This window comes from Marinomonas phycocola (assembly GCF_047525455.1).
Taxonomy (GTDB): Bacteria; Pseudomonadota; Gammaproteobacteria; order Pseudomonadales; family Marinomonadaceae; genus Marinomonas.
On the sequence record NZ_JBLIXL010000011.1, the window covers coordinates 1 to 97,092 of the forward strand.

The following is a 97,092-nucleotide window of genomic DNA, read 5'->3' on the forward strand; positions in this document are numbered from 1 at the left end:
GATGAGACGAATAAACAATCGTCCAAGGAAGTGTTTAGGGTTCAAGCAACCAGCCGTAATTTTTAAAAATATGTGCTTAGTTGCTTGAAGTGAAAAGTGTCGCACTTCGGACTTGAATTCAGGATTTTCTAATAGTGTGGAAAGCATCTCGAACGTTATCGTCTAAACGTAAGTTGTAATCAATATCTCTAAGTAAATCTATTTGTTTTATATTATTGCCAGATACAACACCAATTCGAGCGGCGATGGACTGAGCAATAGCCTCTCCTAATTGACGTACTTTTATAAGTGACGTATTAGGATCTGAGGAAAAATTAAGTTCAGCACTTTCGGCTAATTTATATAACCATTCTTGATGTTTTTTTAAAAAGTCGAAATTACTGATGCGTTCCATAAACTTTCCTTAGTCGTCTTTAGAAAATTGACTATTTATTCAAGTACAATCCCTATTCACCTTTGCCATCAACACCATAGCTCAAGATGAATATTACTCATTGGCTTCGATTGTAAACATTTTATTTTGGACAAGCCGATAAAGTTACCAGTTTTGGCCCTAAATCGCCATTAAACACAAAATTAAAACAAGAAGACTCAGCACTGAAAACAGTACCTCTGTTGCCGTTAGCGACTCAGACACTCCTATTAAATAGGTTGATTCAATGAACCTACAAGCCTCCAAATAACAATGGCGTATAAGACCTCTAACCGAACGCTGGAAAGAGGTCTTATTAGGTCGGGGCTATAGGGCTATAGGGCTATAGGGCTATAGGGCTATAGGGCTATAGGGCTATAGGGCTATAAAACGATCAAACAAACTGCCCTGCGGCAAATCCAGAGGCCCATGCCCATTGGAAGTTGTAGCCGCCGAGCCAGCCTGTTACATCCAGCACTTCCCCAATAAAATACAATCCGGGTACGGTTTTCACTTCAAAGGTTTTGGAGGAGACGCATTCCGTATCAACGCCACCTAGGGTGACTTCGGCGGTGCGGTAGCCTTCTGTGCCGTTGGGTTTGATGATCCAGTTGTTCAACTGCTTGGCAATGCTGTCTATTTTGGCGTTGCTTAAATCACTGAACGGCCCTTGCCATGCATTCTCTTCTACTAGTACCTGTACTAGGCGTTTCGGGAGTTGTTTGGTAAGCCATTTCTCCAATGTTGCTTTGGGCGTATCTTGGCGCAGTTGGATCAATTGGGCTTTGATGTCTTGTTGCGGCATCAGATCTATTAATAAAGGGTGACCGGGCGTCCAAAAATTGGAGATTTGTAAGATGGCGGGGCCACTCAAGCCCCTGTGAGTAAAGAGCATAGGTTCTGTGAAGGCGTTATCCTCAAAAGACGCGGTAATGTCGCTGCTGACGCCTGACAATTCAGAGAAACGCGCTTTGTCGCTCGGTTGTAACGTTAATGGAACCAACCCTGCGCGAGTGGGTAAAACAGGCAGCCCAAACTGTTCTGCGATTTTATAACCAAAGCCAGATGCGCCCATGGTGGGAATCGATAAACCGCCTGTGGCGATCACCAGAGAGTCGCATTCGACCAAACCTGCGGAGGTGCGCACTTGTTTTTTGCTGACTGTGCCTTTTTCTTCAGCGTCTTCTTTAGTCCCTTCTCCTGCCATGTCTTCTATAGAAAGCACCTCGGTACTGAGCTGAATGGTGACACCAGCCCATTCGCATTCTGTCATAAGTATGGCTAATAGGTCTTTGGCGGAATGTTCACAAAAAAGTTGCCCTGGCGCCTTCTCTGTGTAATCCAGCCCATGGCGATCCACTAAATCGACAAAGTCTTGTGGCGTGTAACGGCGCAGTGCGGAGATACAAAAATGAGGGTTGGACGACAAGAAGTGCTTGGGAGCAGCATCCATATTGGTAAAATTACAGCGCCCTCCACCTGACATGAGAATTTTTTTCCCCGCTTTATTCGCATGGTCAATCACCAGAACCGATTTGCCACGGTAACCTGCCGTTGCCGCACACATCAAACCTGATGCGCCTGCACCAATAATTACTACATCAACTTTATTCACAATCATTCACATCTAAGGATAATGTTGCATTATAAACGCTTCAATCACGGATAAAAAATTTCTTTTAACCCCATTTTTAACGTAAATAAATTTCGTCTAAATCGATATATTTTAACTCTTCGCTTTGTCAATCTAGTAACAGATCACTTTCATTAAAAGTTTAATAGAAGGAAGACTAAAGTAAATAAGAAAAGGCGTTGACATTCATTCTGTCCACAAAAACCGTGAAAAAGACTGTGGGAATAACGTTTTTTCCTTTTTAAAACAATAAAATACAACGAACTACGCATTTAAATTTTCTTCAAAGAGCTGCCATGTCAATAGGACTCCCAAAAAAGTTACTTTTTTTAGATTCGGTTTTTACAAGCTAATTTTTAATACAAGCCTCTTTCTACTTTTCGCATCACTTTATTTTTCTTTGTTTTCCCATTATCTATTCGACAACAAGTCATTTTGTACACAGAAAAAATCCAACTGTGGATATCTTTTTTGTTGACTACTGTTTTTATATACAGTACTGTTTATCCATACAACTGTGAGCATTAGCAAAGGATACCCCATGACTTCTTTGATTCGACGCGCTGTACCCTCTTCAACAAAGCACCTTGTATTATTGCTTTTGTGTGTGGCACTTTACGCCCCCGTGAAAGACGCAATTAATCTAGCAATTGCTTCCTTTAACAAACACACGATTGAGCTAACCAATATTTCATTTGGAGGGTCTTTTCCTTGGCAGGAGACGTCTTCAGTGAATACGTTGCAAAAAGTATCGTCTCAAGCATTAAGAACGCCTCAGCTTATCTACACCAAATTAAAGCTTTCCAATCCAACCAACAAAACTGTCGTTTACCGAGACATCTGGCTCAACTTTGAACACGACAATGGCAGCCTAGAATACACTACGGATTATCACCTCTATGATGTCAGCACCCGCTCTCGTCTTGTGGGGCGGTCTATTGAATTAGGCCCTAAAAGTTCGATCAATGTTTTGGCGTCTTATCGCTTTATTCCAAGCTACCCAAGCAGTGTGCCTAAAAGTGTGACTGTGTCATGGGAAGCAGAGAACCTGCTACGCTACTCTGCTTGTGATTACAGCGTTAGTAATACCAGCTTAAACTCTTTCTCTAAAGCTTGTTTATAATACAAATACACACTGTTAGGCGCTTTACGTAAATAGCAGGAGTATCGCGTATAAAAATTAGATCGAATTTTTTGTCGCGCCGCCACAGAGAAAGACAGTCTATTGACGCTTATCAAATAATTTGGATATTAATACTAAATTAGTATTGATAAGCGTTATCATTTACATTAGTGTAGCTCTTAATTTATAAAGGAGCTCAATAATGAAACTTTCTTCAACACCTCTTTTCGCTGGATCAATCCTAGCTACCGCTGTCTTGTCGGCCTGCAGTACAACATCAAGCCATGATTCAATGGCTGTAACCTCACACGATTTAAAGAGTGCGGTTGTTGTTCAGTATGCAGACATTGCCGATGCCATATTTGAAGATTCCTTAATTACTGCGGTTGAATTGCGCAGCCAGATCGTTGCCTTTTTAGACAACCCAACCGAGGCCAATCTGCAAAAAGCCAAAACAGCGTGGATTGCTGCTCGTGTTCCTTATCAGCAAAGTGAGGTGTACCGTTTTGGTAATGCCATCGTTGATGATTGGGAAGGCAAGGTAAACGCTTGGCCACTGGATGAAGGTTTAATTGACTACGTTGATACGGGTTCTTACGGTGAAGAATCCGATGTAAACGATCTTTACAACGCCAATGTTATTGCAAGCCCTACCTTGGTAGTTGGCAATAATACGATTGATACGAGCAAAATCACCCCTGAATTAATTGCTGAACACTTGCACGAAGCCGATGGCGTAGAAGCCAACGTAGCAAGTGGTTATCACGCTATTGAGTTTTTACTTTGGGGCCAAGATCTAAATGGTACAGACAAAGGTGCGGGTGAACGCCCTGCTTCCGATTACGATTTAGAAAACTGCTCTAATAGCCATTGCGACCGTCGTAGAGATTATTTACTAGCCGCTACAGATCTATTGATCACTGATCTTGAAGAAATGTCTCAAAGCTGGAAGCAAGCGGGTGCGGCGCGTACTGCATTGTTAGAGCAATCTGCTGACGAAGGTTTATCAACCATTCTTACCGGCATGGGAAGCTTGGCATACGGTGAACTTGGCGGTGAAAGAACGAAATTAGGTTTGTTGTTGCATGATCCAGAAGAAGAGCATGATTGCTTCTCTGATAATACGCATTACTCTCATTACTATGATGCAAAAGGTATCAAAAACGTCTATCTAGGCGAATACACTCGTGTTGATGGTACTCTGGTACAAGGCCCGTCTTTATCTACTTTGATTAAAAGCACTAAACCAAGTTTAGACATCACCATGAAAGCCAACTTAATGGCAACGGAGTCTGCGGCTCAAGTCATGGTTGACGAAGCCATGCAAGGTAATACATTTGATGTGTTGATCGGTATGAATAATACTCAAGGCAATCAAATCGTGAATAACTTTATTGATTCTTTAGTCGCAGAAACGCGTACTACCGAAGAAATCATTCGTTTGCTTGATCTACAAGGCATTACATTAGAAGGGTCAGACAGTCTTGATAACCCAAGCAGTGTTTTCTAATTTGATTCACGCCTATTTCGAGAAGTCGATTTAACAATGTTATTTATTTCCTGTGGTTACTCGTGCTTAACACTCACGAGCATAATGGCTGCACCCTTGAAGGCTGGCTTTTTTGCCAGCCTTATTTTTTTGTCTCTGTCTTTTTGCTCTCATCCCATCCATGCCAGCACGCTGACCAAAAACAATGCCAAAGACACAGAATTTTCGCCTGTTTTAGGCCAAGCCATCTTTGAAAAACTGTGGGTAAGCTCGCCCTCTTCAACATTGGCAAGCGATGGGTTAGGGCCTTTATTTAATGCTCGCTCTTGTTTGTCTTGTCATTTACAGCAAAGTGGTGGTCGCCGACCCGAACACGGTGAATCCACAGCGGACACAACGGCTTTTTTATTACGTTTAGGATTAACTCACCCTACGGATACACCCGAACAATTCAAACCTAATAGTATGTCTGTTTTGCCAGATTCTACTTACGGACACCAGCTACAAACAAAAAGCGTGCATGCAATTACTGTAGAACCCAGTTTTATTATTCAGTATTCTAATAAGGCCCTCGCCTTAGACGACGGTACAGTAGTAACCCTGCAAGCACCTCATTTTTATGTAGAATCGACTCACGATACTGCTACCCACTCGCAAAAAACAAAGGATACGGAGCAAGAGCCATTACCTCAAGGTAGGTCGATCCGTAATAAAACCATTGAAAACAGCCAATACTTTGATTCGAACACCCGCTTTTCGGCCCGTTTAGCACCGCATCTCACGGGCATGGGCTTGATTGACGCACTTCCAGAGTCAGCTATTTTGGCAAACGCCGACCCTGATGATGCAAATAATGACGGCATCAGTGGTAAAGCCAACATCGTCTGGGATCGTTCCAGCGACACATGGCAAGTCGGTCGTTTCGGCTATAAAGCGACTCAACCGACCTTAGACCAGCAAAACCAAAGTGCATTTAATGGTGATATTGGTTTGTCTACGCCTTTATTTTCTGCTTCATCGGGTGATTGTACGACACGGCAAGAGCGCTGCTTACACGCACCCAATGGAAACTCTGCACACCTTGATAACCTTGAGATTAATCAACAACAGTTGAATTGGGTCAATATTTATCTTGGAACGCTTCCCGTAGCTCGAATAAACAATATAAAATCGCCCCAGTTTAAAAGAGGAAGGCAGCAGTTTATTGATCTTAATTGCCTTTCCTGTCATGTTCCCAAGTTTACAACGACTCAAAGCAGACTTTCAGCGACATTAGAAAACCGTGTTATCTTCCCGTTCAGTGATTTCCTTTTGCACGACATGGGCGATGCACTTGCCAGTGAGTTCAATGAATACAACGCCACACCGAATGAATGGCGTACTGCACCCTTATGGGGAATCAGTGAGCGCCTAAAACAGAATCCCAACGGTGGCTTTTTGCATGACGGACGAGCTAGAAACGTAAACGAAGCCATTTTATGGCACGGTGGTGAAGCAGCCGCTTCACAGGCTGCGTACCGTATGTTAAACACCAACAGTCGACGTGATTTACTCTATTTTTTGGAATCTTTATAAATGAAACATACAGCTCAATTATTTTGTGCATCGAATCTAATTGCTTTTTCTTTATTATTTTCATCGGTTACGCACTCCGCTCAGTGGCAGGGCCCATTGGATGGTATCCAAAACACATTTTTAAAGCCTAAATATCAAGAGTACCACCTGTCTTCAGAAGCACTTTCGAAGCAAGCAGAAGTATTGTGCGCCACCCCTAATGCGAATAACTTAGATAAAACACGTGCGGCGTTTACCCAAAACATGCTGGATTGGCAAGAAGTCCAGTGGCTGAATTTTGGCCCTGTTAGTTACTTTATGCGATTTTACGGTTTTGAGTTTTGGCCGGATAAAAAAGGCCTGACTGCCAGACAGTTGAGGAACCTAAAACAAGACATAGATCAAACGTATCAGGATAATTTTTGGAAGAAAGCCAGTATTGCCGTGAAAGGCTTAACGGCTATCGAGACCCTTCTTTACCGTGATAGCTTTAACCCCATATCGGACGCAATAAACTGCACATTGCTGACTCAAATCACTCAGTACCACGCAGAAACCACAGGCGATATTGCTTTCGAGTGGCGTGTTAATAGTGTCACTGACTGGGTCTTTGTGGAAGAAGACAGAGATGATCATCTCAATACGCTGGCACTGGAGCAACTACTACAACAATGGCTAGAGCACATATCAGTTGTCAAAGAGAGTAAAATTGAAGTGCCTCTTGGTTATCACAGCAAGACGAAACCAAAAATGGCGGAGTTTTATCTAAGTAATCAATCCCTTAATGCCATTAAGCAAAATCTACAAACCTACCTTGACCTTTATCACGCAGGTTCACCGTCGTTATTTGATCTGGCCAATCAAACGTACCCAGAAGAAGCGCTTGCTTTGGATAAACAGTTCATGACGAGTTTAGAGCTGGTAAATACTCTACCCGTCGATTTTTTCCAGCAAGCCGCACTCACAAAAACCAGTGCAACGAAAGAGATTCAAGCGCTGGTATCCTCTGTTTCCAAAAGCCAATCACAATTGCAAAGTTTAATTGTACAGCTTGGTTTTAATATCGGTTTTAATAGCCGTGATGGAGATTAGTAAACATGAATCGCCGGGGTTTTTTGACACGAGGTTTAGTGCTTCCTCTTCTTGGCTCTGTCAGTGCTCCATTACAGTCCAAGGAGCTTGTTTCCGCGTCAGAAGACACGTTTCATCAAGGTTTATTTGCGTCTGCTTTTACGGACGCAAATAAACAACACCATATAGGCTTACTCAATCATCAGGGTCAATTGCTCTGGCAGAAACCTCTTAATGAACGCGCCCACGCCCCTGTTTTTCATCCAACGCAGCCGATTGTTGCCATTGTAAGCCGTCGTCCCGGTTTTTTTATAACGGTTTATAATACCATCACAGGTAAACACGTTAATCAAATTACACCATCAAACGGTCATCACTTTTATGGACATGCAGTGTTTTCAGCGGACGGCAACCGACTTATCACTCAAGAAAATCACTACGACTCTGGTGAAGGCAAGGTGTTTGTAAGGGATTGGCTGAATGGTCGCATTCTAAATGAATGGCCCAGCTACGGTATTGGCCCACATCAATCCTGTTTATTAAACGGCACCACGTTGGTCGTCGCCAATGGTGGGTTAAGAACTCACCCAGACAATGACCGCACGATATTAAACATGGATTCTATGCAACCCAATGTCGCTTTTATCTCTCTGGAAGACGGTCGCCTTTTGCATAAAGTCACCCATTCAAGCGATTTGCATCAACTAAGTATTCGACATTTAGACATCAATTCAGATGGAAAAGTGGCGCTTGCTTTTCAGTATCAAGGCCAAAAATGGGAAGCTGTGCCCCTTGTTGGTATTGCATCTCTCGGTTCGGAAAAAATAGACTATCTCCCCATGCCCGAACCCATTCGTCAGCAATTCAAACAGTATTGCGGCAGCGTGCGCTTTGATGCCTCTGGAAACGTTTTAGCGGTTACGACACCAAGAGGTGGGTTGGTTGCATTTTGGTCAATTAAAGAACATGTATTCTTATCAACGAACGTATTAAGAGACGTTTGTGGTGTCAAAGCATCCAATAAGCCTCATGAATTTATTCTCTCAACGGGCCGCGGAAAACTCTTTCACATCAATATAATGGAAGAAACGGCGAGATTAGTACAAAAATTCGACAAGGTTCATTGGGATAATCATCTAACTTAAGAAAAAAGTCATTTTCACTGTAAATCATATTGGCTAACGACTCTTTTTTAGTTACTGTGGAGTAACGCTTAGTCGTGAGTTGTTATTAAATTCGGTGAGTATGTCTCTTAATTTTAAGTCGGTGTATGTTAAAAAATTACATTAAAGATTTTTTCTTAATTAGCTCAACACAACTTTCTAAGCACGATACCAAGACATCGCAACTTAGTGCATTGAAGCTTATTTTGGCATGTGGATTTTTGTCTATTACAGGCATTGTACTGCATAACATTTGGTTCGCTATTCAAGAGTCCAACACCGCGGCTATTATTATTGATGTGTCGTATTTGATTGCCTCCATTGTTCCGTTTCTATTCATTAGGCAATCACCTAGAAAAACCGCTCAATACTGCTTATTTGTCATTGCATCGTCGTGCATTGTGTTTGCCGCCACGGTAAAAGACCAACAAATCCTGCAAATCAGTTTGATTTTAATGTACATAATGCCAACTCTCGGCGGTCTTTTCTTCAGTGCGCGATGCGCCATTGGACTGAGTTGCATAAATCTAGCAACATTAGGCTTTATTCTTGCAGGGACCGAAGTCAGTATCTTTCCCGCCATTGATATTACGTTGCCTTTTTCATTTGAATACCTGCACATTCTCATTTTTATGGCATTTAATGTCGCATTGCCTTTTGCGGCGACTCGTATTTTGTTCACCTTGGATGCAAACTCTAAACACATGCAATCCTTGTATCGTCGCTTGAATCGAAATTACGCCTTGTACGAAGAAATTTTCGAGCATACAGGCACACCTACTCTATTGTGTAATCGACACGGCAAGGTATTAAAGGCAAATCATCAAGCTAAAGAGCTATTAGGAAAAGGCAACATAAACTCCGTTGAAAACTCAATGATTAACAGCTGGATGTCTCCTATCGGAAAAACATCCTCTGATCATTATTTTTGGGAATCCAATTCGACTGAATGCACATTAAAGATGTCCCCTGATACGCATTTAGAACTTCATCGATCAAGCCTAACAACGCACGATCATTACGTACTTCATTTGCAGAACATAACCCATCTAAAAGCATTAAAACTTGAACTTGTTCATACCCAAGAAACCAATGCTCGTATTGTTCAATTTGACACATTAACCTCACTGGCTAATCACAACCATTTTTGCAGTGAAGTAAATAAACGCCTACGAAAACACAGTAAAATGGGCACAGGCGCGATGTTTATTGTGCGCATCAATCAATTCAAGCTCCTAAACAAACGTTACGGTAAAGAGCAGGCAAACAAAATCATTCTTGCTTTTTCAGGCGCATTACAAAATAAGATCTCTGATCAAGCTATTATTGGCCGTTTACGCGGCGTCAAATTTGCGTGTTTTGTGCCTCTTAGCCATACGTATTTCATTCAACGAAACTTATCGTCACTTATTAATTCCATTTTGCCTGAGCAATTAAAAATCAAAAACGATCTGTTAACTATTCAATATCAAGTAGGTGTCACCTATTTCCCTGCAGATGGGAAAAGTGCTGAAGACTTATTAGAACATTGTGAAATGGCATTGGAGTATACCTCTGAAGCGAAAAAAATTTCTTACTTTGACCATGAACTGGAAGAACAGCTTTTTGAAGAGCATCAACTAGGCATGGAGTTAAATGCCGCAATTAAACGCAACGATATTCGAATCTGGCTTCAGCCGCAGGTTTCTCCATCCGGGCAAGTTCAGTCATTCGAAGCATTGGCTAGATGGCAGAAAAAAGATGGCTCTTTTGTGTCTCCAATTGTCTTTATCCGTGTAGCAGAAACCTTAGGTCTGTTACCTAGACTGTCGGAGAATCTTTTACGTGAGTTAATTTCTATCTTACAGGCATGGCATCGCGAGCAAATCCATACACCGGTTGCTTTTAACTTAGCAGGTCAGGAATTGATGAATGATTCATTTTTTGCTTTACTCATGTCAATGAGCGCTGATTACCCATGGTTATCCGACATGTTAGAGCTTGAGATTACGGAAACCAGTCAAGTGATGACCCATCCATTGATTCATAAGCGCCTCAAAGCGCTTTCTCAATATGGGTTCTCTATTGCGATTGATGATTTTGGAACGGGTCAAGCCTCTCTAGGGCAGCTTATAGACATCCCAGCGAACATACTCAAGATCGATAGACGCTTTATTGCACCACTCCCTAATGAATTGAGACATCTTGATATTGTAAAATCCACTATTCAATTAGCCAACTCCCTTAATATGAGAGTCATTGCTGAAGGGATAGAAACAAAAGAGCAAGCAAACTTGCTCATTTCACTAGGCTGTCATACTCTTCAAGGGTATTACTATGGAAAACCAACACCAAGTCAGGAATGGACAGAAAACAATCACGCAAAGGCGAAAGAACTTCGAATGGTTTATTAATTCAACGTGGAGTAGAAGAACTGTGGAAAGTCACCCAAAAACACCTAATTTTATCTATTCGATTTATACCATATATACTCTCCTTGAATACAACCGACTCCTTTTCAAAAAACTCATATCTATTGACTAAAAAAACATATTTTTATGTCAATTTATTGTTTATTTTTATATCAACAAGGCATAAGGTAAGGAGACAAAATGCACATGAGTAATATCAATAACCGATTTTTATACAACTACTTTAAACTCGAAAACAAAAAGAAGAGTGAGATTAAAATGAATAAAACCGTACTCGCTACCCTAATCGCAGCCACTGTTACATTAGCAGGGTGTAACGAAGTTGAGAAAGTGATCGACAGTAACGATGATATATCATCTACCGCTCAACCTAGTGCTGCGACTGTCGATGATCCGATTGTCAGCTTTGATCCTGCTAATGGCGTCCTTTCAACTCCTAATGATATTCTATTAGAAGATGGTTCTCTGAATGCATCCACAGCAGGACGGTTATCTCGAATCCCTAATCCATCTTCAGCGGACGTATTTACTTCAACCGCTCAACTTGATGGTTGGGGTGTCAGTTCTTCATTTACGATCGCAATCGAGTTACCTGATCAACAAAAATCATTGACGACAATAGATAGCACTTCTGCCTCTCAAGACAATGCCGTATTGTTATTTGAATGCGCACAAGGCACCAGTTTTGCCCTTGGCACTTGTACCGCCGACCCATCGTCTATTCGTCAATTGGTACATGGTACGGACTACACCACATCTGCCAGCACCGCAGGCATTACCGTAACCCCGTTAAAAGCATTCAAAAGTAATACTAATTATTTCTATTTAGTGACTAACACAGTTACGGATAACTTTAATCAAGCCGTTACGCGTTCTGCTACCTTTAATACTTTAAGTGAAACACCAGTAGCAAACCTTGGTCGCAATGCGGCACTAGGAACCTTGATTCAAGGGATAAACAGTACTGGTGCTTTTCTTGCGCAAATCGAGCCAACCAACATTACTTACTCCGCCACGTTTACTACTCAATCTATTGAACCGGTTGCTCAAGCAGTGATGGATAAAATTGTTGCGGACAATGGTTTACTCAGCAATATCGTCAATACAGGTTTAACCGCTCGCCAAGTATTATCATCAAGCTTTGGAGTTTCGTTAACTGATGGTACAACCGAAGCCTTTGTTGCGGATAACACATTGGTGTATCAAGCTGAATTAGACTTACCTTATTACCTACCGTATCCGGGTATCACTATTCCTGGTGTCAACACCTGCCCTACAGGCATCACCTTATGTGGCAACTGGGTTAACAGTTCAGGACAAGCCGTTTGGAAAGGTGACGCAGCACCGGTTGAACCAACTCAAGTTGTTGGCCAACCAAACAAAGTGACCGTTCAAATAACCGTCCCAAGTGCCACATTAATTGCTGCGATGAATGCACAGAACCCAGATTCTCCAATCACGGAGATCCCAGTGGTTCAGTTTGTCCATGGTATTACTGCTATTAAAGAAACCATCTTCCCAATCGCACCTTCCTTCGCAAGCCAAGGTATGATGACCATTGCAATCGATCAACCTTTGCATGGATCTCGTTCTGCTAACCTTGATACTGATGCAGAATACGAAGTCACAGCGACAAATCCCAGCTATGGCAGCCAATATCAAAGTGGCAGCGCCGCTGTATTTGGTAACTTGTCTAGCCTACTTACAGCCCGTGATAATTTAAGACAAGCAGCCAGTGATCAGCTTGCGTTGAAGTATTCCATTGAGAATTCTGATTTTTCTTCTATTAACACAGCAACAGGTTTGACCGTAAATCAAGACAAAACCAGTTTATTTGGCGTGTCTCTAGGTTCTATTATTGGCACCATGATTCAGGGCATGTCTGAAATTTATGATGGGGCAGGCTCCACACCACTAACAGACGCTAGCAATCCATTTCTCTATAACGCTTCGGCACTGACAGTAAATGGTGCGCAAACAGCAGCGATTATGGGCTACTCTCCTAGTTTTGGGCCAATTGTGAAGACAGCACTTACTCAAACCGACGCCTTTGCAGGCTCCATCGCTGGTAGCTTAGGTTACACCGCAGCAGAGGTTATTGCCTTTAGAGACAGCTCTGACCCTGTTGCCAATGACACATTCCAGCAGATCGTTACTTTGTCTTACAACCGATTCCTCACCGCATTTATTACAGGCGCACAGGCCGTTGTTGATGGTGGTGACGCCATTGCATGGGCGAGTAAAACTACATCAACACCCACTTTGGTTACCCAAATTGTCGGTAATGGGGTTAACTTAAGTGATCAAACGATTCCTAATAACTTAGTTGACGATGGTTTTCCTTTAGCCGGTACAACAGGCGTAATTGAAGCCCTTAATTTAGCGCAGGTGTCCGGCACCACCGCGTCGGCAACGGGTCAGCGTATTTACACCAACTTCCTAGTAGGAAAGCACACCAGTATATTAAGCAACACCGCAACCGATTCAGAACAAGCAGAGTTCGGCTTATCTGTGGAAGCGGCAGCACGGGCCACCAGCGAAATGCAGTCTGAAGTCATTAGTTTCTTAAGATCGGAAGGCAAGTTACTTCAATCGGCAACATCCGATCCTTCAAGCACCATTCAATAACGGTACGGCCAATCATACATTTAGGAGAGCATTATGTTTAAATATACAAAATTAGGTGCCAGCATTGCGTTAGTCACTTTAACGATGGTTTCTCAAACAATACATGCGGCTGGTTTTGCCTTAAACGATCACAGTGCTACAGCGTCAGGTAATGCATTAGCAGGCAGTGCGGCAAGCAATGATGACATTTCTACCAGCTTCTGGAACCCTGCTAGCTTAACGAATACAGACAAACCTACTCTTTACATTTCTGGCGCGTTAATCCTTCCTGAAATGAACGTGACAGTGAACAGTGCTTCGGATGCAACAGGCAACGACTTAAGCGGCTCCGCTTCGCCTGGAGACATCGTTGACAACGGTCTAGTGCCATCGATCATCTATGCTCACCCTATTTCTGAAAAGACGGTATTAGGCGCATCCTTGAACGTTCCTTTTGCCCTATCAGGTGAGTATGGAACCGACTGGGCGGGTCGTTATCATTCATCTAAGTCAGAAGTATCCGACATTGCCGTCGCTTTCTCTATCGCCCATCGCTATTCTGACATCTTGTCTGTCGGTGCTAGTGCTCAAGTTCACAGCACTACGGTAATACTAGAGTCTGCTATAACGGATTTTCAAGGTGGCAACAGCGCCAATGGGGATGGCTTTGGTAGCATCAAAGCAGACGATATCGGGGTTGGTTATGCGCTAGGTATTAAAATCGAGCCACAAACAGGCACCCGAATCGGTATTGGCTATCGTTCAAAAATCGATTTGACTGAAAAAGGTGATGTAGAGTACAAAAACATCGGCCCTACACTAATAAATGCTGGTCTTGACAATGCAAACTTATTCGATAAAATTACCCTTCCTGATGTTTTATCGTTTGGTTTTGAGCAGGATATTAATGACAAGCTGACCCTGGGTGCAAGTGCTATTAGAACAGGATGGTCGTCAATGGATGGGCTCAACATTGCCTTTGATATTGGCGACGATAATGTTAAGCAAGCTAACTCAGTGTTATCCTTTGGCTTTGAAGACAAATGGTTTTACTCCATTGGTGCGACTTACAAAGCAAACGATAAGCTAACACTACGAACTGGTTATGCTATAGACAACTCCCCTGCTACAGATGAATTTCGCTCGGCAAGAGCACCAGATGGCGACCGTCAGTGGATCTCATTAGGCGGAACGTACGCATTTAGCGAAGCAACCACCCTATCCTTCGCCTACACAAATGTAGACATTGAAGATGTGAAAGTTAATCGTAATGGAGCCTCAGAAGATGCTGTAAGAGGTCGGTTAGATGCCGATTATGAAACATCAGCGGATGTCTTCTCTTTTGGTATGAATATGACGTTTTAATAAGCCCTTGACAGGATTATTCATTAGGCCGCGGTATTAAATAAACAAGATTACTAAAGCAATAATACGCTCACGCAGCCCAAAAAAACCAAAAAGCCCTCAATAGTTGAACGCCAATTATTGAGGGCTTTTTTATTTATATTCAAGCACACAAGCCAAAAGCTAAAGTACGTTATAACCCGCTAAATTTTATAGCATGAGACCTTAATTCCGAGCTCGAGAGTTTACGTACACGGGATAAGTTAGGCTACTTTTGTCTGCTTACTCCATAGCGCCTTTCCCCGCGTTACTTGCTCACTTAAGACGTTCTTGTTGCAATGAAAAATGCTAACCAAGAATTACTGGAAGAGAAAGCCGCAGTCGATCCATTAGCAAAAGAAATTTTAGACTCTCAAGCTGAATACTTAAAAACAGCACGAGTTTGGACAAATATTTCTGACCAAGCTTACCTAGACAGCTTAGATCATTCCGCCAATTGGGGATAGAATTTTTACTTTTGTACTCATTTACGACCCCTTAAAATTCATAACTACTAACTTTGTAACAATATTGTTATAAAGTTAGTAATTAGTTAAGTAATTGTAGATCTTAGATGTGTAAACTTATGAAGCCGTAAATCCTTCGCTTTGAATTAAGATTGCACGAAAGTCATTTACATTTGTTCTAGTGGGTGACGTGAATATCAATAAATCTAATGCTTCGAAAAAATTATATCCATCATTATTTTCTAAGTAATCACGAGGATTTAGCTGCTTTTTAAGTGCACTGTCATAAGTGCCTTCTAACATGATCGCACCTGCATTATCTTCCGTTCCATCAATCCCATCGGTATCACATGCTATAGCTGATACGCCTTTCTCACCTTTCAAGTCCAAAGTGAGAGACAGTAAAAATTCAACATTTCTCCCTCCTCGACCCTTTCCTTTAACCGTCACGGTCGTTTCCCCGCCAGAAATAACAACACAAGGGGCAGTACATGGTTGGTTATAATTCACGATTTGCCTTGCAATACCTGCATGAACTTTCGCCACCTCACGAGATTCCCCTTCTAAGTCACCTAAGATAATCGGAGTAATTCCTTGAGATAATGCGTATTTTGCTGCGGCATCCAAAGACATTTGTGGTGTACTCACAATAGTAAAGGTATTTTTTTCTGGCAATACATTCCACTCTGATTGATGGTTTTTTTGCTCTTCCAAGTAAGATAAAACAGAATGTGATACTTGAATATTATAACGAGATAAAACCTCAATAGCTTCCTCAACCGTTGTATCATCTTGAACCGTTGGTCCAGATGCAATAACACTTGGAGAATCACCAGGCACGTCTGAAATTGCAAAAGTATGAACCTCTGCAGGCATGCAATGTAACGCCAAACGACCGCCTTTTATTTGAGACAGTTTTTTACGCACACAATTAATTTCATCAATACTCGCTCCAGATCGCAGCAACTGCTTGTTGATAGATTGCTTCTCACTCAATTCAATACTTTCAACAGGTAACACCAGCAAAGAAGAACCACCACCTGAAACCAAAAAGATGACCCTATCATTAGCAGATAGATCTTCTACTATTGAAAGCATTTTTTTTGCTACCACTTGGCCTGCGCCATCGGGCACTGGATGAGCCGCCTCCACAACTTCAACAATACTGGTATCGCATCCATGATTATAAGGAGTTACCACAATGCCACTCACATCACCTTCAAAATAGCCTTCTGCAATTGATGCCATTGCCGCAGCACCCTTGCCCGCACCAAGAATAACGGTTTTTCCATTAATGCATTTAGGCAAAGTAGATAGTGCAGAAATCAGCCCATCATTTGGATGCGCTTTTTTTACCGCAACATTAAATAACTCTTTTAGAAAAATTTCTGGATTCACCGCTTTTACCCTTGTCAAAGATCACTGAGCATAAATAAAAAAAACGCTGCTTAGTAGAGCCAGACAGCGCTTTCACATTGTTACAGCAACCAATGTAATGCAATTGCTGCCGTCCAAGAAAAATCAGAACCACCACAACCTTCACCCGTAATTGGGTCAAAGTACTCCCAATAGCCGGATTGATCAATAATAGAACGAGAGGCTAGTCTTAGCTCCTCCGCCACATCATCATGACCATAATGCTTCAAACCATCTGCAATCATCCAATTTATATGCAACCATGAAGGCCCTCTCCAATATCTCTTAGAATCAAATGACTCCTCAAGAGGATGCGTCGATGCCAATCCCTTAGGGCCAAGTACCAACCATTTTTTCACTTCATCAGCCATCATTTTAGCCTGCTCTACTGTAGCAGAATGGCTATAAAGTGGCATAAAACCGCCAGATGTTCGTATTCCAATACTTTTATTTAGCGCATTATCTTTATTTAAAAATACTCGCTTGTCTTGATCCCACAACGCATTGAGTGCAGCGTCTGCTTTACTCGATGCTTTTTCTAACCCCTCCAAGTCATATGACTCAGATACAAGTGTATTTAAATAAATGATATCTTTTGTACCACGTTGTAATACTGCATTTAAGCTAATATCTTTTATATGAAACGGGCAGTTATCATATATTTTTTGATAATCAAATTCGTTATCACGAAAGAAATCCACCAAATAAATATAGCGATCATACTGCTCCTTTAATGGGCGTTGATCACTGTCAACATGATTCAAATCACGTCTCTGATAACTTCTTTGTACCTGTGGAACCCTCGCTAAGACATCATCCCAAGCTGGGCTATTATCCATTCCAGATTCCCAAGGATGATAACTTGATACTAAACCCGTTGATTCTGGATCACGTTCACGATACCACCATTCATGATACTGAATTAATTTAGGCAATAATTCATTCAGCTTCGTTTTCGCAAGCTCTTTATCCATACTTTGTTCGTAGATAATCCTTATCATTGTTGACAGCAATGGTGGCTGTGAAATAGATGTAGTAGAAGGCGTACCTTTTACCCCCCATTGATCTGGTCCAGGAAAGTAATCATCAGAATCTTGATGAAAAACAACATGAGGAACCATGCCATTTTTCCATTGTCCTTCAAATAACATCTCAAACTCAGTCCATGCCCTACGTTCATCAATGTATAGCCAACCAAGAGCAGTAATTCCCGCATCCCAATTCCATTGAAATGGGTACAACCCTTTTGTTGGAACCGTATAACCACCGAGGTCGTTGTCACGTAGAACTTTCTTTGCCTCTGTAATTAAATGCTCAGTTTGACTCATAGAATAAGTTTCCCGCTTTCAGTGTACCAACGCTTTTTATCGTGTTTAGGTTCTAAATATAAAACACTACCGTTGTCCACATTGATTTCATTTGCAATGTTTACTCGGAACAATTGCCCATTTAACTCAGCAGAAATCTGCTGATGGGAGCCTAATCGCTCTCTTGTTAAGACGGTAATCGGCCAGTAATTATCTCTAGGCTCAGTCGAAATATTAAAATCTTCTGGGCGAATCCCCAACTGAGAAGCCCCAGTTGGTATCTCCCCTATTTGGAAGTCAGGAGAAATAAAGTTCATTGGAGGATTACCTATGAAACTTCCAACGTATTCAGTAGATGGGTAATTGTAGATATCGTCAGGTAAACCATATTGATCAATTCGACCCGCATTCATAACCGCAATTCTATCTGCCAAACTCATCGCTTCCACTTGGTCATGAGTGACATAAACCGTTGTCGTTTTAGAGGCTTCCAAGACGGCTTTCAACTCCGCACGCATCTGTAAACGCAAAAGAGCGTCTAGATTGGATAACGGTTCATCCATTAATAAGACATCTGGCTCTACTGCTAACGCACGAGCTACGGCAACACGCTGTCTTTGACCACCAGATAGCTGCCCAGAATAGCGCTGTAACAGGTGATCAATATGCATCAACCCAGCGGTACGCTCAACGTTCTCTTTTATTTTACTCTCGGACGCTTTTTTCATTCTCAGGCCAAAAGCAATATTTTCAAACACAGTCATGTGAGGGAAAACAGCGTAGTTTTGGAACACCATCGCCACATTACGCTCTTTTGGTGGAAGATGAGAAACGGTTCGATCACCAATTTTTATCACACCTGAGTCTTGCGTTTCTAAACCTGCAATAATTCTTAATAACGTGGATTTACCGCAACCAGATGGCCCCAAAAGAACCGTGAATTCCTGATGTTTAATATCTAAAGAGACTGATTTCAGTATGTGTGCATCACCAAAAGACTTTTTAACATTTTCAATTGAAATAGTTGTCATAAATAATTCCTAAAAATAAATATCAATGTATGGTCATAAAATTGCTCAATTAACGATTTGCAATCCCCCACATACTGAATAGATATTTTCTAACCACAAATAAGAATAAGATTGCTGGCATGATCAAAATCAGCCCACCTGCAAACTTCACTTCAGCAGGAGACGATGACAAGCTTTGTACTAAAAATGCGGTTAAAGTTTGGTTATTAATCGTTAATACGGCTGCAGCAAATACTTCATTCCATGAGATAACGAAAGCAAAAACAGCGGAAGCCGTTAAACCAGGTAAAGCTAAAGGCATTACCACTTTAATAAATGCTTGCCAACGATTACAGCCAAGAACCCACGCAGCCTCTTCAAGTTCAACAGGGATACCAAGGAACAAACTAGAAGTGATTAACACCGCAAAAGGAAGCGCCAAGGCGGCATGCACTAAAGACAAACCAAAGAGCGTATCATCCAATCCAATATTGATAAAAATGACAGCAAGAGGCAAAGCGAGCAACGGCATTGGAAATGCTCTTGTTAACAGAATCATCATTCTAAACGTTTCTTTACCACGGAATTCAAAACGCGCCAAAGCATAACCTGCTGGCGTCCCTAATCCGATCGAAATCACCATAGTGAAAACAGCTGCAATCAAGGAATTTTTTAACGCATCAAGAACACCATAGTAATTCATAAAGAACTGAATGGTTTCCATATCAAATTCAGGTACAAATGCCTTAGGCCAACCGTTCACAACTTCTGCCGAGCTAAATGCACTCACAATTAATAAATAGATAGGAAATAATATCCACGACACCAAAAACGCAGTTCCACTTATAAAGAGCCAGCGCCACACCTTATTTTTTTGATTTGCCGATTTTATCTCTTGCTCTAAAGAAGCATCATTATTTAAGTTACTCATATTTGAGCCCCCTTAGGAACACGTAGCACCCTCAAGTAGAAAAGAGTAAATACAATAGATAGAACTAAAATCACTACAGCATAAGCAGCAGCAGCACCGGCATCACGATAAGTAAACGCCCAATTAAATGCTTCGCCCATAAGAACAGGCATGTTTGTTCCACCTAGAAGCATGACCACCGCAAACACTTCAAACGCCAATAGGGTGCGCAGGATAAGCGCTGTTTGAAGACTAGGTCGAAGTAAAGGTAAAGTAACTTTCCAAAGACGAACCCAAGCATTAGCTCCAAATATTTCAGCTGCTTCGTAGTACTCTTTTGGTATTAAGCCAATACCAGACACTAGAATCACAAGCAGAATTGCCGTAGCTCGCCAAATTTCCGCGAAGACAATTGCAGCAAAAATTGCTACAGGGTTATTATAATTTAACCAACTCTCTGGTCCGTCGATAATACCAATTGAAAACAAAAAGCTGTTCAAGAAACCGTTCTGATCTAGCAATGCCAGCCAAACAATACCTGCTGCTAAATCAGAAATACCAAGGGGAATCGTCCAAATGTAAAGGACGATATCACGACCTTTTTTCATTTTGGAGATCATTAAAGACATACCAACAGCCATACATAGCTGCACAGGCACGACCACAAAAGCAAGAAGTAACGTATTGTTTAAAGAAGGTAAAAAGTTAAAGTCATTAAAAATTGTATCGAAATTTTTAAGCGTAACTTCACCATTCGTCGTGGTAAACGCTTGGACAAACACTTCAATAAATGGATAAATAAAGAATGCCAGTAAAAATAAAATACTGGGAGCAATCAAAATATACGGATAAGATTTAATATTCATAAGACATCCTGAAATCTGTTTAACTAAGTTAGACAATAACCCAAGAGGATCGACCTCTCAGGCTACTAAAACGAGATATCAGTTAACTGGACAAACACCTTCACTTGGCTTGTCAGGAGCCCAACAAGGTGCATTAGCCGTGCTCATTATGTTTTTTAAAACAACTGCTTGACGATTCAAAATACTATCGATGTCTGCATTACGTAAAACGATCTGTTGAAATGTATCTTTGTACGCTTTACTAAACTGACCACTTAAATCACCTAGACCTACTGGAAGCATTGATGGCAATGCATCGGCAGAACCCGCTTGCTGAGAAATGGCTTTACCTGCAATTCTCACGTTAGCAGGTAGGTCAGCAGGAAGTTCTACATTAGCAATCGGGTAAAAACCTGTTGCTTTAAGTGTTTTAACTTGAACTTCTGGCTGAGACAGGTATTTAATTAAGCTTGCAGCCCCTTCACGATCTGGTGTTCCTTTAGGAATGGCTAAACCAGCAATAACTGGCATGAATCCACGTCCTTCTTTTGCAGATGGAGCAGGGAAAGCAATAAAGTCATCAGGTCTTTGATCAAACGCATCTTTTAGACGTGCTGTATGATCAAAGGCCACCCAAACCTCTTCCGTCAATAACGGTTCTTGCATCAAACTGTATGCAGTTGACCTTGGGTTCACATCTTGCCAAAGGTCTCTAAACCATTTCCACATGTCTTTTGCATCATCACTACGGAATTCAGTAACAACAGAATGAGTGAATGATGGGTATAAATATCCTTGTAAGAAGCGGTGCATTAGACCTTTTTCTCCAGCGGGGAAACCCAACTTAGCATCACCAGTTGCTTCTTTAATATTTGAAGCCCAAACAGCAAGTTCATCATAAGTTAGCGCATAAACATCAGCCCCTTCAGGTAAGTAAGGCAATGCTTTTTTATTTGCAGCCATGATGTAGGTTGCTTGCATCCAAGGAATGTATTTCTGGTTCTCTGTTCCTAATTTACCCAGATCACTCATTGTCTTGTTTGCTTTGATATCAGGAACAGCACCTAGAATATCGTCAATAGAGTCTAATGAATCTTGAATTTGAGGAAACTGACCATGTAAAGCACCTAAAACACCAAGTGTTACTGAGTTAGCTCGGGATTCAGCCTCAATACGAGAAAAGAAAGGACCTGCTTCTTGAGGAAGAAACTTCACTTCTCCGTCGTAGTTTATTAACACATCATTTCTCATCGCATCTGCTTCTTTCAAAGGGTTTGCTTGAGTAGAATAAAAAACAACCTCGCTCGCCGAAGCAATTGAAGATCCTAATAAGATTGGTAGTATTATTTTTTTTATCATCTTTAAAGTCCTATTATTACTTTTAAATCGCCAAGAGCGATTAGGTTTTATAGACATTCGTGCCATGCCTACGGTTTACAAACTAATCAGGAAGTAAAAAAGCTTGATTGCTTGTTTGTCTTTCAATTAATTCATAATCAATTAATTTATTTCTGGGAACGAAGACCTGACCGTTCAGTTGGGACTGCAATATATTAATGATTGCCTGACTATGAGCTTCAAAAGAAGATCGTAGTGTCGATATGGTGGGGTCCCCAAGATACGAAACAGGTAAGTCATCACACCCTATAATGTTAATATCTAAACAAGGGTCGATACCCAAATGCTTTGCCGCCCTCACAACTTGATGAGCAATGACATCTGAGGCACAAATAAACCCTGTTGGTGCATTTTTTTGCTGTAACAGATCTAACGAAATTTTGTATGGAATATCATCAACCACTTCAGTGATATGCGTATGAGGTGTTAATCCAGCACGCTCCATTGCATTAATATAGCCTTCCGTTCTCATTTGAGAAGTAAATATTCTTTCTGGTAAATTAAGCAACACAACATTTTTGTGCCCTTTATCAATTAGGCTTTGTGTAGCAAAATCGAAACCTGAAATCGCATCGCTATCTATCCAATTATGACTTTCTGGTGATTCTGTACGACCGTGCGTTACAAACGGAATATTTTGTTCTTGTAAAAGATCCACTCGTACATCATTCCTTCTTGTTCTCATAACCACAAAAGCATCTACTCGTTGGCCATCGATGAAGCGTTGATATGTTGAAAGCTCTTCATCGCCCTCCGGAGCATAAGAAACAATCAAATCTAGGTTTGGATTATGTGTATGCAAAGAACGACCAAAATGAAGTAAAAAGTGACTTAAGAAGTGATCTCTCATATCGCCATAAGGAACGGGTAATAAAATGCCTATCGCATTACTTTTTCCTGTAACCAATCTACGCGCAGCTAAATTTGGCACATAACCAAGCGCTCTTGCTGCTTCTTGAATATGAAGCTTCGTTTTAGCATTCACATCATCGTATCCTGACAACGCCCTAGAAACAGTTGTTACAGATATGTTTAAGTGTTGTGCAATTGACTTTAATGTTGTTTTTTTCTTCTTATTCATTTTTTCCTCATTCGTCTCGATAACAAATCCGAAACGATTTGGATAAATATAATCCAAAACGTTTCGGATATACAATATTTTTAGTTATTTTTTATTGTACGATTTTATTGACCGATAAAATTCAAATCTGTATTGAAAAAGCCACACCCACTTTAATTCACTTTAGACTAAACTCTTCAAAAAAGTCGGTAAAAGCCCTGCTTTTTGGGATAAAAAACCTAAAAAATCACACTCCAAGCATAAACCTCTTCACCTATCCTCAGACATAAAAGCATAGAGATCTGTATTTAAAAGTCCTAACGACACAGTAAGAAGTACAGCAGATTTTTTAGAAATGAGGTTTAGATTATTCAGAAATAAGAATAGAGGTAATGCAATCAGAAAATGAGCAAAATAACATACTAAAACCTGAAACCAATTAACATTTCAGCAATGATTCCATTAGGTTTAATAAGCTGTAGATTGATATGCAGATCATCACAATAACTTATAATAAACAACATCCAACTCTAGACGGCAAGGCACACCAATTTAAGAAGACATTCTGGGTAACAGATAAGACGCAATAAGTGATACCAGACCAAAGAGGTCACCACAAAAACATAGAAATGGATAAAAACATCAACAGTAAAATCAAATATTTTCAATTAGATAAAACGAAATTAACGTATTTTTATCGATATAGAATAAAGAAAGAAATCGCATATAAAACAAAATGCGGAATCAAATAGCAGAAAATGATGAATGGTGGGTGTGGAGAGGTTCGAACTCCCGACATTCGCCTTGTAAGGGCGACGCTCTCCCAACTGAGCTACACACCCATTTAGATGCTTTCGCATTTAAATAACTTGCCAAATACTCTATAAGGATAAATGGCGGAACGGACGGGACTCGAACCCGCGACCCCCTGCGTGACAGGCAGGTATTCTAACCAACTGAACTACCGCTCCATTTATCAATTTTGCGTCTGACGACGAAAAGTTTACATCGTTTTAGATGGTGGGTGTGGAGAGGTTCGAACTCCCGACATTCGCCTTGTAAGGGCGACGCTCTCCCAACTGAGCTACACACCCATTTAGATGCTTTCGCATTTAAATAACTTGCCAAATACCCTATAAAGATAAATGGCGGAACGGACGGGACTCGAACCCGCGACCCCCTGCGTGACAGGCAGGTATTCTAACCAACTGAACTACCGCTCCATTTATCAATTTTGCGTCTGACGACGAAGCTTTCACATCGCTTTAGATGGTGCCGCCACCAAGAGTCGAACTCGGGACCCTCTGATTACAAGTCAGATGCTCTACCAACTGAGCTATAGCGGCATTTTCTAGCAACCCTTACGTATTATTGGTGCCGACACCAAGAGTCGAACTCGGGACCCTCTGATTACAAGTCAGATGCTCTACCAACTGAGCTATATCGGCAATACATAATATTTACTTTATATGATTGGTGCCGCCACCAAGAGTCGAACTCGGGACCCTCTGATTACAAGTCAGATGCTCTACCAACTGAGCTATAGCGGCAACACATAATGTTCAAACTGTTTTTAATTGGTGCCGACACCAAGAGTCGAACTCGGGACCCTCTGATTACAAGTCAGATGCTCTACCAACTGAGCTATATCGGCCTTTATAGAATAACTTTTAAAAACAACTTCAGTGATCTTAACCAAAAATGGTGCCGACACCAAGAGTCGAACTCGGGACCCTCTGATTACAAGTCAGATGCTCTACCAACTGAGCTATATCGGCTAAAACATTTTCTGGTCGGGACGGCAGGATTTGAACCTGCGACCACTAACACCCCATGCTAGTGCGCTACCAGACTGCGCTACGCCCCGCCTGATAACTTTTACTGTTACGACTGTTGTCGTTGCCAGCGGGTGCGTATATTACTATAACAATTTAAAAAGGGAAGACTTTTTTAACATTTTTTAAATTAATTTTATTAGCTGCGTTCTCGAGACTTTCTATAGTCATCAATAAGTTACTAAGGCTATACATAAGCCCAAGACATCAAATATAAACATCTCCTCCCCATATACATAACAAACCTAACACACTCCCCTAGAAACCAGTACGCCTCCATATGGAGGCGTACAGAAAACACAAAGAACAACACTAAGTAACAAGACAGCTAATGCTATAAATCACCTTACTATTACTTATCTCCCATATAAGCATCCACTTTACCTTTAAGTTTCTGCCCTGGCCTAAAAGTAACAACAGTTCGAGCTGTAATTGGTATTTCTTCACCTGTTTTAGGGTTCCTACCAGGGCGTTGACTCTTTTCGCGCACTTCAAAATTACCAAAACCTGATAACTTTACTTGCTCCCGAGCAACCAACGTCTCTCGAACCACATCAAAAAAACCCTCTACAAGATCTTTTGCATCTTTTTTACTCACACCCAGTTGGTCAACTAAGTTTTCAGCAATATCCGCCTTTGTCAACGCACCCATGATTTACCCCCTAACTACCGCTCCAAGCTTGGAATACAACTCATTTACGATAACTTCCAACGAGTTGTTTATTTCTTCATCACTAAGAGTGTGCGAAGGATGTTGCCACGTCAAGCCTATCGCGATACTTTTTTTCGTATCATCAATACCTTGCCCTTGATAAACGTCAAATACCGTCACATCTTTAAACCCCTCACCAGCCACAGAAAGAATAACATCCTTCAACGAAGAGGCCGCAATATCCCTATCCATTAATAACGCCAAATCACGCCTTACTTCAGGAAACTTAGAAATCGCTTTATATCTAGGCAATCTGCCACTTAAAACAGCATCAAGAGAGACATCAAAAACATATACAGACTGACTACAACCCAGTGATTTAGATAACTGAGGATGCAGCTCACCAATAATCCCAACCACTTTACCGGAAATCAAAACTTCTGCAGAGCGCCCTGGATGCAAGAACACTTCATTCGCCTTACGATATTCAGGTGCTTCGCTCGAATTCAAAGCAAACAATCCATCTAAATGTGATTTAATATCGTAAAAATCCACTTTATCATTATTTTGACACCAAGATTCAGGAGCCTTAGACCCAGCAATTAAACCAGATAAACGCTCCTGCTGATCCATTTCGGCCAAAGCATCAACCGAACCAATAAAACGACGCCCCGTTTCAAATAAACGAACTCGAGACTGCTGCCTATTTTGGTTATGTAAATACGCTTTAACCAAACCAGGAATAATACTAGGACGCATAACCCCCATATCAACAGAAATGGGATTCTCTAGCTTTATAGCTTCAATCTCTGGATAGAATCGAGAAGAGATGGCAGGATCGATAAAACTGTATGTTACTGCTTCTTGATAGCCAAACGCTACCAAAGTGGATCTCATTGTTTGCAGTGACGTTTTTGCCTCAGAAACAGGACTAAAACCGATTGAAGCAGTAGGCATTGAAGACGGCAAATTATCATAGCCGTACACACGAGCCACCTCTTCAATCAAATCAGCCTCAATAGAAATATCAAAACGATGACTAGGCACACTAACCACCCACTCTTCAGCCGATTCTCTCACCACATTCAACCCTAAGCGCTGTAAAATACCAGTCACCAATACAGAATCAAGACTAATAGCCAAGTACTGGTCTAGTTTTTTCCTACGTAGCACAACATCAGAGCGAGAAGGCAGCTCAGACTCTGTCGTAACATCAACAACAGGACCCACTTTACCACCTGAAATTTCAATAATTAGAGCAGTAGCACGCTCTATAGCATCTAGCTGCAACTGAAAATCAACACCTCTTTCAAAACGATGAGAACTGTCTGTATGCAATCCATAAGATCGAGCCTTACCAGCCAAAACCAAAGGAGTAAAAAAAGCACTTTCTAAGAAAATATCTTTCGTTTCACTCGATACGCCTGAGTTCTCGCCCCCCATAACTCCAGCAATCGCCAAAGGGCGACTCTCGTCAGCAATAACCAGCGTATCACTTCGAAGGCTGATTTCTTGCCCATCTAATAAAGTAATCTTTTCACCTTCATCCGCCATACGAACGACAATAGCGCCCGACAACTTATCTAAATCAAACGCGTGCATTGGCTGACCAAGCTCAAGCATCACATAGTTTGTAATATCAACAATAGGGTCAACAGAGCGCACACCACAACGACGTAATTTCTCTACCATCCAGATAGGTGTCACAACAGACACATCAACATCTTTAATTACGCGACCTAAATAACGCGGGCAACCTTCAACACTGACCACAGTTACTGGAAAAGTATCTTGTACCTCAACAGCACTCACAGAAATTTCAACAGCCTTAACATCCTGCTTATTTAAAACACCTACCTCTCTCGCCAAGCCAGCAATACTCAAACAATCACTACGGTTAGGTGTCAAGTCAACATCTATGATCAAATCATTCAAGTCAAGATACTGACGAACATCACTGCCAAGAGGCGCATCCAATGACAGCTCAACTATGCCGTCATTTTCATCACTTAAGCCCAATTCGGAAGCAGAACAAAGCATCCCCATCGACTCAACCTGCCTAAGCTTAGCTTTTTTAATTTTAAAATCATCACCTAAAACAGCACCGATCTTAGCAAAAGCGACTTTAATTCCTGCTCGCGCATTTGGCGCACCACACACAACCTGAAAAACATCAACGCCATCACTTACTTGACAAACACGCAGTTTATCAGCGTTAGGATGCTTAACCGCTTCGGTGATTTCACCTACAACAACACCGGAGAACTCATTTGCAACACCAAAAAACTCATCTACCTCCAACCCCGCCATTGTAACTTGAGCCATCAGCTCTTCCCTGCTAATAGCAGGATTGACCCACTCTCTTAGCCAATTCTCACTAAATTTCATACAAGATACCCTGAGTCGTTAAATATTAATTAAATTGCTTAAGGAAACGTAAATCATTTTCGAAAAACATGCGTAAATCATCAACGCGATAACGCAACATAGCAAATCGCTCTACACCCATACCAAACGCAAAACCAGTGTATCTCTCAGAGTCAATACCAGACATTTCTAAGACTTTTGGGTGAACCATCCCACAACCAAGCACTTCCAACCAAGACCCTTCACCTTTACTGTTAATCCGCCAAATATCCACTTCTATTGAAGGCTCTGTGAACGGAAAATAACTAGGACGGAAGCGAGTTTTAACATCATCTTCAAAAAAAACATTTAGAAACTGCTGTAGCGTGCCCTTCAAGTCTGCGAAAGAAATATTCTCATCTATCAACAAACCTTCAACCTGATGAAACATTGGTGTATGCGTTTGATCAGAATCACAGCGATACACTCTACCAGGACATATAATTCTAATTGGAGGCTGAGAAACCTCCATCGTACGAACCTGTACAGGCGAAGTATGTGTACGCAAGACAGTATTAGCATTAAAATAAAAAGTATCTTGCATCGCTCGCGCTGGATGATGCGCAGGTATGTTTAGCGCTTCAAAATTGTGATAGTCATCTTCTATCTCAGGGCCACCAACTACGTCAAAGCCAATTCCTTTAAAGAACCCTTCAATTCTCTCTTGCGTTCTCGTAACTGGGTGCAAGCCACCCACTTCTTGACCACGACCAGATAAAGTAATATCAATAGCCTCACTTGCCAACTTTGCATTCAAAGCTGCCGCTGCCAATACATTTTTTTTGCGCGTTATTTCCAATTGAACTTTTTCTTTAGCTTCATTGACAAGCTGCCCAATTTTCGGACGATCTTCTGCTGCCACATTACCCAACTGCTTTAACACAGCCGTCAATTCACCTTTTTTACCAAGATACTTTACTCGAATCTCATCTAAAGAGGACTCACTCTCAGAGGAAGATACAGCATTTAATGCATCTGAAAGAATTTGCTTCAGGTTTTCCATTTTTCACTCCCCAAAATAAAATAGGGGAAGAGCATAGCTCTTCCCCTATTAAAGACGGCTTTAGATTTCTTTACTTTCAACATAAAAGCAAAAAAACCTTATTGCTACGTCAGAAATTAAGCCAAGCTTGCTTTCGCTTTTTCAACGATTGCAGCAAAAACTTCTTTCTCGTACACAGCTAGGTCAGCCAATACTTTACGGTCAACTTCGATTGCGGCAATTTTCAAACCAGCAATGAAACGACTGTAAGATAAACCATTGATGCGCGCTGCCGCATTAATACGAGCAATCCACAAAGCGCGGAATTGACGTTTACGTTGACGACGGTCACGATACGCATATTGACCCGCTTTGATAACCGCTTGTTTCGCTACACGAAACACTCGGCTACGAGCGCCATAATAACCTTTAGCTTGCTTTAAAATCTTTTTGTGACGGCGACGAGCCTGAACACCACGTTTTACGCGAGGCATAATATAAACCTTTTACTAATTAATTAACTAAAAAAATGACCTGGTATTTAAATGTAAGGCAACATACGCACAATTAGTGCTTTATCGCTTTGTGCAACTTGGTGCAGAGCACGAAGATGACGCTTACGCTTAGTCGATTTTTTAGTCAAAATATGACTAGTATGAGACTGTTTATGTTTAAAACCATTCGCAGTACGCTTAAAACGCTTAGCTGCGCCACTGTGTGACTTAATTTTGTTCATTATTAAAAACCACTTCGCATTCGTTAATGTTAGTGTAATTTCCTGCTATCTAAGAGATAACCAAAACTACTTCTTCTTTTTAGGGCCTAGCACCATAGTCAATTGACGACCTTCCATTTTCGCAGCTTGCTCTATTGCACCATACTCTTCTAAGTCTAAAGCGACTCGATTCATAAGTTGCATTCCAAGCTCCTGATGTGCCATTTCACGACCTCGGTATCGTAAAGATACTTTAGCCTTATCCCCACCTTCAAGGAAACGTATCAGGTTGCGGAGTTTTACCTGATAATCCCCTTCCTCCGTCCCTGGACGGAATTTCATTTCTTTTACCTGAATCTGTTTAGCGTTTTTCTTTTGAGCCGCCTTCGCTTTCTTTTGCTCAAAAACATGCTTACCGTAATCCATTATTTTACAAACAATAGGATCGGAGTCTGCAATTTGAACCAAATCTAATTTGGCTTCTTCTGCTGCCTTAATTGCTTCTTCTATTGAAACAACACCGACTTGATCACCATTTTCCGCAATTAAGCGTACTTCAGTGGCTTGAATATTCTCGTTGATTAGCGGGCGTTGCTTACTTGATTGACGGCCGCGATTGATATTACCTTTTATAGTGAAATCTCCAATTCTTGTTTACGACTACGGCGAGCGACTTCTTTTCGAAGCAATCCCTCAAAATCAGTAACACTCATGACACCGAGGTCTTCGCCGGTACGGGTTCTTACAGCAACTTGCTGCTGCTCTACTTCTTTATCCCCTACCACGATAAGGTAAGGCACACGCTGTATTGTATGCTCACGAATTTTAAACCCGATCTTTTCGTTTCTCAAGTCTAGTTTGGCTCTAAAGCCATTAGAATTGAATCTTTTTGCCAAATCATCGCAGAAATCTGCTTGGCGATCGGTTATATTCATCACAACAACTTGCTCAGGCGCTAACCAAGCAGGAAAACTGCCTTCTGTCTCTTCTATTAGAATGCCGATAAAACGCTCTAAGGAACCTACAATTGCACGATGCAACATAACAGGTGTTTGCCTAGAACCATCTTCTGAAACAAACTGCGCACTGAGTCGACCAGGCATAGAAAAATCGGCTTGGATTGTACCGCATTGCCATACACGGCCAATAGCATCTTTCAGAGAGAATTCAATTTTCGGGCCATAAAATGCCCCTTCACCAGGCAATTCTTCCCAGTCCAAATCCGCTGCATTCAAAGCCTCAGCAAGCGCCTTTTCTGACTTATCCCAAACCTCATCAGAACCAACTCTTTGCTCTGGTCGAGTAGATAAACGATAAATAATGTCGGTAAAACCAAAGTCAGCATACACTTCATGCAACAGACGAATAAACTCAGACACCTCTTCTTGCAACTGATCTTCCATTACAAAAATATGACCATCATCTTGCACAAAATTACGCACTCGCATAATCCCATGAAGAGAACCGGATGGCTCATTACGGTGACACGAACCAAATTCAGCCAATCGCAAAGGCAAATCACGGTAACTCTTAAGGCCCTGATTAAATACCTGAATATGGCAAGGGCAGTTCATCGGCTTAATAGCGTAATCACGATTTTCTGAATGCGTTGTAAACATTCCGCTATTAAACTTACCCCAATGACCAGATTTCTCCCACAAAACGCGATCGACAATCTGAGGTGTTTTTATTTCTTGGTAACCACTCTCTCGCTGCTTTACGCGAAGATACTGTTCGATTACCTGATAAAGAGTCCATCCCTTTTGATGCCAAAAAACCATCCCCGGAGCTTCTTCTTGAACATGAAATAAGTCCAGCTTCTTGCCCAACTTACGATGATCCCTTTTCTCTGCCTCTTCAAGACGAGTTAGGTACGCCTTCAATTCTTTTTTGTCGTTCCATGCCGTGCCATAGATGCGTTGAAGCATTTCATTATTAGAATCGCCCTTCCAATAAGCCCCTGCCAATTTCATTAGCTTGAAATGACGCAACACTTTCGTGTTTGGTACGTGAGGCCCTCGACACATATCCATGTATTCTTCATGATGATACAAGCCAACCTGCTTAACAGATTCATCCATACCATCAATTAATGCGACTTTATAATCTTCTCCGCGCTCAACAAACTGAGCACGCGCCGATTCGATTGGCGTTACAATTTTCACAACGTCATAATCTTTTTTAACGAGCTCAAGCATACGTTTTTCAATTGCCAACATATCTTCGTTGGTAAAAGGACGTTCATACGCAACATCGTAGTAAAAACCGTTATCAATGGTAGGACCGATAGCCATTTTCGCAGTAGGAAATAGCTGCTTAACAGCATGACCAATCAAATGAGCAAATGAATGACGAATAATCTCTAAACCTTCTTCATCACGGCCTGTGATAAGACTTAATTCGGCATCCTCTTCAATCAACTCACATGCATCAACTAAAACGCCATTAACACGCCCAGCAATTGTTGCTTTTGCTAAACCTGGGCCGATATCTTCTGCTACTTGCATTACAGTAACAGAGTTTGGAAATGAACGTTTGCTGCCGTCTGGCAAAGTAATCTCTGGCATTTCTCTCCCCTATCCGGAGTCAGTGGTGCTCCATACGAAAGAGCACATGTAAAAGTAAGGTAGGTAAATTAACATTTACTTTCTTATGATGCTAATTTATTTACCCTTTTTCCTTGCTAAACAAACATTTCTTTAATTTTTAAAGTTTTTTCCAATAGATGCCTTTTTTATCCAATTAGCCGTGGACTTTCCTACTGAGCAAGGTAAAATTGTCAGCCGTTTCACAGCAACCAAACTTTACAAGGTTTTATGACCAATAACGCGCTTGATAATTACTGCATTGATACTACTCAATCAGAGCCTGAACTATTATTAGAGTTAATTAATAGAACGTACTCTGAGATGGGATACCCCAATAAACTTTCAGGCAAAACAATTGGTCGCACCTTAAAGTTACTTGCTAAAATGTCAAACCCTAAACTTGCATTAGAAATAGGCATGTTTACTGGCTATTCCGCACTTTCGATTGCGGAAGGAATGCCTGAAGACGGCAAACTCATTTGCTGTGAAACCAATCCGAAAGCAATTGATTTTGCTCAATCTTTTTTTGATCGTAGTCCATATGGTCATAAAATCACTCCTATTTTTGGTCAAGCTTTAGAGACGCTTAAAACCGTACCAAACGGTTTGGATTTTGTTTTCATTGATGCAGATAAACGTAACTATTTGAATTATTATGAAGCCGTTGTCCCTCTAGTTCGACCTGGCGGCCTAATTATTGTAGATAACTCGCTATGGCAAGGACGAGTACTGAGCCCTAATGAGAACAGTGACAAAGCCGTCGATTCTTTAAATCAGCGCATTCTAGAAGATGATCGCGTTGAAAATGTTCATCTAAATATTCGAGATGGACTAAACTTAGTTATTAAGCACTGACAAATTTATCTAAGACCTTTATGAGGGCAAAAGAAATTTCTTCTTTTCTCTTATATTGTCTTATGCTATTCAAAAGAAAATTCAAAGAGGCAGCGGTTTTGGTCGTTTTTAAAATCACTAATAACAAAACAAATAAGCATTACATCGGCACATCCTTTAATAGCGGTTTCCAACGCTTTGAACAATACGTTGGAGCTTCAAATGAAGGCTTAGATTTTCCTCTGTACGACGAAATACGCGAGTTTGGTGCAGATTCGTTTTCCGTTGAAGAACTTTACGAGACGGAAGATAAAGAAGAACTTTACGAGTTGGAGCAAGATTACGTTTCTATTTATAACGGTGTAAGTTTACGCGGCTATAAAATCGGGCAATCTGCAGCGAAACCTACGCTAGCAAGTTTTGGCAAAAAAGCAATGTTTGACGCAAACGGTGTGTCAACAACAGCTCCAGCCAAAAAAGCAACGCGCAAGTCCGCGGTAAAAAAAACGATAGAATTACCAAAAGAGCAACCTAAACCAACATCTAAGTCATTTTTTGGTGAATTGATTGGTGAAGAACGCCTTGATGTACCTGCAAAAAAAGCTGTACGTAAAAAAGCTGATCCTTCTACTACTCGACCAAAAAGTAAAGCAGCCATTCAAAAACTTCTTAGAGAAGCTGAAAAAAAATCCAAGTTAGAACGTGAAGAGCAATTAAAATCCGCTCAACAAGAACAAGCAGATGAAATGGCGCAAATTATGGCCAAGATTGATGTGACAGCAAAAATGTCTACTTCTGCCGTTCGTCGTAGAAAAGATTAACATCATCACCTAGAGAACCTGCTCATCCTACGCAGCGATCTGCACCTTAAACTCTACACAGACAGTGCCATTGTTTTTATCGATAGGACTGTCTGTACCTCACTCCTTTTCGTACACTTCATTTACTTTCTTCTTCATTTAAAAATACTTCAGAGCATGTTTCGCAATGAAAAAGTACACAATGAAATAAACCTCAACAGCATTACTTTTCAGAGAAAAATACTTATAATCCCCTTTCATTTTTTTATAGATTAAGGTCATAATATTATGTTGTCGCAGTTGCAACAGTTATTTCAACGCATTGATAACAGTAAACTTTTTCAATCATTCGTGATTGCAATCATTGTCATTTCCGCTCTAACAGTAGGCGCCCATACCTACTCATTACATCCTACCGCAGAATTAGCACTTCACTGGCTAGACGTCGGTATTACCGCATTTTTTCTTGTTGAGCTTATCATTCGTTATTTTGCAAGCAAAGGCATCAAGCATTTTTTCTCTAAAGGATGGAATATTTTTGATACCATCATTGTATTAGGCAGCTTATATCCAGCGGCTGGCTCGACTGTATTTATAGCTCGCCTACTCAGAATATTCAGAGTACTGAGATTGGTGTCAATGATCCCCGAACTTAGACTGTTGGTAAACTCGCTTCTCAAAGCAATTCCTCAAATGGGGTATATTGCACTACTGATGTTCGTTATTTTTTATATCTACGCCGCCATTGGCAGTATGCTTTTTGCCAACATCAACTCAGTACTTTGGGGGGATGTGTCCATATCAATGCTAACACTGTTCAGGATAGCCACTTTTGAAGATTGGACAGATATAATGTATGAAACCATGGTTGTTTATAAAATCAGCTGGATTTATTACTTAACGTTTATCTTTTTAACTGCTTTTGTCTTCTTAAACATGATGGTAGGCACCATTTTAGAAATCATGTCTCAAGAACATCAACACGCCCGTGAGGAAGAGGCAGGAAGCGATTCACTACCAGCAACACAAGGACAAGTTCGCAATCTCGAAAAACAAATTGAGCAACTGACCAAGCTTTTAAACAAAGACAACCGATGACATCTTTGGCGCTTATTTAAATCTCTCATCTGAACTTAAATGACACATTTAAATTTCAGTTCAAATAAGCGCCACCCTCTTCTTTACCAAAAGATAGCCAAATCAAACATGAACATAGCTATAAGCAACCTCATGAAACAGTGCATACATAAAAGCATTCATGATCGCATCTTCTCTACCAACACCAGTATTGTCATAATCTACCACCACAAAACGTGCTTTTACTTTTTCAATAAATGAGTATGGAACATGAATTTCATTGATATTTGGGTCATAAAGCGAACCATCTTCCCAGCCAAAAATGATATGTAATTGATCCCACAGATGAAATTCAGTGTTAATCAATTCACCCACACCTTCGGCAACATCAGATTCTTTAATCATTGAGTGCCTTCATAGATCACCTCCACATCAGTAGAGGCAATAGAATAAGATATGGAGATCACGATAACTAACGCTGAAAATAATATTTGAATCGGATTCACTGCAATCCTCAATTTTAAAACGATAAAAACTAGGCGCTGTACCCAGAATCAATGCTTATGCTAATGTCACCTATCGAAAAGTGACTCGCTATCACTCATCGTACCGTCTCAGTATAAAATATCATGGGCTCTTGAAATTAATAACCTAACGTTAAATATACACCAGTAAACACATACAACCGACTTTTATAACGGAACATATAATGAAAAAACTATCTGCAATTATTGGCATTGCCGCCCTACTCACAGCATGCGATAAAAATGAAGTCGGTGACGTGAGCCTAGGCCTATTGACCACCAAAGACATCAAACTCAATACCTTGGATGACCCAATTGTTACAGGGGTGACATGCCACGTAGCCAGCATCGAAGCTGATTTAGATTTTTCTGACCCGAGCGATTCGTCCATTGCGTGTCGCCAAACCGGTGAAATCACGCCCGATATGATGGCTCAAATCGATCGCTCAAAGTCTGGAGAAGTGATTTTCAGCAAATCGAAAAGTGTCTTTTTTAAGAATATGAAGATACGCCGAATTTTTGATAAAGGCTCTCAAACACTGATGTACGTGTCTTACACAACCAAAGAAACAGAAGGGAGCTTTAAGCACAGCCTATCAACAGTGCCATTGTGGGGGACACAGGCTTACCAGCAACCAAACTGATTGCCAGCTAATGAACGTATAAAGAGAGTACAACGGCCTCTTTATACGTCACGTTTGAAGTGAATAGCATTTGAAAAAGTCATTCTCTGTAATTTCTAATTACTTACACTCTCTATCGCCGTAGTAATCATCACTGTAATTACAGCTCGTTTTTTGTTTCGATTGAACTTTCTCAGAAGAATGAAAAAGGCGTGCAATCATAACCGTGATTAAATTTTTCATACGTTTCTACTCTTTTTGTTTAAGATAACGTTAGACTAGCCATTCTTTATAAAAATAGAAAATTAATCGTTTTTATTATATCAATAATAAAATTCTATGACTTATTTATCAGCATCATCTTAGACCCAATCACTAGGGAAGGTGCGAATAAGTCCTCTTGTCTTAGCATGTGGATAAAAGCCGGCTATTCGAGGCGAGTATCGAATGTGAATAGCTGGCCTATTTTCGAGATACTCAACAAAGAATACTGGCTTTTAGACCATGCCCTGCGGGTCTTAGTAGACTTATTCGCACCTTCCCTAGACTTTTTTTCCCAAAACTCGGTATGTCAATATGATTTATATCGACGAGATCCCATCGCATGCCTTTTTGACGATATATACGCTTGTCCAAATTTGTATAATCCGCAACATCATGATCTAGCCTCTGTCCAACCATAATATACCTCAGAACATCAGTCCCACTGTTTCGTAAATTATGTGGCTCTCCACCCGCTCGATAGCCTATAAAATCGCCCGCCTGAACTTTATGGACTTCATTCCCAATAACTGCCTCGGCCTCCCCCTCTAGAATATAAACGCATTCGTCTTCATGGTAGTGCACATAGGTTTCTGTAGATTCATGATCCGGCAGTATTTCAATAATATGGAAACCAAACTCTGTCAGCCCCGTTAAATCTCCTAAGGATTTATTTACACGCTGTGCATTTTCATTCAAAAAATGTGTTTTTTACGCACTTTCATACGACTCAATGTCGTCTTTACTGACAATGCATTTATCCATCAATTCCACTCCAGAATACGATATTCCATAATGATCGAGTTATGACTCATTACTTATACCAAAATACACTGAACAGCGCCTCTCCTTCAACACGTACAAAAGCGAGCCTCCATTAGACTTTTTACAGAACAGCATTTCTTTATTGCGTTTTTCACACTTCAGCTCTTAATCTTTTTCCGTCTACAAAAGAAAGCACGACTACAATACAAGCTTGTAGTCGTGCAAAACAGGAAGCGCTAATTATTACAGTCTATTCTTTAATACCATTTATTAATAACCTAAAGGCCATGGTAGCTCGATAAGGTCTTGCAACACCCCTTGAGGTAAATCCAATACCATCACGTGAGATAGCATGATTAAAAATCCAATACCACAGCCAGTTAACAGCGCTGTTTTTTGCGGTGTGCATTTTGCCTTGACTGATAAAAAGACAATAAAGAAAACCGTAATTGCAATAATGTACCCAACCAACGCATAACCGATAACCAAAGCCGTTAGCCAATAAATATAATGCATCAATTTTTCTATTTTTGGGTCACCACGGTAACCTGAGAAGATCTCATTATCAAAGTTCACTGCATCGTCAACCTGATTCGTTATTAACTTATAAAAAACGATTAAAGAGAGAATCAACATTAGAGCACTCACACTGCCCGTAAAGATCCCCCCTAAGAACGACTGAGTCGTTGCATCGTAAATACCATAAGCAAATAAGGCGCAAATTAAACCAGCAAACAAAGTCTGAGGCCCTAGCTGAACGGCTCGGTTTTCCTTCATTGAATCCGGCTTTTCTTTCTCTGCCTTCGATGTTTTAGCAGCATGTCGAGCCGCATAGAAAATAGAGATCGCTGTCAACACGCTTATGATAATTACGCCCGGCTTAGCTAAAAAGCCTATTCCATCAAACTGTATCGCTTGATACAGATAAGTTTCCATTCCATTTGCCAAGACAAAACCAATCAAAAAGGCTGGACGAGGCCAGCCAAAACGTTTCATCAGTACACCTAAAACCCCAATGCCTAATAGAGTAATAAGGTCACCTAAATCACGGGTTGCTTGAAATGCCGCGAAACAGATCACCATGATCATAAAAGGAGCCATCAAGTTGTACGGAATCGTCGTTAAACGCGACACCGACTTAGATAGCATCAGACACAAGCCTGCACCGAGTACGTTGGCAACCGCCAAAGACCAGACAATTGTATAGGTGATATCAAGATCCGTACTAACCATAGCAGGGCCAGGTTCTAACCCAATAAGCACCATACCGCCCAAAAAGACGGCCATACTTCCAGACCCCGGAATACCAAATAATAACGTTGGGATTAAGCCACCCCCTTCTTTAGCATTGTTTGCCGACTCCGGCGCAATCACACCTCGCACGTCGCCTTTACCAAAGCTGGATTGATCTTTTGTTGTTTGAACAGCGTGCCCATAAGCAATCCAATCAACAACACTGCCACCAAGCCCTGGTAACGCACCAACAATACAGCCGATAATAGAACAACGAATTGCCAACCATTTATGCTCTATAAGATCTTTAACACCAGTGAACCAACCTGTTCCCAGCTTTGATGCATCTGAAATGGCTCTATTCTGTCTCAATAAATCAATAATTTCAGGTAATGCAAAAATGCCTAAGCCAACCACAACAAGCGGAATACCATCCATTAAGTAGAAGTTTTCAAAGGTCATGCGGTTTTCACCTGTCGCAGGGGCACCACCGATACTGCCAAACACAATACCAATACCACAACCAACCAAACCTTTAACCAAACTGCTGCCGGCCAACACACCCACCATACTTAAGCCAAGAACCGTCAACATAAATAACTCTGCTGAACCAAAAGCCAAAATAACGGGACGGGCAATCAGTACAAAGGCTGTTAATACCAACGCGCCGAATAGACCACCAAAAAGCGACGCCGAAAAAGCAGCAGACAAGGCTCTGGCTGCTTGCCCTTTTTTTGCCATTGGGAAGCCGTCTAACACCGTCGCTTGTGAACCGCTTGAGCCAGGAATCCCCATTAACACAGACGTAAAGGTATCAGAAGTAGGGATAACAGCAACCAAACCAATCAACATGGCCAAGGCAGAAATGGGTTCCATTCCGTATAAAAACGGCAAGAGCAAAGACAAACCGGCAATACCACCTAAACCGGGGAATATACCTATTGCAAGACCCAGTAATACGCCTCCCGTTAAGTATAATAAATGAGTGCCAGACATAATCGTCTGTAAGGAAATAAGAAGAGCTTCAATCATAAGGTTTACCTAGAGAAGTGCAGTCGCTTACGAAACAAGTAAGCGACTGAGTAGATCTAAAACGAGTTCTGGAAGGGCTTAAAGCTTAACTTTGTATTTTTCGAACAACCAGTTTACAACCCACGCTTTGTCTTCTTCAGAAATATCCAAAGCGGCTTTAAAAGCGGCTTGAGCGTCTCCGTGTACTAACTGAGGGTATTCACCCAACACCGTTGGTGCTTGCGCTTTAAACTCTGCAGATTGAGTCACTGTCTCAGCCGCATTTCTCCATGCTTCTATAATTTCAGGATCTGTGCCTTTCGGAAGGAAGATGCCTTTTTGTGCGGCAAAACCAGCAGCAAAGAAAGATTTCCATACTTTAAAGCCCGGCCCTTCTGGCTTTTTACCATAAAGCATTTCATATACTTCAATAAAGTGTGGCAAGTCTGGGAAGGTTGGATCACGTTGGATCACGCCATTTTTGTCTAACATGCCCCAAGACATAATAGGTATGGCTCTGCCTTCTTTCACAAGCGGCATGACTTTTTTTAGGTAAGCCGAACTGGTTTGATAATCAACATTCACCTCTCCTCGTTCAAACGCTAAACGCCCTGCGCCGCGCCCTTTCATACCAAAGATAGCCTGAACATCAATGTCTAAAAGGTCCATCGCAAGTAATGGCACCAAATCCAGTGACGTTGCGCCTTGGCTGCCATATTTTAATTTATGATCTTTTAGCTTCATTAAATCTTTAGCCGATTGAATGCCAAGATCGGAGCTGACGTAAAAAACACCGCCTGTTGGTGACGCAAGAACCACATTCCAATCTTTGTATTCGTATTTAACACGTTTGTCGCCCAATAAATAAGGGAACTGAGTGGAACCAGATGTCCCTAAGACATTCAAACCGTTCTTTTTGGCACGACGCTGAAATTGGTTTGCGCCTTTCGTCGAGCCACCACCTGGAATGTTTTTGATAACGACAGTTGGCGAACCTGGTAATGCATTGGATAAGTGAGGGCCGTAAAAGCGAGCCCAAGTATCAGAACCACCACCTTCTTTAAATGGGACAATCCATTCGACTCTTTTACCATCAAAGCTAACGTCTGCCGATGCTTGATTTGAAGTCAATAAGGCCCCTGAAAGTATTACACTTGAAGAAAGTAATGTAAGGAATTTTCGTGCCGAAAAAAATTTATTATTATTCATTTTTCGCTCTCTTTATTTTAGCTTTTTTATAATTTAGAGAATCAAGTAATCAGTTACTTAATAATAGTAAGATCATCACTCTAATCTGCAATCCTGTCAGGAAGCTGACATAAATATCAAAGAACCGCTTTTTTAGGAATGTTGACCACGCCTTCCATAATCTTTTTCGCGGTTCTAATGAGGCCAACGCTTAAAATATCAATGGTCGAGCCTTCCTTTTCCATTTTTAAAATAAGATCAATCTTGCCACTTGGGTGCTCTATACGAATGTCTGTCACACTGTCTGTAGGTGTACTAATCAGATCGCTAACAATGGTTTTCTGATGAACGGTTGCAACACTGATGCAGATGGCTCCCGTCACAGAATGGCTGGCATGACAATTTTGCGGTACAAAATAGCGGGATGTAATGGTGCCATCAAATTGCGGTTTCGATAACAGACCCACTTTGGGAATCACTTTGCCTGTAACATCACCAAACCCCATGTCTATTGCGGCAGCCAATCTGATTCGTTCAATCTGACGTAGCAAGGCTTCGTCTGCATCAAGTTCCGCTTTGCTTTCATGACCTGTTTTATTCAAAGACTCCGCTTTGATTAACACCATTGGCATCGATGCATCAACGCAACTTACTTCAATGCCTTCATAGACGTCTCGTTCATTGCCCGTCGGAAAAAGCTTGCCCGTTTTGGTACCACACACATCTAAAAAATTAAGGACAATTGGCGCACCCGTACCGGGAACACCATCAATGCTTGCATCGCCTTCGTATTCAAGCTCTCCATTAGGGGTTTTTACCGTCACTTCAATAAAAGAATCGGTATTAAGATTACGTACACGTACTAGAGTTTCATTTTCTTTAACCTCCACCAGCCCAGATTCAATCGCAAACGGCACCGCCCCAGAGAGAATGTTCCCACACGATGGCCCAATATCGATTTTTTGTTCTTCGATAGACACTTGCATAAAGAGATAATCAATATCCGCATCTGGATGATCGGATTTAGAAACAATCGCGGATTTACTGGTTAAACTGGTGCCACCACCTACACCATTGATTTGCTGTGAATCGCCTGACCCCATTACGGCTAATACAATTTTTTCTCTGGTTGGCCAATCGTCTGGTAAATCATCGGCTAAAAAATAAGGTCCTCGTGAAGAGCCACCTCGCATTATGGTGCAGGGAATCTGTATTTGATCTGTCATTGCAGCCTCTTTTTCTTTTCGGCTATAGCAAACGCTATAATTGAAACTAAAAAGGGAGTGTGCAATATCTAAAAGACTCAATTTAAATCATATACTTATTGCTATGTTTACGTTTTATTATTGTGCTAATAAATACATAACTCCCTCAGGAGACTCCAATGTAGATATGAAAGCTGTCAGGACGCTGACTTAGTAAGAGAGGAAACAAGACTATTTAATCATAATCCTTCATGAAGTATTCCCATTCATTCAGGATAACTTCACGTTTCATTTTATCTGTAAAAACCAATAAAGACAGATCCAAGGGGATGGGCCTGAGACTACTAGAATTACCAATAAATACTCGCTTTTCTTCTGCAACCACTTCCTGCCGTAATGGGTTGAAGCTGGTTTTATTAGACAACTCCGATTGCCCTTCATCAGACAATAAAAAATCCATGAACCGTCGAGCATCATCGGTATTTTTAGCTTGTTTTGGAATAAATGCACTTCTCATAAAAACAGTCGTGTAATCTTTTGGAATGACCACTTTAATATTGGGGTGAAGTCCTGACCATGTATTCGCGTAAGATCCATTAATATTGTAAGCCAGTAGTAATTCACCCGTAGAAAGCGCTTTCAACATAGCAGAACTACTGGTAAAACTCCGAGCGTTTGTTTTCCCTAGAACTTCCAACAACCTAAAATAACTGCTGGTTTGCAATCGGTCATGCCCCAAAACCAAATACCCTATTCCAGTTTTTTCAACATCAAAATTACCAATTTTATTATTGAGCTGCTGACTGTTTTGCTGAATGAACTGCACCAATTGCGTCCGCGTATGGGGCACAAATTGGTCTCCAAGCACATCAGCATTAAAGGCAAACACAGCAGGTTCAAACGTAAAACCAAATATCTGATCACGCCACTTAGCCCAATCAGGCAATCGTTCTGTTTCCGCAGAAGTGTGGCTGATGGCATTACCATCATTGACCAATTTAAATTGCAAATCCATGGCAGAGCTGAGCATGATATCAGGTCGAGATTGGGGCTCTTCAACAAACGCTTTATATAAAGAGTTGGTGCTCCATTCTGTATAGATTACTTTGATCGTTGGGTATTTTCTCTGGAAGGCATTAATTATAGGAGATATTTCAGGGTAATCCGCTGCTCCATACACATCGAGTACAGAGAGTTCTGTTAATTGTGGTTCAAATTTGAATATTACACTCGCGGCCTGTGTGACTGGCAAAAGTAAAAGTAGCAATACAGCGAGAAAATATTTCATAAAGATCTACCAATCAAATCTAAAAACGTCACTTCAACAAACAGCCCTTGAGGGTCATTATCTTTTAACATCAATATCGCGTTATGATGATCTGCAACTTCTTTTGCAATGGACAACCCCAATCCACTACCGGGTTGTAAATTATTACTGACCCGATAAAATCGATCAAAAACGTATTCTTTCTCTGATTCTGGAATACCCACACCTTGATCTGACACACCCATAAGAGCTGTTTTTTGAGTAATGGTTAATGATATTTCGACAATGCCCTTATGTGGACTGTATTTAATCGCATTTTCAATGATATTTTGCAGCATTTTTTTCAATGCCACCGAATCCCCATGGATTTGCACATCGTCTGTAGATCCCACATACGCCAACTCGATTCCTTGCTGGTGAGCAGTTAACACAAGCTCTCTTGATACTTCTTTGATCAAAGCGCCTAGCCAAACGATCTGCATGGGATGGCTTTTAAAACGATGCGCGATAAAAGCGTGATTTAGCAATTGATCTACTGTTCGACTCAATGCACCACAAGAGTCGATTACTTGATTCAATTGAACACAACGTTTTTTATGATCATTCTCTATTAACGCATTTTGTGATTGGGATAAAATACCTGCCAAGGGAGTCCGAACTTGATGGGCCGTTTCACTGGTAAAATGCTTCAAGCGATCCAACGTATTTTGCAACTGCAACATAAAATGATTAATAGTTCTTAGAAGCTCGCTGATTTCTTTTGGGGCATTGGTATCAATAGGTGTCAAATCAATGGATGAACGTTCGGAAAGAATGGTATTTAATCGTCGAATTGGACGAATAATAAACCAAATAAAAACAACACAAAGAGACAACGCAATAGTAAATATGACGCTAACAAGCTGCAGTGCTTTTAAACTGATATCATGCGCCATTTCATTTCTAGAATTCAGTGTTTGCGCTAAATACACAACAACCTCAACTTGCTCTTCTGCCTCTATGAGCTTTCTGGACAATTTTATAAAACGTACCGCTTCTTCACTGTACATCCCATCGTAATATTCAGCATCGTAACGGCGAGATATGTCATCGTTTTCTTTTCTTCGTGGCAAGCCGTGTGATAACCCCTCGTAACCCGTCAAATGAAAATCATCAGCAATCACTTGATAAAAGGCTCTGTCATTCGGCGATAAACTCAGCCCTTGAAAAGCCGAAATAGGCAAATCCACAATAATTTCTTTGTCGATTAAATTAATGTTCTCAACAATTTGTAATGCAGAACCAAATAATACTCGATCAAAAGACAGTCGCGCCGCGTTTTTGCCATAGACATTCGCAGTGAAAAACGTAACACCCGCTAATGTGATTAACAAACAGCTAGCACCGATAATAAGCTGCTTTCTAATGGACCAATTGCTGATTTTAATCATGGTTATATCGACTTATCCAAGCAGTGACATGACTCATTAAAAAGTAGACTCTATGGCGTTTAAAAAGCCGATAATTGGTCTTTACCATCACCGTCTTTTATACGCTCTTCTAACAAATACCCAAGCCCACGAATGGTTTTAATTTCCACACTCCCGCCTTCAATTTTTTTTCTTAAACGAGCAACGTACGTTTCTATCGCATTTTCACTCGGAAATTCATCAAAGCCATACAAATGATTAATAAGCTCTTCTTTACTTAATACACGGCCCAAATGTTTCGCAAATATTTCAAGCAGTCGATATTCACGACGCTTAAATTGAATTTCTTCACCATCTAATTTCACACAACACGCATTAAAATCAATCTCCAATCGATCAAAGGTCAATATGGTTTGAGCATTACCTTCATGGCGCCTTAATAATGCTCTGCAACGGGCGTCCAGCTCACCAAAATCAAACGGTTTGGTAAGATAATCATCGGCGCCTAAATCCAATAAATTAATGCAATCCTCTATCTGAGAACGTGCCGTCAAAATGAGTACGGGAGTATTGTCTTTTCGTATACGGAGGTTTTGCAAAATGCGCGAGCCACTCATTTCTGGCAGATTCAAATCCAGAATAATCAAATCATAGGTTTGATGACGTAAAATGCTGTTCGCTTCGTCTCCTTTTACAGCATGATCAACACCATGCCCCAACTTACGATAATGATCACAAAGCGCACTGCCCAGAACATAATCATCTTCAATGACCAATAGTCTCATTTATAACCTTTATTTTTATCGAAAAACCATGGATGAAACACACCCTCATTCAAGCAGGCTCATCTTTATCCACCTGCTTCACTATCATAGCGTGCATGCACCAGATTTGGACATACTTCCAGTCTCGTATTGCTATTTTTATTTGAATAAAACACTGTTTTTTAAACTTGTATGCAAATATATTCAACGTCACTGAAAAATCAAAAAAAACCTTACTGATCTCTCTAAAGAAAATAGAGTGGTATTTAAAGTCAGCAATAGAGTATTATTTAGGCCATTTTTCTATTGTGTTTATCACTTCATCAGAGATGCATCAAATTCGCCCTAAAGCACAGACACTAGACAAATCCCAAGGCACACTTAATATGAATGCAACTGAATCACTCAAACACTTATTTGGTTTCGATCAATTTCGTGAAGGCCAACTTGAAACGGTAGAGCGATTGCTAAGTGGTTATTCTTCTTTAGCTATATTCCCTACGGGGTCAGGCAAATCATTATGCTATCAATTCACGGCTCTGCATTTACCTCATATCACCTTAGTGGTATCGCCTCTGTTAGCACTCATGAAAGACCAATTGGCTTTCTTAGACAACCACGGTATTTCAGCAACCAGCCTAGATTCGAGTATTACTCAAGAGGAGTATCAGTCTCGTCTTTTCCGCATTAAACAAGGCGAGATTAAAATTGTAATGGTTTCTGTAGAACGATTTAAAAATGAACGTTTTCGCCATTTTATTAAGCAAGTTCCCATTTCAATGCTGGTGGTCGATGAAGCGCACTGTCTATCAGAGTGGGGTCACAACTTCCGTCCTGATTATTTAAAGCTGCCAACCTATCGAAATGAATTACAGATTCCACTGGTGCTGCTACTCACGGCCACTTCTACAGCCAAAGTAAAAAACGACATGGCTGAGAAATTCAATATCAATAAAAAAGACATTGTTCAGACAGGCTTTTATCGATCAAACCTCCATATTGATATCAGAAGCATTGCTGAAGAAGAAAAAACACGTACCTTAGTCGATACCCTTAAAGCTCAACAAGGGTGTGGCATTGTATATGTTACACAACAACACACAACCGAGTTACTCGCTAAAACGTTACAAAAAAATGGGTTCAACGCTCAAGCCTATCATGCAGGCATGGAAAGTGAATCACGACAGCAAATCCAGACTGACTTTATGGAAGGTAAAGTGGGAATCATTGTGGCGACGATTGCTTTTGGTATGGGAATAGACAAATCGGACATTCGGTTTGTCATACATTACGATTTACCAAAGTCCATTGAAAGTTACAGCCAAGAAATTGGCCGAGCGGGTCGAGACGGTAACGATTCAAATTGTATTTTATTGGCTAATCTGGATGGTTTACATACCATAGAGAATTTTATTTATTGCGATACACCGGAACAGCACAGCATTGAGGCGCTGATCAATCACATCAGACAAGAACAGCAGAATAACGAATGGTCAATACAACTACTCAAAGTGGCCAATCAGTGCAATATTCGCCAACTTCCTTTTAAAACAATTTTAGTACAATTGGAGCTTTTGCAAGTTATCCAACCAAAATACAGCTATTACTCAGACGTGAAATATCACTTCATACGTGATGCAAATTCGATTCTTGAACAGTATACAGGTGAACGTCGGGCGTTTTTATCCGCACTTTTTCAACATACTCACTTTAAACGTGTGTGGGGAGAGGTGGATTTTGAATCCCTTTATCACATATATGGGGCTGAGCGCTCAAGAGTCATGACCGCATTAGACTATTTATATGAAAAAGGCGACATTGAATTAACGACGAAAGGCATCACGGATGTCTACGAGGTGGATGTAGAGCGCCTACAAAGTGATGAATTGACCGAGTATCTTGAGCGTTACTTTTTTGAAAAAGAGCAAAGCGAAATCAAACGTATAGAAGCACTTACTCAATTCTTTGAGTTAGAAACCTGCCTCAATAACCGCTTGGCTCACTACTTTGATGATCAGAATGCACCTCAGAACTGCAACCATTGCTCAGCTTGTCTAGGTAAGTCTATTGGGCTTTCCTATTCAATCACACCTTATTTCCCGGAAAACAACATCATCCAAGAGGCATTAACATCCCTTTCGACCCTAATTGAGAAAAAGTCCCCAGATGCCGCTTCTTGGATCACACCCAAAATGCAATGTCGATTTTTACTTGGTTTGACACAACCCTTATTCACAAAAGTAAAAGCACGTGATTTAGAAGGATTTGGATTGTGCCATACATTAAGGTACGAAGAGGTAATGAAACTCGTAAAAAACACACATTGCGCAGGTTTAATATGATTGAATTTGATATTAGAACGCTATCTTACGTCACTATGTTGGTTTGTCTAATGATGGCTGGCGTAATGCTTTTACTCTCTCGGGTCTACCCTGATAGTAGCAGCACACGCTTTTGGGCTATCGGCAACAGCATCACCACCATTGGCTTTTTGTTTCTTGGCCTGCGAGACATCATACCTGACCTCCTTTCAATCCCAGTCAGTAACACGCTAATTATCTTAGGATATTTGTTCATTTTATTAGGTATTGGCGCCTTTGTTAATCACACCATTCGGTTATGGCCTTTAGCCGCGATTACCATCGCCATGTTTATTTCGTTTATGTACTTCACCTATCAATCCCCAAACATTACTGCACGAATCATTATTATTTCTTTGGTTGTTTCTGGCATAGGGTTTTATTCTGTTTGGATACTTTGGAAAGATACAAGAAAAGAATTTCGATTTTTAGAGTGTTTACTATCATGGTTATTTATCATTCATTCCATTTATTTATTAGTACGTGCATTTATCACTTACATCGAAACGCCTATTTTGGATTTTATGAATGCCAACATACTACACGCACTCTCTTTCTTTGATGTCTTTATATTTTCAATTTTACTCACATTTGGTTTTATCTTCCTCTTAAATAAAGAGTTACAGAGTCGGCTCAAGCATCTCAGTGATACAGACAGCCTCACTGGGATTCTGAATCGAGGGGCGTTCTTAAAATTGATAGAACAAAAGTCGGATCATCAAAAAAACCAAACTCCCTTTTCTTTAATTATGATTGATATTGATCACTTTAAACAGATCAATGATACCTATGGCCATAAAATAGGCGATATTGCCTTAGTTCATACAACAAACATCATTAACAATGCATTAAATAAAGAACAAATATTAGGTAGACTTGGAGGAGAGGAATTTTGCATTGCCCTGCCCGATACTAACTTAGTCAAAGCCATTGAGATTGCTCAAGAAGTATTAATTTCTCTATCAAGCTCTCCGCTTATTAAAGACTCCATCACGCTAAATCTCACCATCAGTATCGGCGTAGCAGAACATCAGTCAAGCTCTAATAAGATTGAAGACACTTTGCAATACGCCGACGAGGCAATGTATAAAGCAAAAGAAGCGGGGCGAGATTGCATTAAAGTTTATGGGACTTAATCAGTCCGCTTAACAAGCGTTGAATGTTCCTTTGTTGAAATAGCCCTTTGTTAAAATAGACAAGAGCTTAGCCTTTTTAATTATTCATCTTTTTTCGTTATTAAATCCTATATTAGATAGGGTCTAATAACGAATCGAGAGTAAGAAACTCAGACTAAACACTGAACAGTACGTCAGTCCGTATTATATATTTAACCCCTTCGGCTATTTTCTGAGAGCCATGTAGGCAATGCAATGGATGAGAGCCGTGAGGGAAAAATAACATGCCACCCGCAGGGGTGCGAACGTTTTTTAATGCTGCGGTATTCGGTGTGCGAGCAGGACGTGTTGCATCCAACGGATCTACTAAAAATTGTGTTGCACCATCCAGAAAATCGTCACTCAAAAAGATCAAGCAGGTGTATAAACTGTAACGATCACCAAAAGAATCCACCACAGGCTTACCATCAAGAATACGACTTCCCGGCCAAGCGCCGTCAGTATGAAAACTGAAAAAATCACCTTTTTCATATCGATAGAAACGAAAACGTTGATTCAGACCTAATGGATTCTTATTTAAAAAGTGCGGATTAGCCTTGTCAAAATGAGACGCAATCCTTGACCAAATTTGCCTTTCTGTCGCGTCATCGATAATCCAATTAAGATTCATATTGTGACGGATATGCCTACCAAGTGACACGGCGGCATCTTCGGTATAGCCCATTGTTTCAGCCGCATCAATAAACGATCGACATTCTTGTTCACTAAACACATTAAACAATTGAAATGCACCTGGAACGCCTTCAACGACTGAATAATCACGTGGCGTTAAAGGATCGATATCGAGTGCTAATGGATTGTCCTTATGGCTTCCCCATAAAGGCAATTCATGCGATGTGCTGCCAGATTCATAAGCCGCCACATAAAAGGGAAATGTTTGAGTTGTTGTCATTGATTAGGAACCGCTTGTATTTCAATAATAAAGTTTTCAGGCGCACGTACAAAAATTTGTACCACAGATGTGTTCGACACTTGGCTTATACCGTATTTTACATCTAGCATTCTAATCCTTCGCATTACCTCGTCGTAATCGTCGCTATAAAAACTAACATGATGGACGATATTTTGTTCATCCTGCCCAAAATGATTCGCGTCATTCCGCGGAGACTTGCCAAAAATATGAATGACATCTTTCTCTCCTGCAAACAGAAAGTATCCATCAAAGTTTAAATTAGGACGAGTACCCACTTTAAGATCTAAAAGATCAATAAGAAAATCCCTCATTTGTTCTGGATTTTCAGCGTTTAAAGAAAGATGATCGAATTTGATATTCATGTTTATCTCATACAAAGGCAGCAAGTAATGCAAAGAAGACAAAAAATAATGGGTTAATCACAAACATGATTAACCCATTATTACGGTAAAGAAGCGAGTGAACTTTCTAAGTTCGGTTAGCCAATTTTCGTCATTTCATTTAGTGTGAATGAAGCAACTGCACCATCCGTTGCCGCCATATATTCAGCTAAATGCGTGTTACTCATGTGAGTCTGCCAAAGTTCACGCGTTTCCCAGTTTTCATAAAACATAAAATGCGCAGGATTTGTATTATCTTGATGAAGGTCGTAGTTAATGCAACCGTCTTCTGCACGAGTAATATCGATTAGTTTAAGAAGTTCTGCTTTTACTAATTCAATTTTATCTTCATTAGCCACGATATTAGCAACAATAGTAAGTTGAGCCATTTTTATTTCCTCATTGAGTCTTAGTGGGTTTTGAGTTGATGATGAAATAATAGACGCATCTTAAAACGCTATAAACAGCCCAATAAGAGAAACATTATCAAATAAAAATAGACAATATCTCTTTAATACACCTCCCTACAGAATAAAACACCTACTCTTGTATCGTACAAAATGTGATCAATTTTTTTGACCGTGCAAAACTATATAGCAGCTCTCTAGATGCATCAACATCCAAAAATTCAGCTAATTTTAGTCAAAAAGATCTCGATATCGATGCAACATCAATACAATAAACCAACAGTGTAAGCGTCTGTTCTTTAGGACCAGGAGAGTCTTGGCTGCTTGGCTGTGACATACAATTTTAATACGTCTTTTCCTGAATATATTACAAAACTGATCTAGAAAGCCCTTACTTTGCAAAGAGTCCTACAACCGGATAACAAGCCGAAGCATTATTAGTGACATTGAAGATTTAACACTGCTAAAATTTCAAAAAGTATCTTCAACGCAAGGTGATATTAATTTCAATACTTTACATTTCTGCTTATTATCCAAACACACAACCAATCGCTGGTAAAATTTTCTTAAACAAAGACTATCAAATAGCTGATGATTATATGGAGGGTATTCTTTACATCGGTGATAGCTTCGCTACTGAAATGATTGTCATTGAAACCTTAGTATTCACAGATACCCGTGCCTCTCTCGCTTAATATATTCGTTATAAAAACAACCGAACATAAAAAAACGCCCTTAACCAACAAATTAAGGGCGTTTTTTACACTCAATATAATTTTAAGCGTTTACGCCCTCTTCTTTTCTAAGGCGTTTTTTCTGTACAAAGGCAACTAATAAAGCGAGTAAAAAGGCAGGAATAAAGAACCATTCTTTATGGGGCCTATCGGCTTCCACTTGAAATTGCGTTATTTCCCAATCAAAATCCAATCCCTGTTGTTCAGCAAATTCCCCAAACATCAAATTATCAATATACACTTTACTGTCTTCTTCACGAATCTCCAAGCCTGCGCCTGTTGCTAAGCGTGACTGCGCATCACCTTGCTTATCAATTGGCATAATGACTGTTTTTTCGATCCAACGACCATCTATGTTTTCCCCTTCAACAGAAATCCTTAATAACTCTAAATCACTGTTTTCATCGATATAAGAAAGCATTTGGTTTGCTTGATGTGTTTCGAATGGTTCGATTATTTGATCCAACCAATATCCTGGACGGAACAATGTAAAGGCGACCAAAATCAACAACGCACTTTCATACAAGCGACTACGTGCCATAAAGTAACCTTGTGTGGCCGCCGCAAATATTAACATTGCCGCGAGAGAGACAAAGAAAACAACAACACCTTGCAAGAAAGTCACATCAATTAACAATAAATCTGTGTTAAAGATAAATAAGAATGGCAGCAATGCCGTTCTCATTGAATAAAAGAATGCAGTAAAGCCTGTTTTAATAGGATCTCCACCAGAAACAGCAGCCGCTGCAAACGATGCTAGCCCTACGGGGGGCGTCACGTCGGCCATGATCCCAAAATAGAACACAAACATATGCACCGCGACTAACGGTACAATCAAGCCATTTTGAGAGCCTAATTCAACCACCACGCTCGCCATCAAAGAAGAGACAACAATGTAATTGGCCGTTGTTGGTAAGCCCATCCCCAACACAAGAGAAATTAAGGCGACCATCAATAACATAATAATCAAGACACCACCGGATACCAGCTCCACAAATTCAGCCATCACTTGACCAACACCTGTTAGAGTCACTGTACCTACGATAATGCCAGCTGTCGCTGTCGCCACACCAATACCGATCATATTACGCGCGCCAGTATTCAGACCGTCAATAAGATCAAAAAAGCCCTCTTTTGCAAACGGCTTAAGGTCCCCTTGTTTTCTAAACCACGCTTTTAATGGCTTTTGAGTGACCAATATAAATGCCATTAACATACTCGCCCAAAACGCCGATAGACCAGGTGATTTACGCTCTACCATCAAAAACCAAATCAATAACACTAACGGCACAAGGTAATACAACCCAGCTTTATAGATGTCACCAAACACTGGCAAACTAACAATTTCCGCATCCGCGTGATCCATATGCAAATCATCGGTTTTAGCAGAAAGATAAAGTAGCCAGATATAACCAAACACCACCAACATCAGCAAACCAATATTAGCAATATCCCCAAGTACCCAACGGATGGCAGCAACAAAGTAGTACAAAGCACCAGCTAAAATAAACAAGCTCGCCATAATAATACCACTTCGTAGTACCTGCATTTTCCAACCGCGAGCAGGCGTCACACGAGGAAGACCTTGCATATTACTTTTAAGTGCTTCTAAGTGAACAATATAAAGCAAAGCAATATATGAAATGGTCGCCGGTAAAAAAGCATGTTTTACCACTTCAATATAAGAAATGCCGACGTATTCCACCATCAAGAAAGCAACCGCCCCCATTACAGGAGGCATAATCACGCCATTCACTGATGAAGAAACCTCTACAGCGCCAGCTTTCTCAGCACTAAACCCTACTTTTTTCATCAATGGAATTGTGAAGGTACCTGTTGTCACTACATTGGCAATGGAAGAACCTGAAATCAACCCAGTCATAGCAGAAGACAGTACGGCTGCTTTTGCAGGACCACCTCGCATATGTCCCAATAAGGAAAAGGCAACTTGGATAAAATAATTACCTGCACCCGCTTGGTTTAATAAAGCACCAAACAAAACAAATAAGAAAACGAAACCAGAAGAGACACCCAATGCAATACCAAAAACACCTTCTGTTGTTAGCCACATATGGGTCATGGCTTTACCAACCGAGGCACCTTTCCAACGTATAATTTCTGGTAAATATTCACTGTCACCAAAGAACACATACGCTAAGAAAAACAACGCAACAATCACCAATGGTGGCCCTAAACTACGACGTGCTGCCTCAAGTGTCAGAATGATACCCACAAAGGCAACCACTAGATCTAAAGTTGTTGGCAAGCCCGGTCGCATGGCCAAATCTTCATAAAAGAAAAACAAATACGCCGCACAAAAAGCACCTATTAGGGCTAGTACATAGTCCATATAAGGAATACGGTTTCTTGGACTGGATTTAAACGCCGGAAAAGCAAAAAATGCCAGCACCACGGCAAACGCTAAATGCAACGCTCTTGATTCCGTGTCATTTAAAAAACCAATACCAAACTGGGATGGAAGAGGTGAACCTATCCACAATTGAAATAATGACCACGCAAGTGGCAAAGTTAGCAGCAAGGCAATCGCAAAACGACTTTTAGGCTTACGATTACCCGTATCCGCTTCAGCAATCATATCGTCTAAATTTTCTGCTGACGGGGGAGTATGAGTAGTAATAGACATACAAGCTCCAGAGATGAAACACTTAGTAAGACAAACAAAAAGATTCATGCTTGTCATCGTGTGATGACACAATGCAATACTAAGAATTCACTGTAAAAAGGAAGGGATGTAATTATTAATATCAATCAAAGGAGGCCATCTTATATCAGCCTCCATTGATCATCTAACTAGTACCTATAAGCAAAAACTTATTTGATGTAGCCTTTTTCACGGTAATACTTCTCAGCACCCGGATGCAACGGAGCAACCAAGGAAGACTTCGCCATCTCTACTGGGTCTAAATTTGCAAAGGCTGGATGCAAACGTTTAAAAGAAGAGAAGTTTTCGAATACCGCTTTGGTCAACTGATAAACCGCTTTATCAGACACATCAGTTGATGTGACTAGCGTTGCTTTTGGACCAAATGTTGGAACATCATTTTCATTACCTGAATACATGCCACCAGGAATTACGGCTGGAGAGAACTCACCGCGTGTTTTCATAATGTTTTGCGCTGCAACATCATTCATTGGAAGCATATTAATATCACAAGTTGTTGTCGCTTCTTGTGCTGAACCGTTTGGCAGACCAGACAACCAAATTGTCACATCAAACTTATCATCACATAATGCCTGAGCTTGTTCAGATGATTTCAATTCTGCAGCGATAGCAAATGAGTCTTTCGTCCAACCTTTCTCCTTCATCAGAAGATCCATCATCGAACGGTTACCAGAACCTGGATTACCGATGTTGACTCGCTTACCTTTTAGATCATCAAAGGTTTTAATACCTGAATCTTCACGAGCCATCATATGGATTGGTTCAGGATGTAATGAAAAAACAGAGCGCAATTTAGGGTATGGATTACCATTAAATTGGCCAGTTCCTGCTAATGCAGCGGCTTGAACATCAGATTGGGCAATACCAAACTCTAATTCACCAGCACGAATACTGTTAACGTTGTAACCAGAACCACCAGTAGATTCAACAGAACAACGAATACCGTGTACTTTACGCTCTTTGTTCAGCATACGACAAATTGAACCACCGGCTGGATAGTAAACACCTGTAACACCACCAGTACCAATGGAAACAAACTGCGTATCAGCCGCGCTAGCTACCGCAGATGCACCAACAAATGCAGGAACCAACAAAGAATTTAGAATTGTTTTTTTAATGGTCATATCACCCTCTTTTCTATATTTACTTAATATTCAATTAGAACAACTTCACCATAGCAAATCCTGAGCCAAATAACAGAAAAAAAACAAGTCATTGAAAGTAAAGGAAAAAAATGAAAAACAATAATAATCCAACGTTATCTTCATAATAAAAGTTATAACTGGAACTAATTTTAAACGAAAATAAATGCAGAAAATCAACGAAAAACCTGAAAACCATAAAGAAACATTGGCTCATAACTTATACTATACCCATAAAAGAAAAATATAACTTAAGTTATAGACATCTAGTAAGTTGAATTCTCATATTTGAATCCTAAAAGTTAAATGATAGTGTGTTCCGCTAATTTTCTCTTATTACGCTTTACTTAAACATAAACACTCGGTGTTAATTTATGATTTTTGTTCACTTAAAACTCTCGGTTTTATTTATTTGCCTCTGTTTTGGACTCTTCCTTTTAAGTCTTCCTGTATCAGCTAAACCCATTTTAAATGAGTCATCACAACACACATTACAAGACGGCCCTGTCATTACAATAGCAGCCGACAGTAACTACCCACCCTACGAGTTTTTAAACGACCGAGGTGAGCCAGATGGCTACAGCGTCGAATTAACAAAAGCCATTGCTCAAGTAATGGGGTTTAAAGTTAAAATAGTAATGACAGATTGGGAAAGCGCCTTAAATGGCTTATATAGCGGTGAATTTGATGCATTGCAAAACATTGCTTATTCAGAGAAGCGAGCCAGCAACATTATTTTTTCATCTCCTCATTCTATAGCAAATCAATCTGTTTTTGCCCGCATTGGCGATCCAAAAATACGCTCTATTCAAGATTTAAAAGGTAAAGAAGTACTCGTTCAAAACGCCAGTATCATGCACGAATATTTACTCGAAAATAACATTGATGCCATTATTATTCCGATGAGAACGCATACAGAGGCACTTCGTCAGCTTTCCGCAGGTAATTATAATTTTGCATTGATCGCCAATTTACCCAGTTTGTACTTAAGTAAAGAATTCAACTTAAACAACATTCATCCTGTTTTCAGCCCTGTTGATGGCCAACGATTAAGTTATGGAGCCTTAGTGGGAAACGAAAACCTTATTGCTCGTTTTAGTGAAGGTCTAGCGATTTTGAAAAACACAGGCGTACAGCAAAAAATTTACGATAAATGGTTAGGTACACTGGGGAAAGACACATCTCTTTTAAAAACCATTGGCCCTCTGGCCATTTATATCCTTGGATTTTTAAGCCTTATTATTGTAGGTATTATTGTTTGGAACAGCATGCTAAGAAAGGAAGTAGAAAAACGCTCTTTACAGCTAAAAGCACAACAAGAGCAACTGATTCAAGCAGACAAAATGGCCTCTCTGGGCGTGTTAGTATCTGGCGTTGCTCATGAAATAAACAACCCAACAGGCTTACTTATTGTAAATCTTCCACTGTTAAAATCCGCATGGGAAGATGCACTACCCTATCTAGAACGTCATCAAGAACATCAACAAATTACTCTCGCTGGATTACCTTTCTCCAGAATCAAAGAAGAAATACCTTATGTACTCCATGAAATGAACCACAGCACCGTTAAAATCCGTAACATTGTTAACGACTTGAAAGATTTTGCTCGCATTGAATCCGAAGATCACAAAAGCGAAGTATCTATAAATCATCTTGTAACAACAGCTATTCGACTTGTCGATACATCAATTCGCAACGCAACAACACGTTTTGAATTACACTTAGATGCCTCTAATCCTTATATTTACGCAAATGCTCAGCGTATCGAACAAGTCATTATTAACTTGATTATTAATTCTTGTGATTCTTTAAACGATTCTTCCAAAAGCATTCGATTAACCACATCGTCTGATACAGAACACAATCAGGTAATCATACAACTTGAAGACCAAGGATGTGGTATCGAAGCTGAACATTTATCGAGATTGAGTGAACCATTCTTCACTACTAAACGTGATCAAGGAGGGACAGGATTGGGGCTTTCAGTTTCTACAGGTATTATTGCTTCACACCTTGGCTCAATGAGCTTTGATTCGATAGTTGGTATAGGGACAACGGTTATCGTAAAATTACCGAAAGTCAAAAAATAATTTACATTACGACTATTCATTCCCTATTAAAAAACCGTCTAGAGCAGTACCACCAACATGAGACTCTTATTATGACACTTGCTCCAAATCTTTATCCTCAATTTAAAATACTATTAGTCGATGATGAAATTCCTTTCCTGCGGAGCACATTACTTAGCTTTGAAAGGCATGGCTTTACCAACTTACTAACCTGTTCAAATCCTGAAAATGTCCCATCATTGATGGCAGAAAATGACATAGGATTAATCTTACTTGATCTCACTATGCCTAATGTTTCAGGCAAAGAATTGTTGATTTGGCTGAATGAAGAATACCCAGATGTCTGCGTTATCATTTTTAGCGGTATTAATCAGTTAGACACTGCTGTTGAATGCGTCAAATTAGGTGCGTTTGATTACTTTGTTAAAACATCAGACCCAAGTGAAATTCTAGAGGGTCTAAAAAGAGCCATTCGCACACAAGAACTGTCTATTGAAAACCAAGCCTTGCGTCGAAAAGTACTATCAAATGACCTTGCTACACCGGATGCTTTTGTGGATTTTATTACTGCGGACGCCAATATGTGGTCCATTTTTCAGTACTTGGAATCCATTGCAACTACGCGACACCCAGTATTAATCATAGGAGAAAGTGGTGTAGGCAAAGAATTAGTTGCCCAAGCCGTCCATAATTTAAGCAATAGAAATGGCCCTCTAATCACTGTCAACGTGGCAGGATTAGACGATAACATTTTTGCCGATACTTTATTTGGACACAATAAAGGCGCATTTACTGGTGCTGATAAAGACCGATTAGGCCTTATTGAAAAAGCCAGTGAAGGCACTTTGTTTCTTGATGAAATTGGCGATCTAAGCGCATCGTCTCAAGTGAAATTATTACGTTTATTACAAGAAGGAGAATACTATCCATTAGGAAGCGACAAATCAAAACGCTCTCAAGCTCGTATCATTGTTGCCACCCACCAAAGCCTTGAAAAGCTTCAATTAGAGGGCAAATTTAGAAAAGATTTATACTATCGTTTAAAAATTCACATGGTTACTATTCCGCCATTACGGCACCGTATCTCAGACTTACCAATATTGATCGAACATTTTGTTCAACAGGCGTGTGCAGAAATGGGAAAAGAAGCCATAGAATACGATAAAACATTACACACTCAACTGTCCCATTATCACTTCCCAGGCAACACACGGGAGTTAAAATCACTCTTATTTGACGCAGTTGGCCGATCTAAAACCCGTATTTTAGACAAGACAGCATTCCAACATTTATTTTTAAATGACGGTCTTTTGAATGATCAAGAACCCATGGTTATTTTTCCAAATAACACAAAACTCCCAACACTGTCCTCACTTGCGGAGCAGTTGGTAAACGAAGCAATGAAGCGCTCAAACAACAACCAATCTGCCGCGTCTCAAATGTTAGGAATTTCACAGCCTGCATTAAGCAAACGATTAAAAAACATGAACAAATAGGTCAATAAAACAACTAAATTCATGTCTTGATCACATATTATAATGGTGAAGCTTGCGTAATGTTGAGGCCAGATATATGGGAGCATGACTGCTTGAAAACAAAAAGCGCTTTAACAGTGAGACAGCGGCTTTGTTTAATGTATTTTCATTTACACATAATCTGGCATTGAAGTGAAAGCTTGTCTTTTTTGTTGCACGCGCTACAATTTAAAGATGCAATAGAAACAACATGAGGTATAGTTATGACAATCCGTTCGTTTAAACCATCAAAAGCAAAACAACATAATCGCGGTCTTATGTCTGAACTGGCTCTATCGGCTGATCCAGTAAGCGCTTCAACACAAATTGAAGCAGGATTTGATCCGGACTTTGTCAGTGTCGTCGTGACGAAATCTAAAATGGCGTCTCAATTAGTTGGAAAGGCAATAGGGGTTGATAGAGCCACAATCGCCAGACACGCAAAAGGACAGCGATGGGAGGGTAAAACCGCAGTTAGAGCCTATATGGGAGCGCGTTTACTTGATTCAGCACTTTCACTTTTCGACAACGATAAGGATAAAGCAGCGGCTTGGTTGGAAAAGCCAGCGATGGCGCTAGGAGGTATTAGCCCAGCGAATTATGCTAAAAAACCACTTGGGCAAGAGGCAGTAATTGACTTAATTGGTAAAATCAAAAATGGTGTGATCGTGTAATGATTTTTTACCGATTGTGCGAAATGAAGTTTGCTGATTCTGCATTCAGTGGTTTTGGCGCAGAGCAGTATGGTGGGCGCTGGAACAATAAAGACATAAAATGTGTTTATTTAAGCGAGTCTAAGTCGTTGTGCATACTTGAGACAGTTGTTCACTTAGACACTCAAACTGTTCTAAGCGAATATGCAATGCTTAGCATTGAAGTACCAGATGACGAAATTATGAGACTTGAAGAGAACGATCTACCTGATAACTGGCGATCATATCCAGCGCCAAAAGAATTGGCTGACTTGGGGAGCGATTGGATTGATAGCAAGCAGAGTCTCGTTTTGTTAGTGCCCAGCGCCATTTCTGGCGACTGGTGTGCCCTGCTTAATCCAAACCACCCTAAAAGCAATGAATTTGTAACTCAGGCTCAGAGAATGGCCTTTGGTCTTGACTCTCGGCTTGTCAAAGGGAGGTAGTCTCATTCCTTTAGTTAGCGAGTAACTTGCAAATAAGACCTATCGAACAGCCTTACAAATGAAATCACCAGAATTAGTAGCAATTATTTTATCTCTAATTGAATCAGAAAGTTTATGTAGAGCACTAGTTCAAATGAGGGCTTTTAGTTCATTGAGATTTCTTAATCGCACCTTCTCTAGCCTTTAGCATAGAATAGTCGAACCTGAATAATGGCGTTTCAAACGTGGAGCGCCATGCTTTTTTCATGTTCTTCTTCTGGTAATGCCATTTTTAACCATAATAGACTTAAAAATACGCCAAAATATTGGGCACAATAAAGCCACTTGAGTCGCTTGTATAGGTTTTGACCACAGACACTTAAGATCACGTTGATCGCATCACCCAATACACCTTTCAGGAAACATCTCCTGAGTTTTCCATTCGATTTTAGATGCCCTATGATGGGTTCTACGCTGTTTCGTCTTCCCATCCAGCGCTTCTCTTTTTTTGGAACGCCGCGTTTTTGACCCGCTATTAATATTCTCACGTATTCTATGCCGGATTCTTTATATCCTCTGTCAACAAAACAGGTTTCCGGTTTTCGCCCTGTCAGTGTCTCGATTTGTTGAAGTTGATCCCTCAAAGTATGCCCATTATAAGGAGTTCCACGATAGCTTCTTGCTCCTACAATAAAGGATTCTAGAACTGGAACATAAAGATAAAAAATCAAACAGCTCAATGCATTGAAGCAACTTTTACTCTTTGCCACACTAAAGCGGCTTAACCATGAAGTATTGACAGCCCATTTTTGGATAATTCTCTTGGACCCACTGAACCTCATAACCATGTTTTTTATAAAAAGGCATCGCCTGAAAGTTAAGCGTCTCTAAAAAACACATTTTACAACCTCGAGATTTACCTGCCTTTTCAACAGCTTTTAAAATTCGGCTACCCGCATATTGACCACGCAGCTCTTCAGAAACCCACAATGTATCCAATAATAACCAATCGCCAAAAGATCGTGCTGACGCACCTGCAACCACCCCACCTATATCGTTTTTGATTTGAATAGCCAAAGGAACTCTTTCACTTACCTCCCAGTTCGCCCAATTAAAATCATGTATTTTTTATTTAGGTAATCGATAAGCTCTTGCCTGGGTTCTTCTAACACTTCTATGTTCATTAGCACTTCTCATCCAGTAGTTGTAGACACATTTGTAAAAAATGTGATCCCAGTATGGAGTCCGCTTTAAAGGATCAATACTGACTATAATCTCAGCCAATATTCTCCATTTATCAACAATAAAAGTATATTGCAGATTCATGAATTTACTCATACCAGTAACGATTTATAAGAATCAGTTTATGAAAAGTAACAAAACACTTAACATACCACAATACGGAATATATATTACTTGTAATACCTAATTGCGACATATTGATGTTTCAATTTGTTCCATTTCTATGCAAACTAGCCATACATAGTCCTGTAATTTTATGACATAATAAGACTCTTCCTTCTGATATCTTCGTATAGGCCTATTCATTAGCTTACGAACATTTGCAATATAATGATTGCAAACGCCCTATCAGACGCAAATAACATTGCCTCAAAAGCACCTTAGAATGCAAAAAATAATGCTCGACGACCAGAAAACAACATCGTTAAAATCAATGAATAAGATAGACAGACGCTTCAGTATTGCGCCCATGATGGATTGGACAACAACGGATTATAGAGTGTTTGCGAGAACGTTAAGCTCCAACACATTGCTCTATACTGAAATGGTCACAACTGGCGCTCTCTTACGCGGTGATTCTCCTGCGCGGTTCTTGCAATATGATGAATGCGAACATCCCATTGCGCTGCAACTTGGTGGCGCTGATCCAATGGCTCTAGCAAAATGCGCCAAGCTGGCGGAAGAATACGGTTATGATGAAGTGAATCTTAATGTAGGCTGCCCAAGTGATCGCGTTCAAAACAGCTTAATCGGTGCCTGTTTAATGGCTCATCCCGATAAAGTCAAAGACGCTATGTCAGCCATGCTTGACGCAACCCACATACCCGTCACCATTAAGCATCGTATTGGGCTGAACGATCAGCAAGAGTATTCCATTGTTCGAGACTTTGTAGGTGACATCGCAACAACAGGTGTGTCGACTTTTATTGTTCATGCCCGTAATGCGATTTTAGCGGGCTTAAGCCCAAAACAAAACAGAGAAATACCACCGTTAAAATACCATTACGTTTATCAACTTAAGCAAGATTTCCCTGATTTAGAGATCATTATAAACGGGGGCATAAAAACACTGGAAGAAAGCAAAATCCATTTAAACCATGTGGATGGCGTCATGCTTGGACGTGAAGCCTATAACAATCCTTGGATTCTTCGAGATGTTGACCAAGCTGTTTTTGGTGGTGAGCCTCTTGTTGAGTCGCGCTTTGAAGCATTAGAAAGCTTTTTACCTTATGTGGCAAATCGCTTAGAAAACGGTGAACGTTTGATGCACATCACTCGTCACATTTTAGGTTTATTTCTCGGACAGCCGGGCGGCAAAGTGTTTCGTCGTTATCTGTCAGAAAATGGTCATAAGCCCGATGCTAAAATCGATGTATTAATCGAAGCCATGAATATGGTAAACAAACAACTAAACAAAACAAAGGAAACGCACTAATGAGCAATAAACTGACTCAATTAAAAGCTTTTACAACCATTGTTGCGGACACAGGCGATATAGCGGCTATTAAAGAATACTTACCGCAAGACGCGACAACAAACCCATCATTAATGTTAAAAGCCGCTCAGATTCCTGAATACGCTCCTTTTATTGATCAAGCGATTGCTTACGCCAAATCTCAAAGTGATGACAAAGCACAACAACTGATTGATGCCGGTGACATGCTAGCAGTGATTGTTGGCGCTGAGATATTAAAAACAGTACCTGGCCGTATATCCACTGAAGTGGACGCTCGTCTTTCTTTTAATAAAGAAGCGACACTAGAAAAAGCGCGTAAACTAATTGCCTTGTACGAATCTGTTGGTGTTACCCGTGATCGAGTACTTATTAAAGCCGCATCCACATGGGAAGGCATCAAAGCAGCAGAAGAATTAGAGAAAGAAGGCATTAACTGCAACCTAACTCTATTGTTCTCTTTTGCTCAAGCAAAAGCCTGTGCAGAGGCCGGCGTTTATCTTATTTCTCCTTTTGTTGGCCGCATTCTTGATTGGTACAAAAAATCAACCGGACAAGATTATTCTTCTGAAACAGATCCAGGCGTTGTGTCTGTGACAGAAATTTATAATTACTACAAACAACACGGCTACAACACCGTTGTGATGGGCGCAAGCTTCCGTAACATAGGTGAAATCGAACAATTAGCAGGCTGCGATCGTTTGACTATCGCTCCAGCACTATTAGGTGAGCTTGAAAAAGACACTGGCGCACTAGAACGCAAACTTACTCCAACGGATGTCGTAACACCTGCACCAGAAGCCATTACTGAAACTCAATTCCGTTGGGAAATGAACGAAGATGCCATGGCGACTGAGAAACTATCAGAAGGCATTCGTAACTTTGCGGTTGACCAAAATAAGTTAGAAGAAAAATTAGCTTCTATGCTATAAAAGTAAATAGAAATAATAAAAAAGCGCCTTAGCTGGCGTTTTTTTATTTTTTGGATTCAAGCCATAAGCAAATCATTCTCCAAACAACATAGGCATGATAATGACTGAATATGAGAAAATGTTGTCCGGGGCAAGTTACGTGTCTATTGATAATACCCTTAGATTAATGCGTGAAACGGCAAGACTTGCGTGCGCGAAATACAACACCCACCCAAGTAAGGGCAATTTAAAACACATCACACGACTGTTTAGCGCTCATGGTCAACTGATAATTGAACCCGGCTTTCAATGTGACTATGGAGCACATATTTCTGTTGGTGAGAATTTTTACGCGAATTTCAACTGCGTTATGCTGGACAGCAATCACATTAAGATAGGTGACAATGTCTTATTAGGCCCTGCAGTGCATATCTATACCGTGGATCATCCTAGAGAAACCATTGCACGTACAACGGGCCAATGTTGTAGCAAACCTGTGATTATCGGTAACAATGTGTGGATTGGTGGAGGAGCCAAGGTATTACCTGGTGTGACCATTGGCGATGGCGCTGTTGTTGGTGCAAATGCTGTCGTACGGAAGGACATCCCTGCAGACAGCACTTTTTACGGTTAAGTTAATAAAAAAGGGCCTAGCTGCGATTAAAGACCTCAATCCCATCATTTATTGAACCATTTAACTAACACGGGTAGCATTAAAGATTTATTTTAACGTAAATTTCAGCAATTTGAGTTTAAGTAACTTGCATTCAAGCGATGATAAATAGTTTTAACTCGGTATTATTTCTGCTTCTTTATAATCCAATAGGTATAAAGATCATCGTCTTGTTCAGACTTCTCAAGAGTATGACCAAGAAATTGACAAAATTTTGGAATGTCACGAGTGGTTGATGGGTCAGTTGCCAACACTTTTAGCATCTCCCCTCCCTTTAACTTTCTCATTTCAACGTGCAACATCATGACCGGCTCAGGGCAAAGCAACCCTTTTGCATCTAATACAGCATTAACCTTCATTCTCAACCTTAAAATATTATCTGTGAATCCAAAGCATCTGTTACATTATAGTCACAATTAAATATTAGCTTAACGGATTTCTATGTTTCTGGTGTTTCTTTAATAGAAACCAACCATTTATTCATCCTTACAACAAGATCAGTAATCACTTGATCTTGGTTCATTCCAATGGACTTTAGTACTTTAAAGTCATGATCAGCCCCTTCAAACCAACTGACTGTTACGTGATCTGGTAATGTTTGTTGGGTGACCCATTCTTTATTACCCAATGCATCCCGAGTACCTTGAATAATTAAACACGGAACGGTTAACGCGTCTAAAAAGGCCAGTCGATGTTTCTCTTTTTTACCCTGCGGATAAAATGGGAAGCCAAAACAAACGACACCTTTTACATTATTAAGATCGGAGCATTGTGTTGCCACACGACCGCCTAAAGACTTACCACATACAATGGAAGGAGCCGTCACGTCTATTTCATTTTTATATTCATCAATAAGTAAAGTAAACTTAGCAGGAGGGCGACGACGGCCACTCCGTTCAATTTCTTGCATATAGTCAAAAGTAACAGGCGTATAATTCGTTGATGTGTTGCGACAAATTGTCGCAGCCAATTTCGTTAAAAAAATCGACTCATGCCCCGCTGAGGCACCGTGAGCCATATAAATTGAAAAATTATGCATAAAAACATTGCTCTATGACAAAGAAAATCTATTAAAAACAACTTGCTCCAATAGAAAAAAAACACAAAAAGGCTTAGAATACGGGTGCTAGTTTGAACGTGTCCTGTATTAATTAGTTTTTTCATTAATATGATCTAAATAATTAAGGGCAAAAAATTTAATAACAAGGTCAATCACTCAACGTGGATTGTGGAAGAAACTATGAGCACAGCTTTTGATCACCCAACTTACAACTACAGAGTGGTGCGTGCATTCACCCTCATGACAGTCGTTTGGGGTGTGGTTGGTATGGGGTTAGGCGTAATCATCGCGTCACAACTTGTATGGCCAAGCATATTCGCAGACATTCAGTACTTACATTTCGGTCGTTTACGCCCACTGCATACTAATGCCGTCATCTTCGGATTCGGTGGTAGTGCACTATTTGCAACATCGTATTACATCGTTCAGCGTACAACTCAGGCTAGGCTGTTTTCAGACACCTTAGCAAGCTTTACCTTTTGGGGTTGGCAAACTGTTATTGTTGCCGCCGCCATCACTCTTCCTATGGGGTTTACCCAAGTAAAAGAGTATGCTGAACTCGAATGGCCAATTGACATTCTTATTACTGTTGTCTGGTTAACATACGCTGTCGTTTTCTTTGGGACCGTTTCAAATCGAAAAATGAAGCACATTTATGTTGCAAATTGGTTTTTCGGCGCTTTCATAGTTACTGTTGCTGTTCTACACGTTTTTAACAGTTTGTCTGTTCCTGTATCAGCGATGAAATCCTACTCCGTTTATGCTGGGGCCGTCGATGCTATGGTTCAATGGTGGTATGGGCACAATGCTGTTGGTTTCTTCTTAACCGCAGGTTTCCTAGGGATGATGTACTATTTTGTTCCTAAGCAAACTGGACGCCCTGTTTTCTCTTACAGACTGTCTATCGTTCACTTCTGGGCACTCATTTCTTTATATATTTGGGCTGGCCCTCACCATCTCCACTACACAGCACTACCTGACTGGACACAAAGTGTCGGCATGGTAATGTCTTTGATTCTTCTTGCCCCTTCTTGGGGTGGTATGATCAACGGCGTAATGACACTGTCTGGTGCATGGCACAAGCTACGAACTGACCCTATTTTACGCTTCTTAGTTGTTTCTTTGTCTTTCTATGGCATGTCTACTTTCGAAGGACCTATGATGGCAATTAAAACAGTGAATGCGTTATCTCATTACACTGATTGGACAATTGGTCATGTACACGCAGGTGCATTAGGCTGGGTTGCCATGGTAAGTATTGGCGCTATATACCACATGCTACCAGCAGTTTTAGGTCGCAAGCCGGGTGAAATGCATTCCATTGCTTTGATCAACGTGCATTTCTGGTTAGCAACACTTGGTACCGTTCTATACATTGCCTCTTTGTGGGTAAACGGCATTATGCAAGGCCTAATGTGGCGCGCATTTAACGACGATGGTTCTTTGACATACAGCTTCGTTGAATCCGTTGATGCAAGTAAACCAGGTTGGATGGTTCGTGCTTTAGGTGGTGCTTTGTTCTTAACAGGCATGCTAATTATGTCTTACAACACTTACCGCACTGTTCGCGCAAGTGATAAAGAACATGCTGCGCTACAAGCGAATCCTCAAACAGCTTAAGGGGCAATTAAATGCGTCATGAAATAATCGAAAAAAATATGGGACTAATGATCGTATTGATCTTAGTAGCCATTAGTTTTGGAGCCATGGTGGAAATTATTCCATTATTTTTCCAACAGAAAACAACAACCCCCGTTGCGAACTTAAAGCCTCTGACGGCACTGGAACTTGAAGGTCGTGACATATACATTCGTGAAGGTTGTGTAGGTTGCCACTCTCAAATGATTCGCCCTTTCCGCTCTGAAACAGAACGTTATGGGCCATACAGTGTTGCTGGTGAAAGCGTATACGAACACCCATTTCTATGGGGCTCAAAACGCACAGGCCCTGACTTGGCTCGTGTTGGACAACGCTACAGTGATGAATGGCATCGTGCACATTTATACAACCCTCGCGACGTTGTTCCAGAATCAAACATGCCTTCTTTTCCATGGCTTTTTGAAGCTAAGATTGATGGTAATGACACAGCAAACAAAATGATTGCACTACGCAGAGTTGGCGTTCCTTTTACAGATGAAGCCATTACTACTGCGAAAGACGATGTTCGTGGTAAGCGTGAAATCGACGCATTGGTTGCTTACCTTCAACAACTTGGCACTGTCATTAAACGATAGGGACAAAAGCATGGATATTACAACACTTCGCAGCATTGCAACCGTGCTCGCTTTTCTTGCACTGATTGGTGTAACAGTTTGGACACTTGGTAGAAACAAAAAAGGGCTTGAAGAAGCGGCTAATTTACCTTTTGCTGACGAGGATGATATGCCAAGCAAGCAACCTGTGGAGAAGAGCAATCATGAATGAATTAAGTACTTTTTGGAGCGCATGGGTAACCATACTTACTTTAGGCTCAATCTTTGGTAGTTACTGGCTTTTGGCTAGTGTTAGAAAGGGCCAAAAGAACAATACTGACACAAATGCAACAACGGGCCACGTGTATGATGGCATCGAAGAATACGATAATCCATTACCAAAATGGTGGTATTGGAAATACGTAATCTTAGTTATTTTCGCTTTGGGCTATCTTGCTCTTTACCCTGGTCTAGGTAACTTTAAAGGCCTTTTAGGCTGGACTCAGGTAAAAGAATACGAACGTGAAATGGAAAAAGCCGAGGCCGAATTTGGCCCTATGTTTGCTCAATTTGCAAACACGCCAATCGAAGAGCTGGCTCAAGACGATCAAGCAATGCGCATTGGTCAACGTCTTTTTTCCAACAACTGTGCAGTATGCCACGGCTCTGCGGCAACAGGCAGCTACGGCTTCCCTAACCTGACAGACAATGACTGGCTATATGGCGGTACAGCAGAAGCAATCAAAACAACGGTTATGAATGGCCGTGTTGCTGCGATGCCTGCGTGGGGTGTCACCCTTGGCGAAAAAGGCGTTTATCAAGTATCTCAATATGTTCTTAGCTTAAGCGATCTAGCAAAAGACACTGAAGCCGTTGAATCAGGCAAAATCCTATTCAACACAAACTGTGTTGCATGCCATGGTCAAGAAGGAAAAGGTAGCCACTTATTTGGCGCGCCTAATTTGACAGACAACATTTGGCTATATGGCGGCACTCAAGAACAAATCATGCAAACGGTTCGCAATGGTCGTAACGGCAAAATGCCAGCATGGAATGAAATCCTTGGCGAAGACAAAGTACATATTGTTTCATCTTATGTATACAGCCTGTCAAACCAATAAGCACTAAACTACATGGGTGTGACATCATGTCACACCCATGTTCCTTCTCTTTCTAGTATTATTCTTCATATTATTTTTTCTTACTTTTCCACCCAAGGATATTGTGATGAGTAATCAAATTCCTATTAAAAACCTTAAAACCGAAAACACTGAAACTGAATTGGTTGAATATGATCTCTATCAAAAAAGAAAAAAAATCTATACAAGACGTATAACAGGATTCTTCCAAGTTATTAGAACGCGTATGCTATGGGTTTTAATGCTAGGGTATTTTTTAACCCCTTGGATCAATTTTCACGACAGACAAGGCGTCTTTTTTGATTTACCAAGCCGTCAATTTCATATATTCGGCATTACTTTTTGGCCTCAAGATTTCTTTTTACTTGCCGCCCTACTCATCATATCCGCATTCGCTCTCTTTTTATTAACTACGCTCTTTGGTCGTGTCTGGTGTGGCTATACCTGCCCACAAACAGTATGGACCATGATATTTATGTGGATAGAAGAAAAAACAGAAGGCTCTCGAAATCAAAGAATCAAACTTGATAAAGAGCCTATGAGCAAATCAAAATTCTATAAAAAGTTTTCCAAGCACTCTCTTTGGGTTATTTTTTCCTGGCTTACTGGACTCACCTTCGTTGGCTACTTTACTCCAGTTAGAGACTTAGTCATTGACTTTTTCACTCTTGACGCAAATCTGTGGTCTTACTTTTGGATTGCCTTTTTCACTGGCGCTACCTATCTGTTCGCAGGCTGGATGAGAGAGCAAGTCTGCACTTATATGTGCCCTTATGCTCGTTTTCAATCGGTTATGTTTGATAGCAACACATTAGTTATCTCTTATGACGCAACTCGCGGTGAAGGTCGTGGTGCACGAAAGAAAGGCGTTGAGCCGAAAGACGTTGGCCTTGGCGATTGCATCGATTGCAATCAATGTGTACATGTTTGCCCAGCTGGCATCGACATTAGAGATGGCCTTCAATACGAATGTATTGGTTGTGCCTTATGCGTCGATGCCTGTGACGATGTTATGGATAAAATGGGATACGCCCGTGGTCTTGTAAGCTATACAACTGAAAGCCGCCTAGAAGGAAAAAAGTCAAAAATCATTCGCCCTAAATCCATCGGTTATGCCATTGCAATGCTCTCAATGGTCGTTGCGTTCAGCTTTATCGTTGGAGACAGAGAACCATTAGAACTAGATGTTTTAAAAGACCGTAACCGTCTATATAATGAAACTCCTAGCGGCATGATAGAAAACATTTATACCGTTAAAATCCTCAATATGGATCAAAGTAAACACACCTTTGAACTGAGCGTGAACGGTTTAGAACAGCTTAATATGATTGGTCGTAAAAAGTTTGTCGTCAACTCAGGTGAAGTACGTTCGATCCCGTTATCAATTCAGGTTCCACCTCATGTTTTAACGGAACAAAAAAACATCATTTCATTTACTATTACATCAACCGACCCAAGCTACGAAGCCACTAAAACGACAGAAAGTCGCTTCATTGGCCCGATTGGTAAATAACATTTAATTTAGGACATACAAGAGCCACTCCTGTATATCCTTTTCATCTTAGGAGATAAACGTGGACACGATCGACACCACCCCATGGTATAAACAGTTCTGGCCTTGGTTTGTAATTAGCATCCCTCTCAGCTCTGTTATTGTGGCCGTATTCCAGATTTATTTTGCGCTTAATTCCCCTAGAGATTTAGTGAAAGACAATTACTACAAAGAAGGCTTAGGCATAAATCAAGAACTAGGCAGAAAACAACTGGCAGCAGAACTGGACGTACGCGCAAAATTAGTCATCGATAATCTTACAGGCGAAGTCATTTTGTCTACTCAAAATGCACTCGAGACTAACCTTAGCCTCAACTTTTACCATGTCGCCATCGCAGAAAAAGACTTCAACGTAACGCTACAGAAAATTTCCGATGACCAATATCGAGGCAGCCTTACAAAGTCCATATCCGGCAATTGGAATGTCTCCATTGAATCCGATAAAGGCTGGCAATTATCAGGTCGTCTTGATTTAACACTATCAGACAGTCTTGATTTCAATCTATGAGTACAACGACTTGCTTCCATTGTGGTGATTTGATTCCAAAGAACCTCTCTATTACCTCAATAATTGATAACAATGACGTCCACTTCTGCTGCTATGGCTGCCAAGCGATAGCAGATTTCATTCGTGGCGAGGACCTTGCTCACTATTATCAACGCAGAACAAACAACGCAAGCAACCCCAACAATAAAAACATAGAAGATTACAAACACGCTTTTGCATTATTAAAAAACGAAGATGTTTACCCACTTTATGTCCATGTAGATGATAAGACACACCACATTCAGGTCTGTGTGGATGGAATGACTTGCTCTGCTTGCGCTTGGCTCATCGAAAAACACATTTCTGATTTAGACGGTGTTGAATCGATGCACATCAATCTCAGCAGCTCAATTGCCACACTCATTTGGCAACCGTCAAAAATCGATTTAGTAGATATAAATACTGAAGCCAATAAAATTGGTTACTATTTCAAGCCTTATCGAAGTAATACGGAAGATACTAATCGCGTAGAAAGAAGAAAATCCTCCATCATTAAACTTGGCATCGCAGGCGTCGGTATGATGCAGGTGATGATGAGCGCCATTGCACTGTACGCAGGAGAAATACAGGGCATGGAAGACAGCTTCAAGAACTTACTTCGATGGTCGAGCTTTTTCTTTTCGACACCCGTTGTGCTTTTTTCAGCCCTGCCTTTTTTTAGGGCCGCTATAAGGGACATCAAAACCCGACATTTTACGATGGACCTCCCAGTGTCTATCGGCATTGGACTGGCCTATATAAGCAGCGTTTATGCACTTTTTACCAATGGAGGACAGGTTTATTTTGACTCTGTCACCATGTTTACTTTCTTTCTACTTCTAGGGCGCTTCTTAGAAGAAAGCGCTCGCCATAAAGCCCAGAAAAACAACAAAAATACAGACGAGCTTAGTTCGGTCACATTAATCAAAAATGGGGAGGCATTGCTTTACCCCAAGTCCAAACTTGCTCTTGGCGATATTATCCAAATATCTCCTGGCGAAAACTTCCCTACTGACGGGATAATTACTCAAGGCAACAGCAATATTGATGAATCAAGCCTAACAGGTGAGTATTTACCTGTGGCAAAGACCATCGGCAATCAAGTTATTGCGTCTACAACAAATGTCGATCAAACCATCCAAGTTAAAGTTACGGCCATTGGTACCCAAACTCGGGCCGCAGCCATTGAGCGTTTGACTCAAAGAGCGCTCTCTGAAAAGCCAAAAATTGCCATCATTGCTGACACCATTGCCCACTATTTTGTTATTTGCGTTCTCGTTGTTTCTGCGCTTTCTTATGGCGTTTGGTACTTCATAGATCAAGCGCAAGCCTATTGGATTATGGTCAGCGTATTAGTCGTCACGTGCCCATGCGCACTCTCTTTGGCAACTCCCGTTGCACTAACCACCGCAACAAACAGACTTAAGGAATATGGCTTAGTCATCACACGAGGCCATGTTATTGAATCTTTAGCCAACTGCAATCACATCGCTTTCGATAAAACAGGAACACTAACCTACGGTAAGTTCGATATTCTTTCCCTTTCACACCCTAATAACGGCGACATAATTAACCTTTGTGCGGCATTGGAAGAAAATTCCATTCACCCTATTGCCAAGGCGTTTATAGCAACCAAACACCTAAAAGCAAGCGATATTGTCAACTATGCGGGCCTGGGCGTCGAAGGAAAAATAAACAACACACTATACCGGCTGGGAAATAGAAATTTTGTCAAAAATTGGTGCCAGTGTGAAAACGATTTCTCTATTGAAGAGAATGCGTTAACACTGTTTTTAACCACAAAAGAAAACATCATCAGCCGAATTACACTGCAAGACAGACTCAGATCAGAGACAAATTCCACAATTCAAGCAATGCGCACCAAAGGATACACAGTTTCCTTACTCACAGGAGACACAAAGTCGTCTTCTATTTCAGTCTTAGCAGAAAGCAATTTTGACCATTTTCTTACAGATCAAACCCCCGAAGATAAATGGCATTGGCTTTCGAATAAAACCGACCTAGAACACACCATTATGGTGGGTGATGGACTAAATGATGTTCCCAGCCTAGCCGGAGCAAGTATTTCTATTGCGATGGGACAAAGCTCCGATTTAGCGAAGACACACGCGGATGCACTTCTATTATCGAATGACATAGCGACCATTTATCAAGCCATTAAATTGGCAAAGAAATGCAAAAAAATAATCAAGCAGAACCTATTCTGGGCTGCCACTTATAATGGCACCATGCTACCAGCCGCTTTACTTGGCTACATTCCTCCTTGGAGCGCAGCATTAGGTATGGCAGCCAGTTCATTATTGGTTGTATTAAATGCCACTCGTTTATCAAAATAATCGAATTTATTTAGGACAGACAATGGAAAGTTTATATCTATTAATCCCTATAGCGGGTTTATTTGTTGCGATTGGCTTAGGCATTTTTGTATGGGCCGTAAAAAGAGATCAATTTGACGATCTTGACCGCGAAGGAGAACGAATTTTATTTGATGATGAGGACGATAAGTAATGCCATCCGCAGACTTTAGCTTTTTAGCCGCTTTTCTTATTGGCTTGGCAGGCGCAGGTCACTGCTTTGGAATGTGTGGCGGAATTGCCAGCACCCTGTCTATGGGCACACAGTCAAAATCTCTAATAACAAAAGTTGCGATTCAACTCTTATATAATATTGGTCGCATTATTTCCTATGCATTTTTCGCCTTTATTCTAACGTATTTCTTCTCACTTTCTTTTGAACTCTATTCAGCCCTTAGTAGCCCTATACGCACCTTTGCAGGCATTATTCTTATTCTTACTGGTCTGTATCTCATCGGGCTAAATAAATGGATTCTGAGAATTGAAGCAATAGGTAAACACATATGGAAGTTTGTAAGCCCCGCTGCTAAATCTATACTGCCCATTAATACACCTAAAAAAGCATTAATGGCAGGTTTTTTATGGGGATGGCTACCTTGCGGATTAGCTTACTCTAGTTTACTGTGGGTTTCTTCTACGGGAGAGCCTATGAAAGCGCTCTGGTTAATGGTTGGATTTGGCCTAGGCACACTGCCAGCGATGCTGCTAACAGGCATATTTGCCCTTCAATTCAAAGCAGTTTGGGTAAAGTTTAAACTGGATATTCTTTCAGGTATTTTCTTGGTGGTTTTTGGCATATGGACAATACCTGCAGGACACCACGGGATGCATCATGAGATGGATCACGGACAAATGGACCACGGACAAATGGATCACGGACAAATGGATCACGGACAAATGGATCATTAAAGCATATAATGCAAAAAGAACCGATCGTGTATCCAACAGGCTTGATATAGGTCAGGTAAATATCATCTCTCAACCGTTATACTTTTATTAAATTCTTTAATAGGAAGGCAACATGCTTTGGAACTCAAAGTTAATCGAGAAATATAATTTATCTGGCCCTAGGTATACGTCTTACCCAACTGCATCTCAATTCAGCTCTGATATCAGTAAAATCTCATTAATAGAGAGAATGCTTGCTCCTGCAACCAAGCCATTAAGCCTATACTTTCATGTTCCATTTTGTGCCCACCTTTGCTACTACTGCGCTTGCAATAAAATTGTCACCAAGAAATATGATAAAAGCAGAGAATACATTGAGCTTTTAGATGAAGAATTACGCCTAAGATCTCTTATGATTCAAACAGAACAACCCGTGACACAACTGCATTTTGGCGGCGGCACTCCCACATTTTTATCTACTGAATCAATAAAAACACTGTTGGATAAAATCACTCAATATTTTACCCTGCTGGAGGATGACTCGGGGGATTACAGTATTGAAATTGACCCTAGAGAAATTGATGAAGAAAAACTCACATGCTTGAGGAAGGTTGGCTTCAATCGATTAAGTTTTGGCATTCAAGATTTTGATGAAAGAGTTCAAACCGCAATCCGTAGGTCACAATCTGTCGAATTGGTGACCAAGATTTTAAACCAAGCAAAGGAACTCAAATTCCACTCCATCAATTTTGATTTAATTTATGGGTTACCCTTTCAATCTGTTGAATCCTTCGAACGAACACTGAATATTGTTTTAGAAATGAGCCCAGATAGACTGTCTGTGTTTAATTACGCTCATTTACCCGAGCGATTCCCTTCTCAAAAACGTATACTAAATACGTCTCTACCCAGCGCAGAAACCAAACTGGCTATGCTCAAACGAATTATCGAAAGGTTAACCGATGCAGGTTACGTTCACATAGGTATGGATCATTTTGCAAAAGCAGAAGATTCTTTAGCCATTGCACAAAAAGAGCAGAGACTAAAACGCAATTTTCAGGGATATACGACTCACAAAGAAACAGACCTAATTGCCTTTGGAACTTCTGCAATCAGCCATTTTAATAATACCTACATTCAAAACCATATTGATTTGGTAACTTACCAACAATCAATAGAAAATGGACAACTTCCTATCGCTAAAGGCTACATATCAACGGAAGACGATTTAATACGTGAGCACGTCATTATGACGTTGATGTGCGATTACGAACTCGATTTTGCGTCATTTAAAAAGAAATTTAATGTTCCTTTTGACTGCTATTTTTCTAAGGAGCATAAAGAATTAACATCACTCGAAAAAGACAAGGTTATCATGATAGACAACCAAAAAATTCAAGTAACCGATGCAGGGAAATTACTTATTCGCTGTATTTGCATGATTTTCGATCAATATTTGAATAACGGTACTCGTTACTCAAAAGTAATTTAATAGAACAACTCGTTCAGGGAGTTTTTTATGTCCGCGTTACAACCTAGCCGTTTTAACAGCAAACTCACGTCACAATGCCAGAATTGCAGTCTCAGTGCCCTGTGCCTTCCAATCGCACTTGCTGATGAAGACGTAAATCGCCTCGATCAAATTATTGAGAGAAAAAAACCCCTTAAAAAAGGCGACTTTTTATTCCATCAAGGCGAAGTATTTAGCTCTGTGTATGCTGTACGAACAGGCACACTTAAAACCTTTAATATCACAAATAATGGCGAAGAGCAGATTACGGGATTTTACTGCCCTAGTGAGCTAGTTGGTCTCAGCGGCATAGATGGTAACGTGTATCCAATTTCAGCAAAAGCACTAGAGACCACCAGCGTTTGTGAGATTCCTTTTTATCACCTTGAGTCACTATCAAATCAAATTCCATCTTTGAAGAATCAAATTTTCAAAGTCATGAGCCGTAAAATTTGTGACGATCAACAAATGATGGTTCTACTGGGCAAAAAAAATGCGGATGAAAAAGTCGCGTCTTTATTGATGAACCTAAGCGGGCGCTTTAAACGCAGAGGTTACTCTGCTACATCCTTTAGGTTGTCTATGTCTCGAGGGGAAATTGGTAATTACCTTGGCTTAGCTGTGGAAACGGTCAGTCGTGTAATGACAAGATTCCAAAGAAGCGAAATCATTCGGGTAGACGGAAAAGAGATCACTATTATAGACTTACGAGCCATGCAAAAACTCATCGGAATTGCAGAAGATTGTGCTAAAATTGAGGCTGTTTAACACAACCACCTAAGGCGCTACATTTTATGCTTTATGATGATTTCTACATTAAATCACTGATTCAAACTATTGAAAATTGGCCAAAAGAAGGCATTAGCTTCAGAGACATCACACCGATTTTCACTGACCCTAAAGGAATGAGAATGGTTGTCGACGCTTATGTACATCGCTATATAGACTCCGACATCACTCACATTGCTTGCATCGATGCCCGTGGCTTTTTAATCGCAGCCGTTCTTGCTTATGAATTACAAAAACCACTTATTTTAATTCGCAAAAAAGGCAAGCTACCAGGAAAAACCGTTTCTCAACGCTATTCTCTAGAATACGGAGAAGCAGAGCTGGAAATTCAAGAAGGCGCTGTACAAGAAGGGAATCACGTATTGTTGTTTGATGACTTAATAGCGACCGGCGGAACTCTGTTCGCAGCAATTTCGCTACTAACCTCTCAAGGTGCAAGCATAAAAGAAGTAGCGGCCATTATTGATTTACCTGACTTACAAGGCAGCCAGAAAATTAGAGACTCAGAAATACCTGTTTTCAGTTTATGTGCTTTTGATGGTAAATAAAAAAAGGTGTCTAAGACACCTTTTTTATTTCAATCGTTTTTTTAAAGATCCAACGATATACCTAAGCCAAAACTTTTATTCATTTTATGATTGCTATCAAATTTACTGAAATCGATACTCGTTAAACCATAACGAACAAACACTTTTGCATTACGTAACGTTCGATATTCACCACGCACTTCGGCTTGATAAAGATCGTCGACATTTTCAAAAGACAACACCTGAGGTGCATAGTAAAATTCCCCATACAAACTAAAACGATTAGCCTTTGGTAAGGTATAGCGATAAAAACCACCCAAGCCAATCACAATACCTGAATCACTACCATTCAAATCTGCGTCAACAGCCAATAGGCGCGCACCAAGACCAATTTGAACAGGGTAATCTTCACTTGTATCAGTATCTTCAATATGAGCGCCAATGTAACCATAAGAACCCTCTTCAGTATCGTGCATACCGCCGATGTCTAGAAAGTAACTGTCTTGACTAATACTAATATCTGCTTTTATTGATTGATCCGACAGACTGCCTTCAAATGTTGCTGCAGACAGCCCCATGGATAAAAACAAACCTGTGGCGATTGAAACCGACCATTTAGTAAACATCATTAATACACCCTATAAAGAAATTATATTAAGACGATCAAACTCGTCTTCCGTTTGTTCCAAGCCTTTAAAATCAAATAATGACGTGTCAGCTAGATGTGATGGGACAACATTCTGCACACTGGTGAAAAGTGTATCTGTTCTACCAGGGTATTCACGATCCCATTGCTGCAGCATGTCTTTAATGACTTGTCGTTGCAAGTTTTCTTGTGAACCACAAAGATTACAAGGAATAATAGGATATTCTTTAAGAACGGAAAACGCCTCTATATCCTTTTCCTTACAATACGCAAGAGGACGGATAACCATATGTTTTCCATCATCACTCAGTAATTTTGGAGGCATTGCTTTTAACTTGCCACCAAAAAACATGTTTAAAAAAAGCGTTTCGAGAATATCATCTCGGTGATGCCCTAGGGCAATTTTTGTTGCACCAATTTGATCTGCAAATCCATATAAAGAACCACGTCTCAATCTTGAGCACAAACCGCATGTAGTTTTACCTTCTGGAACCAGCTCCTTTACGATGCTATACGTATCACGTTCTAGAATATGATACTCAACGCCTTCAGATTCCAAATAACGAGGTAAAATATCTTCAGGGAAGCCTGGTTGCTTTTGATCTAGATTAACGGCAACAAGGCTAAAGTTAATTGGTGCACTGGCTTGAAGATTACGAAGAATATCAAGCATGGTATAAGAATCTTTACCACCAGATAAACACACCATTATTTTGTCGCCTTCTTCAATCATATTGAAATCAGCGATGGCTTGCCCTGTTAGCCGTCTAAGCTTTTTTTGAAGCTTATTAAATTCAATTTTTTCTTTAGGTTTATTAGATAACTTCATCACAAACACGCAATAATTTAAACGATAAGCATTCTACAACATGCCCAAATCGGCCGCATCAAAAAATGCTGTTTGTCATGAAAAAGAAGGGGAAATGACTAAATTAAGCCGTTGCTTTCGTGTCTGAAACAGAATCAAGGATAACAAGTGCAGCAATTACACCCAATACAGCAGGAACCATCATAGGAGAAACCTCAATTACAACGGCGGCAACACCACCTAAAGCAAACCCCATAAACAGTTTCATTAAATTTTTCATTCATGATCTCCAAACATAAGATTAAGTTAGCGGGTGAATAATATCCTCAAACATGACATAGATCAAAATTAAAATCGAAAATTCATTAATAATTCAATACTTTTAATGGCGATTTACATTGCTTACAAACATACACAACACCTTTCAAAATTTTATTGTGACGCCTAATAGTCAGCGAGTGATTTTGACATTCGCAACGATATTGAAATGCTTGCTTAGGGGTTGGTGTATCAAAAGAATGCGTTCTTGAAGGGACACATGAAAGTGCGTACAGCATCACACTTTGCCATTCTCTTCCATGGGGACGGATAGCAGAGCCATACAAGGTATAAGCAATCAAATGCGCCAACTCATGAGGAACCACATCATTAATAAATGAATGCGGATCTTGTTGATACATAAAATAATTTAAGCGTATTTCATTTTTTTGTAAATGCGCAGTACCGGCCGCCTTACCTCTTTGTTTAAAATTAAAAACAGGCATTACAAATTTTCTTTTATAATACGTTTCCGCCGACATCAAGCATTCACACAGTTTTTCATGTACCTTATGCAAATCCTGTGATGTTGAAAACACTTCTTTCATAGAGATAACCATCCACGACAACATTTAGCTGTGTAATATATCAAAAAGACACTCAATGTCATTTCCACCCAACTGTGTAACAGGGACACCCGTTAAACGGCTGATTGCAGCTAACGTTTTCGGCATTCCTTCTGCAATTCTTTTCAATTGATGAAGACTGAATATTGACGACTCAGGCGTTGAATAATGCCATTTCATTATTTCAATCCAATTAACCGCTTCCTGCTCAATTTTCGACTCTCTCATTGATGGCAAATGAAAGTCCTCATTCAGCACTATTTGCACCTCACCTCTTAGTACAGGCTTCGCTTTTTGAGTCAGTACAAAATCTGAGTTGTACTCTCCCGAAACAGACAAACATCCTTCCGCCAGCAGTTTCCTAATCAATGATTTCCAACCAATATCTGAAAGTTCTTTCCCTTTGCCAAACAAGCTTAATGACACCCCATCTATCGATTTCACTTTAGGCGTTACTTTTCCATGCAAGATATGAATCAAGGTAGACACAGGAACTTTGCCTTTTGTGTGATAAATTAATGACAAGATTTTTTGAGAAGCAATCGTTGCATTATGCTCTGCTGGCCTCGCCTTACAACGATCGCAATTGCCACATTCACTAATACTTTCATTAAAGTTTTCTAGCAGGTTTTTCCTACGACAACCTCGGCTTTCTAGAAAACCAAACAATCTTGAAGATTTGATTGCTGAGGCATTTTCATTCGTACGATTTGATTCACGTTCAAATTGCATTAACTTTATAAAGTCTTGCAACCCATAAAATAAAACAGCTTTAGCAGGGAGACCATCGCGCCCCGCGCGACCAATTTCTTGATAATACGACTCAATGCTCGTTGGCAGATCCATATGCACAACAAAGCGAATGTTAGACTTATCAATCCCCATACCAAATGCAGTCGTAGCTACCATGATGACACCTACACCTGTATAAAAAAGTGTTGCATTCCTTTCTTTTTCACTGCTTGACAAAGACGAATGATAACAGCAACTGGTCAATCCCAGCTCATTTAAGTTGAGTGCCAACGCTTCAACACTTTTTCTCGATCGACAATAAATAATGCCTGACTCACCCGCTACTTCGTGCACTAAAAAATAAAGCAATTGCTTAAAAGATTGTTTCTTTTGAGAAACCACTATTTCAATATTTTGTCGATTAAAGCTCTCGGATAAAATTTCAGGGGCATTTAATGCTAAGGACTCAATAAGAATAGACTGTGTTTCTACATCTGCGGTTCCAGTCATTGCAATAATCGGCACACCAGAGAAATTTTCTTTGATGGTATTCAATTGACTGTATTCTGGACGAAACCCCTCACCCCATTGAGCAATACAATGCGCCTCATCAATGGCAAACAAGGCCACATCGAGATAAGAAAGAAATCCCATAACGGAAGGCTGGATCAATTTTTCAGGCGATAAAAATAAAATATCAACTTGATTATGGCGTAAAGCCCATACCAAATCATCCTGCTCTCCTGGATTGAGAGAAGAGTTTAGAAACTCAGCCTTAACACCAAGCGAGTGCAGATAATCGACTTGCTGGTGCATCAATGCAAGCAACGGGCTGACAACAATTCCAACACCATTTTTTAATAATGATGCCATTTGATACACAAGAGACTTCCCTCCCCCTGTAGGAGCAATCAATAAAACATCTTTATCCGATAGAATAAAATCAATGGCTTCTTTTTGGAGTGGTTTAAATTTTTCAAAACCAAATTTTGATAACAATGCGTGAGTAGTATCCATAAGTTGAATTATCCACGATTCAGACAAAAACGACATCGATTTTCACTGAGTAATTCGATAAACTGCCAACACGTTTATTGAGGAAGACAAATAATGACACATCAGATACTTGATGATCTAGAATTAGAAACATTAGAACTGTTTTTAGAATCAGAAGCCGTCCATGAAGAATGCCATAATTTCATTACGGCTCATGGGTTTCTTACTGCATTATCGATATGCCCTTCCCCTATTTCTGAAAGCACTTGGATTCCTATTGTTTTTGAAGACACACCTAAGTTTGCTTCAGAAAAAGAAGAAAAAATCATTAATACTTACCTAGCTCGCCTCAAGCTGGATATTGAAAAAGAACTAGAATCTGAAGACGGCTTTTTAGTTCCCTGTGAACTGGCTATGGCAGAATCAGAAGATGAATTGAGCGAACTTCAAGAGTGGGCAAGCGGCTTTATGGAAGGCGTTTTCCTTACAGAAAAAGATTGGTTCGCATCAGAAAAAGAAGAACAAATCGCAGAGCTCTTATTACCTATAATGGTTGCATCTGATTTATTTGACGATCCTGAAATTATCGATATTCGAGCATCCAAAAAGTTAACTCAGTCATGTATCGAGCAAATACCAGACATCATTACAGATTTATTTTTGCTATTAAGAACAGAACCAGAAAAAAGATCATTTCCTAAAAATGGAAACGCATCAAGAAAACGCAACAAAAAAAATAAAAAATAATAGCCCCCCCGTTGGCAATTCAATTGACAACGGGGTTTTATTATCCATACACACGCTAGATCAGTCTTTAGAAACGACCATTCTCATTCTATCTTGTATGACAGTAGCCAACTTATCAGGTTGGAATTTTGAAAGGAAGTCATCACAACCCACCTTTTGAACCATCGCCTTATTAAAGCTACCACTCAAAGAGGTATGCAATACAATGTGTAAATCCTTCAATCTAGGGTCTTCACGTATTTCTTTTGTTAAACGATAGCCATCCATTTCAGGCATTTCAGCATCCGTAATAAGCATTAGTAACTTTTCAGGGACTGTCTCACCTTGATCAGCCCATCGTTTAAGTAACTCAAGACCTTTCTTACCATCTGTTGCGGTGTGAACCTTAATACCCAAAAAGTCTAGCGTCGCTTGACACTGAGCAAGAGCAACGGAAGAGTCATCAACAACAAGTACTTCCAAATCTGTGGATATAGACAAAAGATCCTTATCTACAATATGGTCACTGATTGCAGTATTATAAGGAGATATCTCTGCTAAGATTTTTTCAACATCAATGATTTCGACAATTTTTTCGTTAATTTTTGTAATGGCTGTTAAATAATTTTGTCTACCCACACCATCTGGCGGTGGTAATATTTCATTCCAATTCATGTTAATGATACGGTCGACTTCACCAACCATAAAGCCTTGAATTGAGTTGTTGTATTCCGTCACAATCAAATTACAAGACTGATCAGTTGACAAAGGTCGCATGCCAATTGACTGAGATAAATCTATCACAGGGATAGTTCGTCCTCTAAAATGCGTAACACCACCAACAGAATCATGTCTATGAGGCATTAAATTCAATTTTGGTAACTGGACCACTTCCTGAACTTTAAAAACGTTAATTGCAAACATTTGCAGACCATTTAGCCTAAACATAAGCAACTCAAGCCTATTTTCGCCTACTAACTGCGTTCTTTGGTCTACGGCATCTAACATACCAGCCATGATTTACTCCAAACTAAATTTCCCAGCATAATAGATCTATTATAAACTGGATAGTGTAATTGGTAACGATTAACTGTCATTTATTTTCACTTTTTAGTAGAGATTCTAATGAAACAAGCAACAGTTCTATTCGCCAGGAAAGCAATACTGGACTCTCAATATAAAATATATGCATATCAATTACTACTTGCGCCCAATACTATGAGCCCGAATGATGGCATCAGCGACATCCTGAGCTCTCTTTTTCTCGATTTGCCTATTGAAAATGTTGTTGATGATAAGCCTATTTTTATTGATATGGATATTAATAATATACATTCTCTTCCAGCTCTTCCTTTCAACAAAATCGTTATTTTTTTAAAAGCATCTAAAAAAGAAATTTTACAATATCGCCCTTATCTAGAATCATTAACAGCTGACGGCTACCACTTTGGGCTAATCAACCCTAATCTAGAAGAGCTGACGCAAAATGAGCTACAATACTTTATTTACAGTAAACTCAGCGTAGTATTTTACGGCATTACAAATCTAGTAGAGTACGCTAATTCAGAAAAATTATTTAATAAAAAAATAATTATGATGGATATAACCATCAAACAACAGTTAGATGAAATTACTGAACTTACCTCTATTAGTCTGTTTTCTGAAGATTTACTCAATATTCGTGAATATGTTAAGGAAAATAAGGTCCCTACCTACAAATCCTTAATATCAAAAGTACTCACACTAATAAATTCACCACTGGTCAACTTAGGAGACATTTCTGCTGCCATAGAAATAGATAGCACACTGTCTTACAAAATTATAAAACTGACTAAATCCGCCATGTACTATCAGAACTTCAATATTAGCAATGTACAAAGAGCACTAGAAGTCATTGGTTTGAGAGACTTAAGCAAGTGGTTTGGAATAGCATTACTAACATCAATAGAAGGCAAACCTGATTGCCTCTATCGTATGGCAATTTCTAGAGCTTATTTTGTACAATCTTTAGCAGAGGTACTGTATCCAAAACTCGAAGGAGCATTTATTACCGGTTTATTTTCATATCTACCTGTATTTTTTGACGAAGAAATGCAAGTACTTTTAAAAGACCTACCTCTCGATTCTAAAATAAATACAGCATTAATTCATCACGATGGTAAATTAGGAACCGCACTGAAAGTTGTCTGCTTATATGAGTCTGGTCAATGGAGAAAAATTCCATTTTCTAGCTTCGGGCATTTAGGACTTGGTAAAGAACAATTAAAAGAAATGTATATTAACAGTCTGAAAAAAACACAAGAGCTAGAATTTTAATGATTGATGTTGGTGTTAATTTAAGCAGTGTAATTGACTTAGATAAATTGAATGTATTTATGTCGGAATTAGATGCAGCGAACGTTACTCAAGTTATCGCTATCAGCTCAAATTTATCTGAGTCTTATGAGCTTGTATCATTACTCAAGCAATACCCAAATACACCAATTCGCTATACTATTGGCTGCCACCCGCATCATGCATCACAGTGGAACAACAAGGTAGAGCAAGAAATATGTCAATTAATTAACGATGCACACCCAATTGCTATTGGCGAAACAGGGTTGGATTTTAATCGTAATTTTTCAACGCCTGCTGAACAACTATTGGCTTTTGAATCACAAATCTCGATTGCAGAAACAACAGAGCTACCTCTTTATTTACATGAAAGGGAGGCTGAAGATCCCTTAATTAATATACTTTCAAATCATAAACAGATCGAAGGCGTTATTCACTGTTTTACTGGCAACAAAGATACATTAAAGCGATACCTAGATTTAAACTTATACATAGGTGTAACCGGTTGGTTATGTGACGAACGCAGGGGGCATGATTTAAAAGAAGCCGTTAAATACATCCCTAATGACCGCTTACTCATTGAAACAGACTCTCCTTACCTTATACCTAGAATCATTCGGCCTCGCCCTAAGAAGAACCATCCAAAATTTCTTTCTTACATTGGTGAAGAACTAGCAAATATCAGAAATCAAAGTACGGACGACATCATAAAACTAACAACAGAAAACGCTCAACGTCTATTCTCTCTATAACATCCAATCTATTGAATCACCTTAAATAACGCCTTGTATTTTCAGGCGTTATTTTGAGCGATTGAATAAGTGCATCTATTTTATTAGCATTAAAAGGCCAATATAGGTAATTTTTATTAATTTCTACTACTGGTATTTTTTCAGAAAACTCTTCAAACAAGGCTATATTATCTGCAATATCTACGTATTTTATACGTATATTACTTTCTGAATTTAGTATTTCTTGTTGTGCAATATCACATAGGTGACATCCCAGCGTGCCGTAAAGTGTGATCGTATTAGGCATATATACTCTCAGAATCGGGTGTTGTTAAAATAGAAATGGGCAGTGACATCAGAGATGTCATAGGGCATGTAATGTTACGCTCTTCTGTAGAAATGTTTAACATTCTGAGAGCAAGATCAAGAATTCCCATATCTGTGTCTTCTTTGGACATTTTATCTTTTGAAAATAAAAAAACACCTGAATCAATAAAAACGACCGCATAACTCACCTCCATTTCGCTAATTACACTGTCCTCTACTTCTTCCAACATTAATATCAATAAAATGTCTTGTATACCGTGGAGCAATCTATCAGAAAAAAATGAGTACTGTATAAGTAGTTTGACCAAGTAGGTTCGTTATGAGAAATCACAATAAAATACTTAATCGTAATTGTAAAATGTACCAACACTCATATTTGCTTCTTTTGCGATCTATTGAACAGAGACAAGATCCCATGGCTGAATCAACAGTTGTATTTGCAATGTATACCTTAAATTATTTAAAGTGTTAAGGCGTTTCTTATTCAAACCGATTCTCTATAATATTTTTATCGACATTATAAATAGAATACCATTCTATAAAGTCTTTATCTTTCATCGGCTTAGAAAAATAGAAACCTTGACAAATATCACAGCCATACCGCTTCAATTGCTTCGCCAGCTCAAAAGATTCAACACCTTCAGCTATTACCAACATGTCGAGACTCTTGCCCAACTCAATCGCAGCCTTTACTAACCCTGTACCTTGCTTTGTATGAAAATCTTTAATCAAGAAGCTTTTATCAATTTTCAATTCAGAAAATGGCAATTCCTTCAAATAAACCAAAGAAGAATACCCTGTTCCAAAATCGTCTAACGCAAGCTTTACACCTAACTCCAATAGTTGATTAAATGAATGTTTACTCGATTCTAAATCACATAAAAATATGGTCTCTGTTAACTCAAATGTGATGTATTTAGGATCAATATTATATTGAATTAAATAACGAGAAATGCATTTCAATAGATTTTTATCTGTAAAATTCCGTGCAGACAAATTAATAGATAATTGAATAGGTGCCCCAAATTTTTTAATATGTTCTTCATAGAATTGAAACGATTTTCTAATAACAAAATCCGTTAAGTCATTAATCAAAGCGCTTTTTTCAATGATTGGAATAAACATATCAGGTGAAAGAACACCTTCGTCTTCATCAGACCAACGTAATAAAGATTCGACCCCAAACACTTTACCAGTAGACGTGTCAATTTGAGGCTGAAAAACTAAGTTAAGCCCATCGTGTTCTAACGCTTTTTTAAATTTTGAGAGCAATATATTGATGTATTCTGGATCATACCCTAATGTATGTTGATATTGTAATAAGTCCAATTTCCTATGCGAAGCCTCTCTAGAGGCTACTTGTGCCTTTCGAATACCTGAAGAAATAGTTTCGGATGACAGTAGCTCACTTACGCCAATAGAAAGCACTACATCTAAGCTGATATCTTGATATTTAAAAGGTGCACTGATTGTTTTATGCAACTCTAGCAAGTTCTCGTTTATGTCTTCATTTTCTTTTTCTATATATACTAAACAAATATCCAACGAGTCTAGAACAACGGCTTTATCGTTATTCCAATCATAATCGACGACAGAGAACTGTTTATTTGTCGCTATCTCTTTTTTTATTCTCTCATGTAAACCTGACACTAACATATCAGCTAATTCTTGACCAAAAGCTAAAACAATGGAGTAATAGCCTTCAAAATGAATAATTAATACATCTATTTTTCGATGTGTTGGAATATATTCTTTAATAACAGACCAGTTTTGCAAAAGAATTTGCTTCTTGGGTAAGAGAGACGAGCTGTCATGTGTTGCTTGAAATAACATATGCCGCTCAATAATCTGTCTTTGCTCCAACTCTTGTACACTTCGTTTCGCTTCTTGAATACTGCTCTTTCTTATTTTTTCATAATTGTCCACAACAGAAGCAATTAGAAAAATAATCTGAATCGCGTATGCGGCAATTACGTAATTATTTACACTGTTAGGAAACTTGATAATATTCAGCGCATCAAAAATAAGCAGCATCATGCTGAATGAATAAAACACCCACGCAAAGACAAAATACAATTCTTTTTGACGACTCTCCGTTTTTCTCCTATAAGAGGCAACAGATAAGTAGACAGATAAGAAATTAATAAAGATAACAAAGAAAAAAGTTGAAAAATTAGCATAATTGTAAAAACCAGGCGCAAGAGAAAATCCAAGCCCTATTAATGTGAGTATTTTAGATAATAATAAAATATTTGCATTTTTAGGCGTGAGATTTTTTAAATATTTTTCTACAAACATTAATTGGGCATAACCTGCTGCATAAAACAAAAAATTTACTGCGTATTTATTAATCTCCGGATAATCAGGCCATACCCAATGAAATAAAAACCCATTAACGTTCAGTCCAAGCAAAAGAGAAAATAAGAAATACGCGCTATAATAAAGAAAGTCGGTATTTTTTGTTATGATAGAAACTATTACACAACCGATCATTGTAAAAAGCATAAAACCAATATAACTGCCTAGCGTTAACGAAATATATTGTGTCTCGGCCATCATTTGGCTTAAGGTTTTAAGACTTAGTGGAATTTTAAGAATCCCTTCTGAATACACCTTCAAGAATACAGTAGTATGATTATCGACCTTATCAAGAGAGAATATAAAGTTTTCATTACCAAATAAACGAGATGAAAAGGGCTGTTTATCTCCCGTAAATACCGTCTTTTCTAACGTCTTATTATTTGTTTGATAAAACTCCACGACATCCAATAATGAATAGTCCAAATACAAAAAACGCACGTCACTAGAAAGGTCCTTAAATTGAATTTTGAACCAATGAGTTTGACTGGAATACCCTAAATTTAATGTCGCAATATCTTGATCAAGTGGTTGCCATTTTAGTGGTGTTGTTTCTACAAGAAGAGCGTCAATGGACAATCTATTTGATTCATCAATATAAACAGACGCATCCATAAGTTGGAGCGGTTCAAGCGACGGTACGTCATTTGAATAACGTAGCCCGAACAAAAGAACTGTAATGATAAACACAATCGCTATGCCAATATTTTTTATTTCAGTTACCTGCACACGTTTACACCTTTCCTAAAGGAATAATACCTATAACCAACTAATAGATTGAGTACAATTTTTATATTGAAAAACATTATTTCACTCACTTTAATTGGATATATTTCAATACATTAATCCCATTTGCTTAGACAACAAACTCTCCATTGTCATGTTAAAATGAACTAAGACACTGTCTGCAATAGGTGTAATCTGCTTGTCTATATAATGTTCATAATCAATGTCTATCAAATCCTCTTTAGATTGAAATGGCACAATACCCGATCGTCGATAGAAATAGTCTATTCTTTTTCTGGCTTCATGATACTCATTGCCCAGCCCATGATCTTCATTATATTGCTCTTTAATTTGCGCAGCTCTAACATGAGGAGGCATGACTTTCGTATAAGAGCTCAAAGGTCGGCTTAGCCGTTTAGAATAAATTAATTCTTCATCAAACTGACCAGACTTTAAGCAATCAATTGTTTCTTTAATAAACCCCACGGGATCTCTCTCTGTAAACACATGTTGAAAAAGAGCCCGTTGAAACCGTCGAGCTAGTGGGGTCCAATCACTTCTTGCTGCTTCTAACCCTTTAAAAACAAGCTCTCCATCCACCATTCCAGCATAACGCTTTTTACTGCCCTCTTCTTGTCCACGAATCGTCGGCATAAAAAAACGCTCATAATAAGTTTCAAACTCTAATTCTAAATACGATGAGATTTGATGTTCTGTTCTACAGTAATCAGACCATTTTTGATTCATCAAAGTGCAAAACGCTTTCCCTTGAACAATCACCTCTTCTTCTTGCATATTTTCATCGAGAATAACAAAAACAGAGTCGGTATCTCCATAAATAACTTGCGCACCAGACGCTTCAATCCATTGTCTTGTTTGCTCTAATATTTGATGGCCTCTCATTGTAATAGAACTTGCCAACTCGACATGATAAAAACGACATACATTCGAGCCTAAAACACCGTAAAACGAGTTCATGATAATTTTTATAGCATAACTCAAAATACTGTTATTTTGTTTTTTTGCAAGTTCACGTGCAGACGCCAATTCATCAATCAAATTAGGCAATATGGCTTGATTAGCCGAGAACTGGGCACCTAGAAAGCCATCAATCTTAGGCTGTTGCTTACTAATCCGAGCAAGTGGATCAATTTTAAATGTTCGTATTATACTGGGATAAAGGCTTTTAAAATCAAACACCAACACATTTTTATAGAATCCAGGAAAAGATGACATCACAAATCCTCCTGGACTGGATTTAAAATCATCCTCAGTCCATGAAGGCGCAACAAAACCGCTTTTATGCAATCTAGGTAGGTAAAGGTTTTCAAATGATGCAACTGAGCCACCGGTTTGCTCTAGAGGGATACCAGTAAGGTCTACACGAGTCTGTTGCAGTTCTATCAATTTTAGTTTGTGAAAAATCCTTAAAACCAAATCACAATCTTGAATATTGTAGTCAATAAATTTTTGCAAATCATAGGCATGCAGTTCTTCAATCTCCTGCCATTTCCCACTGCCTTGAAGTGTTTTTTGATCTTTTAAGATTTCTTTACTGACATTGTTTAAACTATATGATTCAAAATGATAACCACCCACTTTCAACAACGCTATGCCATCTAACACAACCCGACCAGGAACAGTGAGAAAATACTTCCCTTCTTTTTCAGATGTTCTCATAGACCAAACCTCACCGTTTGATCCAAATTGGGGCTTTAAACCCAACGAGTAGCAACGTCGATTGATGAACGCCATGTCAAAGCCAATCACATTCCAGCCAATAATAATATTTGGATTGTGCAGCCGGATAAAGCGCATAAAAGCAAGTAACAGGCTTTTTTCATCATCAAAAAAGAAACAACGCTCATCGGAGATAGAAACTTCACTAACCACAAACACAGCAACTAACTCATCTGAAACAACGCCAATAGACAGTAATTTATTATTTGTTACCGACGTTTCAATATCCAACGACCACACTTTCCAATTTGGTGTGGTTGCAGGAGAGTCCAAATTCGCAGGTTTCAAAATGGCTTGAGAAAAAATGCTTTCATTGCTATTTACTTCCCCAATAAAGCGTACTGCGCCTCGAATCTCCCTCTCCATAAGATAACGATCTTGTGGTTTTACATCTTCTTCGTACATTGAAAAATGGTTTTTTTTCAGAAGACGAATTAAATCCTGCCGTTGCTTTAAACTTGAGCAATACACAGTCAACACATTTTCATGGTCAAAGTTTAAGTAGGCATGATCTTCGAAGATTACACCTCTCTCTTCTAGAAAGGTTTTTGCCCTGCATTCTACAAAGAAAATGGCGTTTTGCTTTTTTGGAATCACACGAACAGTCTCACTGCCCGTTTTAATCCAATAAAACATTTCCAAAACGCCATTTACATCTTTTGCATGACGACTAACGATGTACCCTTCGTTTGTTTTTAGCATAGCGCCTTATGAATTATAAAGATCGCAACATCCTCATGGGAGGTACAGTCAATACAGATTTACCTGCATACAGACCAATAATAGAGACAACAAAGAAACCAGTGATTGGCCCTAGCCCCCACATGAGAGGGTGGAAACTTGGCGCAATTTCAAACACAAAGGTTTGCAATCCAAATAGACATAATTCTGCCGCTAATGCACCAATAATACCAGCGGAAAAACCAAGAAAGCCAAATTCAACCAACATAGATTGGCGGATGAGTGTTTTACTCGCACCAAGCGTCCTTAAAAGCGCCCCCTCTTCCAATCTTTCATCTAAGCTGGCTCTCACACTGGCATTCAGTACTAATACAGCAGAAAAAAGAATAAAGAAAAGCACCAACTGTATCGCTTGTGATACTTGCGCAATAATCATTTGTATTTGTTGAATTAAATCTCCAACATTCAGCATAGATACTGTAGGGAAGTCCGTCATACTTTTATAAAATGACTGCACATTTTCTTTTTCAATAAACATACTGCTCACATAGTTAGCAGGAAAGTCCGATAAAATACTTTGAGGTAAAATTAAATAGAAGTTAGGTCTCATTGAGCCCCAATCAACACTTCGAATAGATGTAATCGGCAATTGATAATCAAGACCGCCTATTTTAATACCTAAGACGTCTCCTAGCATCAAATTCATTTCTTTTGCCACACTGTCTTCAATAGACAACCCCTGTGCACTCTCTCCAAATTCACCTTCAAGTAACACATTATCTTCAGCTAATGTATTCGACCAAGTTAAGTTCATTTCTCGTGATAACAACTCAGGCTCGCTCTCTCCTTCAGGGAACAAAGTTTCTGCATCTTGTCCATTCACTTGAAAAACGCGCCCACGGACCATTGGATACCATTCATTTACCGGAATATTCAGATCACTCGCGATGCTGGTAATTTGCAATACTTCCGATTCTTGAACATTAAACAAATAATGATTTGGTGCATCAACAGGCAACTGTTTTTGCCAATCAGAAATTAAGCTCGACTTCACCCCAATCAAAATGAGTCCCAGCATAATAATCAACGTGAACACCAACAACTGGAATAAGTTTCCCATCAAACGCCGATGTAAAGACGCCAAGCCAATTTGCCAACCACTGACCACACCAGAGGTTAATGTCCTACCAAGTTTAAACAGTAAATACCCAATAAAACCTATCAATATAGCAACAATAAAAATAGCGACAATCATAATAGAAGGAAGCAATAATCCACCAGTATATATAACCATTAATAAATACATACCAATCAAAGCAACGACATAAAGTTGCAGAGATTTTAGCTGAATTTTTCCCTCTGGATGTAAAACGGTAAGAGGAGAAACATCAAAAAGACGCATTAATAATGGAACACAAAAAGCCAACAGGGACATTAAACCTGTTATGAAACCAAGCCAGAGATTACTAACCGAGGCATTAGGTAAGACAGTAGACAATAAATTTGCCAAACTCAGCGCAATCATTTCTTGAATAAGCCAACCTAAGAGCAGCCCTACCCCTGTTCCCACAATAAAAATAATGGCGAGTTGAGACAGTAAAATATTAGCAATCTTTCTCGGCGTTGCGCCCAACGTTTTTATTACCGCAACTTGAGTTAAATGGCGTCTGACATACCGTGAAGAGGCTAATGCCATGGCAACCCCAGACATTACCACGGCCAAAGTACCTGCTAACAATAAAAAAGATTCCGCGCGGTCAATAGCAGAATTAATACCTTGCCCTCCGCTTTTTGGCGTTCTCCAGCGTTCGCCTTTTTCTAGATTAGGGATAATCCATTCTTCATATTGAGTTAATGCGTCTTCATTGCCCGCAAGCAATAACGAATAACGTACACGACTTCCCGGTTGAATCACTTCAGTAGCAGCCAAATCGAACTGATTAATGACAGCCCTTGGGGCAATAGCAAAAGCAGATCCAGTTGATCCAGGATCACGTACTAAAAAGTGACGGATGATGAACTCTTTTTCACCAACATAGACAGCATCACCGATATTGACACTGAGTAAACTCGCCAATCGTGAAGAAACCCAAATTTCTCCAACTTTAGGACCTTGTTCTACTTCATAACCTGCACCAAAAGACACATCATCAATCAAGTAGCTGCCGCGCAATGGGTAACTTTCTGTGACAGAAGACACTTGCGAAAGTTGTAACCCTTCGTCAGAAAATACCATCGAAGAAAAAGACGTTTTTTGCGCTGTCTCTAAATTTTTATTTTCAGCGTATTCAATCCTTTCTTGAGAGATTACAGAGTTACTTCTAACCACCCTATCGGCAGCTAATAGTGTAGCGGATTGAATCGTAAATGACGTTTGTAACCGATCAACAAATAAATCAATTCCAGTCACGGTAGAAACAGACAAAATAAGCGCAAATAATAACGTCAGTACGTCACCGTTGCGTATTTCTCGAATAAGCATTTTCACAGCTAACATAACACTTACTCCTTATCTAACTGTGTCGGCTCACTGATTTTACCAGATGACATCATTACTTGACGCCCACATCGCTGGGCCAACCTTTGATCATGTGTCACCAACACCAGCGTCGTACCTTGCTTTTCATTTAATTCAAATAAAAGATCGGTCACAATTTTACCATTATCAGAATCCAAATTACCCGTGGGCTCATCTGCGAACAATACTTTAGGTGAAGACGCAAACGCACGTGCAATCGCAACACGCTGTTGCTCACCACCGGACAGTTGTCTAGGATAATGTTGCAAACGATGACTTAAACCCACTTGAGTCAAAAACTCAGTGGCTTTTTGCTTGGCTTCTTTGTCACCTTTTAGTTCCCCCGGAAGCATGACATTTTCCAGTGCAGTTAAGCTCGGCAATAAATGAAAAGACTGAAAGACAAAACCCACATATTGTCCTCTCAAATCTGCACGCTTTTCTTCATCCAATGCAGATAAGTTATGATCGTATAAAAAAACATCCCCACTTGATGATACGTCCAAACCAGCGATCAAACCTAATAACGTCGACTTACCTGAGCCCGATGCACCAACTATCGCAACGGATTCACCTTCAGCAATTTGAATAGAAACGTCATTTAGAATCGTTAGTTCTTCTTCTGCTGTTTTTACCGTATGAGTTAAGTTTTGTGTTTTAATTGCAAAATTCGTCTTCATATACGTACTCATTCTCATTCTTAAAGGTAAGAAAAATGCATTTCTTAAACCACATTAAATTTTTATTGATGTCAGCGCTTTTATTATTCACCTCTTCCACTTATGCCAATAGCATTCTTGTAATGGGAGACAGCTTAAGCGCTGCTTATAATCTTAAGGTGAATCAAGGATGGGTTTCTTTATTAGAAAACACGCCTGATTTTCAAAAAACGAATTATTCCATTATCAATGCAAGTGTCAGTGGAGAAACCACCCAAGGAGGCCTCGCACGCCTTAATGCATTGTTGAAAACACACTCCCCAAGTATTGTGATTCTTGAGTTAGGGGCAAATGATGGACTTAGAGGTTACCCTTTAAACAAAACGAAAGGCAACTTAGCAAATATGATAGAACAGTCACTTGCACATAATGCGGATGTTCTTCTTATCGGAAACCGTATACCTCCGAATTATGGGAAACGCTATACCAATCAATTTTTCACTCTTTTTCAATCGCTATCCGAACAATACGAATTAGAAGCCTACGTTCCATTTATGCTAGACAATGTCGCTCTAAATGACAGCTTAATGCTAGACGATGGATTGCACCCTAACCCTGAAGGGCAACAATATGTATTGAAAAATATTATGCCTTTTCTTATGCCTATGTTGTCAAAATAAAAAAGGAAACATAATGAAAGCTGTCTTCCTAGATCGAGGCTCATTCCCAGATTACATACAATTTAACGCACCCAACAATTCGTTAAAAATTGTAGAGTATGCCGATACGAAAACAACCAACATTGTTGAGCGGATAACAGATGCGGACATTATTTTGGTCAACAAAACCGTATTGACGGCTGAACACTTATCCCAATGCAAACGCCTAAAAATGATTCAAATTACCGCAACGGGCATGAACAATGTTGATCTGGATTACTGCAGTGCCAATAACATCGTTGTTAACAACGTGGCGAACTATTCGGCCAACAGTGTTCCAGAACACGCATTTTCCTTGTTATTAAATCTAAAACGTAATTTGGGTTCTTATATTAGCGATGTAAAAAAAGGGAAATGGTCTGAATCCACCCACTTTTGCTTTCTTGATCACCCAATTAAAGACTTAGCAAACAGTACTATGTTAATAGTAGGTAGTGGTAACATAGGTCAAAACATTGCCCGTATTGCCCAAGCATTCGGCATAAAATGCCTTTTCTCAGAACGCAGAAATGCTCAGACGATTCGAGAAGGCCGAGTGTCTTTTGAAGAAGGCATCAAAGTCGCAGACATCATTACGCTGCATTGCCCTTTAACAGCAGAAAATAGGTCTTTAATTGGTCAACAAGAGCTGAGAGACATGAAATCATCAGCACTTTTGCTTAATGTAAGTCGAGGTGGCTTAGTCGATGAGCATGCCCTAATTGAAGCCATTAAAAACAACGAAATTTCAGGTGCAGCAATGGATGTTGCTACTGTTGAACCTATGCCGGAAAACCATCCGTTAAATCAGCTTTCTGACTACCCTAACTTTATTTTGACTCCTCATGTTGCTTGGGCAAGCGACGAAGCAATGCAAACCTTATCCAATCTTGCAATGGATCAAATTAAACTCTTTATGTTGACACATAACGCATGATGGAATTAACTATTTTATTTCAAGATGACTACATCATAGCGATCAATAAACCAGAAGGATTACTTGTTCATCGAACTCATTTAGATAAGCATGAAGAAGATGCTGTCGTTCAGCGCTTAAGAGATCAGATAGGGCAATGGGTATTTCCTGTTCATCGCCTTGACAGAGCCACTTCAGGCGTACTCATACTCGCGTTATCGCCCGTTATAGCAAGAGTATTAGGGTCACAGTTTGAAAACCATGAAATCAGTAAAACGTATCATGCATTAGTCAGAGGGCACCTCTCTTTGACTGGACATATAGATTACCCATTGGCTAGAATAGATGAAATAAAAGGCTCCGCTCGAATAAAGGTGGCAGGCACAGAGAAGGCAGCAGAAACGGCCTATAAAACATTGTCTACATTCACTCTTCCTATGCCCGTCAGTCGCTATCCAGAAGCCCGCTGCTCTTTAGTAGAGGTCACCCCTTTTCAAGGTAGAAAACATCAAATCAGGCGGCACTTCAAGCACATTTTTCATCCTCTAATAGGCGACACACGCTACGGTTGTCGCCATTATAATGCGCTGTTCAAACACGGCGCCTTGCCTAAAAGAATGTTTTTGCATGCTCTGAATATAACCTTTTCCCATCCAGTAGGGGGGCAAACGATGACCGTCCATGCACCTTATTCTGACAGTTTTTCCGAAACCTTATTATGGTTGAAATATCAAGGTTCTGACTAACGAAGAAAAACAACACGCTAAAGACGGATATTTAATCTAAACACCAATAAAATCCCGTCAAATGCACAATGAATTTATTCAAATTAGAGTCCGGTAACGTTTGTTTAATTGGCGTTAAGCCAGCCTCTTCAAAAATTCGACAGTACAATTGATTATTTGCATCCACCTTAGTCGATATGTGCTCTAAGCCAATGCAGCCTAACACAGGTAACAGGCTACGAATGGAGTGGCTCATGACATCTGTGTAGTCATAATTCTTTCTTACTTTTATGAGTATTTCTGCTTTTGTTTTTTGTTCATTTCGAAACACAAAAACAATCCAACCAATAACAGTCAACTTATTTTCCATAACCAAGTAGTGGGCTTCATTTTGAGCACGTTCAAATTTTGAATAAAGATCTTCTGCCGAAAAAAAACCGAATTTAGAATAAGAATAAAATTCGTAAAATATCTTATCCCTTTCCCCTAGCTCTAACGCTAAAGGAACATGAGCACACAATGCTTTCGTGATAGAATATTTTGAACGCATAATGAATCAACTTTTAACAGCAACACTTATTATTGTAGTCAATAATTTAATTTGCTTGCAAAAGATTGTGACCGTACCCATTGATGCTAAACTTTAGCCTTTGCAAAAACAGAATACGTGAGAAAAGAAATGTCTAGTAAACTGGTTTATTCAACCGAGACAGGGAGAATGTGCCCTCATTGTCAAAATTCGATCAATGTATGTCATTGTAAAGAAGAAAGTCAGAACATCGGGTCTGGCAAAGTAAAAGTAATGTACGAAACAAAAGGAAGAAAAGGCAAAGGGGCAACGCTTATTACAGAACTAGCACTCACCCCTAAAGACTTAACCAAACTGGCGAAAGAGTTAAAAGCAAAATGCGCTACTGGCGGCACAGTTAAAGATGGTGTTATCGAAATACAGGGCGACCATAGAGACAAAATATTAGACATACTTCTATCTAAAAAAATCACAGCAAAGAGATCAGGTGGTTAACATAAAAATAAACCCGTGGTGCATTTAGGAAATTACAATTTTCAAATTGTTTATTTTGTTCCCTTCTAAATGATTAAACCACTGAATAATAGTCAGTGCGGCTATTTTTGTGACTATTCTTCGACTTATTCCGC

At 39.9% G+C, this 97,092-nt stretch carries 86 protein-coding genes, 10 tRNA genes and 1 pseudogene; 41 read left to right on the plus strand and 56 right to left on the minus strand.

The annotated features are described in order from the left end of the window. Positions 1-118: 118 nt before the first annotated feature. Complete coding sequence (locus tag ACMUMJ_RS09690; RefSeq protein ID WP_414678636.1) at positions 119-394, minus strand: hypothetical protein; 276 nt, start codon at positions 392-394, stop codon at positions 119-121. Positions 395-806: 412 nt separating this feature from the next. Beyond that, positions 807-2,033, minus strand: a complete 1,227-nt coding sequence (locus tag ACMUMJ_RS09695; RefSeq protein WP_414678637.1) for a BaiN/RdsA family NAD(P)/FAD-dependent oxidoreductase — start codon at positions 2,031-2,033, stop codon at positions 807-809. Between the two features lie 553 nt (positions 2,034-2,586). Here ACMUMJ_RS09695 and ACMUMJ_RS09700 point away from each other — a divergent pair. The 9 genes from ACMUMJ_RS09700 to ACMUMJ_RS09740 all read left to right on the plus strand — a co-directional run bounded on the left by ACMUMJ_RS09700 (position 2,587) and on the right by ACMUMJ_RS09740 (position 15,313). Further along, positions 2,587-3,168, plus strand: coding sequence for a hypothetical protein (locus ACMUMJ_RS09700; RefSeq protein ID WP_414678638.1), 582 nt, complete (start codon positions 2,587-2,589; stop codon positions 3,166-3,168). Positions 3,169-3,370: 202 nt separating this feature from the next. After that, positions 3,371-4,678 carry an imelysin family protein gene (locus ACMUMJ_RS09705; RefSeq protein ID WP_414678639.1) on the plus strand — a complete coding sequence of 436 codons (1,308 nt, stop codon included), beginning with the start codon at positions 3,371-3,373 and terminating at the stop codon, positions 4,676-4,678. Positions 4,679-4,762: 84 nt separating this feature from the next. Beyond that, positions 4,763-6,232 (plus strand): di-heme oxidoredictase family protein, encoded by a 1,470-nt coding sequence (locus tag ACMUMJ_RS09710; RefSeq protein ID WP_414678640.1) that lies wholly within the window; start codon positions 4,763-4,765, stop codon positions 6,230-6,232. Continuing rightward, complete coding sequence (locus ACMUMJ_RS09715) at positions 6,233-7,303, plus strand: imelysin family protein (RefSeq protein WP_414678641.1); 1,071 nt, start codon at positions 6,233-6,235, stop codon at positions 7,301-7,303. It abuts the gene before it with no gap. Between the two features lie 5 nt (positions 7,304-7,308). Beyond that, positions 7,309-8,427 carry a DUF1513 domain-containing protein gene (locus tag ACMUMJ_RS09720; protein ID WP_414678642.1) on the plus strand — a complete coding sequence of 373 codons (1,119 nt, stop codon included), beginning with the start codon at positions 7,309-7,311 and terminating at the stop codon, positions 8,425-8,427. 125 nt (positions 8,428-8,552) lie between these two features. Next, entirely contained in the window at positions 8,553-10,838 is a 2,286-nt protein-coding gene (locus ACMUMJ_RS09725) for an EAL domain-containing protein (protein ID WP_414678643.1), read from the plus strand. A gap of 204 nt (positions 10,839-11,042) precedes the next feature. After that, the gene (locus tag ACMUMJ_RS09730; protein ID WP_414678644.1) at positions 11,043-13,484 is read left to right on the plus strand and encodes a hypothetical protein; all 2,442 of its coding nucleotides are present in this window, start codon (positions 11,043-11,045) and stop codon (positions 13,482-13,484) included. Between the two features lie 33 nt (positions 13,485-13,517). Further along, positions 13,518-14,828 carry an OmpP1/FadL family transporter gene (locus ACMUMJ_RS09735; protein WP_414678645.1) on the plus strand — a complete coding sequence of 437 codons (1,311 nt, stop codon included), beginning with the start codon at positions 13,518-13,520 and terminating at the stop codon, positions 14,826-14,828. A 317-nt stretch (positions 14,829-15,145) separates the two neighbouring features. Further along, on the plus strand, positions 15,146-15,313 hold the full coding sequence (locus ACMUMJ_RS09740) for a hypothetical protein (protein WP_414678646.1): 168 nt from the start codon (positions 15,146-15,148) through the stop codon (positions 15,311-15,313). 117 nt (positions 15,314-15,430) lie between these two features. Here ACMUMJ_RS09740 and ACMUMJ_RS09745 read toward each other — a convergent pair whose 3' ends face one another. The 24 genes from ACMUMJ_RS09745 to thrS all read right to left on the minus strand — a co-directional run bounded on the left by ACMUMJ_RS09745 (position 15,431) and on the right by thrS (position 32,416). Then, positions 15,431-16,711: a glycerate kinase type-2 family protein gene (locus ACMUMJ_RS09745; protein ID WP_414678647.1), complete on the minus strand. Its 1,281-nt coding sequence runs from the start codon at positions 16,709-16,711 to the stop codon at positions 15,431-15,433. Between the two features lie 80 nt (positions 16,712-16,791). After that, positions 16,792-18,057 (minus strand): MGH1-like glycoside hydrolase domain-containing protein, encoded by a 1,266-nt coding sequence (locus tag ACMUMJ_RS09750; protein ID WP_414678648.1) that lies wholly within the window; start codon positions 18,055-18,057, stop codon positions 16,792-16,794. Beyond that, positions 18,054-19,067: an ABC transporter ATP-binding protein gene (locus tag ACMUMJ_RS09755; protein WP_414678649.1), complete on the minus strand. Its 1,014-nt coding sequence runs from the start codon at positions 19,065-19,067 to the stop codon at positions 18,054-18,056. The genes ACMUMJ_RS09750 and ACMUMJ_RS09755 overlap by 4 nt, the downstream gene beginning before the upstream one ends. 49 nt (positions 19,068-19,116) lie before the next feature. Further along, entirely contained in the window at positions 19,117-19,977 is an 861-nt protein-coding gene (locus ACMUMJ_RS09760; RefSeq protein ID WP_414678650.1) for a carbohydrate ABC transporter permease, read from the minus strand. After that, positions 19,974-20,822, minus strand: a complete 849-nt coding sequence (locus ACMUMJ_RS09765) for a carbohydrate ABC transporter permease (RefSeq protein ID WP_414678651.1) — start codon at positions 20,820-20,822, stop codon at positions 19,974-19,976. Before ACMUMJ_RS09765 ends, ACMUMJ_RS09760 begins: the two co-directional genes overlap by 4 nt. A 78-nt stretch (positions 20,823-20,900) precedes the next feature. Then, positions 20,901-22,160 (minus strand): extracellular solute-binding protein, encoded by a 1,260-nt coding sequence (locus ACMUMJ_RS09770; RefSeq protein WP_414678652.1) that lies wholly within the window; start codon positions 22,158-22,160, stop codon positions 20,901-20,903. A gap of 82 nt (positions 22,161-22,242) precedes the next feature. Continuing rightward, entirely contained in the window at positions 22,243-23,280 is a 1,038-nt protein-coding gene (locus ACMUMJ_RS09775) for a LacI family DNA-binding transcriptional regulator (protein ID WP_414678653.1), read from the minus strand. A 745-nt stretch (positions 23,281-24,025) separates the two neighbouring features. Beyond that, a tRNA-Val gene (locus ACMUMJ_RS09780) sits at positions 24,026-24,101 on the minus strand. Between the two features lie 52 nt (positions 24,102-24,153). Further along, positions 24,154-24,230, minus strand: a tRNA-Asp gene (locus ACMUMJ_RS09785). Between the two features lie 47 nt (positions 24,231-24,277). Further along, positions 24,278-24,353: transfer RNA gene (locus ACMUMJ_RS09790), tRNA-Val, on the minus strand. Between the two features lie 52 nt (positions 24,354-24,405). Further along, positions 24,406-24,482 (minus strand) — tRNA-Asp (locus tag ACMUMJ_RS09795). Between the two features lie 47 nt (positions 24,483-24,529). After that, positions 24,530-24,605, minus strand: a tRNA-Thr gene (locus tag ACMUMJ_RS09800). Between the two features lie 26 nt (positions 24,606-24,631). Next, positions 24,632-24,707, minus strand: a tRNA-Thr gene (locus ACMUMJ_RS09805). A 26-nt stretch (positions 24,708-24,733) separates the two neighbouring features. Further along, positions 24,734-24,809: transfer RNA gene (locus tag ACMUMJ_RS09810), tRNA-Thr, on the minus strand. Between the two features lie 28 nt (positions 24,810-24,837). Then, a tRNA-Thr gene (locus ACMUMJ_RS09815) sits at positions 24,838-24,913 on the minus strand. Positions 24,914-24,961: 48 nt separating this feature from the next. After that, positions 24,962-25,037 (minus strand) — tRNA-Thr (locus ACMUMJ_RS09820). A 12-nt stretch (positions 25,038-25,049) separates the two neighbouring features. Continuing rightward, positions 25,050-25,126 (minus strand) — tRNA-Pro (locus ACMUMJ_RS09825). Positions 25,127-25,446: 320 nt separating this feature from the next. Beyond that, complete coding sequence (locus tag ACMUMJ_RS09830; RefSeq protein WP_414678654.1) at positions 25,447-25,746, minus strand: integration host factor subunit alpha; 300 nt, start codon at positions 25,744-25,746, stop codon at positions 25,447-25,449. A 3-nt stretch (positions 25,747-25,749) separates the two neighbouring features. After that, the gene (gene pheT / locus ACMUMJ_RS09835; RefSeq protein WP_414678655.1) at positions 25,750-28,134 is read right to left on the minus strand and encodes a phenylalanine--tRNA ligase subunit beta; all 2,385 of its coding nucleotides are present in this window, start codon (positions 28,132-28,134) and stop codon (positions 25,750-25,752) included. Positions 28,135-28,159: 25 nt separating this feature from the next. Further along, positions 28,160-29,155 carry a phenylalanine--tRNA ligase subunit alpha gene (pheS, locus tag ACMUMJ_RS09840; RefSeq protein WP_414678656.1) on the minus strand — a complete coding sequence of 332 codons (996 nt, stop codon included), beginning with the start codon at positions 29,153-29,155 and terminating at the stop codon, positions 28,160-28,162. A 116-nt stretch (positions 29,156-29,271) separates the two neighbouring features. Further along, positions 29,272-29,628, minus strand: a complete 357-nt coding sequence (rplT, locus tag ACMUMJ_RS09845; RefSeq protein ID WP_414678657.1) for a 50S ribosomal protein L20 — start codon at positions 29,626-29,628, stop codon at positions 29,272-29,274. A gap of 47 nt (positions 29,629-29,675) precedes the next feature. Then, on the minus strand, positions 29,676-29,870 hold the full coding sequence (rpmI, locus tag ACMUMJ_RS09850) for a 50S ribosomal protein L35 (RefSeq protein WP_414678658.1): 195 nt from the start codon (positions 29,868-29,870) through the stop codon (positions 29,676-29,678). 66 nt (positions 29,871-29,936) lie between these two features. After that, on the minus strand, positions 29,937-30,497 hold the full coding sequence (gene infC / locus ACMUMJ_RS09855; RefSeq protein ID WP_527195819.1) for a translation initiation factor IF-3: 561 nt from the start codon (positions 30,495-30,497) through the stop codon (positions 29,937-29,939). After that, the gene (gene thrS, locus ACMUMJ_RS09860; RefSeq protein ID WP_414678659.1) at positions 30,479-32,416 is read right to left on the minus strand and encodes a threonine--tRNA ligase; all 1,938 of its coding nucleotides are present in this window, start codon (positions 32,414-32,416) and stop codon (positions 30,479-30,481) included. The genes infC and thrS overlap by 19 nt, the downstream gene beginning before the upstream one ends. 249 nt (positions 32,417-32,665) lie before the next feature. On the opposite strand from thrS, the gene ACMUMJ_RS09865 reads away from it, so the two are divergent. The 3 genes from ACMUMJ_RS09865 to ACMUMJ_RS09875 all read left to right on the plus strand — a co-directional run bounded on the left by ACMUMJ_RS09865 (position 32,666) and on the right by ACMUMJ_RS09875 (position 35,169). Beyond that, positions 32,666-33,292, plus strand: coding sequence for an O-methyltransferase (locus tag ACMUMJ_RS09865; protein WP_414678660.1), 627 nt, complete (start codon positions 32,666-32,668; stop codon positions 33,290-33,292). A 98-nt stretch (positions 33,293-33,390) separates the two neighbouring features. Continuing rightward, the gene (locus ACMUMJ_RS09870; protein ID WP_414678661.1) at positions 33,391-34,092 is read left to right on the plus strand and encodes a GIY-YIG nuclease family protein; all 702 of its coding nucleotides are present in this window, start codon (positions 33,391-33,393) and stop codon (positions 34,090-34,092) included. Between the two features lie 267 nt (positions 34,093-34,359). Next, positions 34,360-35,169, plus strand: coding sequence for an ion transporter (locus ACMUMJ_RS09875; protein WP_414678662.1), 810 nt, complete (start codon positions 34,360-34,362; stop codon positions 35,167-35,169). A 102-nt stretch (positions 35,170-35,271) separates the two neighbouring features. On the opposite strand, the gene ACMUMJ_RS09880 is transcribed toward ACMUMJ_RS09875, so the two are convergent. Further along, positions 35,272-35,553: a DUF4344 domain-containing metallopeptidase gene (locus ACMUMJ_RS09880; RefSeq protein ID WP_414678663.1), complete on the minus strand. Its 282-nt coding sequence runs from the start codon at positions 35,551-35,553 to the stop codon at positions 35,272-35,274. 304 nt (positions 35,554-35,857) lie between these two features. On the opposite strand from ACMUMJ_RS09880, the gene ACMUMJ_RS09885 reads away from it, so the two are divergent. Next, positions 35,858-36,316 (plus strand): CreA family protein, encoded by a 459-nt coding sequence (locus ACMUMJ_RS09885; RefSeq protein ID WP_414678664.1) that lies wholly within the window; start codon positions 35,858-35,860, stop codon positions 36,314-36,316. Between the two features lie 456 nt (positions 36,317-36,772). Here the strand turns inward: ACMUMJ_RS09885 and ACMUMJ_RS09890 are convergent, their stop codons facing one another. The 7 genes from ACMUMJ_RS09890 to ACMUMJ_RS09920 form a co-directional block, all read right to left on the minus strand. Next, complete coding sequence (locus ACMUMJ_RS09890) at positions 36,773-37,255, minus strand: cupin domain-containing protein (RefSeq protein WP_414678665.1); 483 nt, start codon at positions 37,253-37,255, stop codon at positions 36,773-36,775. A gap of 336 nt (positions 37,256-37,591) precedes the next feature. After that, positions 37,592-39,586, minus strand: a complete 1,995-nt coding sequence (locus tag ACMUMJ_RS09895; protein WP_414678666.1) for a tripartite tricarboxylate transporter permease — start codon at positions 39,584-39,586, stop codon at positions 37,592-37,594. Between the two features lie 78 nt (positions 39,587-39,664). After that, positions 39,665-40,774 (minus strand): Bug family tripartite tricarboxylate transporter substrate binding protein, encoded by a 1,110-nt coding sequence (locus ACMUMJ_RS09900; protein ID WP_414678667.1) that lies wholly within the window; start codon positions 40,772-40,774, stop codon positions 39,665-39,667. A 116-nt stretch (positions 40,775-40,890) separates the two neighbouring features. Then, complete coding sequence (locus tag ACMUMJ_RS09905; protein WP_414678668.1) at positions 40,891-41,979, minus strand: 4-oxalomesaconate tautomerase; 1,089 nt, start codon at positions 41,977-41,979, stop codon at positions 40,891-40,893. Between the two features lie 214 nt (positions 41,980-42,193). Next, complete coding sequence (locus ACMUMJ_RS09910; protein ID WP_414678669.1) at positions 42,194-43,246, minus strand: ABC transporter substrate-binding protein; 1,053 nt, start codon at positions 43,244-43,246, stop codon at positions 42,194-42,196. Next, on the minus strand, positions 43,243-44,655 hold the full coding sequence (locus ACMUMJ_RS09915) for a sensor histidine kinase (protein ID WP_414678670.1): 1,413 nt from the start codon (positions 44,653-44,655) through the stop codon (positions 43,243-43,245). Before ACMUMJ_RS09915 ends, ACMUMJ_RS09910 begins: the two co-directional genes overlap by 4 nt. Positions 44,656-44,714: 59 nt before the next feature. After that, positions 44,715-45,419, minus strand: coding sequence for a response regulator transcription factor (locus ACMUMJ_RS09920; protein WP_414678671.1), 705 nt, complete (start codon positions 45,417-45,419; stop codon positions 44,715-44,717). 287 nt (positions 45,420-45,706) lie between these two features. Between ACMUMJ_RS09920 and ACMUMJ_RS09925 the strand changes: the two genes are divergently transcribed. Both ACMUMJ_RS09925 and ACMUMJ_RS09930 read left to right on the plus strand, forming a co-directional pair. Then, entirely contained in the window at positions 45,707-47,740 is a 2,034-nt protein-coding gene (locus ACMUMJ_RS09925) for a RecQ family ATP-dependent DNA helicase (protein WP_414678672.1), read from the plus strand. Continuing rightward, on the plus strand, positions 47,737-48,894 hold the full coding sequence (locus ACMUMJ_RS09930) for a GGDEF domain-containing protein (protein WP_414678673.1): 1,158 nt from the start codon (positions 47,737-47,739) through the stop codon (positions 48,892-48,894). The genes ACMUMJ_RS09925 and ACMUMJ_RS09930 overlap by 4 nt, the downstream gene beginning before the upstream one ends. A gap of 154 nt (positions 48,895-49,048) precedes the next feature. On the opposite strand, the gene ACMUMJ_RS09935 is transcribed toward ACMUMJ_RS09930, so the two are convergent. The 5 genes from ACMUMJ_RS09935 to ACMUMJ_RS09955 all read right to left on the minus strand — a co-directional run bounded on the left by ACMUMJ_RS09935 (position 49,049) and on the right by ACMUMJ_RS09955 (position 55,174). Beyond that, on the minus strand, positions 49,049-49,825 hold the full coding sequence (locus ACMUMJ_RS09935) for a 2OG-Fe(II) oxygenase family protein (protein WP_414678674.1): 777 nt from the start codon (positions 49,823-49,825) through the stop codon (positions 49,049-49,051). After that, positions 49,822-50,208, minus strand: coding sequence for a VOC family protein (locus ACMUMJ_RS09940; RefSeq protein WP_414678675.1), 387 nt, complete (start codon positions 50,206-50,208; stop codon positions 49,822-49,824). Before ACMUMJ_RS09940 ends, ACMUMJ_RS09935 begins: the two co-directional genes overlap by 4 nt. 116 nt (positions 50,209-50,324) lie before the next feature. Continuing rightward, complete coding sequence (locus ACMUMJ_RS09945; RefSeq protein WP_414678676.1) at positions 50,325-50,615, minus strand: putative quinol monooxygenase; 291 nt, start codon at positions 50,613-50,615, stop codon at positions 50,325-50,327. Between the two features lie 795 nt (positions 50,616-51,410). Further along, on the minus strand, positions 51,411-54,011 hold the full coding sequence (locus ACMUMJ_RS09950) for a TRAP transporter permease (RefSeq protein ID WP_414678677.1): 2,601 nt from the start codon (positions 54,009-54,011) through the stop codon (positions 51,411-51,413). Between the two features lie 188 nt (positions 54,012-54,199). Next, positions 54,200-55,174, minus strand: coding sequence for a TAXI family TRAP transporter solute-binding subunit (locus ACMUMJ_RS09955; protein WP_414678678.1), 975 nt, complete (start codon positions 55,172-55,174; stop codon positions 54,200-54,202). 392 nt (positions 55,175-55,566) lie between these two features. On the opposite strand from ACMUMJ_RS09955, the gene ACMUMJ_RS09960 reads away from it, so the two are divergent. The 4 genes from ACMUMJ_RS09960 to ACMUMJ_RS09975 all read left to right on the plus strand — a co-directional run bounded on the left by ACMUMJ_RS09960 (position 55,567) and on the right by ACMUMJ_RS09975 (position 59,913). Next, positions 55,567-57,282 (plus strand): transporter substrate-binding domain-containing protein, encoded by a 1,716-nt coding sequence (locus ACMUMJ_RS09960; protein WP_414678679.1) that lies wholly within the window; start codon positions 55,567-55,569, stop codon positions 57,280-57,282. A gap of 71 nt (positions 57,283-57,353) precedes the next feature. Next, a complete protein-coding gene (locus ACMUMJ_RS09965; protein WP_414678680.1) occupies positions 57,354-58,757 on the plus strand; it encodes a sigma-54-dependent transcriptional regulator in 1,404 nt (467 codons plus the stop codon). A 242-nt stretch (positions 58,758-58,999) separates the two neighbouring features. After that, the gene (locus ACMUMJ_RS09970; RefSeq protein ID WP_414678681.1) at positions 59,000-59,449 is read left to right on the plus strand and encodes an antitoxin Xre/MbcA/ParS toxin-binding domain-containing protein; all 450 of its coding nucleotides are present in this window, start codon (positions 59,000-59,002) and stop codon (positions 59,447-59,449) included. Beyond that, positions 59,449-59,913: an RES family NAD+ phosphorylase gene (locus tag ACMUMJ_RS09975; protein ID WP_414678682.1), complete on the plus strand. Its 465-nt coding sequence runs from the start codon at positions 59,449-59,451 to the stop codon at positions 59,911-59,913. Before ACMUMJ_RS09970 ends, ACMUMJ_RS09975 begins: the two co-directional genes overlap by 1 nt. Before the next feature lie 218 nt (positions 59,914-60,131). Here ACMUMJ_RS09975 and ACMUMJ_RS09980 read toward each other — a convergent pair. Both ACMUMJ_RS09980 and ACMUMJ_RS09985 read right to left on the minus strand, forming a co-directional pair. Next, positions 60,132-60,593, minus strand: a pseudogene (locus ACMUMJ_RS09980) (IS5/IS1182 family transposase); the annotation flags it as partial. Positions 60,594-60,663: 70 nt separating this feature from the next. Next, positions 60,664-60,969 carry a GNAT family N-acetyltransferase gene (locus ACMUMJ_RS09985; protein ID WP_414678683.1) on the minus strand — a complete coding sequence of 102 codons (306 nt, stop codon included), beginning with the start codon at positions 60,967-60,969 and terminating at the stop codon, positions 60,664-60,666. A 550-nt stretch (positions 60,970-61,519) separates the two neighbouring features. Between ACMUMJ_RS09985 and dusA the strand changes: the two genes are divergently transcribed. From dusA to ACMUMJ_RS10000, 3 genes are all read left to right on the plus strand, one after another. Further along, a complete protein-coding gene (gene dusA / locus ACMUMJ_RS09990; RefSeq protein WP_414678684.1) occupies positions 61,520-62,569 on the plus strand; it encodes a tRNA dihydrouridine(20/20a) synthase DusA in 1,050 nt (349 codons plus the stop codon). Continuing rightward, positions 62,569-63,519, plus strand: coding sequence for a transaldolase (gene tal, locus ACMUMJ_RS09995; RefSeq protein WP_414678685.1), 951 nt, complete (start codon positions 62,569-62,571; stop codon positions 63,517-63,519). The genes dusA and tal overlap by 1 nt, the downstream gene beginning before the upstream one ends. Before the next feature lie 100 nt (positions 63,520-63,619). Beyond that, complete coding sequence (locus ACMUMJ_RS10000) at positions 63,620-64,132, plus strand: sugar O-acetyltransferase (RefSeq protein WP_414678686.1); 513 nt, start codon at positions 63,620-63,622, stop codon at positions 64,130-64,132. A 164-nt stretch (positions 64,133-64,296) separates the two neighbouring features. Here the strand turns inward: ACMUMJ_RS10000 and tusA are convergent, their stop codons facing one another. Both tusA and ACMUMJ_RS10010 read right to left on the minus strand, forming a co-directional pair. Further along, positions 64,297-64,530 carry a sulfurtransferase TusA gene (gene tusA / locus ACMUMJ_RS10005; RefSeq protein ID WP_414678687.1) on the minus strand — a complete coding sequence of 78 codons (234 nt, stop codon included), beginning with the start codon at positions 64,528-64,530 and terminating at the stop codon, positions 64,297-64,299. Between the two features lie 80 nt (positions 64,531-64,610). Next, entirely contained in the window at positions 64,611-65,210 is a 600-nt protein-coding gene (locus ACMUMJ_RS10010) for an alpha/beta family hydrolase (protein WP_414678688.1), read from the minus strand. Positions 65,211-65,411: 201 nt separating this feature from the next. Here ACMUMJ_RS10010 and ccoN point away from each other — a divergent pair, with 201 nt between their 5' ends. From ccoN to ACMUMJ_RS10070, 12 genes are all read left to right on the plus strand, one after another. Further along, positions 65,412-66,851 carry a cytochrome-c oxidase, cbb3-type subunit I gene (gene ccoN, locus ACMUMJ_RS10015; RefSeq protein ID WP_414678689.1) on the plus strand — a complete coding sequence of 480 codons (1,440 nt, stop codon included), beginning with the start codon at positions 65,412-65,414 and terminating at the stop codon, positions 66,849-66,851. A gap of 11 nt (positions 66,852-66,862) precedes the next feature. Further along, positions 66,863-67,465, plus strand: a complete 603-nt coding sequence (gene ccoO / locus ACMUMJ_RS10020) for a cytochrome-c oxidase, cbb3-type subunit II (protein WP_414678690.1) — start codon at positions 66,863-66,865, stop codon at positions 67,463-67,465. Positions 67,466-67,475: 10 nt separating this feature from the next. Beyond that, positions 67,476-67,655, plus strand: coding sequence for a cbb3-type cytochrome oxidase subunit 3 (locus ACMUMJ_RS10025; RefSeq protein ID WP_414678691.1), 180 nt, complete (start codon positions 67,476-67,478; stop codon positions 67,653-67,655). Continuing rightward, positions 67,648-68,544, plus strand: coding sequence for a cytochrome-c oxidase, cbb3-type subunit III (gene ccoP, locus ACMUMJ_RS10030; RefSeq protein WP_414678692.1), 897 nt, complete (start codon positions 67,648-67,650; stop codon positions 68,542-68,544). The genes ACMUMJ_RS10025 and ccoP overlap by 8 nt, the downstream gene beginning before the upstream one ends. Positions 68,545-68,650: 106 nt before the next feature. Next, positions 68,651-70,075: a cytochrome c oxidase accessory protein CcoG gene (ccoG, locus tag ACMUMJ_RS10035; RefSeq protein WP_414678693.1), complete on the plus strand. Its 1,425-nt coding sequence runs from the start codon at positions 68,651-68,653 to the stop codon at positions 70,073-70,075. Between the two features lie 61 nt (positions 70,076-70,136). Next, positions 70,137-70,622 (plus strand): FixH family protein, encoded by a 486-nt coding sequence (locus tag ACMUMJ_RS10040; RefSeq protein WP_414678694.1) that lies wholly within the window; start codon positions 70,137-70,139, stop codon positions 70,620-70,622. Continuing rightward, positions 70,619-72,997, plus strand: coding sequence for a heavy metal translocating P-type ATPase (locus ACMUMJ_RS10045; protein WP_414678695.1), 2,379 nt, complete (start codon positions 70,619-70,621; stop codon positions 72,995-72,997). The genes ACMUMJ_RS10040 and ACMUMJ_RS10045 overlap by 4 nt, the downstream gene beginning before the upstream one ends. A gap of 22 nt (positions 72,998-73,019) precedes the next feature. Further along, positions 73,020-73,169, plus strand: a complete 150-nt coding sequence (ccoS, locus tag ACMUMJ_RS10050; protein WP_414678696.1) for a cbb3-type cytochrome oxidase assembly protein CcoS — start codon at positions 73,020-73,022, stop codon at positions 73,167-73,169. Further along, positions 73,169-73,924 carry a sulfite exporter TauE/SafE family protein gene (locus ACMUMJ_RS10055; protein WP_414678697.1) on the plus strand — a complete coding sequence of 252 codons (756 nt, stop codon included), beginning with the start codon at positions 73,169-73,171 and terminating at the stop codon, positions 73,922-73,924. Before ccoS ends, ACMUMJ_RS10055 begins: the two co-directional genes overlap by 1 nt. Before the next feature lie 112 nt (positions 73,925-74,036). Further along, positions 74,037-75,395 (plus strand): oxygen-independent coproporphyrinogen III oxidase, encoded by a 1,359-nt coding sequence (gene hemN / locus ACMUMJ_RS10060; RefSeq protein ID WP_414678698.1) that lies wholly within the window; start codon positions 74,037-74,039, stop codon positions 75,393-75,395. 27 nt (positions 75,396-75,422) lie between these two features. Continuing rightward, positions 75,423-76,181: a fumarate/nitrate reduction transcriptional regulator Fnr gene (locus tag ACMUMJ_RS10065; RefSeq protein ID WP_414678699.1), complete on the plus strand. Its 759-nt coding sequence runs from the start codon at positions 75,423-75,425 to the stop codon at positions 76,179-76,181. A 26-nt stretch (positions 76,182-76,207) separates the two neighbouring features. Then, positions 76,208-76,750 (plus strand): adenine phosphoribosyltransferase, encoded by a 543-nt coding sequence (locus ACMUMJ_RS10070; RefSeq protein WP_414678700.1) that lies wholly within the window; start codon positions 76,208-76,210, stop codon positions 76,748-76,750. Positions 76,751-76,791: 41 nt separating this feature from the next. Here ACMUMJ_RS10070 and ACMUMJ_RS10075 read toward each other — a convergent pair whose 3' ends face one another. From ACMUMJ_RS10075 to ACMUMJ_RS10095, 5 genes are all read right to left on the minus strand, one after another. Next, on the minus strand, positions 76,792-77,358 hold the full coding sequence (locus ACMUMJ_RS10075; protein ID WP_414678701.1) for a YfaZ family outer membrane protein: 567 nt from the start codon (positions 77,356-77,358) through the stop codon (positions 76,792-76,794). Between the two features lie 9 nt (positions 77,359-77,367). Next, positions 77,368-78,204 carry a tRNA 2-thiocytidine(32) synthetase TtcA gene (gene ttcA / locus ACMUMJ_RS10080; RefSeq protein WP_414678702.1) on the minus strand — a complete coding sequence of 279 codons (837 nt, stop codon included), beginning with the start codon at positions 78,202-78,204 and terminating at the stop codon, positions 77,368-77,370. A 103-nt stretch (positions 78,205-78,307) separates the two neighbouring features. Further along, complete coding sequence (locus ACMUMJ_RS10085) at positions 78,308-78,463, minus strand: hypothetical protein (RefSeq protein ID WP_414678703.1); 156 nt, start codon at positions 78,461-78,463, stop codon at positions 78,308-78,310. Positions 78,464-78,548: 85 nt separating this feature from the next. Next, positions 78,549-79,049, minus strand: coding sequence for a SprT family zinc-dependent metalloprotease (locus ACMUMJ_RS10090; RefSeq protein ID WP_414678704.1), 501 nt, complete (start codon positions 79,047-79,049; stop codon positions 78,549-78,551). Between the two features lie 24 nt (positions 79,050-79,073). Beyond that, on the minus strand, positions 79,074-80,816 hold the full coding sequence (locus ACMUMJ_RS10095; protein ID WP_414678705.1) for a RecQ family ATP-dependent DNA helicase: 1,743 nt from the start codon (positions 80,814-80,816) through the stop codon (positions 79,074-79,076). Positions 80,817-80,909: 93 nt separating this feature from the next. On the opposite strand from ACMUMJ_RS10095, the gene ACMUMJ_RS10100 reads away from it, so the two are divergent. Then, positions 80,910-81,542 (plus strand): UPF0149 family protein, encoded by a 633-nt coding sequence (locus tag ACMUMJ_RS10100; RefSeq protein WP_414678706.1) that lies wholly within the window; start codon positions 80,910-80,912, stop codon positions 81,540-81,542. A gap of 60 nt (positions 81,543-81,602) precedes the next feature. Here the strand turns inward: ACMUMJ_RS10100 and ACMUMJ_RS10105 are convergent, their stop codons facing one another. Further along, complete coding sequence (locus ACMUMJ_RS10105; protein ID WP_414678707.1) at positions 81,603-82,538, minus strand: chemotaxis protein CheV; 936 nt, start codon at positions 82,536-82,538, stop codon at positions 81,603-81,605. A 108-nt stretch (positions 82,539-82,646) separates the two neighbouring features. Here ACMUMJ_RS10105 and ACMUMJ_RS10110 point away from each other — a divergent pair, with 108 nt between their 5' ends. Then, entirely contained in the window at positions 82,647-83,837 is a 1,191-nt protein-coding gene (locus ACMUMJ_RS10110; protein WP_414678708.1) for an EAL and HDOD domain-containing protein, read from the plus strand. Beyond that, the gene (locus tag ACMUMJ_RS10115) at positions 83,837-84,607 is read left to right on the plus strand and encodes a TatD family hydrolase (protein WP_414678709.1); all 771 of its coding nucleotides are present in this window, start codon (positions 83,837-83,839) and stop codon (positions 84,605-84,607) included. Before ACMUMJ_RS10110 ends, ACMUMJ_RS10115 begins: the two co-directional genes overlap by 1 nt. Before the next feature lie 16 nt (positions 84,608-84,623). On the opposite strand, the gene ACMUMJ_RS10120 is transcribed toward ACMUMJ_RS10115, so the two are convergent. From ACMUMJ_RS10120 to ACMUMJ_RS10145, 6 genes are all read right to left on the minus strand, one after another. Beyond that, entirely contained in the window at positions 84,624-84,893 is a 270-nt protein-coding gene (locus ACMUMJ_RS10120) for a glutaredoxin family protein (protein WP_414678710.1), read from the minus strand. Continuing rightward, positions 84,886-85,152, minus strand: a complete 267-nt coding sequence (locus tag ACMUMJ_RS10125) for a hypothetical protein (RefSeq protein ID WP_414678711.1) — start codon at positions 85,150-85,152, stop codon at positions 84,886-84,888. Before ACMUMJ_RS10125 ends, ACMUMJ_RS10120 begins: the two co-directional genes overlap by 8 nt. Positions 85,153-85,393: 241 nt before the next feature. Next, positions 85,394-88,000, minus strand: coding sequence for an EAL domain-containing protein (locus ACMUMJ_RS10130; RefSeq protein WP_414678712.1), 2,607 nt, complete (start codon positions 87,998-88,000; stop codon positions 85,394-85,396). A gap of 105 nt (positions 88,001-88,105) precedes the next feature. Continuing rightward, positions 88,106-90,439 (minus strand): DNA polymerase II, encoded by a 2,334-nt coding sequence (locus ACMUMJ_RS10135; protein WP_414678713.1) that lies wholly within the window; start codon positions 90,437-90,439, stop codon positions 88,106-88,108. 13 nt (positions 90,440-90,452) lie between these two features. Continuing rightward, positions 90,453-92,915, minus strand: coding sequence for an ABC transporter permease (locus ACMUMJ_RS10140; RefSeq protein ID WP_414678715.1), 2,463 nt, complete (start codon positions 92,913-92,915; stop codon positions 90,453-90,455). A gap of 5 nt (positions 92,916-92,920) precedes the next feature. Further along, positions 92,921-93,616, minus strand: a complete 696-nt coding sequence (locus tag ACMUMJ_RS10145; protein ID WP_414678716.1) for an ABC transporter ATP-binding protein — start codon at positions 93,614-93,616, stop codon at positions 92,921-92,923. 35 nt (positions 93,617-93,651) lie between these two features. Here ACMUMJ_RS10145 and ACMUMJ_RS10150 point away from each other — a divergent pair, with 35 nt between their 5' ends. From ACMUMJ_RS10150 to ACMUMJ_RS10160, 3 genes are read left to right on the plus strand one after another with little or no spacing between them, the layout of a single operon-like run. Continuing rightward, complete coding sequence (locus ACMUMJ_RS10150; protein ID WP_414678717.1) at positions 93,652-94,275, plus strand: arylesterase; 624 nt, start codon at positions 93,652-93,654, stop codon at positions 94,273-94,275. Between the two features lie 13 nt (positions 94,276-94,288). Continuing rightward, a complete protein-coding gene (locus tag ACMUMJ_RS10155; RefSeq protein ID WP_414678719.1) occupies positions 94,289-95,230 on the plus strand; it encodes a D-2-hydroxyacid dehydrogenase in 942 nt (313 codons plus the stop codon). Continuing rightward, on the plus strand, positions 95,227-95,955 hold the full coding sequence (locus tag ACMUMJ_RS10160; protein ID WP_414678720.1) for a pseudouridine synthase: 729 nt from the start codon (positions 95,227-95,229) through the stop codon (positions 95,953-95,955). The genes ACMUMJ_RS10155 and ACMUMJ_RS10160 overlap by 4 nt, the downstream gene beginning before the upstream one ends. Positions 95,956-95,986: 31 nt before the next feature. Here the strand turns inward: ACMUMJ_RS10160 and ACMUMJ_RS10165 are convergent, their stop codons facing one another. Beyond that, positions 95,987-96,484: a hypothetical protein gene (locus ACMUMJ_RS10165; RefSeq protein ID WP_414678721.1), complete on the minus strand. Its 498-nt coding sequence runs from the start codon at positions 96,482-96,484 to the stop codon at positions 95,987-95,989. 129 nt (positions 96,485-96,613) lie between these two features. Here ACMUMJ_RS10165 and ACMUMJ_RS10170 point away from each other — a divergent pair, with 129 nt between their 5' ends. Next, complete coding sequence (locus ACMUMJ_RS10170; protein ID WP_414678722.1) at positions 96,614-96,958, plus strand: SUI1 family translation initiation factor; 345 nt, start codon at positions 96,614-96,616, stop codon at positions 96,956-96,958. The last annotated feature ends 134 nt before the right edge of the window (positions 96,959-97,092 follow it).

Coding starts and splice junctions, on each gene's coding strand:
- tusA (WP_414678687.1), bottom strand. CDS start 64,530: ATGAAGGTTAATGCTGTATTAGATGCAAAAGGGTTGCTTTGCCCTGAG.
- tal (WP_414678685.1), top strand. CDS start 62,569: ATGAGCAATAAACTGACTCAATTAAAAGCTTTTACAACCATTGTTGCG.
- ACMUMJ_RS09865 (WP_414678660.1), top strand. CDS start 32,666: ATGACCAATAACGCGCTTGATAATTACTGCATTGATACTACTCAATCA.
- ACMUMJ_RS09940 (WP_414678675.1), bottom strand. CDS start 50,208: ATGAATATCAAATTCGATCATCTTTCTTTAAACGCTGAAAATCCAGAA.
- ttcA (WP_414678702.1), bottom strand. CDS start 78,204: ATGAAGTTATCTAATAAACCTAAAGAAAAAATTGAATTTAATAAGCTT.
- ACMUMJ_RS10145 (WP_414678716.1), bottom strand. CDS start 93,616: ATGAAGACGAATTTTGCAATTAAAACACAAAACTTAACTCATACGGTA.
- ACMUMJ_RS09905 (WP_414678668.1), bottom strand. CDS start 41,979: ATGACAGATCAAATACAGATTCCCTGCACCATAATGCGAGGTGGCTCT.
- ACMUMJ_RS10135 (WP_414678713.1), bottom strand. CDS start 90,439: ATGCTAAAAACAAACGAAGGGTACATCGTTAGTCGTCATGCAAAAGAT.
- ACMUMJ_RS09950 (WP_414678677.1), bottom strand. CDS start 54,011: ATGTCTATTACTACTCATACTCCCCCGTCAGCAGAAAATTTAGACGAT.
- ACMUMJ_RS09945 (WP_414678676.1), bottom strand. CDS start 50,615: ATGGCTCAACTTACTATTGTTGCTAATATCGTGGCTAATGAAGATAAA.
- ACMUMJ_RS10000 (WP_414678686.1), top strand. CDS start 63,620: ATGACTGAATATGAGAAAATGTTGTCCGGGGCAAGTTACGTGTCTATT.
- ACMUMJ_RS10055 (WP_414678697.1), top strand. CDS start 73,169: ATGCCATCCGCAGACTTTAGCTTTTTAGCCGCTTTTCTTATTGGCTTG.
- ACMUMJ_RS09830 (WP_414678654.1), bottom strand. CDS start 25,746: ATGGGTGCGTTGACAAAGGCGGATATTGCTGAAAACTTAGTTGACCAA.
- pheS (WP_414678656.1), bottom strand. CDS start 29,155: ATGGAAAACCTGAAGCAAATTCTTTCAGATGCATTAAATGCTGTATCT.
- ACMUMJ_RS09755 (WP_414678649.1), bottom strand. CDS start 19,067: ATGACAACTATTTCAATTGAAAATGTTAAAAAGTCTTTTGGTGATGCA.
- ACMUMJ_RS10025 (WP_414678691.1), top strand. CDS start 67,476: ATGGATATTACAACACTTCGCAGCATTGCAACCGTGCTCGCTTTTCTT.
- ACMUMJ_RS10165 (WP_414678721.1), bottom strand. CDS start 96,484: ATGCGTTCAAAATATTCTATCACGAAAGCATTGTGTGCTCATGTTCCT.
- rpmI (WP_414678658.1), bottom strand. CDS start 29,870: ATGAACAAAATTAAGTCACACAGTGGCGCAGCTAAGCGTTTTAAGCGT.
- ACMUMJ_RS09880 (WP_414678663.1), bottom strand. CDS start 35,553: ATGATTAAAGAATCTGATGTTGCCGAAGGTGTGGGTGAATTGATTAAC.
- ACMUMJ_RS09930 (WP_414678673.1), top strand. CDS start 47,737: ATGATTGAATTTGATATTAGAACGCTATCTTACGTCACTATGTTGGTT.
- ccoO (WP_414678690.1), top strand. CDS start 66,863: ATGCGTCATGAAATAATCGAAAAAAATATGGGACTAATGATCGTATTG.
- ACMUMJ_RS09705 (WP_414678639.1), top strand. CDS start 3,371: ATGAAACTTTCTTCAACACCTCTTTTCGCTGGATCAATCCTAGCTACC.
- ACMUMJ_RS10105 (WP_414678707.1), bottom strand. CDS start 82,538: ATGGCTGGTATGTTAGATGCCGTAGACCAAAGAACGCAGTTAGTAGGC.
- ACMUMJ_RS09775 (WP_414678653.1), bottom strand. CDS start 23,280: ATGAATAAGAAGAAAAAAACAACATTAAAGTCAATTGCACAACACTTA.
- rplT (WP_414678657.1), bottom strand. CDS start 29,628: ATGCCTCGCGTAAAACGTGGTGTTCAGGCTCGTCGCCGTCACAAAAAG.
- ACMUMJ_RS09895 (WP_414678666.1), bottom strand. CDS start 39,586: ATGATTGAAGCTCTTCTTATTTCCTTACAGACGATTATGTCTGGCACT.
- ACMUMJ_RS09725 (WP_414678643.1), top strand. CDS start 8,553: ATGTTAAAAAATTACATTAAAGATTTTTTCTTAATTAGCTCAACACAA.
- hemN (WP_414678698.1), top strand. CDS start 74,037: ATGCTTTGGAACTCAAAGTTAATCGAGAAATATAATTTATCTGGCCCT.
- ACMUMJ_RS09975 (WP_414678682.1), top strand. CDS start 59,449: ATGATTTTTTACCGATTGTGCGAAATGAAGTTTGCTGATTCTGCATTC.
- ACMUMJ_RS09710 (WP_414678640.1), top strand. CDS start 4,763: ATGGCTGCACCCTTGAAGGCTGGCTTTTTTGCCAGCCTTATTTTTTTG.
- ACMUMJ_RS09910 (WP_414678669.1), bottom strand. CDS start 43,246: ATGAAATATTTTCTCGCTGTATTGCTACTTTTACTTTTGCCAGTCACA.
- ACMUMJ_RS10140 (WP_414678715.1), bottom strand. CDS start 92,915: ATGTTAGCTGTGAAAATGCTTATTCGAGAAATACGCAACGGTGACGTA.
- ACMUMJ_RS09715 (WP_414678641.1), top strand. CDS start 6,233: ATGAAACATACAGCTCAATTATTTTGTGCATCGAATCTAATTGCTTTT.
- ACMUMJ_RS09900 (WP_414678667.1), bottom strand. CDS start 40,774: ATGAATAATAATAAATTTTTTTCGGCACGAAAATTCCTTACATTACTT.
- ACMUMJ_RS09735 (WP_414678645.1), top strand. CDS start 13,518: ATGTTTAAATATACAAAATTAGGTGCCAGCATTGCGTTAGTCACTTTA.
- ACMUMJ_RS09960 (WP_414678679.1), top strand. CDS start 55,567: ATGATTTTTGTTCACTTAAAACTCTCGGTTTTATTTATTTGCCTCTGT.
- ACMUMJ_RS09760 (WP_414678650.1), bottom strand. CDS start 19,977: ATGAGTAACTTAAATAATGATGCTTCTTTAGAGCAAGAGATAAAATCG.
- ACMUMJ_RS09695 (WP_414678637.1), bottom strand. CDS start 2,033: ATGATTGTGAATAAAGTTGATGTAGTAATTATTGGTGCAGGCGCATCA.
- pheT (WP_414678655.1), bottom strand. CDS start 28,134: ATGAAATTTAGTGAGAATTGGCTAAGAGAGTGGGTCAATCCTGCTATT.
- ACMUMJ_RS09875 (WP_414678662.1), top strand. CDS start 34,360: ATGTTGTCGCAGTTGCAACAGTTATTTCAACGCATTGATAACAGTAAA.
- ACMUMJ_RS09740 (WP_414678646.1), top strand. CDS start 15,146: ATGAAAAATGCTAACCAAGAATTACTGGAAGAGAAAGCCGCAGTCGAT.
- ACMUMJ_RS09720 (WP_414678642.1), top strand. CDS start 7,309: ATGAATCGCCGGGGTTTTTTGACACGAGGTTTAGTGCTTCCTCTTCTT.
- ACMUMJ_RS09765 (WP_414678651.1), bottom strand. CDS start 20,822: ATGAATATTAAATCTTATCCGTATATTTTGATTGCTCCCAGTATTTTA.
- ACMUMJ_RS10120 (WP_414678710.1), bottom strand. CDS start 84,893: ATGCCTAATACGATCACACTTTACGGCACGCTGGGATGTCACCTATGT.
- ACMUMJ_RS09955 (WP_414678678.1), bottom strand. CDS start 55,174: ATGACCATTAAAAAAACAATTCTAAATTCTTTGTTGGTTCCTGCATTT.
- ACMUMJ_RS10065 (WP_414678699.1), top strand. CDS start 75,423: ATGTCCGCGTTACAACCTAGCCGTTTTAACAGCAAACTCACGTCACAA.
- ACMUMJ_RS10115 (WP_414678709.1), top strand. CDS start 83,837: ATGATTGATGTTGGTGTTAATTTAAGCAGTGTAATTGACTTAGATAAA.
- ACMUMJ_RS10155 (WP_414678719.1), top strand. CDS start 94,289: ATGAAAGCTGTCTTCCTAGATCGAGGCTCATTCCCAGATTACATACAA.
- ccoG (WP_414678693.1), top strand. CDS start 68,651: ATGAGTAATCAAATTCCTATTAAAAACCTTAAAACCGAAAACACTGAA.
- ccoN (WP_414678689.1), top strand. CDS start 65,412: ATGAGCACAGCTTTTGATCACCCAACTTACAACTACAGAGTGGTGCGT.
- ACMUMJ_RS10160 (WP_414678720.1), top strand. CDS start 95,227: ATGATGGAATTAACTATTTTATTTCAAGATGACTACATCATAGCGATC.
- ACMUMJ_RS10150 (WP_414678717.1), top strand. CDS start 93,652: ATGCATTTCTTAAACCACATTAAATTTTTATTGATGTCAGCGCTTTTA.
- ACMUMJ_RS09770 (WP_414678652.1), bottom strand. CDS start 22,160: ATGATAAAAAAAATAATACTACCAATCTTATTAGGATCTTCAATTGCT.
- ccoP (WP_414678692.1), top strand. CDS start 67,648: ATGAATGAATTAAGTACTTTTTGGAGCGCATGGGTAACCATACTTACT.
- ACMUMJ_RS10085 (WP_414678703.1), bottom strand. CDS start 78,463: ATGAAAAATTTAATGAAACTGTTTATGGGGTTTGCTTTAGGTGGTGTT.
- ACMUMJ_RS10090 (WP_414678704.1), bottom strand. CDS start 79,049: ATGAAAGAAGTGTTTTCAACATCACAGGATTTGCATAAGGTACATGAA.
- ACMUMJ_RS09700 (WP_414678638.1), top strand. CDS start 2,587: ATGACTTCTTTGATTCGACGCGCTGTACCCTCTTCAACAAAGCACCTT.
- ACMUMJ_RS09915 (WP_414678670.1), bottom strand. CDS start 44,655: ATGATTAAAATCAGCAATTGGTCCATTAGAAAGCAGCTTATTATCGGT.
- ACMUMJ_RS09730 (WP_414678644.1), top strand. CDS start 11,043: ATGAGTAATATCAATAACCGATTTTTATACAACTACTTTAAACTCGAA.
- ACMUMJ_RS09935 (WP_414678674.1), bottom strand. CDS start 49,825: ATGACAACAACTCAAACATTTCCCTTTTATGTGGCGGCTTATGAATCT.
- ACMUMJ_RS10045 (WP_414678695.1), top strand. CDS start 70,619: ATGAGTACAACGACTTGCTTCCATTGTGGTGATTTGATTCCAAAGAAC.
- thrS (WP_414678659.1), bottom strand. CDS start 32,416: ATGCCAGAGATTACTTTGCCAGACGGCAGCAAACGTTCATTTCCAAAC.
- ACMUMJ_RS09750 (WP_414678648.1), bottom strand. CDS start 18,057: ATGAGTCAAACTGAGCATTTAATTACAGAGGCAAAGAAAGTTCTACGT.
- ACMUMJ_RS10075 (WP_414678701.1), bottom strand. CDS start 77,358: ATGATGTTTACTAAATGGTCGGTTTCAATCGCCACAGGTTTGTTTTTA.
- ACMUMJ_RS10110 (WP_414678708.1), top strand. CDS start 82,647: ATGAAACAAGCAACAGTTCTATTCGCCAGGAAAGCAATACTGGACTCT.
- ccoS (WP_414678696.1), top strand. CDS start 73,020: ATGGAAAGTTTATATCTATTAATCCCTATAGCGGGTTTATTTGTTGCG.
- ACMUMJ_RS09920 (WP_414678671.1), bottom strand. CDS start 45,419: ATGAGACTATTGGTCATTGAAGATGATTATGTTCTGGGCAGTGCGCTT.
- ACMUMJ_RS09970 (WP_414678681.1), top strand. CDS start 59,000: ATGACAATCCGTTCGTTTAAACCATCAAAAGCAAAACAACATAATCGC.
- ACMUMJ_RS09690 (WP_414678636.1), bottom strand. CDS start 394: ATGGAACGCATCAGTAATTTCGACTTTTTAAAAAAACATCAAGAATGG.
- dusA (WP_414678684.1), top strand. CDS start 61,520: ATGCAAAAAATAATGCTCGACGACCAGAAAACAACATCGTTAAAATCA.
- ACMUMJ_RS10095 (WP_414678705.1), bottom strand. CDS start 80,816: ATGGATACTACTCACGCATTGTTATCAAAATTTGGTTTTGAAAAATTT.
- ACMUMJ_RS10010 (WP_414678688.1), bottom strand. CDS start 65,210: ATGCATAATTTTTCAATTTATATGGCTCACGGTGCCTCAGCGGGGCAT.
- ACMUMJ_RS10170 (WP_414678722.1), top strand. CDS start 96,614: ATGTCTAGTAAACTGGTTTATTCAACCGAGACAGGGAGAATGTGCCCT.
- ACMUMJ_RS09885 (WP_414678664.1), top strand. CDS start 35,858: ATGAAAAAACTATCTGCAATTATTGGCATTGCCGCCCTACTCACAGCA.
- ACMUMJ_RS10100 (WP_414678706.1), top strand. CDS start 80,910: ATGACACATCAGATACTTGATGATCTAGAATTAGAAACATTAGAACTG.
- ACMUMJ_RS10070 (WP_414678700.1), top strand. CDS start 76,208: ATGCTTTATGATGATTTCTACATTAAATCACTGATTCAAACTATTGAA.
- ACMUMJ_RS09965 (WP_414678680.1), top strand. CDS start 57,354: ATGACACTTGCTCCAAATCTTTATCCTCAATTTAAAATACTATTAGTC.